The sequence below is a fragment of the Amycolatopsis sp. NPDC006125 genome, from assembly GCF_040614195.1.
Classification (GTDB): Bacteria; Actinomycetota; Actinomycetes; order Mycobacteriales; family Pseudonocardiaceae; genus Amycolatopsis_E; species Amycolatopsis_E tucumanensis.
Window position 1 is genome coordinate 1 of record NZ_JBEXTZ010000026.1, and the last position, 90,348, is coordinate 90,348.

Sequence of the window (90,348 nt, forward strand, 5' to 3'; positions counted from 1 at the left end):
GGCGAAGGTCGGCGGCGTCGCCGGGTACGAACTGTCCGACACCGCACGGGAAATCCTCGACGAAGGCGACCGCCGCATCTTCGAACGCCGCCGCGTCGTCGCCGTTCTCCGGCGGGGCGCTGCTCGGCGACCGGATCCGGATGACCGAGCACGCCACCGATCCGGGCGTGTTCATCCGCTCGATGGCCACCCGCGGCCACCTGGGCGGCCTGTCCTGGGCGACGCCGCAGGCGGTGCGGGTGCTCGACGCCGCCGGGTTCGACGTCATCCTGATCGAGACCGTCGGCGTCGGGCAGTCCGAAGTGGACGTCGTGAAGCTGGCCGACACCACGGTGGTGCTGCTCGCGCCCGGGCTCGGCGACGGGATCCAGGCGGCCAAGGCCGGGGTGCTGGAGATCGCCGACGTGTTCGTGGTGAACAAGGCCGACCGCGACGGCGCGGAGACCGTGGTGCGCGACCTGAAGCAGATGATCGCCTACGCGCGGCGGGAGATCCGCGGCGAGAGCTGGCGGCAGCCGATCGTGCGGACGGTCGCCGCGCGCGGCGAAGGCGCGCAGGACCTGGTCAAGGCGCTGTCCGAGCACCACGACTGGCTGACTTCGCACGGGGAGCTGGAGCGCCGCCGCGCCGAGCGGGCCGCGGACGAGGTGGCGGCCATCGCGCTGCGCGAGCTGCAGGCGCGGCTGACCGACCTGCACGGAGGCGGGCACCTGCCCGCGGTCGCGAAGAAGGTCGTCGAGCGCGAGCTGGACCCGTACGCCGCGGCGGACGAGCTGCTCGCGGCGCTGCGAGCCGACCGCGGGTGACTCAGGCGCGCAGGCCGTCCACCAGAGCCTCCACCGCCGGGCCGAACGCGTGCTCGGCCGGCGTCGCGTAGCCGATCACCAGTCCGCCGGGCCCGGTGCCCGTCCAGTAGCGGCTCAGGTAGTCCACCGCCACCGATCGCGCGCGCAGCGCCCGCAGCACAGCGGCTTCGTCCGGCACACGCAGCACGAGGTGCAGTCCCGCGGAGATGCCTTCCGGCACGAACCCCGGCGGCAGCGCGGCGATCAGCCGGTCGCGGCGGCGGCGGTAGGCGACGCGGCGCTGCCGGACGTGCCGGTCGTACACCCCGGAGTTCAGCAGGTCCGCCAGTGCCAGGTGGTCGATCACCGGGGCCCGCCAGCCCAGCGCCGTCATCGTGTCCAGCGTCGGCCCGACCAGGCGCCGCGGCAGGACCAGCCAGCCGATCCGCAGTGACGGCGCGAGCGTCTTGCTGACGCCGCCCGCGTAGATGATCCGCTCCGGCGCGAGCGACTGCAGCGCCCCGACCGGCTGGCGGTCGAACCGGAACTCGCCGTCGTAGTCGTCCTCGATCACGAGGCCGCCCGCGGCCGCCCAGCAGGCCAGCGCGGACCGGCGTTCCGGCGCGAGCGTGACCCCGAGCGGGTACTGGTGCGCGGCCGTCACGACCGCGACCGGACTGTCCAGTTCGGACACCCGGATGCCGCGTTCGTCCACCGACACCGTGACGATCTTCGCGCCGCCCTTGGCCGCGCCGTCGCGGAACTCCGGCAGCGACGGGTCTTCGAAGGCGATCTCGTCGAACAGGTGCCCGAGCACGCTGATCGCGTGGGAGTAGCCGCCGCACACCACGATCCGGTCCGGGTCGGCCAGCACGCCGCGGCTGCGCGCGAGGTACCGGGCCAGGGCCTCGCGCAGCACGGCCGGCCCGGCCGGGTCGCCGTAGTCGAACGAACCGGCGGGCAGCGATTGCAGGACCCGGCGCATCGCGGACGCCCACGCCGTGCGCGGGAACGACGACAGGTCGGGCCGCCCGGGGAACAGATCCCAGCGCGCGTCCCGGAACCAGGCGGACGTGGGCGGCCCGGACTTCTCGCGGGGTTCCGCGGACGGGCGCGGGCCGGCGGCGACGCGGGTCGGCGCGCCCTGGCTGGTGCTCAGGTATCCCTCGGCGGTCAGGTCGCCGTAGACGCGGGTGACGGTGCCGCGGGCGATGCCGAGGTCGGCTGCCAGCGCTCGTGTCGAGGGCAGCGCCGTCCCGGGCGCGAGGCGGCCTTCGCGGATGGCACGGCGCAACGCGTCCGCCAGCCCGCGCCTGCCCGCGGACGGCGACCAGTCGAGGTGGAGGTCGGAACTGGACCACGAACGTGCCACAGAACTGGACCATACTCGTGTGCCAGCGGCGGATAGCGTGGTCGTCATGACCAAGCGAATCCAGTTGTCCGCCGCGCTGCCCGAGGCCTACAAGTCGATCCTCCACCTGCACACCGTCGTCGAGAAGGCGGCCGCGAACGCGGGGCTGGACCAGCGGCTGATCGAGCTGGTGAAGATCCGCGCGTCGATGCTCAACGGGTGCGCCTACTGCATCGACCTGCACTCGCGGGACGCCCGCAAGCTGGGGGAGAGCGAGCGGCGGATCATCATGCTCAGCGCCTGGTGGGAGACCGACCTCTACACCGAGCAGGAACGCGCGGCGCTCGCGCTGACCGACGCGATGACCCGGCTGCCGCAGGACCAGGACGTGCCCGACGACGTCTACCAGCAGGCGACCAGCGTGTTCACCGAAGAGCAGTACGTCGCGGTCGCGTGGGCGGCGACGGTGATCAACGCGTTCAACCGGCTCGGCGTCACCAGCCACAAGCCGCTCCCGGCGGACCCCCAGTGAGCGCCGAGGCGCTGCGGGCGCTGCACGTCCCGGGGAAGCCGTTGTTCCTGCCGAACGCGTGGGACGCCGACACCGCGCGGCTGGTCGAGGAGGCCGGCTTCCCGGTGGTGGCGACGTCGTCGGTCGCCGTCGCCGCCGCGCTGGGCTACCCGGACGGCGAGGCCGCACCCGCCGAGGAGATGTTCGCCGCCGCGGCCCGCATCGCCCGTGCGGTGTCGGTGCCGGTGACGGTCGACGCCGAGAGCGGCTACGGGCTGCAGGGACAAGAGTTCGCCGAACGGCTGCTGGCGACCGGCGCCGTGGGGTGCAACTACGAGGACACCGACCATGCGCGTGGCGCCCCGCGACCGGTCGAGGAGCAGGCCGCCCGGCTGGCGGCGGTGCGCGCGGCCGCGGGGCGGGACCTGGTGATCAACGCCCGCATCGACGTGTTCCTCGGCGCGCCGGACCCGCGTGCCGTGCTGCCGGAGGCGGTCGAACGCGCGCGGGCGTACCTCGAAGCCGGGGCGGACTGCGTGTACCCGATCCTGCTGCGCGACCGCGAGGTCCTGGCCGAGTTCGTGCGTGCGGTGAGCCCGGCCGCGGTCAACGCCAACGGCCCCGTCGCCGAGCTGGCCGAGCTGGGCGTCGCGCGGATCTCGCTCGGCGCCGGGTTGTGGCGGGCCGCCCGCGGGTGGCTGGCCGAGCACCTGAAGACGCTGCGGTGAAACCGGGGAGGTGCGCACCCCCAGTGGCGCACCTCCCCGGCCCCCTCAGCAGGACTGCTTGTAGAAGTACTGGCTGTTGGCGTCCATGTTCGCCTTCGTGATGGAGTGCAGCGGCGCCGTCAGGTTGCGGGTCACCGGCTTGCCCTCCAGCGCGGCGACCGCCTGCTGCACGCCTTGCTGCCCGATCATCGCCGGGTCCTGCGCGATCAGCGCCTGGTACTCGCCGTTGCGCAGACCCTCCACTTCGGACGGACTGGCGTCGAAGCCGACCAGCTGGACCTGGCCCACCTTGCCTGCGTTGCGCAGGCCCGTCGCCGCGCCCTCGCCGGTGTTCAGGTTCGTCGCGAAGATCCCCACCAGGTCCGGGGTCGACGCGAGCGCCGCGGTCACCTTCGACGCGGCCTGCTCCGGCTCGTTCTGCGTGAACTGGATGCCGACCGACTTGAGGTTCGGGTACTTCTTCAGCTGCTCCTCGAACCCGGCCGCGCGCGCGTTCGTGGTCGAGGTGCCCGCGATCGTGTCCAGCACCAGCACCGACCCGGACTTCCCGCCTGCCAGCTGCGCCAGCGTGTCCGCCGCGAGCTGACCGCCCGCCGTGTTGTCCGAGGAGATCGACGACTGCGCCACGCTGGTGTCCTTCAGCGCCGTGTCGACCTCGACGATCTTCACGCCGCGCGAGGCGACCTGCTGGATCGGTGCGAGCATCGCCGTGTCGTCGGTCGGCGCGATGAGCAGCGCGGCAGGCGGGTTCGAGCCCAGTGCGTTGACCTTCTCCGTCTGCAGCGCCGCCTCGAACTTCTGCGGCGCCGAGGTGTCCAGGGTGTAGCCGAGTTTCTGCGCCTCGGCCTGCGCGCCGCACTGCATCGAGATGTAGAACGGCTCCGCCTGCACGCCCGGGATGAGCGTGAGCCGCTTGCTGTTCTCCGGTGCCGCGCCCCCGGAGCCGCCGACCTGACCCGATCCGCAAGCGGCCAGCAGCACCGCGGTCGCCGCCAGTCCGGCGATCTGCGCCAACTTCATCCGATCCCTCTCCCTACCTCGTTGTACGGATTTCAGCGGGAATTGCGCGCCCGGCGGCGCCGTTGGTCGAACCACACCGCGGCCACCAGCACCGCGCCGACCGCGATCATCTGCCAGAAGTCCTGGACGTGCGTGATGTTGAAGCCCTTCTTCAGCACCGCCGGGATGAACACCCCGATCACCGTGCCCAGCACCGACCCGACCCCGCCGAACAGGCTCGTCCCGCCCATCACGGTCGCCGCGATCGCGTTGAGGTTGTCGTTGGTGTGCGCCGTGATCGTGGTCGAGGCGTAGTAGGCCAGCGACAGGAAACCCGCCACCCCGGCCAGAAACCCGGTCAACAGGTACACCTTGAGCAGGTGCGCGGTCACGCCGATCCCGGCCCGGCGCGCGGCCTCGGCGTTCGAGCCGACGGCGTAGGTGTAGCGGCCGAACCGGGTGGTGTGCAGCAGCCACGCGCCGATCAGGGTGATCACCGCGGCCACCAGCACCAGGTTCGGGACGCCGCCGAACGACGTGCCGTAGCCGAGCGTGCGGTTGAGCGTGGTCGGCACGCTGCGCACGTCGGAGCCGCCGTTGAGCAGGTACGCCGCACCCAGCGCGGCGCCCATCGAGCCGAGCGTGACGATCAGCGGCGGGATCTTCGCGACCGCGATGAGGAACCCGTTGATCAGCCCCCACGCCGTGCCGGCCAGCACCGCCGCGATCAGCCCGACGGTGATCACGCCCCACCCGGCCGTGCTCGCGTTGCCGCCGGAGAGTGCCTCCATCGTCTTGCCGCACACCATGCCGGCGAAGATCAGCACCGAGCCGACGGACAGGTCGATGCCGGAGGTGATGATCACGAACGTCATCCCGACCGACAGCACCAGCAGCACCGACGTCTCGATCAGCAGCGTCTGGAACGTGAACACGGTGGCGAACTCGTTCGGCGCCAGCACCGTGAACACCGCGATCAACGCGAGCAGCACCAGCGCGATCCAGAACGTGTTGGCGCCGATCAGCCGCTGTCCCAGGGACCGCTTGCCGATCCCGCCGCTCACCTCGGTCTGGACCGCCGTGCTCACGCCGCCTCCTCGTGGGTCAGTGCGCCGGTCATCGCCGCCACCAGGTCCTCGAGCTTGGTCTCCGCCGCCACGAACCGGGCCACGCGCGTGCCCAGCCGCAGCACCTCCACCCGGTCGGCCACCGACAGCACCTCGGGCATGTTGTGGCTGATCAGCACCACCGCGATGCCCTCGTCGCGGACCCGCCGGATGACGTCCAGCACCCGCTCGCGCTGCACCACGCCGAGCGCGGCGGTCGGCTCGTCCATGAACACGACCTTCGACGCCCAGACCACCGACCGCGCCACCGCGACGCTCTGCCGCTGCCCGCCGGACAGCGAGCCGATCGGCACGTCCGTGCTCTGCAACGTCACGCCCAGCCGGTCGAACTCCTCGACCGCACGCCGCCGCATCTCGGCCTTGTCGAGCATGCCGAGCCTGCCGAGTATGCCTTTGCGTCGGATTTCCCTGCCGAGGAACAGGTTCGCCGCCGGATCGAGCTCCGGGGCGACCGCGAGGTCCTGGTACACCGTCTCGATGCCAAGGCGCCGCGCGGTCACCGGCGAGTCGAGCGACACCGTCCTGCCGTCCAGCCGGATCTCGCCGGAGGTCGGCTGCTCCGCGCCGGACAGGCACTTGACGAGGGTGGACTTCCCCGCGCCGTTGTCCCCGATCAGTGCGGTCACCTCACCCGCGCGGGCCTGGAAGGAGGCGCCGCGCAGGGCCTCCACCGAGCCGTAGTGCTTGACCAGGTTCCGCGCGTCGAGCAGGACGGTGTCGTTCATCAGCGCGCTCCGGGGGCCGGGGGACGGCAGCGGATGACGGTCAGGTCGCCTGCCAGTTCGAGCTGCCCGGCGGCGTGCGGGACGACCAGCGTCTCGCCCTTGGCCACGGCGATCTCGCCGCCGTGCTCGGTGCGCAGCGTGCCCTGCCCGTCGAGCGCCACGAACACGGCGAACGACGGGTCGAGCGCGAGCGCGGGGGACGGGCGGAGCTGGTCGGCCCGGAAGAACTCCGCCGAACCCGCGGCCAGCAGGTCCACAGTGGACCCCGGCTCGTCGGCGGTGTGCTTGACGATGCCCGCCAGCCGCTCGTCGTCCCAGCCGGAGGTGTCGAGCGCCTGCAGCGCGGTGTCGAAGCCGAGGCCGAGGTGCCCCTTGTCCGGGTCGTCCAGGAAGTTCCGCCACTCGATGGTCAGCGAGAAGTCGGTGGGCTGCTGCAGCTCGACGACGAACACGCCCGCGCCGATCGCGTGCGGCAGGCCGGCCGGGATGTAGACCGTGTCGCCGGGGCGGACCGGGACGCTGTTCAGCGCGCCGAGCATCGCCTCGGTGTCCTGCTCGCGCACCCAGCCGTCGACGGTGGCGGGGCTGACCGTCTCGCGGAAGCCGGGGTAGACGCGCGGGTCGTCGCCGCTGGTGCCGACGACGATCCAGGCCTCGGTCTTGCCGAAGTGCGAGTCGAAGTGCTTGCGCGCGAACGCGTCGGTGGGGTGGAAGTGCACCGGCAGCCGCTGGCCGGCGTCGAGCAGCTTGACCAGCAGCGCGGTGGAGTCGCGGAACGCGGCGACGTGCTCGGCGCCGAGCCAGGACTCCGGGTCGTCGCGGACGGCGTCGCGCAGCCAGCGGCCGTCGGGCAGCCGGGTCAGCCCGGACTCCTCCTGGCCGAAGCGCGTCGTGGTCGACGCGACCCAGTCCTCCGGGCCGAAGGCGGAGTCCTGTTCGGACACTCCGCGCAGCGCGGCGATCGCCGCGCCGCCGCGGTAGAACTGGGCGGGCTGGTTGGCCGGGAGCTTGATCGGGGCGGTCACGGGGCCACCTCACCGGAGCCGCGGGGAACGAGGTGCACGGGCAGGACAACCTTTCTCGGTGCGGAGGCATCGCCGTTGATGCGGGCGAACAACAGCTCGGCCGCCGCCGACCCGAGACGGCTCACGTCGTGCGCGACGACGGTCACCGGCGGGTCCAGCAGGTCGGCGAGTTCGAAGTCGTCGAAACCGACGACGGCGGGGCGCGGCGCGACATGGGCCAGCGCCCGCAGCAGGTGGACGGTGACGCGGTTGTTGCCCGCGATGATCGCGGTCGCCGGGTCCGGCCCGGCGAGCAGGCGGGCGACCGCGTCGGCGACGCTCTGCCTGGCCGGCGGGCGCAGGATGGCGAGGCGCTCGTCGAAGCGGACCCCGGCGCGGGCGCACCCCTCGCGGTAGCCGCGCAGGCGCTCGGCGGCGGTGTAGATGTCCGGCCGGTCGCCGACGAAGGCGATCCGGCGGTGCCCCTGCCGGGCCAGGTGGGCGACCGCTTCGACGGTGCCGCCCGCGTTGTCGACCAGCACGGTGTCGGCGGTGATGTCCCCGGCCGGGCGGTCCACGAACACCACCGGCGTGCCCGCCCGCATCTCCGGCAGCAGGTAGCCGTGCTGGGTGCCGGCCGGGACGATGAGCAGCCCGTCGACCCGGCGGGAGCAGAATTCCAGCGCCAGCTCGCGTTCACGGTCGGAGTCCTCCTCCGACGAGCCGGACAGCACGTGCCTGCCGAACGCGGTGGCGACCTTCTCGGCCGCGCGGGTGAGCTCGGAGTAGAACGGGTTGCCCACGTCCTCGACCACCAGGCCGATGGTGCCGGTGGTCGAGCCGCGGCGCAGGTTGCGCGCGCCGAGGTTGCGCCGGAACCCGAGCTCGTCGATGGCGGCCAGGACGCGTTCGGCCGTCTCCGGGTGCACGGCGGGCTCGTCGTTGACCACGCGCGAGACCGTCTTGATGCTCACCCCGGCCAGACGGGCGACGTCGTTCATCGTGGCGCGCCGCGACGCCTTCCCCGGACCCGACGACAACGTTGTCATAGCGGGTGGATTTCACACCACCGGGCGGCGGTGTGTCAACCGCCGCCCGGCTGGTCAGGGTTCCAGGTAGCAGTTCATGCCGGTGTAGTCGAAGGTGACGGCGAACGGCTTGAAGAACTCGTGGGTGAAGTTGGCGATGATGTCGAACCCGAACATCGCCGACTGCCCGGGGCCCGGCGTGCCTTCGACGGGACCGGCGCTCGCGGACCCGCGCACGTCGTGGCCGACGGCCCGGCCCAGCGCGATCCGCTCGGCGGTGATCGGGTAGACCGGCCTGCCGTTGATCTCGCCGGGGTTCGCGTAGTCCACCGGGATGCCTGCCCGCTCGGCCATCTCGACCGTGGTGTCCAGGCCGTGGGCGATGCCGCCGGTGTCCAGCGTGACGATCTTCGGCCCGTAGTCGTTGAGGCTGCCCAGCGAGCACGGGTAGTGGTCCCCGGCCAGCCACAGCGGCACTCGTGCGGCACGCGGCCCTGGCCGGAACGGGGCGTCCTTGCGCCGCAGCACCAGCGCGCGGCGGGCGTAGTCCATCGTGGTCAGCAGGCGGTAGAAGACCGTCGTGCCGAGCACGCCCGCGGGAATCGCGCCGTCCGGGAGCGCCGGTTTGGGCTGGTTCGTCCACTGCATGGGGATGTTGCGGATTTCGAGGTCGCCGAACCGGATCGAGTCGAGGATCCCGAGGTGGATGGTGACCGGCCGGTTGCCCGCGTAACCCGAAACCGTGGCGAGGGAGCGCAGGCCCAGTTCGTCGGCCACCGGCTGGTCCAGGTCGAGCGTGCCGTAGGTGTCGAGGAGGAACCGGCGGGGCTCACCGCCGTTGAGGGACGCTTCGACGGTCGGCAGCGGATCGAGGTCGATGAAGGGGAGCCGGACCGCCGTCGCCCCCCGGATCTCCCACGGCTTGCCGCGCAACGCGGCGTACTGCGTCCCGAACGGCGTGCTCCCGAGCAACGGCACCGCGCGGTCGTGCCGGTCCTGCCGGACGAAGCACTCCGCCAGCTTGCGGGTCGTGTCGACGTCGCCGGGAACCAGTTCGAGCGCGCGGGAGAGACACCGTTCCGCGTCGGGAAACCGGTTGTGCAGCAGGGCGATGTAGCCGCGCTGGGCGGCCGCGCGGGCGTTCGCCGGGTCCCGGCGCAGCAGCTTGGCGTAGCCGCGGTCGGCGGCGTCGAACGAGCCGGCCCGGAACAGCCGGTCCGGGTCGGCTTCGGTCGCGTTCGCGAGACCGGAGGTCACCAGTGGGACAGTGGCGGTGGCCAGGCCGGCCCGCCACAGGAAACCGCGTCGGCTGAGTGTCATGCCACAAGGCCTACCGGCGGGGGCCGATCGTCGGCCGATGACGGCGTCATACGTGATCCATATTCCGTGGGTGACCGTGTGGCTACGCGGATCCTCTGTGGACGACCGCTCGTGATGATGATCACGACCCCCGAAGTACCCGTGAGGACCATCACGCCTCACACTGGGTACCGAAGCGTCCGACAGCGTGGTTGACGTAGACCGGAGTCGGACGTTTCTCATGTGCTTCTCACAAGGAGGAAAGCAGTGACCAGCAAGGCCGCTCTCGTGTTCCGCGTGGCCGCCGTCGCCGAGGCGCTGTCCTGGGCGGGTTTGCTGATCGGGATGTTCCTGAAGTACGTCGTCGACGCCCCGAACGAGGGCGGCGTGCCGGTGCTCGGCATGGTCCACGGCGTCGTCTTCGTCGTGTACCTGGTCGTCACCCTGGCCGTGTTCAAGCCGCTCGGCTGGCGCCCGAAGACCGTGATCACCGCGCTGCTGGCGAGCATCCCGCCGCTGTTCACCTGGTGGTTCGAGACCTGGGCCCTGCGCACCGGCAAGCTGGACGGCCCGGAGCGCCTCACCCACGGCGGCACCGGCCTGATCGTCCGGGACACCGTCTCCGCCTGATCTTCACCGCGAAGCGCCGCCGCCACGACCCGTGGCGGCGGCGCTTCGTGCTGTCACGCCGTCTCGTTGAGCGCGGCCGCCGAGCGAACGAGTGCGGCGACGGCGGTTGAGCGGCTGCTCGCCGGCCAGGCGAGCACGGTCGTGACCTCCGGCGCGTCGACGACGGGCACCGCCACGTGCTCCGGCCACTGCCAGGCCCGGCTGGACGCGGGGATGACGAGCAGCGTCCGCCCCAGTGCCACGAGCTGGGCCAGCTGCGACTGCGTGCGCACCTCCGGGCCGGGGCCGGGCGGGTAGGTGCCGTCGAGCCGGGGCCACCGCGCGATCGGCAGGTCCGGGACGTCGCTGACTTCGGCGAGCGTGAGCTGCGCGCGGGCCGCGAGCGGGTGCGCCGCGGGCAGGATCGCGACCTGCCCTTCGACGACGAGGTCCTCGGTGTCGAAGCCGGCGAGATCGTCGAACGGCCGGTGCATGATCGCCACGTCGGCCCGCCCGTCGCGCAGCAACCCGGCCTGCTCGCCCACTTCGCACAGGAGGACCTCGACCGGCGGCACCTCCGGTTCGGCCGCGGCGGCGTCCAGGAGCCGCTGCAGGAGTTCATGTGACGCCCCGGCTTTCGTCACGAGCACCAGCGGCCGGTGCGGGTCCGCGGCGCGGCGGGTGCGGCGCGCGGCGGCCGTGACCGCGTCGAGCGCCACCCTGGCTTCGCGGAGCAGCACCCGCCCGGCGTCGGTCAGCGCCACCCCGCGGCGGTCGCGGTCGAGCAGCCGGGCGCCGAGCCGCTGTTCCAGCTGCCGGATGGCGCGGGAGAGCGGCGGCTGCGCGATCCCGAGCCGCTCCGCGGCGCGGCCGAAGTGCAGCTCCTCCGCGACGGTGACGAAGTACCGGAGCTCGCGGGTTTCCAGATCACGCACGGTTTCGAGCCTACGCGCGCTGATACCTGCCGAGTATCACAGGATAGCGAGCTGATCTTGGACAGCGCGTTCCCGCGCGCCGAGCATGGGCCGCGTGAACGACACGAAGATCGCGCTGGTCACCGGCGCGAACAAGGGAATCGGTTACGCCATCGCGCAGGGGCTCGGCGCGATCGGCCACACGGTCGCCGTCGGGGCGCGTGACGACGCCCGCCGCGAGGAGGCCGTCGAGCGGCTGCGCGCCGCGGGCGCCGACGCGTTCGGGGTGGCCCTCGACGTCACCTCCGACGACAGCGTCGCGGCTGCCGCGGCGGCGATCGAGCGCAGAGCGGGACGGCTCGACGTCCTGGTCAACAACGCGGGCATCGGCGGCCGGACCGACGGCGGCGCGCAGGATCCGACCACACTGGACCTCGACGTCGTCCGGACCGTCCTCGACACCAACGTGTTCGGCGTCGTCCGGGTGACGAACGCGATGCTCCCGCTGCTGCGCCGCGCCGGCTCGCCGCGCATCGTCAACATGTCCAGCAACATGGGCTCGCTGGCACTGCGGACCGGCCCGGTGATGGCCGCGTACGCGCCGTCGAAGTCGATGCTCAACAGCATCACCGTGCAGTACGCCCGGGCGCTCGCCGACACGAACGTCATCGTCAACGCCGCGTGCCCCGGGTACGTCGCGACCGACTTCACCGGCTTCGCCGCGCCCCGGACTCCCGAGCAGGGCGCGGCCATCGCGATCCGGCTCGCCACCCTGCCCGACGACGGGCCGCGCGGCGGCTTCTTCGACGACGACGGCGTCATCCCCTGGTGAACCGCACTCCCCGCGCCACACCTCGCGGCGCGGGGAACGCCGTCTCAGAACAGGGCCGACGCCAGGTTCCGCCGGGCCGCCGCGACGCGCTCGTCGGCCGGGTCGAACAGGTCGAACAGGCCGACCAGGTGCTCGCGGACGCGGTTGCGGTCCGGGCCCGCCGTGCGGCGCACGGTCTCGATGAGCCGGGAGAACCCGTCCTCGACCTTGCCCGTCGCAACCTCGTAGTCGGCAGCGGCGAACTGGGCGTCCAGGTCGTCCGGGGACGCGTCGGCGCGCGTGACGGCCGACGGGTCGGCCTCGGCCGCGCGGGCGGCGAACCGGACCTGCGCCAGACCGGCCTTGGCCAGCTCGTTGGCCGGCTCGACGTCCAGGATCCGCTGGTAGGCGGCCTCGGCGGCGGCGAAGTCGCCGCGCTCGAACGCGGCCTCGGCCTCGGTGAAGCGCGGGTCCTCTGGCTCCTCGGCGCCGCCCGCCCCGGACGGCGGGATGCCCGGCAACTTGCCCTTCAGCGCCTCCAGCAGCTGGTCCAGCCACTGCCGGATCTCCGGCTCCGGCAGCGCGCCGGAGAACGCGTTGACCGGCTGCCCGCCCGCGATCGCCACGACCGTCGGAATCGACTGGACGCCGAAGACCTGCGCGATGCGCGGGTTGGCGTCGACGTCGACCTTCGCCAGCACCCAGGCGCCGCCGGACTGCTCGGCCAGCCGCTCCAGCACCGGGCTCAGCTGCTTGCACGGCCCGCACCAGTCGGCCCACAGGTCCACGACGACGAGCTGCTGCAGCGACCGCTCGACGACCTCGGCCTGGAACGTGGCCTCGGTGACGTCGATGACCGCGGCGCTCGCCGCGCCGCCGCCCCCGGCCGGTGCGCCGCTCGACGGCGGCGGGGCGTTGCGCTGCGCCTCGGCCCTGGCCTTGAGCGCGGACAGATCCACCGCGCCGGACAGCGCGGCGGACATGGCGGCTGACTTCGCTGCTGATGCGCGTGGATTTGTCACGCTTCCATCCTGGCATGTACTGTCCGGCGTTTCACCGGAGGTGCTCCTCCAGCCGCTCCACTTTCGCTTCCAGCTGACCGCTGTCGAAGCCCGGCCGGATGTCGGCCTTGAGCACGAGCGACACCCGGGCGGCGCCCTCGCCCGCCGCCTCCACCGCCCGCTTCACCACGTCCATGACCTCGTCCCAGGACCCCTCGACGTTGGTGAACATCGCGTTCGTCGAGTTCGGCAGGCCCGAGTCGCGGACGACCTTCACCGCCCTGGCGACCGCTTCGCTGACCCCGCCGTCCGGGTCGCCACCGGACGGGCTCACGCTGAAGGCGACGATCATCGGCTCTCCTCACACTTGCGACACTTTGCGCACTACCCTGCCCCCTCGGTCAAGAACCCGCTGGTAGCTTCCCTGCCATGAACCGCCCGCTGCCTTTCGACCCGATCGCCCGCGCCGCGCAGCTGTGGGAGGACCGGATCGGGCCGTCCGCGACGATGGCGGCGGTCACCGGCGTGATGCGCGTGCAGCAGATCGTCCAGTCGGCCGTCGACGGCGCGCTCAAACCGCACGGCCTCACCTTCGCGCGGTACGAGGCGCTCGTGCTGCTGTCGTTCGCGCGCCGCGGTGCGCTGCCGATGCGGGTCATGGGCGAGCGCCTCCAGCTGCACCCGACGAGCGTGACCAACATCGTCGACCGGCTGGAGAAGGACGGGCTGGTCAAGCGGGTGCCGCACCCGACCGACCGGCGCACCACGCTGGTGGAGATCACCGACGACGGTCACGCCCGCCTGGAGGAGGCGACGAAGGCGGTCACCTCGATCGACTTCGGGCTCGTCGGCCTCACGCCGAAGCAGACCGAGCAACTGTCCGAGCTGCTCACCAAGGTCCGCAAGGCGACCGGCGACTTCATCGGCTGACTCAGCCGTATTGGGTGCTGCAGGGCCCGGAGCCCTGCAGGTAGCCGGTGCGCATGGCCTCGACGCGGTTGAAGCCGCTGGCCGCGGGCTTGCCGTCGACGTCGGCCGCGACCAGCGAGTCCGGCCGCAGCAGGTCCGAGATCGCCTCGTCCAGGTCGCCTGCCGACAGCCGCATCTGCTGACCCTCCTGCGCGGCCACCGCAGCCCACGCGCCGACCAGGCACGCGGTCCGCAACCCGGCGTTCGCGTTGTCCAGCGAAGCGCCGACGCCCTTCTGGATGCCCATCGCGTACCGGGACGCGACCTCGGAGAACGCCGCGAAGTCGCCGTGCCCGCCGCTGCTGGAGCCGGTGAACTCGCCCTCCTGGTCCACCGGCTGTCCCAGCTCGGCCAGCGCGGTGAGGTCGATCCGCACCGTGTTGTCGCTCGTGCAGTAGGTGGCCGGCGGGGTGGCCGAGCCGTTCGGGCAGGACGCGCCGTCGTCGACGATCTCCGGCGCCTGCACCTTGGCGCCCGCGAACGCCTGGTCGAGGCTGTCCTTCAGCAGGCCGATCGCCTCCTGGTCGACCTCGATGTCGCCGTCCCGGTCGCCGGAGTCGAAGGGCCGCTCGGTGAGCCGCGCCCGGATGTTGTCCAGCGTCATCCCCGCGCACTCCGTCGGCCCCTGCTCGAACCCGATCTGGAAGGCGTAGGTCCGGTCGAACCCGGTGCCGTGCGCGGACCGGTCTGTCGCCGAGGTGCCCGCGCTGTCCCGCACCAGGAACAGCGACGACAGCGCGGAGTTCAGCCCGTCGGAGGTGGACACGGCGAAGTACTTGCTCTTGCCCTCGGCGACCCAGCGGTAGTAGGCGCCGGTGAAGCAGTCGGCCTGCTGCTCCTTCACGATCGTGGGCGTGTTGCGGCTGATGCCCGCCTTGTCGCCGAGCCGGTACTGCACGGCGTGGCCGAACTCGTGCGCCAGCACGGTCACCACCGACAGCGGGCCGAACTGGTCCATCATGGTCGGCAGCAGCACGCCGCGGTCCCACGCCACGGAGTCGTCGATGCTGCAGTAGAAGGCGTTCGCGTTGCCCTTCGTGTCGCCGCAGCCGTTCTCCTGGTTCTCGCCGTCGGAGTCGTAGGACAGCAGCGATTTCACCGGCTCGAACTTGACGTCGAAGTTGCCCGGCAGCGCGTCGGACCAGTAGTCCTCGACGTCGGCGATGGTGGCGACGGCCACCCGGTCCGCCTCGTCGCCGCTGACGTTGGTCACGTCGAGGTCCGGCTCGGGCGCGGTCGGCTTGAGACCGCTCTCGAAGTGGGTGATCGGCAGCCCGGCGACGTCACCCTCGGACACCGAGGCGGACTTCCCGTCGCTGCAACCGGCCAGTCCCAGCGCCAGCACCCCGCTCAGCGCCACCAGCGATCGCCGCACCCCGGCCCCCTCGATGTTCGTCACGCTTGTCGCAGCGCACCTTACCGATATCGTCGATCCCCATGAGAGCAATCCGCCGGTTCACCGTCCGCGCGAGCCTGCCCGAGCCGCTGGCCGGGTTGCGCGCGCTGGCCACCAACCTGCGCTGGACGTGGCACCCGCCGACCCGTGACCTGTTCGCGTCGATGGACGACGACCTGTTCCGGCGCGTGCGGGACCCGCTCCGGATGCTCACCGCGGTGTCGCCGGCGCGGTTGACGGAGCTGGCCGGTGACGAGGACTTCCTCGCCAGGGTCCACGCGATGAGCGACGACCTCGAGCGCTACCTGACCGAGGACCGGTGGTACCAGCAGCGCCCGCAGGGGGAGCGGGCGCCGGCCGCGATCGCGTACTTCTCGATGGAGTTCGGCGTGCACGAAGCGCTGCCGAACTACTCGGGCGGCCTCGGCGTGCTCGCCGGCGACCACCTCAAGGCGGCCTCCGACCTGGGGGTGCCGTTGATCGGGGTCGGGCCGCTCTACCGGTCGGGGTACTTCCGGCAGTCGTTGTCGCTGGACGGCTGGCAGGTCGAGCACTACCCGGTGATCGAGCCGAGCGCGCTGCCGCTGGAGCTGCTGACCGGTGAGGACTCCGAGCCGGTGCTGGTGCACGTCGCGATGCCCGGCGGGCGCGACCTGTACGCGCAGGTGTGGCAGGCGCAGGTCGGGCGCGTGCCGTTGCTGCTGCTGGACACCGACGTCGAGGCCAACGACGAGGACCTGCGCCGCGTCACCGACCGGCTCTACGGCGGCGACGCCGATCACCGCATCCGCCAGGAGATCCTGGCCGGCATCGGCGGCATGCGCGCGGTGCGGCGCTACTGCGAGCTGACCGGTCACCCGCAGCCGGAGGTGTTCCACACCAACGAGGGGCACGCCGGGTTCCTCGGCCTGGAGCGCGCCCGCGAGGTGATCGGCGAGCAGGGGCTGGCGTTCGACGAAGCGCTGTCCGCCGTGCGCGCGGGCACCGTGTTCACCACGCACACCCCGGTGCCCGCCGGCATCGACCGGTTCCCGGTGGACCTGGTGCAGCACTACTTCGGCGACGGGCGGCTGCTGCCGGGGCTGGAGCTGCAGCGGATCCTCGCGCTGGGCGCCGAGGACAACCCGGGCATGTTCAACATGGCGCACATGGGCCTGCGGCTGGCGCAGCGGTCCAACGGCGTGTCCCAGCTGCACGGTCGCGTGTCGCGGCGCATGTTCGCGCGGCTGTGGCCGGGCTTCGACGACGCCGAGGTGCCGATCTCGTCGGTCACCAACGGCGTGCACGGGCCGACCTGGGTGGCGCGTGAGCTGACCGCGCTGCTCGGCGGCAAGCACAAGGCGTGGGGGCACGACGGCAAGCTGCCCAGCCAGATGGGCGTGTCCGACGAGGAACTGTGGGCGCTGCGGCGGGACCTGCGGCAGAAGCTCGTGCTCGAGGTGCGGCGGCGGGTACGCAACGCGTGGCTGCAGCGCGGCGCGTCGGCGCTGGAGCTGGGCTGGGTGAACCAGGTGTTCGACCCGGACGTGCTGACCGTCGGGTTCGCCCGCCGGGTGCCGACGTACAAGCGGCTGACGCTGATGCTGCGCGACCCGGAACGGCTGCGCGCGCTGCTGCTGGACGAGGAACGTCCGATGCAGATCGTCGTCGCGGGCAAGTCGCACCCCGCCGACGAGGGCGGCAAGGCGCTGATCCAGCAGGTCGTGCGGTTCGTCGACGACCCCGCGGTGCGGCGGCGCATGGTGTTCCTGCCCGACTACGACATGTCGATGGCGCGCTACCTCTACCGCGGCTGCGACGTGTGGCTGAACAACCCGACGCGGCCGCTGGAGGCGTGCGGCACGTCCGGCATGAAGTCGGCGCTCAACGGCGGCCTCAACCTGTCCATCAAGGACGGTTGGTGGGACGAGTGCTACGACGGCAGCAACGGCTGGGCCATCCCGACCGCGGACGGCGTGACCGACCCGCTGCGCCGGGACGAGCTGGAGTCGGCCGCGCTGTACGACCTGCTGGGCCAGCAGGTGGCGCCGCTGTTCTACGAGCGGGACGACGCGGGCGTGCCGCGCGGGTGGATGTCGATGGTGTGGCACACGCTGGACGTGCTGGGGCCGCGGGTGCAGGCGTCGCGGATGGTGCGCGAGTACGTGGAGACGGCCTACCATCCGGCGGCGGTGACCAGCGCGGCGGCGACCGCGGACGGGTACGCGGGGGCGCGGTCGCTGGCGGAGTACCGCAGGCGGGTCGACGCGGTGTGGCGGCAGGTGCGGGTGCTGGACACGGAGCTGACGGTGGAGGCGCAGGAGCGCCTGGTGGTCGGCGACGAGGTGCGCGTGCGGGCGAAGGTGGACCTGGCCGGGCTGGCGCCGTCCGAAGTGGAGGTCCAGACGGTGGTCGGCCGCGTCGGTGACACCGACGAGCTGGCGGAGCCCATGACGGTGCGGATGGAGCCGTCCCAGGAGGGCGAGTACACCGCGACGCTGCGGCTGCCCCGGGCCGGCTCCCTCGGCTACACCGTGCGGATCCTGCCGCGCCACGACCTCCTGGCGACGCCCGCCGAGCTGGGCAAGGTGGTGCTGGCCTAGCTGTGATGTCCAGGGACGTTGTTCCGATTCGAGGTGACCGGTGACGGCCTGTCGTGCAGACAGGTGAAGGCCTCCGGATGTGAGGTGGAGCTGTCGTGGAACCACATCACCCGCCGGAGGCCTTCGTGTCCCACCCTGACGCCACGCACCCGGCTCCGGCTCGCGCGCCTGATTGTCGAACAGGGCTGGACCTGCACCGCAGCGCTGGCGCCACCGGCTGGGCCGGTCCAGATCGCCGGCCTGCACGCCTCCACCGTGCATGCGGTGCTGGTGCGCTGCCGGATCAACCGCCTCTCCCGGATCGACCGGGTCACCGGCGAGCCGCTACGAACACGATCACCCCGGCGCGCTGAGCCACGTTGATGTCACCAAGTTCGGCAACGTTCCCGGCGGCGGCAGACACCGGTTCGTCGGCCGCGCCCAAGGCGCTCGCAACCGGGCCGCGACACCAGACAAGCCCCGCAACTCCTACCGCAACCCCAAGATCGGGACCGCGTTCGTGCACACCGCGCTCGACGACCACTCCCGCCTCGCCTACGCCGAGATCCACGCCGACGAAACCGCTGTCACCGCCACCGCGGTGCTGCGCCGCGCGGTGACCTGGTTCGCCACCAGCGGCGTCACCATCGAACGAGTGCTCTCACCACCCGGCTGACCAACCTCCCTGGACATCACACCTAGAGGAAGCGGGCGCGCAGGTCCGGCCGCAGGAACGCGGCGGGCGAGGCGATCGACAGCCCGCCGTCGACCGGGAGCACCACGCCGGTGACGAACGACGCCCGCGCCGATGCCAGGAACGCCACGGCGTCGGCGACCTCGCGTGGCTCGCCGGTGCGGCGCAGCGGGTAGCCCTCCGCCACGGCGGGCAGGTCGGCCGAGCCGATCATGCCCGGCGCGACCGCGTTGACCCGGATCCCGCGCGGGCCGTACTCCAGAGCCAGCTGCCGCACCAGCCCGTCCACCCCGGCTTTCGCCGCCGCGTAGCCGGGGAGGCCGGGCGCGGCCAGGAAGCCGTTCACCGACGTCACCGCGACGATGCTGCTCCCGGCCGTCATCACCCGCAGCGCCGCCCGCGCCGGGTAGAACGCCGCGTCCAGCGTGTTCGCGATCGCCGCGCGCCACTGCTCGTCGGTCGCTTCCGCGGCGGCCGCCACCGGTTGGGACGCGGCCGCCAGCACCAGCACGTCCAGCCGGTCGAGCGCGCCGACGGCCGCTTCCGCGCCCGCCGGTGTCGCGCAGTCGGCGACCACGTACTCGCCGAACACCGGGTCGGTCACCGGCTCCAGTCCGGCGCCGACCACGTGGTCGTCCGGGAACGCCGCGGCGATCGCCCGCCCGATGTCCGAGCCGCCGCCGACGACCAGGACGCCCCTCACCGGCGCCACGCCGGCAGCGCCAGCTCGTCCAGGACCTCGGTCAGCGCCTTCTCGGTGATCGGCTCCAGCGGCCGGGCGGGCAGCCGCACGGTGGCCGTCCGGATGATCCCGCGCCGCACCAGCACCTCCTTGTGCACGGCCCACGCCTGTCCCGGCCGAACCCCGAGGTGGATCAACGGCAGGAGCCGGGTGAACTCCGCCCGCGCCTCGGCCCGGCGTCCGCCCGCGAGATCGTCCAGAATGGACCGCAGCAAGTCGGTGAACTCGCACGCAGGCATGGTGCCGACCGCGCCGTTGTCGTACTCCTCGATCAGCGCCTGCGCGTTCTGCCCGCCGAGGACGGCCAATCCCGCGGCATCGCGCACCGCGGCCACTTTGGACGGTGTCGGCGCCGCCTCCACCTTGATCGAGGTGATGCCGTCGACCCCGGCGAGCGCGGCCACCGCGGCGACGTCGACCGGCACGCCGGTCACGCCCGGCGCGTCCTGGATCATCACCGGCACCCCGGCGCCGGCGACCTCGGTGAAGAACTCGACGACCTGCGACGGCGACGGTTTGGCCAGGAACGGCGGCAGCACCATCACCTGATCCGCCCCGCCGTCGCCCGCGGCGCGGACCTGTTCCAGCGCGGTCACCGTGCTGGTGCCGTTGACCCCGGCGACGACCGGCAACGACGTCATCGCCCGCACCTCGCGCAGGATGACTTCCCGCTCGGCCGCGGTCAGCGCGAACCCCTCGCTGGCCATGCCGAACACGGCGAGCCCGTCGACGCCGCAGGAGAGCTGGAACTCCACCAGCGACCGCAGCGACGGCAGGTCCAGCTCGCCGTCCGCGGTGAACGGCGTGGCCAGGATGGGGATGAGACCGGTGGGTGTGTCCGGCACGGGTCAGTTCTCCTTCGCGAGTTCGGTGATCAGGTCGGTGTCGACGTCGATGCCCAGCCCCGGCCCGGTGGGCACGGCGAACCCCGTCGGCCCGGCGCTCAGCGGGGTGCGCAGGATGCTCTGCGCGACCGGGACGGTGTCCGGCTGGTACTCGAAGAACGGCGTGTCCGCGCCGGCCGCGGACACGTGGATCCCGGCGGCGAGCGCGATGCCGAGGCCGACCGAGTGGTGGCAGGCGACCGGCACGTGGTGGGCCGACGCGAGTTCCGCGATCGACATCGCCTCGGTGATGCCGGTGCGCGCCACGTCCGGCTGCGCCAGGCGCAGTGCGCGGCGGCCGAGCCAGTCGGCGAACTCGTAGCGGTTGCGCATGGCCTCGCCGACCGCGACCGGCGTGCGGATGCGCCCGGCCAGCTCGGCGTGCCCGTCGACGTCCTCGGGCACCAGGGGCGCCTCGAAGAACAGCGCCTTGCGCCGGTCCAGCTCCTGGCCCAGTTCGACGGCCTCGCCGATCCGGTACGCCCAGTGCGCGTCGACCGCGATCCGCATCGGCGGCGCGGCCTCGGCGACCGCGTCGAAGGTGGCCAGATCCGCCTCGATCCCCTTGCCCAGAGCCAGTTTGACCAGGCTCGCCCCCTTGGTGACCCAGTCCGCGGCCAGTGCGGCGCGCTCGGCGTCGGTGGAGCGGGCGAGGCCGGAGATGTAGGCCGGGACGTGCGTGCGCACCGCGCCGCCGAGCAGGTCGGCCACCGAAAGCCCGGTCAGCTTGCCGTAGAGGTCCCACAGCGCGATGTCGACCGCGGCCAGCGCGTCGGCCTGGTGCCCGACCAGGTGCCCGCGCTCACGCATCAGGTCCCGCAGCCCGAGCCAGAGCGGGCGGACGCCGGTGATCTCGCGGCCGGTCAGCCAGCCGGCGAGCATCCGGTCGACGATCGCCGCGGGAACCTCGGGGGCGACCGGCGCCAGCGCCTCGCCCCAGCCGGTGGTGCCGTCCTCGGCGGTGACGCGGACGAGCATCGTCTCGAACCGGCCGGAGTAGAGGCTGCGCCACGGCTCACGCACGACGTAGCCGCGGTCCTCGCTCAGCTCGCTGCCGTCCTCCAGCTTCCCCAGGTAGGCCTGTGGACCGGACAGCTTCAAGACGTAGGTCGTCACCTCGGCGATGCGCATGGTTGCCAATCTTTGCACGGGACTTGCGGAATGTGCAAAGCCTCCGCATACTTCGTGCCATGGTTTCCGAAAGCGGTGGCAATCAGAGCGTGGAGCGGGCCTCGGCCGTGCTGAACGCCTTCACCCTCGGCCGGCCCGCGCTGCGGGTGTCGGACGTCGCGGCCGAGGTCGGGCTGGGCATCTCCACCACGTCCCGGCTGCTCGCGACGCTGGAGTCGGTCGACCTGGTCCGCCGCGACCCGGTGAGCCAGCTCTACGAGCTCGGCCCGGCGGTGCTGACGATGGCCGGCATCGCGCTCAACAACGACCCGATCTACCGGCAGGCACGTCCGGTCGCGCAGCGGCTGGCCTGGGAACTGGGTCTCGGCGCGAACGTCGCGGTGCGCCGCGGTGCTGAGCTGTTCTACCTGCTCAACGTCGAAGGCCAGCTGGCGCAGAAGTCGTTTTCGCTGATGGGGCAGCGCAACCCGCTGCACGCCACGGCGATGGGCAAGAGCCTGCTGCTGGGCCTGTCGCCGGAACAGCGCCGGGAACTGCTGGGTCCGGAGCCGCTGCACGGCTTCACCGGGCACACCATCACGACGTTCGAGGCGCTGGACGCGGACCTCGCGCGGATCGCGAGCCGCGGCTACTCGACCGAGATCGAGGAGCTGGCGCTGGGCCGCGCGTGCATCGCCGCGCCGGTGCGGGACCACACCGGCGCGGTCGTCGCCGCGATCTCGTTGTCCGGTGCGCTGTCCGCGATCGCGCTCGACGAGCGGGAGGCCGACCTGGGGCGCACCATCGTCGAGGCGGCCGACAGCGTGAGCATCGGCCTCGGCTACCTCGGCCCGGTGCACACCCCGGTGCGGGAGGTCCGGTGAGGATCGCCGTCACCGGGGCCGTGGGACGGCTCGGCCGCACGCTGACCGGACGGCTCGAAGACCGCGGCCACACGGTGGTGCCGATCGACGTCGCGCCGCCGGTCAGCCTGCCACTGTCCGATCGGGACGGTCTGATCTCGGCCTGCGCCGGCGCGGACGTCGTGGTGCACCTGGCCGCCCGGATGTCCTGGCAGCGGGCCGACGACGCGGCGCTGTTCGAGACCAACGTGCTCGGCACCGCGAACGTGGCCGAAGCGGCGGCTCTGGCGGGCGCGAAGCTCGTGCTCGCCAGCACGGGCGAGGTCTACCCCGAGGGCAAACCCGTGTACCAGCCGCTCGACGAGGACCACCCGCGCGCGCCGACGAGCGCGTACGGGCTGACGAAGAAGCTCGCCGAGGACACTGTGGACTTCTACCGCCGCACCCGCGGGCTCGAGGCGGTGGTGCTGCGGTTCTCCCACTTCCAGGACGCCGCCGAACTGCTGGACCGCGACAGCTTCTTCTCCGGGCCGCGGTTCTTCCTGCACCGCAAGATCGAGCAGCAGCGGGCGTTCGGCAACGCGGCCGCAGTCGCGGCGCTCGAACCACACGACGACGGCACGATCAAGCTCGTGCTCTCGCGAGGCGAGGACGGGACGCCCTTCCGGATGGGCATCCTGGACACCCGCGACCTGGCAGCCGGTGTGGTCGCCGCCGTGGAAACCCCCGGTCTCGACGGCGAAGTGATCGGTCTCGGCGCGGACGACTCGGTCGATTTCGACTGGCTGGTCCCGGAACTGGCGCGCCGCGCCGGACTGGACTATGTGGACGTGTCCCTGCCCGGTCCCGCGGTGCGCTACACGACGTCCAACGCGAAGGCGCGCAAACTGCTCGGCTTCACCGTCGAATTCCCCGTCTCCCGCATGATCGCGGAAGCGGAACTCCGCTGATCCCCACTCCGACACGGACAACGAGGTCGTCATGTCTGAACAGGTCGCTGTGCCCGAAACCGTGAGCACCGGCCAGGTGCCCCGCCGGAAAGTGCTGCTGGCGGCGGGTGCCGGCCACTTCGTGGAATGGTTCGACATGGGTATCTACGGCACCCTGTCGACCGTCATCGCCGCGAACTTCTTCGCCGCGGGCGACCCGACGGCCGCCCTGCTGTCGACGTTCGCGGTGTTCGCCGCCGGGTTCGTGATCCGGCCGCTGGGCGGGTTGTTCTTCGGGCCGCTGGCCGACCGGATCGGGCGCCAGCGGGTGCTCGCGATCGTCGTGCTCACCACGTCGCTGGCGACTTTCGCGATCGGTGTGCTGCCGACGTACGACGCGGTCGGCGCGCTCGCCCCGCTGCTGCTCGTCGTCGCCCGGCTGGTGCAGGGTTTCGCGGCGGGCGGCGAGACGTCCAGCGCGGTGACGGTGCTGTACGAGTACGCGCCGCCGAACCGGCGCGGGTTCTTCTCCAGCTTCGCCGACACCTTCGGGTTCGCCGCGTTCGTCTTCGGCTCGGGGCTGGCGTTGCTGCTGACCGCGTCGTTCGGGGACGCGACGATGACCTCGTGGGCGTGGCGGCTGCCGTTCCTGCTCGCGCTGCCGCTCGGCCTGGCCGGTCTCTACCTGCGGCTCAAGCTGCAGGACACGCCGGAGTTCCGCGAGCTGGAGGCCAGGGGCGAGGTCACCGAGAGCCCGGTGCGGGAGACCTTCCGCACGGGCGGCAAGGCGATGCTGGTGCTGGCCGGGCTGGTCGTGATCAAGGGTGTCGCGCACTGGACGCTGCAGACGTTCATGCCCAGCTACCTGCAGACCACGCTGCACTTCACGAAGGTGCAGTCGTTCGTCGCCTCCACGGTGTGCCTGGCGGTGGTCGCGGTGGCGGTGCCGTTCGCCGGCGCGCTGTCCGACCGGATCGGCCGCCGCCCGCTGCTGATCGCCGGCACCGCCGGGTTCATCCTGCTGACCTGGCCCGCCCTGCTGCTGATGTCGCTGGGCAACGAGTTCCTGGCGATCCTCGGCATGGTCGTGCTGGGTCTGCTGATCGCCGCCTACGACGGTGCGGTGTCGGCGACGATGGCCGAGCTGTTCCCGCCGCGCATCCGCTCCGGCGCGATCGCGATCCCGTACAACATCGCGGTGTCGTTGTTCGGCGGCACGGCGCCCTACATCGCCACCTGGCTGATCTCGGCCAGCGGCTACCGGCTCTCGCCCGCGTTCTACGTGATGCTCACCGCCGCGATCACGCTGGTCACCGTCCTGCGGGTCGTGCGGGAGACGGCCGGGCCCAAGGCCCGCGCCGTGGCCTGAAGTCCCCACCGGTCAAGGAGAACCCTCAATGCCGAGGTACGCACTCGTCCCCGCCGTGCTGGTCGCGGCCGCGCTGGTGACCGCTCCGGCCGCGGAGGCGGCCGGCCCGGTCACCACCCCAGCCGGATCCGGCTACACACTGGTCTTCAGCGACGAGTTCAACGACTCCACAGTGGACACCGCCAAGTGGAACTACCGCACCGATCAGAAGGTGAAGAGCGCACAGCTGCCCGCGAACGTCACGGAGGGCGGCGGCGTGCTGACGCTGAACCTGCGCAAGGAGCAGGTCGGCAGCTACGCCTACACCGCGGGCGGTGTGGTGAGCAAGCAGTCCTTCCGCTACGGGTACTACGAGACGCGCGCGAAGACGCCCGTGGGATCCGGCTGGCACACGTCGTTCTGGGCGATGGCCGGTGACGGGAGCACGACGTTCAACCCCGACCGGCGCACCGAGATCGACCAGTTCGAGATCAATTCCAGCGCGCCGCGCAGCATCAGCCAGGGTGTCAACGCGTGGCGGCCGGACGGCACGAAGACCGACGTCGGTCGCAAGTGGACGAACCCGGGCTTCGACACCTCGGCGGGCTGGCACACCTACGGTCTCGACTGGAACGAAAGCCGGGTGGCCTTCTACGTGGACGGGGTGCTGACGAACACCGCGACCTACCCGCCGAGCCTCGACACGCACGACTACGTGAACATCTGGCTGACGTCGATCGCGTACGAGACGGTCGACGAGAGCAAACTCCCGGCGACCGCGCAGTTCGACTACGTGCGGTACTACCAGCGCGAGTACTACGTCGACAACGACACGCCGGCCGACTACGGCTACTCGGAGACCGGCACCTGGCTGGACAGCTCCCTGGCCGGCTTCACGGTCGGGAACAGCTCGCGGTACAGCCAGACCCCCGGCTCGACGGCGACGTGGCGACCGAACCTGCGTGCCGGCGGGACCTACGACGTGTGGATCTACCGGGTACCGTCGACTGATTCCGCGGCGCGCCTGACGGTGGTCCACAACGGACAGACAAGCACGGTGACCGCCGACTACACGACGGGCGGCTGGCTGAAGCTGGGCACGTGGGACTTCCCGGCAGGCACGTCCAGCGCGGTTACGCTGACCGCGGGAGCCGCGACCGCGAGGGCAGACGCGGTGAAGTTCCTCCCGGCGGGTTAGGCGAGCGGGCGCGTCCCGGCGGGGTAGGTGAGCGGGCGTGCCGGTCGTGGGGATCGGCACGCCCCGCTGCGGGGGATCGCGGAAGCTGCCGCACCCGCCTGCCGACCGCGGCCGCCGGCCGCTCCGCGGCGTAGCGCATCGCGGAGCGCAGTCCTGAGGGAACCGCCGGCGTGCCGGTGGCTGGACCCGCTGCGCCGCTCCTCGCCGCGCCGCACTCGCTCACCGCGGCCACCCGCCTCCGCGGCGCAGCGCACCGCGGCCACCCGCCGCCCGGTGGCGGAGCGCACCGCGGCCACCCGCCGCGCAGCGCATTGCGGCCGCCCGCCGCCCGGTGGCGGAGCGCATCGCGGCCGCCCGCTGCTTTGCGCCGCGGCGCCGCACCGCAGCCGCCCCGCCGCTCCGTGGCATACCCCCAGCCGCTCCGTGGCGCACCCCCCAGCCGCTCCGTGGCGCACCCCCCGCCGCTCCGCGGCGCAGTCCACCGCAACCACCCGCCACTCCACACCGCACCGCGCCACCGCGGGGCCCCGGCAACCAGCTCCCCTCAGGGAACCGCCGGCGTGCCACCCGGCTGCACGGGCAACCCGGCAGCCCGCCACGCACGAAAACCGCCCACCAGGTCCGTCGCCCGGGACAACCCCAGCCGCCGGAGGTCGGCCGCCGCCAGGCTGGACGCGTAGCCCTCGTTGCACACCACGACCACCGGCCGGTCCGGGCGCACCCCGGGCAGCCGGTGGTCGCTCGCCGGGTCGAGGCGCCACTCCAGGTGGATCCGCTCGACCGGCACCGCGCCCGGGATCTCGCCCTCGGCCTCGCGGTAGCCGATCGGCCGGATGTCCACGATCAGCGCGCCCTCGGCCTGCAGCCGCCAGGCGTCGGCGGGCTCGGCCCGCTTCAGGGTGGCGCGGGCGGAGGCCAGCATCTCGTCGATGTTCATCAGCGCAGGATGCCCGGCAGCGGCGGGATCTCGGCGGGCACGTCAGCCAGACTGGCGTATTCGCGTGTCGGCACCAGCGGCGGCGAGTAGGCGTGGATGCTCGCCGCGGCCTCGCTGCCCGCGCCGGTCACCTGGTGCGCCCGCCCGGCGCCGAACCCGATTCCGTCGCCCGTCACATGGGTGCGCTGCCGGATCGGCCCGCCGGGGTAGCGGTACTCCTCGGACAGCTCGCCGCGCAGCACCGTGAACGACCCGGCCGCGCCGCCGTGGTCGTGCGGCTTGGTGCCCTGCCCGGGCAGCCAGGTCAGCACCCACAGCTCGATCCCCTCGGTGAGGGCGAGCCGCGCCCACCACCGCTGGTCGGCGTCGAAGTGCAGGAACTCCGAGATCCGCGCACCCAGCTCCAGCGTGACGGTGCGGGTCAGGCCGGCGAGCTGGGTCGGCGTCCACAGCAGCCGCTCGGGGTGCAGCAGCTCCTCGAGCGCGGTTCCGATCAGGCGCGGGTGGATCTCGGTCGAACGCAGGACAGAAGTCACCGAAAGTCTCCAGAAGGTCGCGTGAAAGGGGACGTGGCGAGACGCGGCAGGTCAGCGACCGTGCCGCGTCGGGCTACACCCGCAGGACGCGACCAGCACCAGATCCACGGCACGGTTGCGCCAGAAGCGGCGCCGCGGGTACCGGGAGGTGCTCACGAAGCGCATCGTGCCACGAGATCCGGCTACCCGCTGTGACGTCCCACCAAGTGGTACGGGGGCGGCGGGACTCCGGCGGCGCCCGGCGGCCACAATAAGCCCGTGAGCGAGCCGAACGACCTTGACGATCTCGTGGTGCGGATGGCCGGGGTGGGGGTCCGCCGCGGCAAGAACGACCTGCTGGCCGGCCTCGACTGGTCGGTCGAGCTGGACGAGCGCTGGGTGGTGCTGGGCCCGAACGGCGCAGGCAAGACCACCCTGCTCCGGCTCGCGGCCGCCGAACTGCACCCCACCACCGGGTCGCTGCACCTGCTGGGCGAGCAGATCGGCCGCACCAACATCTTCGACCTGCGCCCGCGCATCGGCTTCACCTCGGCGGCGATCGCGTCGCGCGTCCCGGGGGACGAGAAGGTCGTCGACGTCGTGGTCAGCGCCGGGTACGCGGTGATCGGCCGCTGGCGCGAGCAGTACGACTCGATGGACACCGGCCGCGCCGAGGAGCTGCTGGACGCGCTGGGCATCCGGCACCTGGCCGACCGCGAGTACGGCACGCTGTCCGAGGGCGAGCGCAAGCGCACCCTGATCGCCCGCTCCCTGATGACCGACCCGGAGCTGCTGCTGCTCGACGAGCCCGCCGCGGGCCTCGACCTGGGCGGCCGCGAGGACCTGGTCGCCCGGCTGTCCGAGCTGGCGCTCGATCCGGACGCGCCGGCCATGGTGCTCGTCACACACCACGTCGAGGAAATTCCGCCAGGCTTCACCCACGCGCTGCTGCTGCGGGAAGGCCGGGCCGTGGTCGCGGGCCTGGTCGACGACGTGCTCACCGCCGAGAACCTGTCCAAGACGTTCGACCAGGACCTCGTCCTCGAACGCTCGGGTGACCGCTTCTTCGCGCGTCGCCGGTAAGGTCAGCCCTACCAGCCGGTAGGCACGATCAAGGAGGATGCCAGCGTGGGCGAGTTCGTACGGCTCGAGGTGGACGGCGGGATCGGCACGATCCGGCTGGAGCGGCCCCCGGTCAACGCGATCAACGGCCAGGTCACGGCCGAGCTGGCGGTGGCCGCGCAGGAGGCCACCGAGCGGTCCGACGTGCGCGCGGTGATCCTCTACGGCGGGGAGAAGACCTTCTGCGGCGGCGCGGACGTCAAGGAGATGGTCACCCGCTCCTACGTGGAGATGCGGTCGTTCGGCGCCAAGCTGCAGAGCACGGTGGCCGCGGTCGCCGCGATCCCGAAGCCGGTCGTCGCCGCGATCACCGGGTACGCGCTGGGCGGCGGGCTCGAGCTCGCGATGGGCGCGGACTACCGGATCGCCGGCGACAACGTGAAGGTCGGCCAGCCGGAGATCCTGCTCGGCATCATCCCCGGCGCGGGCGGCACGCAGCGGCTCGCGCGCCTGATCGGCCCGAGCAAGGCCAAGGACCTGGTGTTCACCGGCCGCTTCGTCAAGGCCGAGGAGGCCCTGTCGCTGGGCCTGGTCGACCAGCTGGTCGCGCCGGACGACGTCTACTCCGCGGCGCAGAAGTGGGCCGGTCAGTTCGCGAACGGCCCGGCCGTCGCGCTCGCGCAGGCCAAGGCCGCGATCGACGGCGGTCTCGACGTGGACCTGGCCAGCGGCCTCAAGCTGGAGACGCAGCTGTTCACGGCGCTGTGGGCGACCGAGGACCAGACCACGGGCATGACCTCCTTCGTGGAGAACGGCCCCGGCAAGGCCACCTTCGAAGGGAAGTGACGTGACCGACCCCGCCCCGAACCCGCACGCGACCGAGGAAGAGGTCAAGGCGGCGTATTCGGACCCGAAGCTGGCCAACATCCTCTACCACGACTGGGAGGCAGGCACCTACGACGAGAAGTGGTCGATCTCGTACGACGAGCGCTGCATCTCCTACGCCACCGACGTGTTCAACGCCGTCGCCGGTGAGGAGGGCCAGCCCTACCCGACCGCGATGGAGCTGGGCAGCGGCACCGGCTTCTTCCTGCTGAACCTGATGCAGGGCGGCGTGATCAAGAAGGGTTCGGTCACCGACCTCTCGCCAGGCATGGTGCAGGTCGCGCTGCGCAACGCCGAGAACCTGGGCCTGGACGTGGACGGCCGGGTGGCCGACGCGGAGCGCATCCCCTACCCGGACAACAGCTTCGACCTGGTGGTCGGGCACGCGGTGCTGCACCACATCCCGGACGTGCCGGGCGCGCTGCGCGAGGTGCTGCGGGTGCTCAAGCCGGGCGGCCGGTTCGTGTTCGCCGGTGAGCCGACCAAGATCGGCAACTTCTACGCGCGCAAGCTCGGCCAGCTGACCTGGTGGCTGACCACCAACGTCACCAAGGTCCCGGCGCTGAGCGGCTGGCGGCGCCCGCAGGAGGAGCTGGACGAGTCCTCGCGCGCGGCGGCGCTGGAGGCCGTGGTCGACATCCACACGTTCGACCCGTCCGAGCTGGAGCGCATGGCGCTCGGCGCGGGCGCGGTCGACGTCCGCGCGGTCACCGAGGAGTTCAGCGCGGCGCTGGCCGGCTGGCCGATCCGCACGTTCGAGGCGGCGGTGCCGCAGGAGAAGCTCACGGTGCGGTGGCGGATGTTCGCCTACCACCTGTGGCTGCGGCTGTCCGCGCTGGACAAGAAGGTGCTGTCCAAGGTGCTGCCGCGCGAGCTGTTCTACAACGTGATGATCACCGGTATCAAGCCGTAAGTGCCCTACGCGTTCACCCTCGACGACGTCGCCTTCCTCCGCTCGGAGGAAGGCGCGCGTGCGCTGGGCCAGGTCGCCGAGCTGCCGTTGACCGACCGGATCGCGGACGTCGCGGCCGTGCGCAAGCTGGCCGGTGAGCGGTTCGCCGCGGTGCTGGAGACCGTGCTGCTGCGGCGCAAGGGCAAGCTCGACCCGTCCTGGCTCTACACCGGCGACGCGCTGCAGCAGGCCAGCGTGCCGCCGGTGGCGCGGCACCGCGCGGAGCGGCTGACCGGACGCGACGTGCACGACGTGACCTGTTCGATCGGCGCCGACCTGGCCGAGCTGGCCCGGGTCGCCCGACGGTGCCTCGGCTCCGACCTGGACCCGGTGCGCCTGGCGATGGCGCGGCACAACTGCCCCGGCGTTGCGGTGGTCCGGGCCGACGCGCTGCGGCGGGTCAGCCGGGACGCGGTGGTCGTTGCCGATCCGGCCCGCCGCGACTCGGCGGGCCGCCGGACCTGGCGCCCGTCGGACTTCGCGCCGCCGCTGGACGAGCTCGCCGAGGCCTACGCGGGCCGGGACCTCGTCGTGAAGTGCGCCCCCGGCCTGGATCCGGCGGCCGTGCCGTGGGCGGCGGAGATCGAGCTGGTGTCGCTCGACGGCCAGGTGCGGGAGGCCTGCGTGTGGAGCGCCGGCCTGGCGACGGCGGAGCGGCGAGCGACCGTGCTGCGCTCGGACGGTACACAGTGGACGGTCACCGACGGGGACCCGTCGGACGCGGGCGCCGCCGCGCCGGGCGAGTGGATCGTCGACCCGGACGGCGCGGTGGTGCGGGCCGGCCTGGTCAAGCACTACGCGGCCCGGCACGGGCTGTGGCAGCTCGACGAGCGGATCGCCTACCTGACCGGCGATGTGCCGCCACCCGGCGTGCGGGCCTTCCGCGTCCTGGAGCACGGCCACTACCAGGAGAAATCGCTGCGTTCGCTGCTGCGGGCGCGCGGCGTCGGAAGGCTGGAGATCCTGGTCCGCGGCCTGGACGTCGACCCGGACGCGCTGCGCAAGCGGCTCAAGCTCGCGGGCGACCAGGAGGCCAGCGTGGTGCTCACGCGGATCGGCCGCACGCCCCACTTCTTCCTCTGTCGCGCGGAGCGGATCCCGGGGTAGGTTCTCGGGTCGTCAACCGTTCACGAGGAGGACACGTGTTGCGTGAGAGAATGTCCGGTTTGGTCAAATTGGCCGCCGCTGCCGCGATCGGCGCCACCGTCGCCGGGGGCGCCACCGCCGTCGCCACCTCGGGCGGCAGCCACGAGCCGGACAACCTCGGTCAGGTCAAGCTCGACGTCAAGGCCTACTACGGCGACCAGGTGGACGCGGACGGCAAGCACCACGAGTCCGACCGCAGCCAGTGGGCCGCCGACGTCCGCCGCCAGGTCGAGGGCGCCCAGCGCTACCTCGCGATCCGCCTCCAGCAGGGCGTGCGCAACCCGGCGATCGTGCTCGACATCGACGACACCTCCGAGGTCACCTACGGCTGGGAAGCCGACAACGACTTCGGCTTCGACCCGGTCAAGCAGGAGAAGGCGATCAACGACGGCGCGTTCCCGGCGATCAAGCCGACCCTCGAACTGGCGAACTGGGCCGCACAGCACGGCGTCGACGTCTACTTCCTGACCGGCCGCAAGGAGCACCAGGGCCCGGCGTCGCTGAAGAACCTGGCGAACGAGGGCTACCCGGCGCCCGCGGCGGCGTTCTTCAAGCCGGAGACCACCGCGCCGGACTACCTGGCGTGCGGCCTGACCTGCGACACCGTGCAGTACAAGTCCGGCACGCGGGCGCACATCGAAGCCACCGGCGAGACGATCGTGCTCAACCTCGGCGACCAGTACAGCGACCTCGACGGCGGGCACGCGGAGCGGCCGGTCAAGCTGCCGAACCCGATGTACTACCTGCCCTGAGGCGGGATCGCGCCGTCCTTGGCCAGCACCGGCACGGACACCTGGACCGTTTCCGGGTACTTGACGCCCGCGCCGGTGTTGAGGACGACGACCTCGTCGTCCGCGGACAGCCAGCCCGATCCGCGGAGTTCGCGGACCGCGGCGAAGCACGCGGCGCCTTCGGGGCAGACGAACGTGCCCTCGGCGCGCGCGAGGTTGCCCTGCTCGGCCAGCAGTTCCTCGTCGCTGACGGCGATCGCGGTGCCCCCGGTGGAGTAGACGGCGTCCAGCACGAGGAAGTCGCCCAGCGCCTTGGGCACCGTGATCCCGAAGGCGATCGTGCGCGCGCCGACGGCCGGTTCGGACTCGCGGGCGCCGCGCTGGAACGCGTCCACGATCGGCGCGCACCCGGTGGCCTGGACCGCGACCAGCCGCGGCAGCTTGCCGTCCGGGATCCAGCCCAGCTCACGCATCTCCAGCAGCGCCTTGTGGATGCCGATGATGCCGACCCCGCCGCCGGTCGGGTACACGATCACGTCCGGCACGCGCCAGCCGAGCTGCTCGGCGATCTCGTACCCCATCGTCTTCTTGCCCTCGATGCGGTACGGCTCCTTGAGCGTCGAGACGTCCTGGTAGCCGCCGCGTTCGGCGACGGCGTCGCGGATCAGCTTGCCGGCGTCCGAGATCAGGCCGTCGACCAGGTACAGCTCGGCGCCGCTGACCTGGCACTCCGCCCTGGTGATCGCCGGCGCGTCGACCGGCATCGTGATCAGGCTGCGCAGGCCGGCGCGCGCGGCGTAGAGGGCCCAGGCGGCGCCGGCGTTGCCGTTGGTGGGCATCGCTATCCCGGTGACGCCCAGCTCGGCGGCGCGGGACACGCCGACCGCGGCGCCGCGCGCCTTGAACGAGCCGGTCGGGACCAGGCCCTCGTCCTTCATCAGCAGGCCGGGCACGCCGACCTGCGCGCCGTAGGTGGGCAGCGGCAGCAGCGGCGTCATGCCCTCGCCGAGGGAGACCACGTTCGCGGCCGACCGGACCGGCAGGACCTCGTGGTAGCGCCACAGCGTCGGCTCGCGCCCGGCGATCTCGTCCCTGGTCACCGTGGTGGCGGCCAGGTCGTAGCGGGCGAGCAGCGGTGAGCCGCAGGTGCAGAGGCCCTGCACGCGGTCCGCGTCGTGGGTCAGGTGGCAGCGGGGGCAGTCCAGGTGGGAGAGCGCGGAGTAGGCCACGCCTCCCGTTCTACCGGACCAGGGTGTCGGTGTTGATCAGCCACTTGCCGTCGCGCTCGATCATGCCCAGGTGGTGCCGCTCGCGGGAGTGCGAGCCGCCCTTCACGAAGTCGACCGTGACCTCGACGGTGCTGGCGTCGATCTGGCGTGGCCCGCTGACGATGGTGACGGAGCTGATGCTGGACCAGAAGTTGACGTAGCGGGTCTTGCCCTGGGCTTGCAGCCCCGGGCCGAGCCGCTCCCAGCCGGAGTCGGTGTTGCCCGGCATCATCGCGTAGTAGTCGCTGACCGCCTGGACCGCAGAGGCGGTGGCCGGGGTCGGGCTCGGGCTGCTGGTCGCCGTCTTGGTCACGGTGGTGACGCTGGTCGACGGCGGGGCCGGGCTGTTCGTCGCGGACGTGGGGGAAGGCGGGGCCGAGGCCTGGTCGGCGGGCGCGTCGTTGTCCCCGGTCGAGGCGGGCAGCAGGATGACGAGCGCGACGACCAGGGCGGCGACGACGGCCAGTGCGGCGCCGGCGTAGGCGAATCTTCGCCGCGACGGTCTCTGCGGCGGCACCGGGTCGACCTTGGTCGTGGCCGTCATCAAGGCGAGTTTGCCCAGCTCAGCGGCCAGTTCGGCCATCGTGGGACGGGCCTTGGGGTCGACGTCGAGCATCCGGGTGAGCACGCCGGTGAGCGGCCCGGCGTGCTCCGGCGGGGCGACGCGGCCTGCGGCGGCGGCGTAGAGCAGCGCCATCTGGTTGTCGGTGTCGCCGTAGGGCATGCGGCCCTCGACCGCGGCGTAGAGGGTGGCGCCCAGGGAGTAGACGTCGGACTCCGGGCCGGGTGTCTCGCCGCGCGCGGCCTCGGGGGAGAGGAACGCGGGGGTGCCGGCGAAGCGGCCGCTGCCGGTCAGGGTGCCGTCGTCGGCGGCCTTGGAGATGCCGAAGTCGGTGATCTTCGCGATGCCGTCCTCGCCGAGCAGGATGTTGCCCGGCTTGACGTCGCGGTGCACGATGCCGGCCGCGTGGGCCGCGGCCAGGGCGGACGCCGCGTGCGCGCCGATGCGGGCGACCTCGCCTGGCGGGAGGCTGCCGCGCTCGGCGAGGACCTCGGCCAGGCTGTGCGAGGGCAGGTACTCCATCACCAGCACGGGCTTGCCGTCGTCGTCGGCCACGTCGAACACGGTGATGGCGTGCGGGTGCTGGAGGCGGGCGGCGAGGCGGGCCTCGCGGAAGGAGCGCTTGCGGGCCTGCTCGGCCTCTTCTGGCGTGAGCCGCGGCGGTAGCAGAAGTTGTTTCACCGCAACGGTCCGGTCGAGTAGCTGATCGTTCGCTTCCCAGACGACGCCCATCGCGCCCCCGCCGATGTGACGCTGCAGCCGGTACCGGCCGGCGATCACGCGCGGGTTGTCCTGCCCCTCGGTCTCCGTCACCCCGGCAAGGCTACGGTGTCGGCTCCACACGCCGCGCGGCAAACACCTCGAAACGGTCCAGGCCACCCGCGCCGGGCGGTTGCGAACTGCCCGAACCCGCTGGCCCGGACCAATCCAGGCCGCTCTGACCTGCACTGATACCGGCCGCCGCGCCTCGCGCCCACCCGGTCCGCCGACCGGGGAGCCGGTGACGTGCGGGACCCGGGAACCCGGCCAACCGCCCGGCAGCCGGCCGCCGTGTCCGGCTGCCTGGTCCGGCCGCGCGGCCAGCACGTCCGGGCGTCCGGCCAATCGCCCGGTCAACCGCCCGGCCACCACACCCAACCGCCCGGCCACCACACCCAACCGCCCGGCCACCACACCCAACCGCCCGGCCACCACACCCAACCGCCCGGCCACCACACCCAACCGCCCACGCCCAGCCAACCGCCCACGCCCGGCCAACCGCCTGGTCAACCGCCCGGCCGCCCGGCCACCACGCCGAGCCGCCCGCCAACCGCCTGGCCACCACGTCGGCCGCCTGGCCACCACGTCTGGCCCTCCGGCCAACCGCCCAGCTGCCACCCCCAGTAGCCCGGCCAACCTTCCGGCCGCGCGGCCACCACGCCCGTCCGCCCGGCCAACCGCCCAGCCATCACGCCAAGCTGCCCGCCCAACCTTCCAGCCGCCCAGCTGCCCGCCCAACCTTTCAAGCCGCCCGGTCACCACGCCCGTCCGCCCGGCCAACCGCCCACCCCCCGGTCAACCGCCCGGCCGCCTGGCCACTAAGTCCGGCCTCATGGCCACCACGCTCCCGGCGTCCGGGCTGTTCCGTTGCCGGGAGCTCGTTGGCATGTCGCCGCCGGCTCGTGGCGGGTGGTCCATTCGTCGTTTCGCGCCCGCTTTTGGCTCGACCGGGACTTGAAGGTTCAGTGCTTTTTCCGGAACCCGCCATCGCACACGGTGATCACGGGCGCGAACGCGAAGCATCCGAACGTCGGCCGCGGCACTACCTGCAGGTGAATCGGCTGCCGATGCCGTTGCCGCGCAGGAGATCTGCCCGTGCAGGGTGCCGCCATCCGGGTAGCGGAGGTGGACCCGAAGGCGAATGCGATGACGTCACACCGGAATTTCCGAACGCGCGGCCCCTGCGGGTGGACGCCGGGGCCGGATGAGAGGATGCTGGGCAGTGGCAGGCTTTCAGCAGCTTTGTCCATTCAGGACAGTCTCTTCGGGAGGTGCGGATGACGGCCGTGGACGCTCGCGAGGACCTGGTGCCACTGCGGACCGATTTCGACCGCACGTGGCGTGGCTACGACGCCCGTCAGGTGCAGGCGTACGTCCGCGCCGTGGAGACCGACCTGCGGATGGTGATCGCCGACCGGGACGCGGCGGCCGCCGCCGTCGAGCGGCTCGCCGCGCAGCTGGAGGACCTGCGCTCGGAGAACGACGCCCTGCGCGAGAAGATCGATCGGATCAGCCGGACGCCCATCGAGGCGGAGGGGCTGACCGAGCGTTTGCTGCGGATGGTGGAGCTGGCCGAGGACGAGGCCGCCGAGGTCACCGAGCGGGCGCGGCTGGCGGCCGAGCGGAGCTGGGCGGCGGCCGAACAGGCGGCCGGCCGGCTGCGCGAGCGGCACGAACGCCTGGTCGCCGAGCTGGACTTCCGGCGCAGGGAGATGGCCGAGGAGCAGGCCGAGGTGATGCGCCGCACCCAGGCCGAGGTCGACTTGATGACCCGCCAGGCGACGCAGAGCAGGCGCAAGCTGGACGAACAGGCGGCCCGCCGCCGAGCCGAAATCGAGCGGGACTTCGAAGAGGCGATGTCCGTCCGGCGAGCCACGTCGATGCGAGCACTGGCCGAACGCGAAGCCGAGGCCACCGCAAAGGCCGACGAGCTGGTCAAGAGCGCCCAGACCAAGGCGGACGACCTGCTAAGTTCCGCTCGCAGCGAGGCCGAGGAGACGCTCACCTCGGCCCGCACCGAGGCTGATCGCCTGCTGACCTCGGCCCGCACCGAAGCCGACAAAACTCTCACCTCCGCGCAGGCCGAAGCCGACCGCCTGCTGACCTCCGCCCGCGACGAGGCGAACGAAACGCTGACCTCCGCCCGCGCGGAGGCCGAGAAGACCCTCACCTCCGCCCGCACGGAAGCGGACGAAACGCTCGCGTCCGCGCGGGCCGAGGCCGAAACCACGGTGGCTTCGGCGCGGGCGGAAGCTGACAGCCTGGTCGCATCCGCCCGCGCCCAAGCAGATGACCTGCTCTCCTCGGCCCGCGCGGAAGCCGAGAAGACCCTGACCTCCGCGCGTGCCGAAGCCGAGTCTCTCCAGGCGAAGGCCACCAAGCAGGAGGCCGACGCCCAGGCCAGGGCCGACGAGCTGGTCACCACCGCGACCGCCCAGGCGGAAAAGCTCACCACCGAGGCTCAGGTCAAAGCCGAATCCCTCGTCGCCGACGCCACCGCCCAGGCCGACGCGAAGGTCGCCGACGCGACCTCCCGCGCCGATGCCCTGCTGGCCGACGCGACCAAGCGCGCGGACGCGATGGTCGCGGAGGCCACCGACCGCGCCAGCGCGATGCTCGCCTCGGCGACCGCCCGCGCCGAGGACAAGGTCACCAGGGCCAGCACCCAAGCCGAGAAGCTGCTGGCCGAAGCCACCGCCGAGGCGCGCCGCCGCACCGACGAGGCCACCGCCAAGGTCGCCGAGCTGGACAAGATCCGAGTGGACACGGTCAGCCGCCTCCGCGCGATCAACACCCTCCTGGCCGAGGCAACCCCGCTCCTGGCCGAGACGGTCACGCCCGAGCCCCCGACACCCGCCGACGCGCCACCGGCAGCCCTCGTCACCGGCGGGGAGCCGCTCGACCAGCCCAAACCGGCCGAACCCACCAACGGTAAGCCCCCGTCGGTCCCGCGCGTCGAAATCTCCGTCCCGGAACAGATCTCGGCCACGGAAAAGGCCCCGGTCGAAGTCACCCCCTGAGGGGCGCCACCCGGTCAGCCTGCCCACGCGACAGGGACAGCACCAGCGCGACAACCTGCCGCCATCCACCCAGCGGCAGGCTGGTACCTAGTCGCGCCCGAGGCCGCCCTCCGACGCGGCCCTGTCATACGCCGCCGCCGGCGATGCCCACCCGACAACGCCGGCGACCCGTGCCCACAGCCGGTTGAGGCTGGAGGCAGCCGCGCCTCAGCTTCGCGACCGGCTCACTCCGTCAGTTCGCCCCGGGCACTGCGCCGTGTGCCAACCTCCGCGAACGCCCGCCCAAACACAGGCGGAAGCCACGCCTCCAGCACACGCGGCAACCTACTCGCCGCACCTGGCTGCGCCGGGAGGTCGCCTCGGATCAGCACTCGGCCGAAACCAAGACAAGTCACGCCTGGAGGCCGAAGATCCCGCTGACCTCACCAACACGACGCGCCTGGTACCTCGCGTGAAGCCCGAGGCCCGACGCCACGGGCTACGTCCGCCAGCAACCTCCAGCGCCCCCGGGCGCACAAGGAGACCATCCGCGACTTGCGCCGCGGTCACGTGTCGCTGGCGGAAGCCATGCCCTGGACCCACACTCCGTCAGCTGCCACGAGTGCCCCTGAGAGCACGCCCGTGCGACAAGCTCTCACCCCGGGCACGGCAATTCACTCGCGGCCCGCCCCGCGCGGCAGCCACTCGCGGCCCGCCCCGCGCGGCTCGCCCCGCGCGGCTCGCACCGGCGCGGCCTCTACTCGCGGCTCGCCCCGGCATGGCAGCCACCCGCGGCTTGCCCCAGCGCGGCAGCCGCTCGCCCGGCGCGGTATCCGCTCCCACCCGACAGCAGCGCAGCCCAAGGCCCGAGCCCTGGTCAGTCCCCACCAGGCGCTGATCAAGCACCGTCGCGGCGCCACCCGCAACTCGTCGCGCGCCGTCCGGTCTGCTCGTGGCGGTACAGCGTCAGGAACTGCTGCCCGCCCGGGACGACTGCCTCCTTTCCTGGGTCTCCCGGCGCACCCGGTCCATGTGATCGCAAACTAGCGAAACCTCGACCGCCAGCTGGGGGTACGTCTGGTCGAGGTGCTGGCCCACTCCGCTCAGCGGTGTCAGCAGCGCTGCCGCGTCGTCCTCGGCCAGCGCGCGTCGCACCTTTCCCACGCCGGGCACGCCCTTCAGCGCGCTGATCTGCCCGGCCAGCCGGCGCAGCGAGGCGGAGTTCTCGCGCGCCCACTGCATCACCGCCTTCTCCTCGGCGCGGCGGTCTCGCGTCTTCTGCACCCGTTCATCAGCTGTGTGGTCGCTGCCCACGGCATCCCGGAGCCGTAGGTAGCGACGCTCGGCCGCCTGCCTGCTGGCGACGCCGAGCGCCGGCGCCAGCTCCGCCCAGCTGACGCCCGCTTCACGCGCGGCTTCGATGAGCTGCGGCTCCCAGGCCGTCAGCTCTTCCCGTAGCGCCCGCAGCACCTCGAGTGCGGCGAGCACCCTCCTCGAGTCGTAGTCGGCGGTGGCTTCGCCGAGCACTTCCTCAACCAGTTCCAGCGCGTCGTGCAAGTTCTCGTAGGGCGGCACAACGTCATCTTGCCGATGACGGACGGACTTGTCAACGGAACGATGACGCGCTATAACTGTGGTGTGCGACGTCAACGTCCGACGTGAAAGAGACTGAAGGAGGTGGCGAGATGTTGATGCGCACCGATCCCTTCCGCGAACTCGACCGCCTGACCCAGCAGGTGTTCGGCCAGGGGTCGGGAACGTGGTCGCGCCCCGCGGTGATGCCGATGGACGCCTATCGCGCGGGCGACGAGTTCGTGGTGGTGTTCGACCTGCCCGGCGTGAACCCGGACGCGATCGAGCTGGACATCGAACGCAACGTGCTGACCGTCAAGGCGGAGCGTCGTCCCTCCGCGACGGGCGACGACGTCGAGATGCAGGTGGCCGAGCGGCCGCTCGGCGTGTTCTCCCGGCAGCTCTTCCTGGGCGACACGCTCGACACCGACCGCATCAAGGCGAGCTACGAGAGCGGCGTGCTGACGCTGAGGATCCCGGTGGCAGAGGCCGCCAAGCCGCGCAAGATCGCTATCGAGAGTGGTGAGAGCCGCAAGGAGATCACCGCCTGAGACCACTCCAGAGGGGGTGATGCCCGGATGTCCGCGGGCGAGCGCCCGGGCATCACCCGGTTCTCTCGCCTGCCTTCGCCCGATACGGTGAGTTCGTGGGACTCATCGCCGAGCTGGAAGCCGATTTCGTCACGACCGACCCAGACGTGCTGGCCGGTTACCGCTTCGACCAAGCCGGGTTCGGCACCGCCGGCGTGCCGATGGCGCTGGCACGGCCGACCGAGACCGAAGAAGTCGTAAGAATCCTGCGTGTCGCTTCCCGGCACCGGATCCCTGTCGTCCCGCAGGGTGCCCGGACGGGACTGTCAGGCGGAGCGAACGCGGTAGACGGGGCGATCCTGCTCTCGCTGGAGCGGATGACCCGCATCCTGGACATCGACGAAATCAACCACACGGCGACCGTGCAGCCGGGGGTCGTGAACGCGGTCCTGTCCCGAGCGGTCGAGGACAAGGGCCTGTTCTACCCGCCCGACCCCGGCTCGTGGGAGTCGTCGACGATCGGTGGCAATGTCGCCACCAACGCCGGTGGGCTGTGCTGTGTGAAGTACGGAGTCACCAGTGACTTCGTTCGTGAACTGGAAGTGGTGCTCGCCGACGGGCGGGTGCTCCGGACCGGCCGCCGCACCGCCAAGGGCGTCGCCGGGTACGACCTGGTGCGGCTGTTCACCGGCTCGGAGGGAACGCTCGGCGTGATCACCGAGATCACCGTGGCGCTGCGGCCGGTCGCGGAGGCGCCGTTGACGGCGGTCGCGTTCTTCGCGGCGCCGCCCGCGGCGTGCCGGACGGTCACGGAGTACCTGAGCAGCGGGCAGCGTCCGTCGGTGCTCGAGCTGATGGACAAGCCGACGATCGACGCGGTCGCGGCGTACCGGGACCTGGGTTTCCCGGACGAGGTCGAGGCCGTGTTGATCGCCCAGTCCGATCGGGGGCCGGCGGCGCCGCGTGACCTCGAGGTGTTCGCGGAGGTCGCGCGGTCCTGCGGGGCGACCGAAGTGCTGGTGGCGAGCGACCGTGCCGAGGCGGACATGCTCATCGCGGCACGACGGCTGGCCGGGGTCGCGATGGAGCAGCTCGGCGACCGGCTGGTGGACGACGTGTGCGTGCCCCGCTCGAGGCTGGCGGAGTTCTTCGAGGGGGTGACGGCCATCTCCCGCGAGCACGACGTGCTGATTCCGACGTGCGGGCACGCGGGGGACGGCAACATGCACCCGAACGTGGTCTTCGACGCGGCAGACCCGGACTCGGTGCGGCGCGGGCAGGCCGCGTTCGACGCGATCATGGCGCTCGGTCTCCGGCTGGGCGGCACGATCACCGGCGAGCACGGCGTGGGCATGCTGAAACGGGAGTGGCTGGAGACGGAACTGGGAGAGGTGGGCGTGTCCGTCCACCAAGCGGTCAAACAGGCCTTCGACCCGCTGGGAATTCTCAACCCCGGCAAGGTCGTCCGCCCGCTACCGTGAGGGGCATGGACACAGCACTGTGGCATCCGTTCTCGGACATGGCGGTCGTCCGGGAAGACGAGTTCGTCCTCGAGCGCGGCGAGGACGTGTGGGTCTACGACGCGGCAGGCAACCGTTACCTGGATGCCACGGCCAGCCTCTGGTACGCCAACGCGGGCCACGGCCGGGCGGAGATCGCCGACGCCGCCGCCGAGCAGATGCGCAAGCTCGCCGGCTACTCGATCTTCGGCGACTTCACCAATGAACCGGCCCGCGCGCTCGCGGGGCGGCTCGCCGGGCTCGCGCCGATGCCGGATGCCAAGGTCTTCCTCACCACCGGGGGTGGGGAGGCGATCGACAGTGCGGTCAAGATCGCACGTCGCTACCACGTGGTGCAGGGGCAGCCCGAGCGGGTGCACGTCATCAGCCGGACGAACTCCTACCACGGCACCAACGGCATCGGCACCGGCGTGGCCGGCATCGAAGCCAACCGAACCGGGTTCGGCGAGATCCTGCCGTCCTCGTCGCGCGTCGCCTACGACTCGGTCGACGCGCTGCGTGACGAGATCCGGCGGGTGGGGCCGGAACGCGTCGCGGCGTTCCTGTTCGAGCCGGTCATCGGTGCCGGTGGTGTGCTCGCGCCGCCGGAGGGCTACGTGCAGGGCGTGGTCGACGTGTGCCGGGAGTACGGCGTGCTGGTCATCGCCGACGCGGTGATCTGCGGTTTCGGCCGGCTCGGCACGTGGTTCGGTGTCGAGCGGTGGGGTGTGGAGCCCGACCTGATCACCTTCGCCAAGGGGGTGACCAGCGGGTACCTGCCTCTGGGCGGGGTTGTCGTGCACGGGCGCGTCGCCGAGCCGTTCTGGGACCGGCCGGGCACGACGCTGCGGCACGGCGCCACCTACTCCGGTCACCCTGCCTGCTGCGCCGCGGCGCTGGCGAACATCGACATCCTCGAGCGGGACAACCTGTTCCAGCGGGGACAGCTGCTCGAAGGTGAGCTCGCCGCCGCGTTGCAGCCGCTGGCCGCGCACCCCCTCGTCCGGGAGGTCCGGGCAGGGGTGGGGTTGCTCGCTGCTGTCGAACTGCAGCCCGATCTGTTCGAGCGCCTGCCGTCGGCCGTGTCCGACCTCAGCCTGCTCATCCGGCAGCGCGGCGTGCTGACTCGGACGCTGGCGAAGGCGCTGGCCGTCTCGCCGCCGTTGACCATCCGGCGGCCGGAGATCAGCGAGATCGCGCAGGCGTTCGCCGCGGGACTCGACGAGCTGGAGCGGAAGGCCGGGAGCTGACCCGGCGGGACCGGCACGCAGCGATCGCGATGGCAGGCCGGCGCGGTGATCACTGCTGCGGATCGGCGCAGGGTGAGTCTGGTGACGGGTGGGCGGGCGCTGATTCCGGTGGTGGGGCCTGCACACCGCGAGCCCAGCGCCGGAGCCTACCGAGGCGGCGTGGTCGGGACCGGCTCGTGGGGAGGTCCGGCGGGCCGAGGCCGAGCCCGGTGCCGGAGCTTGCCGTAGCGGCGTGGTCGGGGCCGGCTCGTGGGGGCGGCCGGTGGCCGGAGGTCGGGTCGGCGCGCGGAGGTCGAGCCCGGTGGGCGGAGGTCGGGTCGGCGGGCCGAGGTCAAGCCCGGTGGGCCGAGGTCGGGTTGGCGGGCCGAGGTCGAGCCCGGCGGAGCGGGGGCGCCGGCGAGCTGTGGCGACATGGTCCGGCGGGTGCCGGAAGGCCGCCCGGCTGCCGTGGTTGTCGTGAGCGTGACGGGGGCGACCCCCAGCCGCCCCCGCCACGACTCGGCCCGGTTCAGCTTGCGTACGGGCGGACGCGCCGTGCGTCTCGCAGGGCGTGTGCCCACCATGCGAGCTGGTCGAGCAGCGCCTTCGCTGCTGCCGTCGGGCCGTCGGGATCGATCAGCTCGCCCCGGTCGTCGAACTGGCTCCAGGCGCCGTGGAAACTCACTGTCTCCCGGATGGTCGCCGCGTGCAGCTCGGCGAAGACGGGGCGCAGGTGCTCCACCGCACGCAACCCGCCGGACAATCCGCCGTACGACACGAACGCCACCGGCTTCGCCTGCCACTGCGTGCCGTGCCAGTCCAGCAGAGTCTTCAGCGATGCCGGGTAGCTGTGGTTGTACTCCGGCGTCACCACGACGAACGCGTCCGCCTTCTCCAAGCGCTCGCTGACCGCCGCCACCTCGGGAGTCGGCCGGCCGGACAGGGTGGCGGGGAGGTTCGCGTCGGCCAGGTCGATCACGTCGACCCGGAACTCGCCGTGCTCGGCCGCCTGCCTGGCGAACCACTGCGCCACCACCGGGCCGAACCGGCCGTCCCGGGTGCTTCCGACGATCACCGCAACATCAAGAGGTTCCATGCGGACCAGGATGTAACCTCGACATTACTAGAGGTCAAGAACTTCTGATCAGCGGTTATGTGCGATCAAACTTCGAGAGTCGGTGGAGTGGTGGTACCGAAGGGGTGCGGGCCACTGACCGTCGGGCCCTGGGGTGGCGGCGCGCGCTGACGGGGGTGCGAGACCACGCCGGCACGCGGCCGAGGGAGCGCCGGTGCTCGGCGGGGTGCTGCCGTGGCGGCCGGCGCGTAGGGAGGGTTGGTTGGGCGCCGGTGATCGTCAGGTGTTGCCGCACCGGCGCGTGAGCCTGTGGAGTGTTGGTTGGGCGTCGGTGGCTGGCGAGTGTTGGCGTGTCGGGACGTGTGCGCGTGGAGTGTTGGTCAGGTGCCGGTGGTCGGCACGTCTTGCCGTGCCGGCGTGTGGCTGCGGGGAGCGCCGGTGCTCGGCGGGGTGCTGCCGTGGCGGCTGGCGCGTGGGTGGTTGGGCGCCGGTGGTGGCAGGTGTTGCCTCCACCGGCGCGTGTCCGTGGGGCGAGTTGATCAGGCGCCGGTGATCAGGAGGTGTTGCCGCCGGTGCTGGGGGTTTGATGCCTCGTCCACCAGGGCGATCGCGAAGTCCGCGTAGGACACGCGCGCCTCCGGGTCGCCGGCGGCCGCCACCCGGTATGAGCCGGTGCGGTCGCCCTCGTGGTCGAAGTCTCCCGCGGGGCTCACGTAGAGCCAGTCCAGGTCGCTGGCGCGCAACAGGTCCAGGCCGGCCGCGTGCGCTGCGATGAACGGGCGGAACTCTGCCGGGAAACCGGGGGCATCTTTCAGCGGCCGGCCCGCCGCGTCCGGCGCCAGTGACGACAGGCCCACGACGATCACCCGCGCCGCGCCCGACGCGGCCAATGCGCGTCCCGACGAGGTGAAGAATGCTTGCGGGTCGGTGCCCGCCCCGTAGACCGCGGCCGCTGAGATCACCGCGTCCTGGTCCTTCACCAGCGAGGCCACCGAATTCGCGTCCGTGACGTCGCCGGCCACCAGCTCGACCCCGTCTGGCGCCCGGTGCTTCGCCGGGTCGCGCACCACCGCCGTCACCTCGTGCCCGCGCCGCGCGGCCTCCGCGACCGCCTGCCGTCCCGCGCGCCCGCCGGCGCCGAAAATCACGATTCTGCTCATGGCGAGACCGTAGCCAGCGTCCCGGTTTCCTCTCGGATACCGATTACCGTGGCAGTATGCGCGAACCCCTGCCACCGGACATGTTCGACGAGCTCTGCCCGTCGGGCCTGACGCCGATCCGCTTCGGCGACAAGTGGGCCCCGCTGGTGATCGCGTGCCTCGAGCACGGTCCACGGCGCTTCTCCGAACTGCGGGTGCCCCTGCGGCGGGTCACCCCGAAAGGGCTGACGAAATCGCTGCGCGGCCTTGAACGTGACGGGCTCGTCCGCCGCAACAGTCACCCCGGCGCGCCGCCGCGCGTCGAGTACGAGCTCACGGCCCTGGGGCGCAGCATGCTGGAGCCGATGAAGGTCGTGTGCGCCTGGGTCGGCGAGCACTGGGAGGAACTGCTCGACGCGCGCGAGGCCTACGACGATCGGCTGCGCGAGGCGCGGTGAATGTCCGATGTGGACTGGCCGGTGGGCGACAGTTCCGGGGGTGGGGCTGCTGCGGCTGTTGTGGTGCTGGGGATTGGCAGGTGGGCGGCGGTTCCGGGGGTGGGTGTTGTAGTGATGGGAATGGCCGGTGGTTGGGCAGGTGGGCGGCGATTCCAGGGGCAGGGTCGCCACGGGTGCTGTGGTGTAGGGAGCGGCCGGCGGTTGGTCAGGGTGGGTGGTGGTTTGTCGGGGGTAGGGCGGCTGTTGGCGTTGTGGTGAATGGGCGGGGGCGGACAACGAGTGGGGCGGCGCTGATCTGCCACGAGACGTGACCGATCGGCGCCGCCATCAGGCCAGCCGACCCGCTACCCGGGCGCGTGTCAGGCCAGCCGACCCGCCACCTGGGCGCGTGTCAGGCCAGCCGGGTCGTCACCCGGGTGCGTGTCAGGCCAGCCGGGCCGCTACCCGGGCTCGTGCTTCCCGCAGCGGGGTCGTTCCCTTGTCCCGCGCGGTGTCCAGCACCTCGGACACCGTGGTGCCGATCGCCTCCACGCGGGCGGTCGCTTCCTCGTGTGGCAGGCCTTCCACCTCGCGCAGCAGCGTGTACACCGCGCCGCCCGCGCTGGCGATGAAGTCCGGCACCCACACGATTCCCCGCGCGGCCAGGTCGTCCGCGACCGTCTCGGACGTGAGCTGGTTGTTCGCCGGGCCGACGATCAGCGGCGCGGACAGCTCGGGCACCAGCTCCGCGGACAGCACGCCACCCACCGCGGCCGGCACCACGATGTCCGCGGGCGCGCGCAGCGCCTTCTCCGGGTCCACCCACTCGTAACCGGAAGCGCGCTTCGCCGGGTCCACATCGGACACCACCACCCGCGCGCCCGCCGCTGCCACGTGCTGCGCCACCAGCGCGCCCACCGAACCCAGCCCGCTGACGACCACCGTGCGGCCGGTCAGTTCGGCGCTGCCGAACACGTGTCGCGCCCCGGCCCGCAGCGCCGCGAACACCCCCAGCGCGGTCGGGATGCTCGACGAACCCGTCCCGCCGTGCTCCGGCGGCAGGCAGAACACCCGCGACGTCGAGCGCCGCACCACCACCATGTCGTCCGGGCCCGTCCCGACGTCCGGGCCGCCGAAGTACGTGCCCCCGAACGACTCGATCAGCTCGCCCACGTCGAGCAGCGCCGCCTCCCGCAGCGACGGCGTCAGCTCCGTCCCCGGCCCGAGCGCGATCACCGTCTTCCCACCGCCGAAATCCAGCCCGGCGGCCGCGTTCTTGTCGGTCATCGCCTCGGACAGGCGCAACGCGTCCGCCAGGCCGTCCCGCCAGTCCGGGTACCGGCGCAGCCGGATGCCGCCGGCCGCGGGGCCGAGCGCACGGGAGTGGATCGCGACGACGACCGGCAGCCCCGAGCGGGGACCGCGCCGGACTTTCACCTCTTCATGCTCCATGCGCGAAAAGCTAGGCTGATGCACAACCACGAAGCGCCGCCGCCGAACGATATTCGGCACGACCATCGGAGCTGCGAACATGGATGAACTTGATTCGGCGATCGTGCGGCTTCTGCAGGAGGATGCGCGGCAGTCGAACCGGGACATCGCGCGCAAGGTCGGCATCGCGCCGTCGACCTGTCTGGAACGGATCCGCCTGCTGCGCAAGCGCGGCGTGATCCGCGGCTACCACGCCGACATCGACCTCGGCGCCCTCAACCGCGGCGTGCAGGCGATCGTCGCGGCGCAGATCCGGCCGCTGACGCGGGACGTGGTGGACGCGTTCGAACGCTCGCTCGCCGAGCTGCCCGAGGTCATCTCGGTCTTCACGATCGCGGGCAGCGACGACTTCCTCGTGCACGTCACCGCGCAGGACATCGACCACCTGCACGCGTTCCTGCTCGAGCGGTTCACCAGCCGCAGGGAGATGGTCACGTTCCGGACGTCGATCATCTACCAGCACCACAGCAAGCAGGTGCTGGACCCGCTACCCGGTCACTGATCGGGGTGCAGCGCGGCGAACACCGACGGCCAGTCCGGCCGCGGCGAGTCCTCGTCGTCGTACAGCTCGAACGTCTTGCCCGACGCCGACGGGTCGAACAACGCGGCCACGACGGCGTCGGCCACCGCGTCGCGCGAGACCCGGCCCTCGCCGGTGTCGCCCTGTTCGACGCGCACCCCGGCGGCGGGCAGGTCGTGCAGCCAGCTCGGCCGCACGATCGTGTACTGCGCGCCGCTCTCCCGCAGCGCCTGCTCGCCCCTGGCGCGGGCCTCGATGCGCGCGCTCATCTCCGGGTGCTCCGCCGGCCGCGTCAGGTAGATCTGGGACACCAGCACCACCGGGATGTCCTCGCGTGCCGCGATTTCCGCGATCGCCGAGACACCGCCGTGCATCGCGGCCTCCGCCGCGTCCGGCTCCTTCGGCGGCTCCGCGACGATCACGACCCCCTCGGCGCCGGCGAAGAGCGCCGGGTCCGGTTTCGCCGTCAGGTCCAGCGGGGGCTCCGAACTCCGGCTCGCCACCACCACCCGGTGACCGCCGCTCGCGAGCTGTTCCCCGATGCGGCGGCCGGTCCGCCCGGCGCCGCCGACCACGACGAAGGTGCTCATGGCTGCCTCCCGGCTCTCTCGGAGGGCACCAGGATGGACCCGCCCGCGATCATGGTCAATGGGTGGTGACTCAACCGTTCCCGCAGCGCGGCCGCCGCTTCTTCGGCGCCGAGCTCCGACCAGATCTCCAGCGATCGCCGGAACAGGCCGTGGGCCTCGCGCACCTGTCCGAGCCGTTCGTGCAACTCGCCGAGCAGCTGCCCCGCTTCGGCCTCGGACCGCCGGTCGCCGTCGCGCCGGTGCACCGACAGCGAGTTCACCAGCAGGAGCTTCGCGTGCGCGAGGTCGCCGCTGCGCAGGCACAGCTCCCCGAGGCTCTGGTGCGCGTAGCCCACGCAGTGGTCGTCGCCCAGCTCGCCGAAGATCGCGATCGCCCGGTCCAGCTCCTCGCGGGCCCGCCCGAGGTTGCCGCGTTGCTGGTGCAGCAACGCCATCCGGTGCCGGGCGTGCGCTTCGCGGTGCCGGTCACCGATCTCGACACACGCCTCACGCGCGTCGGTGAACCAGCGCTCGGCCGTGGCGTGGCAGCCCCGCGCCAGCCACACCGAGCCGATCGCGATCCGCACCACCGCCTCGCCATGCCGGTCGCCACTGCGGATGAACAGCTCCAGCGCGTCGTGGCAGTGCGAAAGTGCCATCTCGTGCTCGCCCGCGACGCGCCGGATCGTGCTCAACCCGGCCAGCGCGACGGCCGCGCCCTGGTCGTCGCCGATGCTCCGGAACAACGCCAGCGACCGCTCGAACGCCTCGCGCGCGGCGGTGTAGTCGTCCTGGTAGACCTCGAGCTGCCCGAGGTTGCGCAGCACCAGCGCCTGCCCGCGCGGCTCGCCCGCCCGCTCGGCGGCGCCCAGCGCCAGTTCGTGCGTACGGCGCCAGTCCTCGTGGTGCCCGCGCAGGTCGAAGTACGGGGTGAACGCCGCCGCCAGCCGCCACGCGAGCGCGTCGAGACCGTGGGCCACCGCCAGTTCGACGAGCGGCGCCGGTCGCTCGCCCGCGAACCACGCCACCGGATCGTCCAGCCGGTCCGGGCGCCACCAGTCCGCCGACCTCGGCTCCGGCGCGGCGCCGAAGAAGCGGACCGGCATCCGCTCCGCCGCCTCAGTGGCGAGCGAGAGGTACCCCTCGACCACGCGGCGGACGCCGTCCGGATCCGGCTCCCCGAGTTCCCGCGCGTAGCAGCGCACCAGGTCGTGCAGCCGGTACCGGGGCTGATCGCCGACCAGCTCGACCAGGTGCGCGTCGACCAACACGTCCAGCACGTCGTCCGCGTGCTCCCGCCCGAGCAGCGCCCCGACCACCCAGCCGGGGAACGGCAGCGGCCCGAGCCCGCCCAGCGCACGGAACGCCCGGGCGCAGCTGCCGGGCAGCTGGTCGTGGCTCAGCGCGAGGCTCGCCCGCACCGCCAGGTCGCCGACCCGCAGCTCGTCCAGGCGGCGGCGCTCGTCGGCCAACCGGGCGGCAAGCGCGCGGAGTGTCCATTCGCGACGGTGGGAAAGCCGTGCTCCGGCGATGCGGATCGCCAGTGGCAACCGGCCGCACGCCTCGACGATCCCGGCCGCCGCCTCGGGTTCTGCCGCCACGCGGCCCGCCCCGGCGATCCGGCCCAGCAGCTCCGTGGCCTCCGCGGCCGTCAGCACGCCGACGTCGACGTGCCGGGCGACGGTGAGGTCGGGCAGCCTGCCCCGGCTGGTCACCAGCACCGCGGCCGCGCCCGCGCCGGGCAGCAGCGGCCGCACCTGCGCGGCGCTGCCCGCGTCGTCGAGCACCACGCACACCCGCCGTCCCACCAGCCGCGACCGCAGCAATGCCGACCGCTCGTCGAGCCCGCGCGGGATCCCGGCGTCCGGCACGCCGAGCGCGTGCAGCAGTTCGGCCAGCACGTCCAGCGGCCGCCGCGGCGAGCCCGACGTGCCACGCAGGTCCACGTACAGCTGGCCGTCGGGGTAGCGATCGCGCACGGCGTGGGCGGCGTGCACGGCCAGCGCCGACTTCCCCGCGCCGGGCGGCCCGGACAACACCACGACGGCGGGGTGCTCGCCGTCCAGCAAGCCGGTCAGCTCCGCGAGCCCCCTCTCGCGGCCGGTGAAGTCGGGCAGGTCCAGCGGTAGCTGGCACACCGGCGCCGGCGCGTCCAGTTCGGCCACCGCCTGCCGCAGCCGCACGCCCGGCTCGGCATCCAGCTCCGCGCGCAGCACGCGCTCGGCTTCGGCGTACGCGGCCAGCGCCTCACCCTGCCGCCCGCTCGCGCCCAGCGCGACGACGAGCAGCCGCCACAGCTCCTCCCGCAACGGCTGTTCGGCCAGCAGGCCACGCAGTTCCACGATCGCCTCGGCGTGCCGCCCGGCCGACACGTGGAACCGCAACCGTTCCTCCTGCACCGACAACCGCAGCTCGCTCAGCCGCGCGACGGCGGACGACCAGGTGTGGTGGTGCGGCAGGTCTTCCAGCACCTCGCCGCGCCACAGCGCGGCCGCCCGGTCGAGCAGCACCGGCGCCTCTTCGGCACGCGCCCGCGCCACGAGCCGCTCGGCGAGCGTCGCGTCCAGCTCGTCCGGCCCGGCGTGCAGCTGGTACCCGCCCGGGCCGCTTTCGATGCGGTCCCCGAGCACGCGGCGCAGGCCGTGCACATAGGTGCGCAGGTTCGCGGCGGCGGACCGCGGCGCGCGCCCCGGCCACAGCACGTCCGTCAGCGCGTCTGCGGACACCACGACGCCGGGCTGGAGCAGCAGGGCGGCCAGCAGCAGGCGCGGTTTCGGGCCGCCGAGCGGCACGCGACGGCCCCCGGCCTCCGCTTCGAGCGGTCCCAGGATGCGGAAGAACACCAACGGCATCGCCCCCGACCGGAAAAAAGGAAATCCGATACTAGGCAAGCCCGTCAACGATTCACCAGTGCCGTTCGGCGGCTTTTTCCCTAATTTCAGCGGAAGTATTCGCGCCGATTGTTCACTTGTTCACCGGTTCCGGCAGGACGGCTCCGGGCGAATTCCGCGGCCGCGGGCAGCTTCGGGCCACGCGGCTCGTCGGCCGCGAGGCGGAGGCAGGCGAGCAGGCGCAGCCCCGTCCACTCCCGGTCGGTCCAGTCGCCGGGATCCGCGGGCGGTTGCCAGTCCACCTCCGCCGCCTCGGTCCACACGTCGTGCGCGTGACCGGTCAGCAGGACGAGCCTGCTCACCGGCTCCTGGCGCGGGACCATGTCCTGCTCGCACCGCACCGCGTCGTCGACAGCGGCCAGGTGCCTGCCGAACGCCCGCCACACCGAGGGGTCTCCGGCCAGCGCCTGCCAGCCGGAGTCGAGCCGCCCGGCGATCCCGCGCAGCCAACGCCGCGCGGATCGATCTGCCAGGGAGTCGGCCCACTGCACCCCTCGATGATGAACCCTGAACGGCGTTTTAGCGACCGTAGCCGGCCTTCCGCAGTGCGTCGGCCAGCGCACCGCCACCGCCGGCGGGCTCGCGCCGCTTCGGCTGACCGCCCTTGCGCGGCTGCCCGCCACGGCGCTCACCGCCGCCGCCACCAGCGGGTTTGCCGCGGCCGCCGCCGACCTCGTCGTCCAGGCGCAGGGTCAGCGAGATCCGCTTGCGCGGGATGTCCACCTCGAGCACCTTCACCTTGACGATGTCACCCGGCTTGACTACCTCACGCGGGTCCTTGACGAAGTTCTTCGACATCGCCGACACGTGCACCAGGCCGTCCTGGTGCACCCCGATGTCGACGAACGCCCCGAACGCGGCCACGTTCGTCACCACGCCCTCCAGCCGCATGCCCGGCTTGAGGTCGCCGATCTTCTCCACACCCTCGGCGAACGTCGCGGTCTTGAACGCCGGGCGCGGGTCGCGGCCGGGTTTCTCCAGCTCGGCGAGGATGTCGGTGACGGTCGGCAGGCCGAAGGTCTCGTCGACGAAGTCCTCCGGGCGCAGCTTGCGCAGCACCCGCTCGTTGCCGATCAGCTCCCGCAGCTCGATGCCGGTCTTCGACAGGATCCGCCGCACGACCGGGTAGGCCTCGGGGTGCACGCTGGAGGAGTCCAGCGGGTCGTCGCCGCCGCGGATCCGCAGGAAGCCGGCGCACTGCTCGAACGCCTTCGGGCCCAGCCGCGCGACGTCCTTCAGCGCCGAGCGCGACCGGAACGGGCCGTGCGTGTCGCGGTGGTTGACGATGTTCTCGGCCAGGCCGGCGGTGATGCCGGAGACCCTGGTCAGCAGCGGAGTCGACGCGGTGTTGACGTCCACGCCGACCGCGTTCACGCAGTCCTCGACCACCGCGTCCAGGGAGCGGGAGAGCGCCACCTCGGACACGTCGTGCTGGTACTGCCCGACGCCGATCGACTTGGGGTCGATTTTCACCAGCTCGGCCAGCGGGTCCTGCAGGCGCCGCGCGATCGACACCGCGCCGCGCAGCGAGACGTCCAGCTCGGGAAGCTCCTGCGAGGCGAACGCGGACGCCGAGTAGACCGACGCGCCCGCCTCCGAGACGACGGCCTTGGTCAGCTTCAGCTCGGGGTGCCGCTTGATCAGCTCGATGGCGAGCTTGTCGGTCTCCCGGGACGCGGTGCCGTTGCCGATCGCGATCAGGTCCACCGAGTGGGCGGCGCAGAGCTTGGCCAGCTCGTCGATCGACTGGTCCCAGCGGTTCTGCGGCTGGTGCGGGTAGATCGTGTGGGTGTTGACGACCTTGCCGGTCGCGTCCACGACGGCGACCTTCACGCCGGTGCGGAAACCCGGGTCGAGGCCCATCGTGGCGCGGGTGCCGGCGGGCGCGGCCAGCAGCAGGTCGCGCAGGTTCGCGGCGAACACGTTCACCGCGTCCTCCTCGGCCTTCTGGCGCAGCCGCATCCGCAGGTCGATGCCGAGGTGCAGGAGGATCTTGGTGCGCCAAGCCCACCGCACGGTGTCCTGCAGCCACTTGTCGGCCGGGCGGCCCTCGTTGGTGATGCCGAAGCGCTGCGCGATGCGGCGCTCGTACTCCGACGGGCCCACCTTCGGCTCGTCGCTGGGTTCTTCCGGCTCGACGGTGAGGTCGAGGACCTCCTCCTTCTCGCCGCGCAGCATCGCCAGCACCCGGTGCGAGGGCATCTTCGTGAACGGCTCGGCGAAGTCGAAGTAGTCGGCGAACTTCGCGCCCTCGGTCTCCTTGCCCTGGCGGACCTTCGACGAGAAGTAGCCCTCCGACCACATCTTCTCGCGCAGCTCGCCGATCAGGTCGGCGTCCTCGCCGAAGCGCTCGACCAGGATCGCGCGAGCCCCGTCCAGCGCGGCCTGCGCGTCCGCGACGCCCTTCTCGGGGTCGACGAACACAGCCGCGGCGGCCTGCGGGTCGGTGTTCGGGTCGTTCAACAGGCCGTCGGCCAGCGGCTCCAGGCCGGCCTCGCGGGCGATCTGCGCCTTCGTGCGCCGCTTCGGCTTGTAGGGGAGGTAGATGTCCTCCAGCCGGGCCTTGGTGTCCGCGGCGCGAATCGCCTCGGCCAGCTCCTCGGTGAGCTTGCCCTGGCTGTCGATCGATTCGAGGATCGCGGCCCGGCGCTCGTCGAGCTCCCGCAGGTAACGCAGCCGGTCCTCCAGCGTGCGCAGCTGGGCGTCGTCCAGCGCGCCGGTCACCTCCTTGCGGTACCGCGCGATGAACGGCACGGTCGCCCCGCCGTCGAGCAGGTCCACGGCGGCCTTGACCTGCCCTTCGCGGACGCCGAGCTCCTCGGCGATCTTCTGCTCGATCGACTGCACGGCCACTGTCACGATGCTGATCACTCCCTGCTCGCGGTTGCGGGGGCCAATTCTGCCTGCGCCGACCGGGCGCGGCACGGAAGGGGTGCCCGCCGTTGCCGAATCGGGAGGATCGGCGCGGTAACCAACGCGGTCCCGGCCGCGACCTCGGGATACCGGGGTCGAGGTGGGCAGGTGCGGATGGGCGGGAAGCGGCAGGTGCGGGTGGCGATGCACCTCCGGCGGGTCGACGTGGACGGGCCGGACGGCGAGCCGGTGACGTTGTCGTACCCGGGGATGCTGCTGACCGGGTACGAGGACGGCCGCGAGGTGTGCCAGCGCTGGATCCCGCTGGGCAGCGAGCCGAGCGTGGCCGACGACGAACGGCTGATCGCGGCCCTGCACGCGGCGATGCTGTGGCAGAACGACGCGGAGGAGGAGTGCCCCTGAGCGGCCTCAGCGCGATCTCAGTTCCGCGCCGATACGTTCCCGGTCATGGTGACGATGGGGGCCGTCGACGTGCGGCGGAGCGGGCCGGGGCCGGTCCGGCTGGGGATCTGTTGCGCGACGATCGCGGCCTGCGTGCCGTACCTCGCGCTGAAGGTGATGTGGCTGTCCGGGAGCAGCGCCGGTGCCGCCACCGCCGCCGGAGCCGCGGAACTGCTGGACGCGCGGCACCTGGTGGGGGACGTGATCACCGGGCTGATGGAGCTGGCGGCCATCGCGCTCGTGCTCGCGCTGACCTTCCCGTGGGGCAGGCGGCTGCCGCGGGTGCTGGCGCTGGGACCGGTCTGGGCGGCGACGGGACTGCTCGCGCCGATCGCGCTCGGCCTGCCGGTGGGGCTGGTCGCGCAGGTGGTGCTGGGTGGTTCCCCGGCGCCGGCGGACAACGGGCTGCAGGGCTGGGTCTACGCCGTGGTGTACGGCGGGTTCGTGGCGCAGGCCGTCGGGTTGCTGGCCGCGTTCGTCGGCTACGCGCGGGACCGGTGGCCGGTGGTGTTCCGGATCCGGGTGCCGGAGCTGGCCCCGCGGCGGCCCGGCCCGCTCGTGACACCGGCTGCGGTGGTCGTTCTCGGTTACGCGGCGATGCTGCTCGCGTGGTCGGTGTCCGGGGCGCGCTGGGGCGGGCCGGCCGGGTTCGACACGGCCGGGCAGAAGTCCTTCCTGCTCGCGCAAGGCCTGCTGGTCGCCGGGGGCGCCGTCGCGGTGCTGAGCCTGGTGCGGCGCCGGGGTTCGGGCCGCGTGCTGCCGCGGGTCGCGGTGGCCTGGGCAGGCACCGGGGTGGCGGTCACCTCCGGGCCGACGCACATCGCGCTGAGCAACAACGGTGCCGTGAGCGCGCTGTTCGCCGCCGTGTCGCTGGCCGGCGCGGTGTGCGGAGTGGTCCTCCTCGTGGCGGGTGCTTCGGCGGTGGCCTCGCCGGCGTCGGACGGGGCAGCGGCGCGCTGACGACGAGGCGGGCGACGGTCACGCCGGCGGCGGGCTGAGCTTCAGCAGGAGCCGGTGCAGTTCGGCCCGCTCCGCGGCGCTCAGCCGGCTCAGCATCGACTCGTCCACCTCGCGCGCGACCGGGTCGGCCTCGCGCAGGGCGGCTTCGCCCGCGCTGGTCAGTCGCAGGATGCGGCGGCGCCGATCGGTGCCGATCGTGCGCGTGATCAGGCCGCGCTGTTCCAGTCGCAGCATCAGGTTCGCCAGCGTCGCCTTGTCGATCGCCGCCTGCTGGCCCGCGCTCGCCTGGTCCACGTCGTCGCCCTCGGCGATCGCCTTCAGGACCGCGTACTGCGGCTTCGTCAGCGCGGGCAGCTCCGCCTGCCAGCGCGCGCCGTGTTCCTGCAGGGCGCGACGCATGACGTGGAACACGGCTTCGTCGACAACGGTCATGAAGGCATGTTAGTGTGCGTACGAAAGGTTCGTATACGAACTAATAGGGAGGCGCGATGCGGCTGATCGTCGGCATGACCGGGGCGACGGGCGCACCCTTCGGCGTCCGGCTGCTCGAAGCGCTCCGCGACCTGCCCGACGTCGAGACGCACCTGGTGCTCTCCCGCTGGGCGCGCACCACCATCGAGCTGGAAACCCCTTACAGCGCACGGGAAGTCGGCAAGCTCGCCGACGTCGTGCACGGCGCGGGGGACCAGGCCGCGCCGATCTCGTCCGGCTCGTTCCGCACCGACGGCATGGTCGTCGTCCCGTGCAGCATGAAGACCGTCGCCGGGATCCGCGCCGGGTACGCCGACGGGCTGGTCGGCCGCGCGGCCGACGTCGTGCTCAAGGAACGCCGCCAGCTCGTCCTGGTGCCGCGCGAGACGCCGCTGAGCGAGATCCACCTGGAGAACCTGCTCGCGCTGGCGCGGATGGGCGTGCGCGTCGTGCCGCCGATGCCCGCCTTCTACAACCACCCGGACTCCGTGGACGACATCGTTGACCACGTCGTCGCCCGCGTGCTGGACCAGTTCGACCTGCCCGCGCCCCGCGCCCGCCGCTGGTCCGGCCTGCACCGATAGGAGGAAACCCGTGCCCTACGACGACTTCCGCTCGTTCCTGGACACATTGGACGAACACGGGCAGCTGCTGCGGATCACCGAGGAGGTCGCGCCCGAACCCGACCTCGGCGCCGCCGCCAACGCCGCCCCGCGCCTCGGCGACAAGGCGCCCGCGCTGTACTTCGACAACGTCACCGGCTTCACCGACGCCCGGATCGCGCTCAACGTGCACGGCTCCTGGGCCAACCACGCGCTCGCGATGGGGCTGCCGCCGCAGACCGGGATCAAGGACCAGGTCGCCGAGTTCATCCGGCGCTGGGAGGACTTCCCGGTGCCGCCGGAGCGGCGCGCGAACCCGCCGTGGGCGGAGAACGTGCTGGAAGGTGACGACGTCGACCTGTTCCGGGTGCTGCCGCTGTTCCGGCTCAACGACGGCGACGGCGGGTTCTACCTGGACAAGGCCGCGGTCGTCTCCCGCGATCCGGCCGATCCGGACCACTTCGGCAAGCAGAACGTCGGGGTGTACCGGATGCAGGTCAAGGGCCGCGCCAAGCTGGGACTCCAGCCGGTGCCGATGCACGACATCGCGCTGCACCTGGCCAAGGCCGAGGAGAACGGCGAGGACCTGCTGGTCGCGATCGCGCTGGGCAACGAGCCGGTGATCTCGATCGTCGCGGCCACCCCGATGGCCTACGACCAGAGCGAGTACGAGATGGCCGGCGCCCTGCGCGGCGCGCCTGCCCCGATCGCGACCGCGCCGCTGACCGGGCTCGACGTGCCGTGGGGCTCGGAGGTGGTCCTGGAAGGCGTCATCGAGGGCCGCAAGCGCGAGATCGAGGGGCCGTTCGGCGAGTTCACCGGCCACTACTCGGGCGGCCGGAACATGACGGTGGTGCGAATCGACCGCATCCACCACCGGACGAACCCGGTGTTCGAGTCGCTGTACCTCGGCATGCCGTGGACCGAGATCGACTTCCTGATGGCGGCGAACACCTGCGTGCCGATCTACCAGCAGCTCAAGGAGGCCTTCCCGGAGGTGCAGGCGGTCAACGCCATGTACACGCACGGGCTGCTGGCGATCATCTCGACGAAGAAGCGCTACGGCGGGTTCGCGAAGGCCGTCGGGATGCGGGCGATGACCACGCCGCACGGGCTCGGGTACGTCAAGACGGTGATCATGGTCGACGAGGACGTCGACCCGTTCAACCTGCCGCAGGTGATGTGGGCGCTGTCCACAAAGGTCAACCCGGCGGGCGACCTGGTGAACATCCCGAACCTGCCGGTGCTGGAGCTGGACCCCGGTTCGCAGCCCGCCGGCATCACGAACAAGATGATCATCGACGCGACCACCCCGGTGGCGCCCGACGACCGCGGTCACTACAGCCAGCCGGTGCGCGACCTGCCCGAGGCCGCCGCCTGGCTGACCAAGTTGCAGGGAATGCTGGCGCGGTAAGGAGAATCCGATGTGCCCACGTTGTGAGTTCGAGGTCGTGGAGAAGCTGGCCGACTCGCCGGTCGCCGGGGTGTGGGAGGTGCTGCAGTGCCGGCGGTGCCTCTACACGTGGCGGACGACGGAGCCGCCGCGGCGCACGAGCCGGGAGCACTACCCGGAGGAGTTCCGGATGACCCAGGCGGACATCGACAACGCGCCCGAGGTGCCCGCCGTGCCGCCGCTGCGGGTGCGCTGATGGCGGACACGCTGATGTGGGAGGTGCGCGCGGTGCCCGGTGGGCGAGACGCGCTGGCGCGCTGGGTCGTCGAGAACGTGCCCGGGCCGGCCGACGTCTACCTCGGCGGGCGGGACCGGGTGGTGGTGATCGCGCGTGGCAAGGCGCGGCTGCCGGAGCCGCCGGCGGACCTGGTGGCGCGGCCGGTGGCGCAGTGGCCGTTCACGTTCCACCGGTCGGTGTAGTCCGCGATCGGCGACCCCCGTTGCGCTGGAGGGATGGCGGACGAGGCGAAACGCCTAACCGCTACCCCGGCGAGGCTCCGCATCGAGGGCTGCCGGAGCCGGCAGCGGTGGGTCGGCGAGTCCCGCTAGCCGGCGAGGTGGCAGCGTTTGAAGCCGATCAGCGTGCGGTAGCGCTCGCGGGCCGCGAACTGCGTCAGCGTCCACACCGCCGGCGTGCCGATCTCCGCGCAGAGGTGCAGGACGCGGTCGTCGTCCGTCCAGACGCCCAGGTGTGCGCCGAACGGGTCCGCGGTCCGGTTGAACAGCGCCAGGTCCAGCGGCGCCGGCTCGGTCACCGGGCTGGTCGAGGCCGTGTCGTGCCACAGTTCCCGTGACCGCAGGTCCGGCGCGGCGAGCCCGAAGTGGCGGAGCACCGCGTAGGCGTAGACCTGGCAGTTCGCGCCCGCCGCCGGGTCGCCGGGCGCGCCGGGGATCCGGGAGCCGTCGTAGGGGACCGTCGTCAGCCACTCGGGCAGCCGGGTGAGCAGGGAGTTCACGAGATCATTCTGCTGGTCCGTGCCAACCCGCCGCGACTGTGCCAAGCTCCCAACTGCACGGGTCAGCGAGGACTTGGAGGGCGCAGATGGAGCGGGTCGGCACCGGCGAGCACGTCGTTCTCGTGCTGCACGGCTGGTTCGGGTCGTCGAAGGCGTGGGAGGAGCTCACCCCGCACCTCGACGCCGAGCGGTTCAGCTACTACTTCCCCGACTACCGCGGCTACGGCACGCGCAAGGACGAGGCGGGCACGCACACCATCGCGGAGGCGGCCGGGGACGTGCTGCTGCTCGCCGACGAACTGGGCATCGACCGGTTCTCCCTGGTCGGGCACTCGATGGGCGGCAGCGTCATGCAGTACATCCTCGCCGAGGCGCCCGAGCGCGTCCGGTCGCTGTTCGGGATCTCCCCGGTGCCCGCGAGCGGGGTGCCGATGGACGCCGACACCTGGGGCCTGTTCAGCAGCGCGGCCGAGGACCCGTCGAGCCGCCGCGCGATCATCGACTTCACCACCGGCGGCCGCCACCCCGACTCGTGGCTCGACGGCATGGTCCTGCACTCGCTGGAGAACTCTGACAAGGCCGCGTTCGGCGCCTACCTGGAGGCGTGGGCGAAGACCGACTTCTCGGAGCGGATCGCGGGCAACGAGGTGCCGATCAAGGTGGTCGTCGGCGAGCACGACCCGGCGCTGAGCGAAGAGGTCATGCTGGCGACGTTCGGGCAGTGGTACCCGAAGCTGGAGCTGGAGGTGCTGCCCGACGCCGGGCACTACGCGGCCGACGAGGTGCCGGTGACGGTGGCCAACATGATCGAAGTGTTCCTGGACGAGCACTGATGTCCGATGTGGACGTCTTCGACCCGAGGGTGTTCGCCCGCGGCGTGCCGCACGACGAGCTGCGCCGCCTGCGCGACACCGAACCGGTCGCGTGGCAAGAGGAACACGAGGTGCTGGACTGGCCGTCCGGGCCCGGCTACTGGGCGGTGACGCGGTACGCCGACGTGAAGCACGTGCTGCGCACGCCGGAGGTGTTCTCGTCCTGGCTCGGGGCGACGCAGATCCGCGACCCCGAGCCGGACGACCTCACGTTCATCCGGCGCATGATCCTCAACATGGACCCGCCGGAGCACAACCGGTTGCGGCGCATCGTGGCCGCGGTGTTCACGCGGCGGCGGCTGGAACGCTCGGCGGAGCAGATCGCCGAGCGGGCCCGCGCGTTGATCGGGGCGGTGGTGCCGCGCGGCCGGTGCGATCTGCCGGTCGAGGTGACCGACGACTTCCCGCTGCTGAACCTGGCCGACCTGATCGGGGTGCCGCCGCGGGACCGCGGGTTGCTGCTGAAGTGGACCAACCGTGTCATCGGCTACCAGGACCCGGAGCACGCCGAGGTCGTGCGCGGCCCGGACGGCAAACCGCTCAACCCGCGCTCGCCCGCGCTGCTGGCCGACATGTTCGGCTACGCGCAGGAGCTGGCCGAGGCCAAGCGGCGGGACCCCGCGGACGACCTGATGACGGCGCTGGTCCAGGCCACTGTGGACGGCCGGTCGCTGGACGACGCCGAGTTGCGGATGTTCTTCTTCCTCATGGTGATCGCCGGGAACGACACGGTGCGCAGCGCGTTGCCCGGCGGGGTGCTGGCGCTGCTGCAGAACCCGGGCGAGTACCGGCGGTTGCGGGCCGATCCGTCGCTGCTGCCGTCCGCGGTGGAGGAGATGCTGCGGTGGCACCCGCCGGTGCTGACGTTCCGCCGCACCGCCGCTGTCGACACGGAGCTGGGCGGGCAGCGGATCGCCGCCGGGGACAAGGTCGTCGTGTACTTCGCGTCGGCGCACTACGACGAGCGGCAGTTCCCGGATCCCTATCGGTTCGATGTCTCGCGCACGCCGAACGACCACCTCGCGTTCGGGCAGGGGCCACACCTGTGCCTGGGCGCGCACTTCGGGCGGTTGCAGATGCGGGTGTTCTTCCGGGAGTTCCTGACGATGCTGCCGGAGGTGCGCCTGGATGGTGAGGTGCGGCGGCTGACGTCGAACTTCATCAACGGGGTGACGCACCTGCCGCTGCGCTGGTGAACGACCGCACTTCGACTCCGGCGTTCAGCAGGGCCGCGCGTACCTGACGGCCGATCTCGACCGCCCCGGGGGTGTCCCCGTGCAGACAGATCGACTCGGGCTCCACCTTCACCTCGGAACCGTCGATCGCCGTGATCACACCCTCGGTCGCCATCCGCACGCATCGCCGGACCACCTCGTCGGCGTCGTGGATCACCGCGCCCGGCTCGCGGCGCGAGACCAGCGTTCCGGACGGCGTGTAGGCCCGGTCGGCGAACGCCTCGCGCACCGGGCGCAGGCCCGCCTTTTCCGCCTGCCGCAACCACTCCGAACCCGGCAACCCCAGCACCGGCAGCGACGGGTCGAACATCCGCACCGCCTCGACCACCGCCGCGGCCTGCTCCGCGTGGTGCACGATCGCGTTGTACAGCGCACCGTGCGGCTTCACGTACGCCACCCGCGTGCCTGCCGCCTTCGCGAACGCGTCGAGAGCGCCGATCTGGTACAGCACGTCGTTCGCCAGCTCGTCCGGCGGCACGTCCATGAACCGCCGCCCGAAGCCGGCCAGATCCCGGTACGCCACCTGCGCCCCGACAGTCACGCCCCGCGCGGCCGCGGAAGCCGTCACGCGCCGCAGCACGCTCGGGTCCCCCGCGTGGAAACCACACGCCACGTTCGCGCTGGACACGATCTCCAGCAGCGCGTCGTCTTCGGTGAGGTGCCAGATCCCGAACCCCTCACCGAGATCCGCGTTCAGGTCCACCCCGGTCACTCGCCCTCCAGCTCACCTTCGGTCCGCAGGTACACCTCGCGCAACTGCCCCAGCAGCTCCGGGTCCGGCTCCGCCCACAGGCCGCGGTCGGCGGCCTCGGTGAGCCGCTCGATGATGCCGCGCAGCGCCCACGGGTTGGCCTTCGCGAGGAACTCCTGGTTCTGCTGGTCGAGGACGTACGACTGGGACAGCTTTTCGTACATCCAGTCCTGCACGACCCCGGCGGTGGCGTCGAAGCCGAACAGGTAGTCCACCGTGGCCGCGAGCTCGAACGCGCCCTTGTAGCCGTGCTTGCGCATCGCCGCGATCCAGCGCGGGTTGACCACCCTGGCGCGGAACACGCGGGCCGTCTCCTCCGACAGCGACCGCGTTCGCACCGCGTCCGGGCTCGTCGAATCGCCCACGTACGACGCGGGAGCCTTGCCGGTCAGCGCGCGTGTGAACGCGATCATGCCGCCGTGGTACTGGAAGTAGTCGTCCGAGTCGGCGATGTCGTGCTCACGCGTGTCGGTGTTCTTCGCCGCCACCTCGATGCGCCGGTACGCGCTCTCCATGTCCGGCCGCGCCTCGACGCCGTCCAGGCCCCGCCCGTAGGCGTAGCCGCCCCAGGTCGCGTACACCTCGGCCAGGTCGGCGTCGTCCCGCCAGTTGCCCGAGTCCAGCAGCGGCAGGATCCCCGCGCCGTACGCGCCCGGCTTGGAGCCGAAGATCCGCGTCGTGGCCCGGCGCTCATCACCGTGCGACTCCAAATCGGCCTGCACGTGCGCGCGCACGAAGTTGTCCGACGCGGGTTCGTCCAGCGACGCCGCCAGCCGCACCGCGTCGTCCAGCAGGGCCACCACGTGCGGGAACGCGTCCCGGAAGAACCCGCTGATCCGCACGGTCACGTCGATGCGCGGGCGGCCGAGCTCGGCGAGCGGGATCGGCTCCAGCCCGGTCACCCGGCGGGACGCGTCGTCCCACACCGGCTGCACACCCAGCAGCGCCAGCACTTCCGCCGCGTCGTCACCCGAGGTCCGCATCGCCGACGTGCCCCACACCGACAGACCGACCGACTTCGGCCAGTCGCCGGTGTCCTCGCGGTAGCGGCGCAGCAGCGACTCCGCCAGCGCCTGCCCGGTCTCCCACGCCAGGCGGCTCGGGATCGCCTTCGGGTCCACGGTGTAGAAGTTGCGGCCGGTCGGCAGCACGTTGACCAGCCCGCGCAGCGGCGAACCGCTCGGCCCGGCGGCGATGTACCCGCCGTCCAGTGCGTGCAGCACCGCCTCGATCTCGGCCGACGTCCCGGCCAGCCGTGGCACGATCTCGGTGGCCGCGAACGTCAGCACCCGCGCGACCTCCGGATCGGAAGCCACCTCCGCGACCGCCGACGGCGCCCAGTCCCGCTTCTCCATCGCCTCGACCAGCGCACGGGCCGACGCCTCGATCGCGTCCACTTCGGACGTCGGCGCGCCGTCGGTGAGCCCCAGCACGGACCGCAGGCCGGGCACCGCACCCGCCTGGCCGCCCCACATCTGCTGCGCCCGCAGCATCGCCAGCACCAGGTTCACCCGCGCCTCACCGGCCGGCGCCGCGCCGAGGATGTGCAGCCCGTCGCGGATCTGCGCGTCCTTGACCTCGCACAGCCAGCCGTCGATGTGCAGCAGGAAGTCGTCGAACTCGGCGTCGTGCGGCCGCTCCGCCACGCCGAGGTCGTGGTCCAGCTTGGCGGCCTGGATCAGCGTCCAGATCTGCTGCCGGATCGCGGGCAGTTTCGCCGGGTCCATCGCCGCGATGTTCGCGTGCTCGTCGAGCAGCTGCTCCAGCCGGGCCAGGTCGCCGTAGCTCTCCGCGCGCGCCATCGGCGGGATCAGGTGGTCGACGATCGTGGCGTGCGCACGCCGCTTCGCCTGCGCGCCCTCGCCCGGGTCGTTGATCAGGAACGGGTAGATCAGCGGCAGGTTCCCCAGCACCGCGTCCGGGCCGCACGCCGCGGACAGCCCGGCGTTCTTGCCCGGCAGCCACTCCAGCGACCCGTGCTTGCCCAGGTGGACCACCGCGTGCGCGCCGAACTCCTCCTCGATCCACCGGTAGCAGGCGAGGTAGTGGTGGCTCGGCGGCAGGTCCGGGTTGTGGTAGATCGCCACCGGGTTCTCGCCGAACCCGCGTGGCGGCTGGATCATCAGCACGACGTTCCCGGCCCGCAGCGAGGCCAGCACGATGTCACCGTCCGGATTGGACGAGCGGTCCACGTACAGGTCGCCGGGCGGCGGGCCCCAGTGCTCCTCGATCTCGGCGCGCAGGTCCTCCGGCAGCGCGGCGAACCACTCGCGGTAGCGCGCGGCCGGCACGCGGATCGGGTTGCCGGACAGCTGCTCCTCGGTCAGCCACTCCGGGTCCTGACCGCCCGCGGCGATCAGCGCGTGGATGAGCGCGTCGCCGTCCGGCTGGTCGGTGCCGGTCGGCTCCACGCCGGGGAAGGGCTCGTCGCCGAGGTCGTAGCCCTGCGCGCGCATGCGGCGCAGCAGCTCGATCGCCGAGGCCGGGGTGTCCAGGCCCACCGCGTTGCCGACCCGCGAGTGCTTCGTCGGGTACGCCGACAGCATCAGCACGATCCGGCGCTCCGACGGCGGGGTGTGGCGCAGCCGGGCGTGCGCGAGCGCGATGCCCGCGACCCGCGCGGCGCGTTCCGGGTCCGGCACGTAGTGCGGCAGGCCGTCGTCGTCGATCTCCTTGAACGAGAACGGCACGGTGATCAGGCGGCCGTCGAACTCCGGCACCGCCATCTGGTTGCCCGCGTCCAGCGGGGACAGGCCGTCGTCGTTGTCCTCCCAGGTCGCGCGGTCGCTGGTCAGGCAGAGCGCCTGCAAGGTCGGCACGTCCAGCGCGGCCAGCTCGGCGACGTCCCACGCCTCGTCGTCGCCACCGGCGCCCACCTCGGACGGCCGGGTGCCGCCCGCGGCGAGCACCGTGACCAGCAGCGCGTCGGCCTTGCGCAGCTCGGCCATCATCTCCGGCTCACGGGAGCGCAGCGACGCGCAGTAGATCGGCAGGGCCTGCCCGCCCGCGTCCTCGACCGCCTCGGCCAGCGCCTCGACGAACCGGGTGTTCCCGGACAGGTGGTGGGCGCGGTAGTAGAGGATCGCCACCACCGGGCCGTCGGTACGGCTCGGTGTGCGCTCCAGCACACCCCACGCCGGCTGCTCGGCGGGCGGCTCGAAGCCGTCACCGGTGAGCAGCAGCGTGTCGGAGAGGAACCGGTGCAGCTGGGTGAGGTTGTCCGGCCCGCCCTGCGCGAGGTAGGCGTGCGCCTCGGTGGCGATGCCGGCGGGCACGGTGGACAACGCCATCAGCTCGGCGTCCGGCGTCTGCTCACCGCCCAGGACCACCACGTGCTTCCCACTCGCCCGGACCGTGTCCAGGCCCTCCTGCCAGGTCCGCGCCGATCCCAGGATGCGGACCACGACGACGTCGGCGTCCGCCAGCAGGCCGGGGAGCTCGGCCAGGTCGAGCCGGGCCGGGTTGGCCAGCGTGTAACCGGCCTCGCTGGTCCGGGCGCTGAGCAGGTCGGTGTCCGAAGTGGACAGCAGCAGGATCACGCGGGTTCCCTCCTAGGTCTCCTCAACACTGTCCGTTGAGCAGGCCCGGAGTCAAGCCGTCCGTTCCTCGCGGCCGAGGCGGGGGAAGGGTTGCGTGGAGAAGATCACCTCGACGGGCACCTCGAAGTACTCGGCGATGCGCAGCGCGAGGTACAGGCTCGGGCTGTATTCGCCGCGTTCGAGGTACCCGATCGTCTGGTAGTGCACCCCGACCGCCTCGGCCAGCTGCCGCCGCGAGATGCCGCGCTCGGCCCGCAGCATCGCGATGCGGTTGTAGATCGACTCACTCATCCCGGCATCCGCTGTAGTGCCTTCTCCCGCCGTGCGGCCACGGTCGACCCGGACTCGCGCCGCGCCATCCTACGCAGCACGATCGGCGCCAGCACCAGGCCGGCGACCGCCCACGCGCCGAGCACGCCGAGCGTCTCCCAGGTCCGCCACGACTGCCCGATCTCCACGGCCACCATGCTGTCCGGCAGGAACGCCGAGCGCATGCCGAGGCCGAGCCAGTACAGCGGGAACACCTGCGCGATGCCCTGGACCCAGGTGGGCAGCTCGCCGATCGGGTAGAAGATGCCCGACGTGCCGACCAGCGCCATCACCGGCAACATGATCACGCCCATCGTGCGCGGGTTCTCGAACAGCGACCCGAACACCGCCCCGATCGGCAGCGTCGCGACCAGGCCGAGCACCAGCACCCAGGCCAGTGTCACCCAGGTCATGGCGTCGATCTCCAGGCCGTCGAACATGAACAGGCCGGGCACGATCAGCAGTGCGATGCCGACGATCGTCATGCCGGAGACCATCACGATCTTGCCGATCAGGTAGCCGCTCATGCCGTTGGGCAGGGCCTTCGCGCGCAGCAGGGTGCCGTCCTCGCGTTCGACCGTGAGCTGCTGCATCGTGTTGATCAGCCCGCTGAACCCGACGCTCGCGCCGATCAGGCTGGGCAGCGTCATCGAGCCGCGGGAGAACGAGGTGCCCGGGATGACCGAGCCCTTCATCAGGGTCATCACCACCAGGAACACCACGGTCGGGAAGAAGTAGCCCCACAGGTCCTGGACGGTGGTGAAGCTCTGCCGCAGCTCGATCAGGCCGCGCTGGAACCCCGCGCGCAGTGCCGTGGCGTTCACCGGGGGCCTCCTTCGAACTTGCGCAGCAGCGCCATGTAGGTGTCCTCCAGGCTCGCCCGGCGCACCTCCAGGTCCTCGATCTCCTCGTCGTACTGGGCGAACAGCTCACGCACGTACTTCGTCGCGTCCGTGGTCGAGTGCACGTACCGCTGCCCGCCGCGGGTCCAGCGGACCTCGGCGTCGGTGGACATCTCGCGGCCGAGCTGCTCGGCCGACCCGTTCGCGATGATCGTGCCGCCTGCCAGGATCAGGATCCGGTCGGCGAGCTTCTCGGCCTCGTCCAGGTCGTGCGTGGTGAGCAGGATCGTGGTGTCCGACTCGTCGGCCAGCCGGTGCACCAGGTCGTGGAACTCGCGGCGCGCCTCCGGGTCGAAGCCGGCGGTCGGCTCGTCCAGGAACAGCAGGTCGGGGCGGCCGACGATGCCGATCGCGACGTCCAGCCGCCGCCGCTGCCCGCCGGAGAGCCTGCCGACCCGCTTGTGCGCGTGCGGGGTGAGGCCGACCGTGTCGATCAGGTCGTCGACGTCCCACGGCTGCCGGTGGTCGACGTAGTACGAGCCGAGGTGGGCCAGCAGCTCGCGCACCCGCCACTTGCCGTGGTCCCGCCACGACTGCAACACGATGCCCAGCCGCGCGCGCCAGGCCTCGTTCCCCCTGGCCGGGTCGACGCCGAGCACCCGCACCTCGCCCGCCGACCGCATCCGGAAGCCTTCGAGGATCTCGATGGTGGTCGTCTTGCCCGCGCCGTTCGGGCCGAGCAGCGCCAGCACCTCGCCCGGCGCGGCCTGGAAGGTCACGCCCTTGAGCACGTCGTTGGCGCCGTAACGCATGCGGAGGTCGCGCACGTCGAGCGCGGGCTCGTCGCCCGGCGGCTCCGGCGGTCTCGTCGCGACCTGGCTCATCGCTGTCATAGGTGTTCTCCCCAGTGCTACGCCTGTGCGATGGAATGTAGCAGACCTACTACATATGATCCAGGTAATACTTCGCGCCGATCCCGCCGTTTACAGTGAGCGCATGGCCCATCCCGGACGTGTCCGCCCCGACGCCTGTCCGGGTGTCTTCGCCACGCACGACGCCGCCGACGGCGCGCTCGCCCGGATCCGGCTGCCCGGCGGACGGGTGAGCGCCGGGCAGGCCGACGTCCTGGCCTCGTGCGCCGAGGAGCTCGGCGACGGCTCGGTGCACCTGACCTCGCGCGGCAACATCCAGCTGCGCGGCCTGTCGCGGGACACCGGCGAGCTGGCCGCCCGGCTGACGTCGGCCGGTCTGCTGCCCGCGCCCGCGCACGAGCGGGTGCGCAACTACCTGGCCTCGCCGCTGAGCGGGCTCACCGGCGGGCTGGTCGACGTGCGCGACGCGGTGTTCGAGCTGGACCGGGCGGTGTGCGCGCGGCCCGAGCTGGCCGCCCTGCCGGGCCGGTTCCTGTTCGCGCTCGACGACGGCCGCGGCGACGTGTCGGGCGAGGACGCGGACGTGTGCTGGCGCGCGCTGGACTCCGCGACCGGCGCGGTGTTGCTCGCCGGGCGGGACACCGGCGAGCGGGTGCCGTTCGCCGGCGCGGTCGACGCGCTCGTGCGGAAGGCGTTGTGGTTCCTGGAGGTGCGGGGGAGCGCGTGGCGGGTGCGGGAGCTGGACTTGCCGCTCGGCGAGCGGCTGCCCACGTCACCGGGGGTGCCGATCGGGCCGTTCACCCGCGACGACGGGCGCGCCGGGGTCGTCGGCGCGCCGGTGCTGGGGCAGCTCGCGGCCGCGGATCTGCGGGCGCTGGGGGAGGTCGTGGTGACGCCGTGGCGGTCGGTCGTGGTGCCGCTCGGCCTGGACGCGCCGGGCCTGGTGACCGATCCGGACGCGCCGGGGCTGGGGATCAGCGCGTGCATCGGACGGCCGGGCTGCGCGAAGTCGCGCGCCGACGTGCGGGCGGACGCGCGGGCCATGATGCGCCGCGTCCCCGCCGGGGTGCGGATGCACTTCTCCGGATGCGAACGGCGGTGCGGGCGACCGCACGAGCCGCACGTCGACATGCTCGCGGGCACTGAGGAATACCAGAAGGGAACAGCGTGATCGACTACATCCGCGACGGGGCGGAGATCTACCGCCACTCGTTCGCCACGATCCGCGAGGAGGCCGACCTCGCGATCCTGCCGGAGGACCTGGAGCCGGTCGCGGTCCGCATGATCCACTCGTGCGGGATGGTCGACCTCGTCGACGACCTGGCCTACTCGCTCGACCTCGTCGAGTCGGCCCGCGCCGCGCTGCGCGCCGGGGCGCCGGTGCTGTGCGACGCGCAGATGATCGCCAGCGGCGTGACCCGCAAGCGCTTGCCCGCCGCCAACGAGATCCTGTGCACGCTGTCCGACGAGCGCGTGCCCGCGCTGGCCGAGCGGATGGGCACCACCCGTTCGGCGGCCGCGCTGGAGCTGTGGCGGGACAAGCTCGCGGGCTCGGTGGTGGCGATCGGCAACGCGCCGACGGCGTTGTTCCGGCTGCTGGAGATGATCGAGGAGGGCGCTGGGGTGCCCGCCGCGATCATCGGGGTGCCGGTCGGGTTCGTCGGCGCCGCCGAGTCCAAGGAAGAGCTGGTCAAGCGCGCGCCCGCGCCCTACCTGGTGGTGCACGGGCGGCGCGGCGGCAGCGCCATGGCGGTCTCCGCGGTCAACGCGCTCGCGAGTGAGGTCGAATGAAGACGGGCAAGCTGTGGGGTGTCGGACTCGGCCCGGGCGATCCGGAGCTGATGACGGTCAAGGCCGCGCGCCTGATCAGCGAGGCCGACGTGATCGCCTACCACTGCGCGCGGCACGGCCGCAGCATCGCGCGGTCGGTGGCCGAGCCGTACCTGAGTGAGGGTCAGATCGAGGAACGGCTGATGTACCCGGTCACGACCGAGGGCACCGACCACCCCGGCGGGTACGAGGGCGCGATCGCCGAGTTCTACGAGCTGAGCGCGAAGCGGCTGGCCGAGCACCTGGACGCCGGGCGCGACGTGGTGGTGCTGTGCGAGGGCGACCCGTTCTTCTTCGGCTCCTACATGTACATGCACGAGCGGCTGTGCGACCGGTACGAGGCCGAGGCGGTGCCCGGGGTGACGTCGGTGTCGGCGGCGTCGGCGGTGCTCGGCAAGCCGCTGGTGCAGCGCGACGAGGTGCTGACGATCCTGCCTGGCACGCTGCCCGCGCCGGAACTCGCGCGGCGGCTGGCGGACACGCAGGCCGCCGCGGTGATGAAGCTGGGCCGCACGTTCGGCTCGGTGCGGGAGGCGCTGGCCGAGTCCGGACGGCTGGACGAGGCCTACTACGTCGAGCGGGCCACGTGGTCCAACCAGCGGGTCGAGCCGTTCGCCGACGTGGACCCGTCGACGGTGCCGTACTTCTCGCTGGCGCTGGTGCCGAGTCCGGCTTACGCGTCGCGGAAGGAGCCGGCCGCCGAACCGGCGGCGGTTCCCGCTGAGGGCGGCGAGGTCGTGGTCGTCGGGCTGGGGCCGGCCGGGCCGGAGTGGCTGACGCCGGAGGCATCGTCTGCGTTGGCCGAGGCCGAGCACATCGTCGGGTACGGGCCGTATGTGGCGAAGGTGCCGCAGCGGGCCGGGCAGGTGCGGCACGCGTCCGGCAACCGGGTCGAGGCCGATCGGGCCCGTCATGCCCTTTCGCTGGCCGCGTCCGGTGCTCGGGTGGCTGTGGTGTCGTCGGGTGATCCCGGTGTGTTCGCGATGGCTTCCGCGGTGCTGGAGCAGGCGGCTTCGTTGGAAGAGCCGGTGCGGGTGCGGGTGATCCCGGGCGTAACGGCTGCGTCCGCCGCGGCTGCCCGGGTTGGGGCGCCGTTGGGGCATGACTACTGCGTCTTGTCGTTGTCGGATCGGTTGAAGCCCTGGGAGGTCATCGAGCGGCGGTTGGAGGCTGCTGGGGTGGCTGATCTCGTGGTGGCTCTTTACAACCCGGCTTCGCGGACGCGGACTGAGCAGTTGGTGCGGACTCGGGATGTGTTGTTGCGGCATCGGTCGGAGTCGACGCCGGTCGTGGTGGCTCGGGATGTTGGGGGTCCTGAGGAGTCGGTGATGGTGACTTCCTTGGGGGAGTTTGATCCTTCGGTGGTTGATATGCGGTGTTTGGTGATCGTTGGGTCGTCGCGGACTCGCGTTGATCACGGGTTTGTGTGGACGCCGCGGTCCTATTGATTGCGTAGCCGCTACGCGGGTTGTTAGAGCGCCGGCTTCGCTTCGCTACGCCCGGATTGGACCCGCCGCCCCGATTTTTCATTGTTTCTACGCCCGAGCAGGGGTTGTCAAGGCTGGAAAGAGTACCTTGACAACCCCTGGTCGGGCGCAGAACTGGGCTGTGGATCGGGGTGCGGGGGTGGGGTGGGCGGTCTGTGTGTTCGGTTATTGCTGCCGGGTGGCGGTTTGTTGGTGGTGAAAGAAGAAAGCCCCCGCTGTTGGCGGGGGCTTTTTCTTAGCGGGTTGGCGTTGAGCCGTTTGGTTGTTGGGGGCCTGGGCCTGGGCTTTGCCAGCCCCACATCGTTTCGGTTCCGTGTTCCACCTGGGGTGCCACGCCGTCGGTGTACGGCTCGATCTGCAGCAGGCGTCCCCACGAGCGGCCGGACTGGTCGCCCTCCAGGTAGCTCGGCACCTCCGGCTGGTTGGCCAGCTCCTCGATCCACCCGTTCGGCCCGCCGCCGATGTTGTCCGCCACGCCGGCCTCCGCGGCCAGGTCACCGGCGGTGATGCGGTACGCCGGGATCTGCGAGATGCCGTCGTGCGAGGCGACCGGGTTCATGCACGGGTACACGAACGCCGCGGGCCAGTCCATGTAGACCGGCGCGCTGCCGACCCGCTGCGTGAGCGTGGTGAACGTCGGCACGCGCGGGGCGCTCACCGCGACCCAGCCGTCGCCCGTGATGTCGTCGTCCTTGGCCACCACACGCACCCGGTTGACGTCCGCGGGCAGATCGCCGATGTCGAGCCGCTCGTCGGCCCACTTCGTCTCGTCCGCCGACGCCCCGGTGCCCACGTTCTGCGCCAGCACGGTCGTCGACCGGACCACCTCGACGCCCGCCGGCGTCTCCCGGCCGAACTCCAGCGCCACGCTCGTCGCCTTGCCCGGGGGCGCGGCGGCGGCGATCGTCACCTGCGCGCCTGCGTGCTGGTCCGGCAGCGCGTACCAGTCGGTGCGCAGCCGGCCCGTCGCGGAGCCCTCGTGGTAGCTGCTCCACATCGGCACGGTCGCCGTGGTGAAACCGTGCGGCGGCGAGTTCAGCGGGTCGTCGTCGCCGTTGCCGTCGGTGTGGAAACCCGCCGACGACTTCTCGTTGCCCTCGTCCTCGGGCCGCGGCAGCGTCGAGTTCTCCGGCGTCGCGGTCTCCGGCACGGTCACCGCCGATACCGGTTTGAGCATGCTCGACACCGGGTCCTGCTCGACCATCACGTGATCGGACAGGTTGCAGCTCTTGCCGAACAGGTGGTCCACGTTCGCCGCGGCCAGGCTGTAACTGCCCGTCGACATCTGCTTCTGGATGCCCTTCGCCATGCTGGCGACCTCGAACACCACGACCGCGCCGCACACCACGACCAGCGACGTCGCGCCCAGCCGCAGCGCCCGGCCACGCCGCTCCTGCACCGGCGGCGGCGCCCCCGGCCGCTGCATGCGCACGTTCTCCACGAACGCGAACACCGCCGCCACCGCCGCGGCCAGCAGCAGCGCCGTGGACAGGTGGTAGCCCTTGATCGACGGCGCCTTGTCCCACCACGGCACACCGAGGCTGGACACGAACCAGTACGCGTTCGGGCCCGTGGCGGCCAGCGCGGACACCACCAGCAGCCCGGCGGTGAACGCCGCCCGGTTGCGGCGCGAGCGCAGCACCGTCGAACTCGTCGCCAGCGCGGTCAGCGCCGCCATCGCCGCCCCCACACCGGCGAACGCGCCGAAGTGGTGCGTCCACTTGGTCGGGGTCAGCGCCAGCAGCAGGAAGAACAGCGCCACGGTGCCGATCAGGCGACGGGCCGGGCCCAGCGCCGCGCCCTGGATGCGGCCGCGGCGCAGCAGCACCACCAGGCAGGTGCCGGTGCACAGGATCAGCAGCAGCACCGGGAACCGGCGGGTCAGCGCGCCGTCCGCGCTGCTCTCGAACAGCAGCTCGTACCGCGACAGCTCCTCGTACCACGACTTGTTCGGGCCGACCGAGCCACGCAGGCGGGTCGCCTCCATCACCGTCGAGAACGTCTGGTCGGCGAAGACCACGATCAGCACGATGAACCCGGCCGCCGCGATCGGCGCCAGCACCGCGGCCCAGCCCGAATCGCGGGCCCGGCTGCGCAGCAGGTGGAACAACGGCTTCGCGGCGACCAGGAACGGCGCCACCGCGATCAGCGCGGTCGGCGTCGCGGCCAGCGCGAACGCGGCCCCGATCAGGCCGAGGCACAGCGGCAGCAGGCGCCGCGTGACCAGCGAGCGCTCCACGGCGCACAGGGCGATCAGCGAGCCCAGCGCGGCCCACGGCTCGGGGCGGACACCGTTGTTGAACGGCAGCCACCACACCAGGAACACCACGGCCGCGGCCCAGCCGGCCGCCGGGCTGATCCGGACCTCCTTGCCCAGCCGCGGCAGCACCTCACGGCTGATCAGCAGCCAGCTCAGCACGCCGAGCAGGAACGACGGCAACCGGATCCACGGCGGCACCGTGGACACCGTCGCCATCAGCTCGTAGATGTGGTCGTTCCACCCGAACGGCGCCTCCGCGACGCCGAACCACCGGTGGTAGTTGGTCAGGTAGCCGACCTGGTCGGCGACTCTGGCCATGGTCAGGATGTAGCCGTCGTCCGAGGTCACCGGCCCGATGAACACCCACGCGCCGAGCACGCCGAAGACGGTCACGTCCCGCTTGGTGAGCTTCCACCAGCCGATCGGCGCCCACCGCGGCGCGCGCCGCGCGGTGCCGGAGTCCAGCCGGTTGACCGCGATCAGGCAGCCGATCAGCGACAGCACACCGAACACGCCGATGCCGACCTTCAGCCCGGTGGGGGACGACTGGTAGCGGGTGTCCGGGGTGATGCCGACCGACAGGCCGGCGATCGGGTCCCGCGCCGACGAGATGTCGGTGTAGATGCCCAGCACGCGCGGCCGGACGTCGCCGGCCGAGTCGTAGACCGGGGTGCCCGCCACCGACAGCGTGGTGTGCGTCGCGGTCGAGCTGACCCGCACGTCGCAGCCCGCGGCCGGCAGCGGCTGGCGCGCGACCTGCTGGCCGCGGCTGGTCGCGGTGAGCACGCCGTCCTGGACGTTGAGCTGCATGCCGGCGCCGTTGCCCGCGCGGGCGGGCGGCACGGTCGAGAACAGCAGCCCCGCGCCCGCGGTGCGCGCGTCGAGCGACTGGATCGTCGCGCACGGCACACCGACCTGCAGGTCCTGCGCCCAGTAGCCGACGAGCGGGGCGTTCACCGGGCGCGTGTCGCTGCCGGCCGGCCACACGATCTTCGCCGTGTCCTGGACGACCGGCAGCAACGGGAAGGCGACCGCGCAGCCCGCGGCGAACAGGCCCAGTACGACGGCGAGCAGCCGCCACAAGAACGTGTGAGGTCGCTCCGCCGAGGTGCGTGCCGAAGTGCCCGGCTGGTCCGGGTCGGTCACCTCATCCGGTGCGACAGTAGGTGTCCTGCTGGCCATCCACATTGGCAGAACGCTATCGCGATGCTTCCTCGCGCTCGCTACGGGATGGGGGTGTGCGGAACCGCTCACGGTGCGTCGCCGCCGACAACGGCCGCCGCTCGCGCCACCCGTGGCGCTCCAGGTCCGGAATGTCCTGCAGACGGCTCACCGGGCCGAGGCAGAGCCACGCCACCGGCCGCACCCCGGCCGGGATCCCGAGCAGGTCGCGCAGGAAATCCTCGCGGTAGAAGCTCACCCAGCCGACGCCGAGGCCCTCCGCGGTGGCGGCCAGCCAGAGGTTCTGGATGGCCAGGCACACCGAGTAAAGGCCGGCGTCGGCGATCGCGTGGCGGCCGAGCACGTCCGGGGCGCCGCGGCTCTCGTCGTAGGTCACGACGACACCGAGCGAGGACGACAGGATGCCCTCGATCTTGATCGGCGCGAAGGTCTCCCGGCGCTCCGGCGGCAGCGACGCGGCGAACACCTCGCGCTCGGCGAGCACGTGGTCGCGGAACGCGGTGCGCGTCCGGGTGCTCTCGACGAGCACGAAATCCCACGGCTGGGTGAGTCCGACGCTCGGCGCGGAGTGCGCGGCCTCGAGCACGCGGGTCAGCACCTCGTCGTCGATGGGGTCGCCGGTGAACTCCGCGCGCACGTCCCGCCGTCGCCGCAGGACCTCGTAGAACTCCTCGATCATGCGTCCAGGATCGCCGACACCCAGCGCAGCGCGGCGTCCACGTCCGCGACGGTGTGCGCAGGCGGACGCGGCGGGCGCCGCACGACGACCACCGGCACCCCCTCCTGGCGGGCCGCGACGAGCTTGGCGGTGGTCATGTCGCCGCCGCTGTCCTTGGTGACCAGCACGTCGATGCGGTGCTCGCGCAGCAGCGCGGTCTCGCCCTCGACGGTGTACGGGCCGCGGTCGAGGAGGACCTCCAGGCGCGGCGGCAGCGGCGGCTCCGGCGGGTCGACGCAGCGGGCCAGGAAGTGCGGCCGCGTGCAGCGCGCGAAGGCGGACAGGCCCTGGCGGCCGCTGGTGAGGAAGATCCGGTCGCCGAGGCGTTCCACCAGGTCCGCGGCCTCGTCGAGGGTGTCCACCCAGTGCCAGTCGTCGCCGGGTCCCTGCTGCCAGCCGGGGCGCTGCAGTCGCAGCAGGGGGACGCCCGACTTGCTCGTGGCCGTTGCCGCGGACGCTCCGATGCGCTCGGCGAACGGGTGTGTGGCGTCCACCACGGCGGCGGTGCCGTGCTCGGTCAGCCAGCGCGCGAGGCCGTCCGGCCCGCCGAAGCCGCCGATCCGCACTTCGCCGACCGGCAGGCGGGGGTTGGCGACCCGCCCGGCCAGCGACGACGTGACCGCGACGCCGCGTCGCACGAGCCCGGCGGCCAGCGCGCGGGCCTCACCGGTGCCTCCGAGCACGAGTACTTCCGTCACGCCAGCCATACTGCCTGGTGATGAGGTACGGGTGGACCACCGGAGCGTGTGCGACCGCGGCCACCACGGCCGCGTACACCGCGCTGCTCACCGGCGAGTTCCCCGACCCGGTCGAGGTGGAGCTGCCGCAGGGGCGCCGCCCGGCGTTCGCGCTGGCCACCGAGCGGCTGGACGCGGATTCGGCGACCGCCGGGGTGATCAAGGACGCCGGTGACGACCCGGACGTGACGCACGGCGCGCTGATCCTGTCCACGGTCCGGCGTGGCGAGCCGGGCAGCGGCGTGACGTTCCGCGCGGGCGTCGGGGTGGGGACGATTACCCTGCCCGGGCTGCCGCTGCCGGTCGGCGAGCCGGCGATCAACCCGGTGCCGCGGCGGCTGATGACCGAGGCGGTGCGCCGGGTGGCGGCCGCGTTCGGCGATTCCGGGGACGTCGTGGTCGAGATCTCCGTGCCCGAGGGTGAGGAGCTGGCGCGGCAGACGTGGAACCCGCGGCTCGGCATCCTCGGCGGGCTGTCGATCCTCGGCACGACCGGCGTGGTGGTGCCGTACTCGTGCTCGGCGTGGATCGACAGCATCCGGCGGGGGGTGGACGTCGCGCGGGCGCTGGGGCACGAACACGTGGCCGGCGCGACGGGAAGCACGTCGGAGCGGGCGGTCGCCGAGCGGTACGGGCTGCCGGAGACGGCGTTGCTCGACATGGGCGACTTCGCGGGCGCGGTGCTCAAGTACGTGAAGCGCCACCCGGTGCCGCGGCTGACGATCGCGGGCGGGTTCGCGAAGATGTCGAAGCTCGCTGCCGGGCACCTGGACCTGCACTCGAAGCGGTCGCAAGTGGACCTCGCGCTGCTGGCGTCGCTCGCGCCCGAGCCGCTGGCCGCGCGCATCCTCGAGGCGAACACGGCGTTGCACGCGCTGCAGCTGTCGCAGGAGGCGGGCTTCCCGATCGGCGAGGCGGTGGCGGACCGGGCGCGGGCGTTCGCGGCGTCGGTGCTGGACCCGGCGCCGGTTGCGGTGGACGTGCTGGTGATGGACCGGGCGGGGAACGTGGTCGGGGTCAGCGAACCGCCGAGGGGCGCGGGTAGCTGACGCGCGGCGGCCAGGCCGGCCGATTCAGCGGCCAGCCGGCGCGGTGCACCGGCGCCGTCGGTCAACGCGTCCTGCGCGACCAGGTCGAGGATCGAACCGCCGGCGAGGCGTTTCGCGCGGGGCGGCGGAATTCACCGCCGGCGTTTCCGATCAATCGCCCGCCGGGTCCGGGACGATCCGGATCTTTTCCGACCGGTCCCGCGCCGCGGAGTACAGGTAGCTGTCCGGGAACTTCTCCGCCGCCAGCACGCGGCCCACGAAGATCACCGCCGCGCGGTCGATTCCCGCGGCGCGCACTTCGGGCGCGATCCGCGACAGGACGCCGCGCAGAATCCGCTGCCCCGGCTGGCTCGCGCAGTGCACCACGGCCACCGGGCAGTCCGCGCCGTAGTGCGGCAGCAGCTCCTCGACCACCTGCTCGATCCGGTTGATCGCCAGGTGCACGGCCAGCGTCGTGCCGGTCGCGGCGAAGTTCGCCAGCGTCTCGCCTGTCGGCATGGCCGTCGAGCGGGCCTGGACGCGCGTGATGACCAGGCTCTGCCCGACCGTCGGCACCGTCAGTTCGCGCCCGAGTTCCGCTGCCGCCGCGGCGAACGCCGGAACGCCGGGCACCACCTGGTAGGGCACGCCCGCGGCGTCGAGGCGGCGCATCTGCTCGGCCACCGCGCTGTAGATCGACGGGTCGCCCGAGCACAGCCGCGCCACGTCGTGGCCCGCGCGGTCGGCCGCCACCAGCTCGCCGACGATCTGCTCCAGCGACAGGTCCGCCGTGTCGATCTTGCGCGCGTCCGCCGGGCAGTGGGCGAGCAGGTCGGGCGGCGTGAGGCTGCCGGGGTACAGGCACACCCCGCAGCGCGCCAGCAGGTCCCGCCCGCGCACGGTGATCAGGTCCGCCGCGCCGGGCCCGGCGCCGATGAAGAACACGGTCATTTCAGGAAACTCCATTGCGTCACGGTCCGGGCCGGGGTCCAGCCGGTGAATCCGCCGAGCGGCGCGGCGTGCTCGGCGGCGATCCGGGTCAGCTCGCCGCCGTGCCGCTGGTACGCCGTCGCGAGCGCCTGTTCCGAGTCGAGCGTCACCGCGTGGGCGACGAGCCGCCCGCCGGGCCGCAGCGCGTCCAGGCAGACGTCCAGCGACGCCAGCCCACCGCCGACGAACACCGCGTCGGGCGTGGGCAGGTCCGCCAGCACCTCCGGCGCGGCGCCCGTCACCACCCGCAGTTCGGGCACGCCCAGCCGGTCCGCGTTGCGCCGGATCCGCGCGGCCCGTTCCGCACTGCGCTCGACGGCGATCGCGCGGTTCGCCGGATGCGCGCGCGACCACTCGATCCCGACGCTTCCGGCCCCGGCGCCGACGTCCCACAGCAGCTCACCGGCCACCGGCGCGAGCCGGGCCAGCGCGCTCGCCCGCAGGTCCCGTTTGGTGATCTGCCCGTCGTGCTCGAAGGCGTCGTCGGGCAGGCCGGGCAGGGCCGGCAACGCCGGGCCCGCGCACTCGACCGCGACGACGTTCAACGGATCGCCCGCGGGGTGTGACCAGTCTCGCGCGAAGCCTTCGACGCGGCGCTCGGCTGGACCGCCGAGCTGCTCCAGCACCGTGAGTTTGCTCTCGCCGAAACCCCTTGCCACCAGCACTTCGGCGAGTTCCGCGGGCGTGCGGCCGTCGGAGCTGAGCACCACCAGCCGGGCCGCCGGCGCGAGCGCCCGGCTCACCCGGTGCACGCTGCGCCCGACGACGCTGACCACCTCGGTCTCCTCCGCGGACCAGCCCATCCTGGCCCTGGCCAGCGCGACCGACGACACCGCGGGCACGATCCGCACGTGCTCCGCGCCGAACCGCCTGACCAGCGTCGTCCCGATGCCGGACAGCAGCGGATCGCCGCTGGCCAGCACGACGACCCGGCGTCCGGCGTGCTCGGCGAACAGGCCGTCCAGCGCGGGCAGCAGCGGGCTCGGCCACGCCACCTTCGGCACGTCCACCGGCACCAGGTCGAGCTGGCGGCGGCCGCCGAACAGCACCTCGGCCGCCGCGATCTCGGCGCGCGCGGGCTCGGTCAGCCCGGCCCACCCGTCTGCCGGGACACCCACAACGACGATCCTCACGGGGGGAGACCGTATGCGATGATCCTGGGGACGGTCGCCGCAGGAACCCGGTGCGACTCCGGGGCGGTCCCGCCACTGTGACCGGCCGAGCGTGCCGGGAGCCAGAGCTTCGGCGGCCGTTACGTGCCCGGCACGTGCCCTGTTCAGGCGGGCGAGGACACCCGCGCGTGGCGAAGGAGTTCGCTTGAGGCCGTATCCGTTCACCGCCGTCGTCGGGATGCCGGACCTCCGGCTCGGACTGGTGCTCTCGGCGATCTCCCCGGCCATCGGCGGCGTGCTGGTGCGTGGCGAGAAGGGCACCGCGAAGTCGACGATGGTGCGCGCGCTGGCCGGCCTGCTGCCCGAGGTCGACGTCGTCGAGGGCTGCCGGTTCTCCTGCGACCCCGCCGCGCCCGACCCGGACTGCCCCGACGCGCCCCACGACACCCGTGCGCTGCGCCGTCCCGCCCGGCTGGTCGAGCTGCCGGTCGGCGCGGCCGAGGACCGCGTGATCGGCTCGCTCAACCTGGAACGCGCGCTCACCGAGGGCGTCACCGACTTCCAGCCCGGCCTGCTCGCCGCCGCGCACCGCGGCCTGCTCTACGTCGACGAGGTCAACCTGCTGCACGACCACCTGGTCGACACGCTGCTCGACGCGGCGGCGATGGGCCGCGCGACCGTCGAGCGCGAGGGCGTCTCGGTGTCGCACGCGGCGCGGTTCGTGTTGATCGGCACCATGAACCCGGAGGAGGGCGAGCTGCGGCCGCAGCTGCTCGACCGGTTCGGGCTGACCGTCGAGGTCGCCGCGAGCCGCGATCCGGAGCAGCGCGCCGAGGTGATCCGCCGCCGGCTCGCCTACGAGGCGGATCCGGACTCGTTCGCCGCGCGGTACGAGGACACCGACGCCCAGCTCGCGGCCGAGATCGCGGCGGCGCAGAAGCTCCTGCCGTCGGTCGAGCTGAGCGACGACGCGTTGCGGCAGATCGCCGAGGTGTGCGCGGCGTTCGAGGTGGACGGGATGCGCGCGGACATCGTCACCGCGCGCACCGCGGTCGCCCACGCCGCGTGGAGCGGGCGTACCGAGGTGTCCACTGAGGACATCCGCGTCGCGGCGCGGCTCGCGTTGCCGCACCGGCGCCGCCGCAACCCGTTCGACGCCCCCGGGATCGACGAGGAGCAGCTCGAACAGGCATTGCGCGACGCCGAGCCGCCGGAGGACCCCGGCCCGCCGGACGACGACGGCCCCGGCTCGGGTTCCGACGCCCCGGCTGAAACCCCGCAGGGACAGCAGCAGCCGGAGACCGGTGGCGAACCGGGCGGCGGCGGGAGCGAGCAGCAGTCCGTCGGCGCCGGAAAGCCGTACCGGGCGAGGATGTTCAGCGTCGCCGGTCTCGGTGAGGGCGCGCACGGCAAGCGGTCCCGCGCGGTGACCGACGCCGGCCGGACCATTGGCGTCCGGCCCCCCGGCACGCGCGAGGGGCGGCCGCACCTGGTGGCGACCGTGCGGGCGGCCGCGCCGCACCAGCGCTCCCGCGGCCGCGACGGCGCCGGCCTGGTGCTGCGGCCCAGCGACCTGCGGTTCGCGTTGCGTGAGGGGCGCGAGGGCAACCTCGTGTTGTTCTGCGTCGACGCGTCCGGCTCGATGGGCGCGAAGTCGCGGATGCGGGAGGTGAAGGCCGCCGTCCTGTCCCTGCTGCTGGACGCCTACCAGCGGCGGGACAAGGTCGGGCTGGTGACGTTCCGGGCCGGCGCCGCCGAGCTGGCGCTGCCGCCGACGATCAGTGTCGAGGCCGCCGCCGCGCGCCTGGAGGGCTTGCCGACGGGCGGGCGGACGCCGCTCGCGGAAGGACTTCTGGAGGCCGCGCGCGTGCTGCGGGTCGAGGCGGTGCGGGACCCACGCCGTCGTCCGCTGCTGGTCGTGGTCACCGACGGCCGGGCCACCAGTGGCGCGGACGCGGTCGCGCGCGCGCAGCAGGCCGCGGAAATGCTGGCCGGGGCGGGCGTCGCGTCCGTGGTGATGGACTGCGAGACCGGGCGCATGCGGCTCGGGCTCGCGGCGGAACTGGCCGCGCGGCTGGGCGGCGAACACGTGCCGCTGGGCGAGGTCGCCGCCGACACGCTGGCCACCGAGGTGCGCAGGAGGGCTGCCTGATGCCGCAGGGGAAACCGCTGGTCGTGCCGGACGACGGCCTCACCACCCGCCAGCGCCGCAACCGGCCGCTGCTCGCCGTGCACACCGGTGAGATGAAGGGCAAGTCCACCGCCGCGTTCGGGATGGCGCTGCGCGCGTGGAACCAGGGCTGGTCGATCGGCGTGTTCCAGTTCGTCAAGTCGGCGAAGTGGAAGGTGGGCGAGGAGAACGCCTTCCGCGCGCTGGGCGCCCTGCACGAGAGCAGCGGCCAGGGCGGGCCGGTCGAGTGGCACAAGATGGGCGAGGGCTGGAGCTGGTCGCGCAAGCAGGGGTCGGACGAGGACCACGCCGCCAACGCGCGTGAGGGCTGGGCGGAGATCAAGCGTCGCCTCGCCGAGGAGCGCCACGACTTCTACGTGCTGGACGAGTTCACCTACCCGCTGCACTGGGGCTGGATCGACACCGCCGAGGTGGTCGCCGCGCTGCGCGACCGGCCGGGCCGCCAGCACGTGGTGATCACCGGCCGCAACGCGCCCGAGGAGCTGATCGAGGCCGCCGACCTGGTGACGCACATGACGAAGGTCAAACACCCGATGGACGCCGGGCAAAAGGGCCAGCGGGGCATCGAATGGTGAACCGCGTCGTCATCGCCGCGCCCGCGTCCGGGCACGGCAAGACGACGATCGCGACCGGGCTGATGGCCGCGTTGCGGGCGCGCGGGCTGGCGGTGTCCGGGCACAAGGTCGGGCCGGACTTCATCGACCCCGGCTACCACTCGCTGGCGACGGGACGGCCGCCACGCAACCTCGATCCGTTCCTGCAGGGCGAATCCCTGCTCGTGCCGTTGCTGCGGCACGGTTCCGCGGGCGCGGACATCGCGGTGATCGAAGGCGTGATGGGCCTGTTCGACGGGCAGCTCGGCACCGAGGGCTACGCGTCGACGGCGCACGTCGCGCGGCTGCTGGGCGCGCCGGTGGTGCTCGTGGTGGACGCGTCGGCGGCGAGCCGCAGCGTCGCGGCGATGGTGCTCGGGTTCGCGCGGTACGAGCCGGGCGTGGAGATCGCGGGCGTCATCCTCAACAAGCTGGGGTCGCCGCGGCACGAGGAGGAGATCCGGGCGGCCCTGGTGCGCACCGGGATTCCCGTGCTGGGCGCGTTGCGGCGCAGCGACGACATCCACGCGCCGAGCAGGCACCTCGGTCTGGTGCCTGCCGCGGAACGGGACGCCGAGTCCCGGGAGCTGCTGCCGAAGCTGGCCGCGTGGGTGGCCGACGGGGTGGACCTGGAAGCGATCGTGCGGGTGGCGCGGTCGGCTCCGGCTCTGACCGCCCCGGCGTGGGAGCCGAGCGGGTCGTATTCGGGGCCGCGCCGGGTGGTGGCGGCGGCCGCGGGGCCTGCGTTCACGTTCCGGTACACCGAGACGGTGGAGTTGCTCGCGGCGTCCGGTGTGGACGTCGTCGACCTGGATCCGTTGCACGACAAGGCGCTTCCCGAGGGGTGCGCCGGGTTGTACTTCGGGGGTGGGTTCCCGGAGGTGCACGTCGAGGACCTGTCGGCGAACGCGCCGCTGCGCGAGGAGCTGGCCGGGGCGATCCGGAGCGGGATGCCGGTGGTGGCCGAGTGCGCCGGGTTGCTGTACCTGTGCCGGGAGCTGGACGGGCTGCCGATGGTGGGGGCGCTGGACGCGTCGGCGGTGATGACCAAGCGGGCCGCGCTGGGGTACCGGACGGCGTCAGCGCCGGTCGATCACCTGCTGGCTCGCGCCGGGGAGCGGGTGACGGGGCACGAGTTCCACCGGACCGTGGTGACGCCGCGGGCGGGCGCGGTGCCGGCGTGGGAGTGGGACGGTGTCGCCGACGGGTTCGCCTCGCCCACGCTGCACGCGTCGTACCTGCACGTCCACTGGGCCGGGCACCCCGCGCTGGCGCACCGGTTCGCGGCGGCGGTGCACGCGCGTGGCTGACTACGACCTGCACCACCACGGGGATCGCGAGGTCGGGGACGGCCTGGTGGACCTGGCGGTGAACGTCCGGCTGCCGTCGCCGCCGTCGTGGCTGCGGGCGGAGCTGGCCGCGGCGCTGGACGACCTGGCCGCGTATCCCTCGGTGGACGCGGCTGCCGAGGCGGTCGCGGCGCGGCACGGCCGGGACGTGTCGGACGTGCTGGTGACGGCGGGCGCGGCGGAGGCGTTCACGTTGCTGGCCAACGCGTTGCGGCCGCGACACGCGGTGGTCGTGCACCCGCAGTTCACCGAACCGGAGGCGGCCCTGCGCGCGGCGGGCCACGAGGTGGACCGGGTCGTGCTGTCCGCTTCGGACGGTTTCACCCTCGGACCGGTGCCCGCGGACGCGGATCTGGTGTTCGTCGGCAACCCCACCAACCCGACGTCCGTGCTGCACCCGGCCGCGGCGTTGCGTGCGCTGGTGCGCCCGGGCCGGGTGCTGGTGGTCGACGAGGCCTTCCTGGACGCGGTGCCGGGCGAGCCGGAAAGCCTGGTGGGGGAACGACTTCCGGGTGTGGTGGTGATCCGCAGCCTGACGAAGACGTGGGGGATCGCGGGCCTGCGCGCGGGTTACGTCCTGGCCGAACCGTCGCTTGTGGACGCCCTGCGGGCCGTGCAGCCGCCGTGGTCGGTGTCGACGCTCGCCGCGCGCGCCGTGGTGGCCTGCATGCGACCGTCGGCGCTGGACGAGGCTGACAAGCTGGCGGTGCGGGCGGAGCAGGACCGGGACTACCTGGTCTCCGGTCTGCGCTCCCTGGGAGTCGAAGTGGCCGGCGAGCCACGCGGCCCGTTCGTGCTGGTGCGCATCCCGGACGCGGCGAACCTGCGGCTGCGCCTGAGAGCGGCCGGATACGCCGTCCGCCGGGGCGACACATTCCCCGGCTTGGACGGAGATTGGCTGCGGATCGCCGTGCGGGACCGCGAGGTGACCGACTCCTTCCTGGACGCGCTACGGTCTCGGCTGAACGGGTGAACTCTGTTCAACATGCGCTGACGGCGGCCGGCGAAGCGGTAGGTACGGGTGGTGCTATCGCCGAACGTCCGGCGGGGCTTCCGGGCTCTGATCGGAGAACAACTCTGGGGCGGTCTCGTCGCCCGTGGCGTCACCCGCAGCTACCCGGCCGGATCCTTCCTGCTGCGCCAGGGTGATCCAGGGGGATGGGTGCTGGTCCTCCTGCGGGGACGTGTGAAGGTCACCGGGCACGACGAGGAGGGGGCGGAACTCCTCGTCTCGCTACGTGCGGCTGGTGACCTGGTCGGCGAGATCGCCGGTGTTCCGCAGGTCGCGAGGACGGCGAGCGTGCAGGCGATCGACCGCTGCACCGTGCAAGTCCTCACCGCGGAGGTGTTCCGCGAGTTCCTCCGCCGTAACTGCGCGGACAGCCAATTCACCGATTACCTGCTGGCCAAACTGTCCGAAACGGTCCCCTACCAGATGCAGTTGGTGCACTTCAGCGCCCAGCGCCGTCTGGCAAGGCTCATCCTGGAACTGGTCGCGCTGGCCGATCCAGGTGATCCGGAGCGGATGCAGGTGCCGTTCTCGCAGGAGGCGCTCGCTCGTGCGCTCGGGCTGTCCCGAAGCACCGTGGCCGAACAGATCTCGGTCCTCCGCGCATCCGGGGCTCTCGGTCTCGGTCGGCGGCTCCTGGTGGCGGATCTCGACAAACTGGCGGACAGTGCTGGACTGTGACGTCAGTCACTACGAAGTTTGTCTGCCATCGGACAATTCCCGGACCGCGCCTCGCGGATCGTCTTGCCAGTGCCTCGCACCAGGAGCGCAGGCAGGAAGGCGATCACGATGGACAAGCACGATCACGTCGAAGCACTACCTCCGTACCGGGCTCTGCTGGTGGTCGACATCAAGAACTTCAGTGGCAGGCGCGGCAGGTTCCACGCCGAGCTGACCGAGGCCGTGCCGGAAATCCTCGAGCAGGCGTTCCAGCGGGCCGGGTTGTCCGGGCTGTGGCAGGAGCACAAGTACCGATCGACGACGGGCGACGGTTACGTCGCGGGCTTCCGCGCCGAGATGCTGCCGTTCCTGCTCAACCCGTTCCTGCCCGCGCTGCAGGAGGAGCTGGAGTACCGCAACACGGTCGGTTGGCGTCCGGCTGGCGAAGAGCCGCTGCGGATGCGCGTCAGCGTCAACGTGGGCCCGATGACGGACTCGGGCCGTGGCATCTCCGACGGGAGCGGGGAGTCGCGGGTGGAGAACCACCGGCTGCTCGACTCGGAGCCGGTCCGCGACCTGCTGAGTCGTTCGGGCAAGCCGACCTGCGTGGCGGCGATCGTCTCGGAGCGAGCGTTCGCCGACGCGGTCGCGACCGGCTACACGGGGGAGGACGAGGCTTTGTACGTCCGGGTTCCGGTCAGTCAGAAGACCTACCGCGGTGCCGCCCACCTGCGCGTGCCCAAGCCCTCCGGCGACCTCCTCGACCGCGGTTTCCGGAACGAGGTCGAGGCGGCCGAGGACCCGGACGGCCGGCCGGAGACCGCGACGAACTCGACGGTGATCCACCACGCGAGCGGTCCGTTGCACAGCGGCTCCGGCAACCAGTTCAACGGGGAAACGCAGAACATCGTCGGCCGCAACACCGGCGGGATCCACCAGTCCTTCGACAGGCGTGACCGGTGAGCACCCCCACGAACCGGACCGAGATCGCCGACGTGGCCGGCCCGGTGCACACCGGCAGCGGGGACCAGATCCACCACTACTACCAATTGCTCGGGCAGGTGCGGGAGGACCCGGTACCGGCCACACGCAGGCCGGTCACCGCCGATGACCTCCACTGGTTGCGGAGCAGGTTCGAGCCGCCTCCCGGGTTCGACAGGGCGGTGCCTGTCGCGGACGGCGGCCTCGTCGTCGTGAGCGGGCGGGCGGGCTCGGGCAGGGAAACCGCGGCCCGGATGCTCTTGTGTCCCGAGGGCGATGTGGTGCGAGAGATCCAGGAGGTGGAGACAGAGGCGGGGATCGACGTTCCACTCGGCGACGTCGAAACCGGGGACCGGCTCCTGGTCAACTTCTCCGCCCTGCACCGCTGGGAGTTCTCCGCTCGTGAGGGTGAGCTGCGGTCGCTGGCCGATGCGGTGGTGCGGAACCGGGCTCGACTGGCGTTGGTGATCGGCCGGGAGCAGGAGGACTGGCTCCACGACGATCTGCGGCGGCGGGTCGTGCGGCTGGAGCGACCGGACGCCCTGCGGGTCGTGCTCAAGCACCTTGCACAAGCCGGGATCCAGCTCCTAGCGGAACAGGTCGACGGCCCGCTCCGGGAGGTTCTCGAGGGAGCCTCGATGAGCGACCTGATGCGTGTGGGACAGCTGGTCGTCGAGGAGAGCGAACAGGACCAGGGCGGTCCGCGGGGCTGGCTGGCCGCCGCGGTCGAAGCGATTCGAGGTTACCCGGGAGAACTGGAACGGCTTCTGGAAAAGCAACCGGAAGGACGACAGCGTGCGTTGTTGCTTGCCGCCGCCGCTATGGCGGAGGCGCGGATCGACGCGGTGGCGTCGGCCGAGCGCAGGCTGCTCGAGCTGGTCGAGTTCCCGGCTGCCGAACAGCACTGGCTCGAGGCGGACGGCGTGGTCGCGCGGCTCGGCCGCATCGGGGCCGAGGTGGACGACCGGCGAGTGGTGTTCGCGCGGATCGGTTACGCCGAGGCGGTGCTCGGCCGGTTGTGGGACGAATACGCCGGCCTTCACCAGGACCTCGGACGGTGGCTGTCGGAAGTCGCCGTCTCGCCGGACCTGACCGAGACGGAACGGGGGCTGATCTGTGACCGGCTCGGCGATCAGTTGCTGCGCAGTCACGACGTGCGGGCGCTCCTCGCAACGGCGCGAGCCTGGGCCACCCAGCCAAGGAACGAAGTACGGGTACTGGCTTACCGGCTGCTCGCCCGTGCAGTCGTGGATCGGCACTGCGGACGAGAGGCGCGCAAGCAACTGCGCGAGTGGGCGCTGGATCCCTCCTTGCCCGCGCGGCTCGCGCACGTGGTGCTCGCGGTGTGCGAGCAGGTGCTGGTGCACACCCAGCCGGACATGGCGGTGGTGCGGCTGAGGCTGCTGACCCTGCATCCCGCTCCGGCCGTCTCGGCCACCGCTCGCGAGGTCCTGATCCGTCTCGCGAGCGACGGGCGGATGTATCGGCGGATCCTGGCCGTTCTGGCCAGGACGAACAAGATCGACCACGACCTCTTCGCCGTTCTGTGCGCGCCCGGCCGAGCCGACGGGAACCGGTGGACGCACGCCCGTCTGAGCGACTGCTGGCGCGCGATCCTGGACGAACGCGATGCCCGAGGGTGGTCCCACCTGGCCGAGCCGTGGCTGGCCGAGGCGGCCTTCGGTGGGCGTCCGGAGTTGCTGGACATCCTCACCGCTGCCGCCGGCGCGGACCCGGTGCGAGCGAGCCGGCTGTTCGTCGTCGTCCGGGAGTGGGCTTCCCGTCACGAAGGTGGGATGCCGGTGCTCACCAGGCTTCGACGTGGCCTCGACGAACAACAGGGTGTGACTGATTTGTGGGACGACGAGCCGATTTCGGAGGCGAAGTGATGAACAACCGGACAGTGGTGGCGATCGGACTCGGGATCGCGGCGGCCCTGATCGTGTCCGCACTGCTCGGCGGGTGGGTCGCGCTCGTTGTGGTCGTGGTGCTTTTCGTCATCATCGGGGCCGCGATCGCCGCGACTCGACCGCGACCGCAGCCGCAGTTCGCGCCGCCCGTGCCGCCGCAGCCGATCAACGGCGAGTGCCCGGTGAGCGGAGAACGACTCCGATCAGCCGACCGGGACTACTACTTTTTTTCTCAGCTCAGGTGCACTACCAGTTCGTCCCCGGAACGGGCGGACCGGACGTCGCGAGCTGGGCGGTCCAGAACGTGCGTGACCGTGCGAGCGAACTGGCCGGGCGCTATCAACCGGAGGATCTGGCCCAAGCGCAACAGGACCTCGCCGCCGCACTGGCGCAGGCAGCGGGCGACTCGGGGTCACGCTGGGCGTGGGCAGCGCAAGTGACGCTGGTGTTGTCCGACGCGGATCGCGAGTTCGTGGACCGCCGCGTCGAACTGAGGAAGAAGGTCCGGCAGTGGGAGGACGAGCTCGCCCTGGAAAAGGCGTTGCGGGCCTACTTGCGCGACGACGCTCTCGCGACCCCCAGCAACGCCCTGATCTGGTGGCTGGCGCAGCACAAGGACCGCGTCGAGGAGGCTGTACGACTTCGGGGGACGTTCGCGCTGTTGTCCTCCGCAGCTCACGAATCCACGGTGTCTCCGTTCTTCGCGTCCTACGCGGCGGACGCGGAACCGGCGGTTTCGGAAGCCGCGCAGCGGCACTTCGCCGCCGGACCGGCGGATCGTCCCAGCTCGCCGGTCGAGCTCGCCGACCGGTTCGTCCAGGCGGTGTATCCCTCGGCCGACGACGAGCCGCAGCGTGAGTTGCTCAAGGATCGACTCGCGCGTCTGCTCGTCACGTCGGGGAGGACGGACCTCGGCGATGCGTTGCGGCACAACGACGATGACGACGGCCAAGACAACGTCACCTCGTTGTGGTGATCATGGTTCCGCGCTACGGCGCGAGCGCTAGCCAGGCCGCGGCGGCCGCGATCTCCACGCACGCGCCGAGCACGTCCCCGGTGATGCCGCCCAGCCGGGCGGTGCCGCGCCACAACACGGCCCCGGCCGCGGCGAAGGCGACGGTGACCGCAAGCGGGCCGCGCCACCAGTCCATTCCGGGAGCGAGGGTGGCGAGACCGGCGGCGGCGCACAGGGTTGCGATCGTCCACAGCGGATGGATGCTGCCCGCGACGGTGGCGCCGAGGCCCTCGGGCCGGGCCGAGGGGATGCCGCGGGTGCAGCACAGGGCGAGCACCCACCGGCTCACGAGGGTGCCGACGGTGGCGGCCGTGACTCCGTGCCCGGCGGAGATCGCGCCGCTGAGTGCTCCACACTGGACGATGAGCACGAGGACCAGTGTGGCGACCCCGGTGGGCCCCGAATCGCCGCGGCGCATGATTTCCAGGGCGCGCTCGCGGTCGAAGGACGCGCCGAGGCCGTCCGCGGTGTCGGCGAGGCCGTCGAGGTGCAGCCCCCGGCTGGCGAGGCCGACCGCGCCGACCGCGAGCCCCGCCACGGCGATCGCGGGCAGCCCGAGCGCACCCCCCGCGAGGACGACGAGCCCGGCCAGCACGGCGAGCGGCACAGCCGCCACCGGCGCCAGGAGCATCGCGCCGCCCGCCACGCGCCGGTCGATGGTGCGCGGTGCGGGGACTGGTAGGGCGGTGAGGGTGCCGAGTGCCATCCGCAGCGCGTCGGTCAGCATGGTGGTGCCCCTCGTGTGGGGGCGGCTGCCCGCCGGTCGATGGTGCGCGGTGCGGGAAACCCCACCGCGGCTCCACCCCCGCGGCCCGGATCGAACCCCTCAGCCAAGGTCGGCCAGCAGACCCATGTCCGCGATGATCGCCCGCGCCGCGCGCAGCGTCGGGATCGCCTGGACCGCTCCGCTGCCCTCGCCCAGCCGCAGGCCCAGGTCGACGATCGGCGTCAGCCCGAGCGCCTTCAACGCGACCGCCTGCGACGGCTCCGTCGACCGGTGCCCGGCCAGCCACCACCGCACCGCCTCGGGCGCGATCTCCGCGGCCACCACGGCCGCGGCGGCGGAGAACACCCCGTCCAGCACCACCGGCACCCCGCGGACCGCGCCCTGCACCAGGAAACCGGCCGTCGCGGCAGCACACGCGCTGCCCAGCGCCGTGAGCAGCTCGAACGGGTCCGACACCCGCTCCCCGGCCCGCTCCACCGCGGCCCGCACCACCGCGACCTTCCGCGCGCGCCCGGCCTCGTCCACACCCGTCCCGGTGCCGACGACCTCTTCGGCAGGCACCCCGAGCGCCGCGGCGACCAGTGCCGCCGCCACCGCGGTGTTGCCGATTCCCATGTCACCGGGGATGAGCAGGTCCGCGCCGTCGTCCACCTCGGCGTCGGCGACCCGGCGGCCGGCCTCGAACGCCCGCGCCGCCTCGCCCGGCTCCAGCGCGTCCTCGGCCTCGATCGACCCCGAACCGCGCCGGACCTTCCACGCCCGCACCTCGGCCGGCACGTCGGACAGGTCGTCGTCGACCGCGATGTCCAGCACCCGGACCCCCGCGCCGACCTCGCGGGCCAGCACGTTCACCCCGCTCTTGCCCGCCAGGAACACCCGCACCATCGCCGCGGTCACCTCACGCGGGTACGCCGACAGCCGGCTCACCCCGTGGTCCCCGGCGAACACGACCACCCGCGGCCGCTCGATCGGCGGCGGCGGGACCTGCCCGGACGCGGCGCACAGCCACGCCGCGAGCTCCTCCAGCCGCCCCAGCGCGCCGACGGGTTTGACCAGCGCGTCCAGCCGTTCCAGCGCGGCGGCGTGCGCAGCAGCGTCCGGCGCGGGGATGTCGAAGCGGGTCACAGCCGAGCCCTTTCGTCGAGGTGCAGGACGCGCCCCGCCACCACCAGCTGGACGCTGTCCGCCTGGGCCGCGACGCGGTCGTTGAGCGCACCCAGCACATCACGGAACAGCCGCCCGGAGGCTGTCGCGGGCACCACACCCATGCCGACCTCGTTGGTCACCGCCACGATCGGCACGTGCGCGATCCGCCACGCCTCGAGGAACTCCTCCATCCGCTCGTCCAGCCGCAGTTCCCAGCCGTTCTTCGCGTCCCACGCGCCGACATCGCCGAGCACCCGCGTGACCCAGGTGCCGAGGCAGTCGATCAGCAGCGGCCGCGACGCCTTCCGCACCGTGGTGGCGAGGTCGCCGGTTTCGACCGTGCGCCAGTTCGCCGGTCTGCGGGCCTGGTGCAGCGCGATCCGCGCCGCCCATTCGGGGTCGTCGCCAGTGGGCACCGGGCCGGGCGCGACGTAGACGACTTCGGGATGGCGGGCCATCAGACGCTCGGCGTGGCGCGACTTGCCCGAGCGGACCCCGCCCAGGACCAGCACCTTCGCCTCGTCGTCCCCGTACCGGCGGAGCAGCCGGGCGGCGGCCTCCAATGAGGCGGCCAGCCGCTGGGTCAGCTTGGTCATACCCGGCATTGTCGTGCACGGGCTACCGTCCCGTGTGTGGTGTATGCAAGATCGTTGACCGCGGTCGGCCTCGTGGCCGGTTACGCCCTGGACGCGGCCTTCGGTGATCCGCGCCGCGGGCATCCGGTCGCCCTGTTCGGGCGCGCGGCGAAGGCGCTGGAGCGGCGCGTCTGGGCCGACTCGCGGGCGCGCGGCGCCGCATACGCCGTGACCTGCGTCAGTGCCGCGGCGGGGCTCGGCGCGCTCGCCCAGGCCGCCGCCCGGCGGCCGTTCGCCCCGCGTCGCGGTGACGGCGC

The 90,348-nt window shown here is 72.3% G+C and carries 84 protein-coding genes, 2 pseudogenes and 1 riboswitch; of the genes and pseudogenes, 44 read left to right on the forward strand and 42 right to left on the reverse strand.

Annotation, left to right across the window (positions count from 1 at the left end; translation table 11 throughout):
• On the reverse strand, positions 1-190 hold a 190-nt coding region (locus tag ABZ193_RS15510; RefSeq protein WP_354710354.1), incomplete at its 3' end, for a hypothetical protein.
• Here ABZ193_RS15510 and meaB point away from each other — a divergent pair.
• Positions 96-806 (forward strand): annotated as a pseudogene (gene meaB, locus ABZ193_RS15515) (methylmalonyl Co-A mutase-associated GTPase MeaB); the annotation flags it as partial. The gene ABZ193_RS15510 and the pseudogene meaB sit on opposite strands and share 95 nt — an antisense overlap.
• Before the next feature lies 1 nt (position 807).
• Here meaB and ABZ193_RS15520 read toward each other — a convergent pair.
• On the reverse strand, positions 808-2,157 hold the full coding sequence (locus ABZ193_RS15520; RefSeq protein WP_354710277.1) for a PLP-dependent aminotransferase family protein: 1,350 nt from the start codon (positions 2,155-2,157) through the stop codon (positions 808-810).
• A 46-nt stretch (positions 2,158-2,203) separates the two neighbouring features.
• Between ABZ193_RS15520 and ABZ193_RS15525 the strand changes: the two genes are divergently transcribed.
• Both ABZ193_RS15525 and ABZ193_RS15530 read left to right on the forward strand, forming a co-directional pair.
• The gene (locus ABZ193_RS15525) at positions 2,204-2,668 is read left to right on the forward strand and encodes a carboxymuconolactone decarboxylase family protein (RefSeq protein WP_354710278.1); all 465 of its coding nucleotides are present in this window, start codon (positions 2,204-2,206) and stop codon (positions 2,666-2,668) included.
• A complete protein-coding gene (locus ABZ193_RS15530) occupies positions 2,665-3,375 on the forward strand; it encodes an isocitrate lyase/phosphoenolpyruvate mutase family protein (RefSeq protein ID WP_354710280.1) in 711 nt (236 codons plus the stop codon). The genes ABZ193_RS15525 and ABZ193_RS15530 overlap by 4 nt, the downstream gene beginning before the upstream one ends.
• 45 nt (positions 3,376-3,420) lie before the next feature.
• Here ABZ193_RS15530 and ABZ193_RS15535 read toward each other — a convergent pair whose 3' ends face one another.
• The 6 genes from ABZ193_RS15535 to ABZ193_RS15560 all read right to left on the reverse strand — a co-directional run bounded on the left by ABZ193_RS15535 (position 3,421) and on the right by ABZ193_RS15560 (position 9,578).
• A complete protein-coding gene (locus ABZ193_RS15535) occupies positions 3,421-4,395 on the reverse strand; it encodes an ABC transporter substrate-binding protein (protein ID WP_020420197.1) in 975 nt (324 codons plus the stop codon).
• Positions 4,396-4,427: 32 nt separating this feature from the next.
• On the reverse strand, positions 4,428-5,462 hold the full coding sequence (locus tag ABZ193_RS15540) for an ABC transporter permease (protein ID WP_354710282.1): 1,035 nt from the start codon (positions 5,460-5,462) through the stop codon (positions 4,428-4,430).
• Positions 5,459-6,226 carry an ATP-binding cassette domain-containing protein gene (locus tag ABZ193_RS15545; protein WP_020420195.1) on the reverse strand — a complete coding sequence of 256 codons (768 nt, stop codon included), beginning with the start codon at positions 6,224-6,226 and terminating at the stop codon, positions 5,459-5,461. The genes ABZ193_RS15540 and ABZ193_RS15545 overlap by 4 nt, the downstream gene beginning before the upstream one ends.
• Positions 6,226-7,251 carry a class I mannose-6-phosphate isomerase gene (locus ABZ193_RS15550; protein WP_020420194.1) on the reverse strand — a complete coding sequence of 342 codons (1,026 nt, stop codon included), beginning with the start codon at positions 7,249-7,251 and terminating at the stop codon, positions 6,226-6,228. The genes ABZ193_RS15545 and ABZ193_RS15550 overlap by 1 nt, the downstream gene beginning before the upstream one ends.
• A complete protein-coding gene (locus ABZ193_RS15555; protein WP_354710346.1) occupies positions 7,248-8,231 on the reverse strand; it encodes a LacI family DNA-binding transcriptional regulator in 984 nt (327 codons plus the stop codon). The genes ABZ193_RS15550 and ABZ193_RS15555 overlap by 4 nt, the downstream gene beginning before the upstream one ends.
• 102 nt (positions 8,232-8,333) lie before the next feature.
• A complete protein-coding gene (locus ABZ193_RS15560; protein WP_354710283.1) occupies positions 8,334-9,578 on the reverse strand; it encodes an aspartyl protease family protein in 1,245 nt (414 codons plus the stop codon).
• Positions 9,579-9,824: 246 nt separating this feature from the next.
• Here ABZ193_RS15560 and ABZ193_RS15565 point away from each other — a divergent pair, with 246 nt between their 5' ends.
• The gene (locus tag ABZ193_RS15565) at positions 9,825-10,187 is read left to right on the forward strand and encodes a DUF3817 domain-containing protein (RefSeq protein WP_020420191.1); all 363 of its coding nucleotides are present in this window, start codon (positions 9,825-9,827) and stop codon (positions 10,185-10,187) included.
• 53 nt (positions 10,188-10,240) lie between these two features.
• On the opposite strand, the gene ABZ193_RS15570 is transcribed toward ABZ193_RS15565, so the two are convergent.
• Positions 10,241-11,101: a LysR family transcriptional regulator gene (locus tag ABZ193_RS15570; protein WP_354710285.1), complete on the reverse strand. Its 861-nt coding sequence runs from the start codon at positions 11,099-11,101 to the stop codon at positions 10,241-10,243.
• 85 nt (positions 11,102-11,186) lie between these two features.
• Between ABZ193_RS15570 and ABZ193_RS15575 the strand changes: the two genes are divergently transcribed.
• The gene (locus ABZ193_RS15575; protein WP_354710287.1) at positions 11,187-11,912 is read left to right on the forward strand and encodes an SDR family oxidoreductase; all 726 of its coding nucleotides are present in this window, start codon (positions 11,187-11,189) and stop codon (positions 11,910-11,912) included.
• A gap of 44 nt (positions 11,913-11,956) precedes the next feature.
• Here ABZ193_RS15575 and ABZ193_RS15580 read toward each other — a convergent pair whose 3' ends face one another.
• Both ABZ193_RS15580 and ABZ193_RS15585 read right to left on the reverse strand, forming a co-directional pair.
• Positions 11,957-12,913: a tetratricopeptide repeat protein gene (locus ABZ193_RS15580; protein WP_354710288.1), complete on the reverse strand. Its 957-nt coding sequence runs from the start codon at positions 12,911-12,913 to the stop codon at positions 11,957-11,959.
• A 31-nt stretch (positions 12,914-12,944) separates the two neighbouring features.
• A complete protein-coding gene (locus ABZ193_RS15585; protein WP_020420187.1) occupies positions 12,945-13,244 on the reverse strand; it encodes a thiamine-binding protein in 300 nt (99 codons plus the stop codon).
• Positions 13,245-13,321: 77 nt separating this feature from the next.
• On the opposite strand from ABZ193_RS15585, the gene ABZ193_RS15590 reads away from it, so the two are divergent.
• A complete protein-coding gene (locus ABZ193_RS15590) occupies positions 13,322-13,822 on the forward strand; it encodes a MarR family transcriptional regulator (RefSeq protein WP_020420186.1) in 501 nt (166 codons plus the stop codon).
• A gap of 1 nt (position 13,823) precedes the next feature.
• On the opposite strand, the gene ABZ193_RS15595 is transcribed toward ABZ193_RS15590, so the two are convergent.
• Positions 13,824-15,260 carry a neutral zinc metallopeptidase gene (locus ABZ193_RS15595; protein ID WP_354710289.1) on the reverse strand — a complete coding sequence of 479 codons (1,437 nt, stop codon included), beginning with the start codon at positions 15,258-15,260 and terminating at the stop codon, positions 13,824-13,826.
• A gap of 38 nt (positions 15,261-15,298) precedes the next feature.
• Here ABZ193_RS15595 and glgP point away from each other — a divergent pair, with 38 nt between their 5' ends.
• Together glgP and ABZ193_RS15605 are read left to right on the forward strand one after the other, a co-directional pair.
• Positions 15,299-17,839 carry an alpha-glucan family phosphorylase gene (glgP, locus tag ABZ193_RS15600; protein ID WP_020420184.1) on the forward strand — a complete coding sequence of 847 codons (2,541 nt, stop codon included), beginning with the start codon at positions 15,299-15,301 and terminating at the stop codon, positions 17,837-17,839.
• A gap of 168 nt (positions 17,840-18,007) precedes the next feature.
• A pseudogene (locus tag ABZ193_RS15605) lies at positions 18,008-18,482 on the forward strand (hypothetical protein); the annotation flags it as partial.
• A gap of 34 nt (positions 18,483-18,516) precedes the next feature.
• Here ABZ193_RS15605 and ABZ193_RS15610 read toward each other — a convergent pair.
• Genes ABZ193_RS15610 through ABZ193_RS15620 form a run of 3 tightly spaced genes read right to left on the reverse strand, consistent with a single transcriptional unit; the run spans position 18,517 to position 21,269 of the window.
• A complete protein-coding gene (locus ABZ193_RS15610) occupies positions 18,517-19,215 on the reverse strand; it encodes an SDR family oxidoreductase (protein ID WP_354710290.1) in 699 nt (232 codons plus the stop codon).
• On the reverse strand, positions 19,212-20,099 hold the full coding sequence (locus ABZ193_RS15615) for a dihydrodipicolinate synthase family protein (RefSeq protein ID WP_354710291.1): 888 nt from the start codon (positions 20,097-20,099) through the stop codon (positions 19,212-19,214). The genes ABZ193_RS15610 and ABZ193_RS15615 overlap by 4 nt, the downstream gene beginning before the upstream one ends.
• A gap of 3 nt (positions 20,100-20,102) precedes the next feature.
• Positions 20,103-21,269: a mandelate racemase/muconate lactonizing enzyme family protein gene (locus tag ABZ193_RS15620; protein WP_354710292.1), complete on the reverse strand. Its 1,167-nt coding sequence runs from the start codon at positions 21,267-21,269 to the stop codon at positions 20,103-20,105.
• Positions 21,270-21,328: 59 nt separating this feature from the next.
• Between ABZ193_RS15620 and ABZ193_RS15625 the strand changes: the two genes are divergently transcribed.
• The 4 genes from ABZ193_RS15625 to ABZ193_RS15640 are packed head-to-tail and all read left to right on the forward strand — an operon-like array spanning position 21,329 to position 25,586.
• Positions 21,329-22,132, forward strand: coding sequence for an IclR family transcriptional regulator (locus ABZ193_RS15625; RefSeq protein ID WP_020420179.1), 804 nt, complete (start codon positions 21,329-21,331; stop codon positions 22,130-22,132).
• Positions 22,129-23,061, forward strand: coding sequence for an NAD(P)-dependent oxidoreductase (locus ABZ193_RS15630; RefSeq protein ID WP_354710294.1), 933 nt, complete (start codon positions 22,129-22,131; stop codon positions 23,059-23,061). Before ABZ193_RS15625 ends, ABZ193_RS15630 begins: the two co-directional genes overlap by 4 nt.
• 31 nt (positions 23,062-23,092) lie before the next feature.
• Positions 23,093-24,409, forward strand: coding sequence for an MFS transporter (locus ABZ193_RS15635; protein ID WP_354710295.1), 1,317 nt, complete (start codon positions 23,093-23,095; stop codon positions 24,407-24,409).
• Positions 24,410-24,437: 28 nt separating this feature from the next.
• The gene (locus ABZ193_RS15640) at positions 24,438-25,586 is read left to right on the forward strand and encodes a glycoside hydrolase family 16 protein (RefSeq protein ID WP_354710297.1); all 1,149 of its coding nucleotides are present in this window, start codon (positions 24,438-24,440) and stop codon (positions 25,584-25,586) included.
• A 544-nt stretch (positions 25,587-26,130) separates the two neighbouring features.
• Here ABZ193_RS15640 and ABZ193_RS15645 read toward each other — a convergent pair.
• Together ABZ193_RS15645 and ABZ193_RS15650 are read right to left on the reverse strand one after the other, a co-directional pair.
• Positions 26,131-26,523, reverse strand: a complete 393-nt coding sequence (locus tag ABZ193_RS15645; protein WP_237339224.1) for a rhodanese-like domain-containing protein — start codon at positions 26,521-26,523, stop codon at positions 26,131-26,133.
• Complete coding sequence (locus ABZ193_RS15650) at positions 26,523-27,059, reverse strand: cysteine dioxygenase family protein (protein WP_354710299.1); 537 nt, start codon at positions 27,057-27,059, stop codon at positions 26,523-26,525. Before ABZ193_RS15650 ends, ABZ193_RS15645 begins: the two co-directional genes overlap by 1 nt.
• Positions 27,060-27,356: 297 nt before the next feature.
• On the opposite strand from ABZ193_RS15650, the gene ABZ193_RS15655 reads away from it, so the two are divergent.
• From ABZ193_RS15655 to ABZ193_RS15675, 5 genes are read left to right on the forward strand one after another with little or no spacing between them, the layout of a single operon-like run.
• Entirely contained in the window at positions 27,357-28,121 is a 765-nt protein-coding gene (locus tag ABZ193_RS15655; protein ID WP_354710348.1) for an ABC transporter ATP-binding protein, read from the forward strand.
• Between the two features lie 45 nt (positions 28,122-28,166).
• Positions 28,167-28,946: an enoyl-CoA hydratase-related protein gene (locus ABZ193_RS15660; protein WP_354710300.1), complete on the forward strand. Its 780-nt coding sequence runs from the start codon at positions 28,167-28,169 to the stop codon at positions 28,944-28,946.
• Position 28,947: 1 nt separating this feature from the next.
• Positions 28,948-29,898, forward strand: coding sequence for a class I SAM-dependent methyltransferase (locus tag ABZ193_RS15665; protein ID WP_017984452.1), 951 nt, complete (start codon positions 28,948-28,950; stop codon positions 29,896-29,898).
• The gene (locus ABZ193_RS15670; RefSeq protein WP_354710301.1) at positions 29,899-31,044 is read left to right on the forward strand and encodes a class I SAM-dependent methyltransferase; all 1,146 of its coding nucleotides are present in this window, start codon (positions 29,899-29,901) and stop codon (positions 31,042-31,044) included.
• Between the two features lie 50 nt (positions 31,045-31,094).
• Positions 31,095-31,835, forward strand: a complete 741-nt coding sequence (locus ABZ193_RS15675) for an HAD family acid phosphatase (RefSeq protein ID WP_020421929.1) — start codon at positions 31,095-31,097, stop codon at positions 31,833-31,835.
• Here ABZ193_RS15675 and ABZ193_RS15680 read toward each other — a convergent pair.
• The gene (locus tag ABZ193_RS15680) at positions 31,823-33,043 is read right to left on the reverse strand and encodes a threonine synthase (RefSeq protein WP_354710302.1); all 1,221 of its coding nucleotides are present in this window, start codon (positions 33,041-33,043) and stop codon (positions 31,823-31,825) included. The two genes, ABZ193_RS15675 and ABZ193_RS15680, sit on opposite strands and share 13 nt — an antisense overlap.
• Before the next feature lie 10 nt (positions 33,044-33,053).
• Positions 33,054-34,457, reverse strand: coding sequence for a protein kinase (locus tag ABZ193_RS15685; protein WP_354710304.1), 1,404 nt, complete (start codon positions 34,455-34,457; stop codon positions 33,054-33,056).
• A 1,223-nt stretch (positions 34,458-35,680) separates the two neighbouring features.
• On the opposite strand from ABZ193_RS15685, the gene ABZ193_RS15690 reads away from it, so the two are divergent.
• On the forward strand, positions 35,681-37,423 hold the full coding sequence (locus ABZ193_RS15690) for a DivIVA domain-containing protein (RefSeq protein WP_354710306.1): 1,743 nt from the start codon (positions 35,681-35,683) through the stop codon (positions 37,421-37,423).
• Positions 37,424-38,368: 945 nt separating this feature from the next.
• Here the strand turns inward: ABZ193_RS15690 and ABZ193_RS15695 are convergent.
• Positions 38,369-38,977 carry a hypothetical protein gene (locus ABZ193_RS15695; RefSeq protein ID WP_020421926.1) on the reverse strand — a complete coding sequence of 203 codons (609 nt, stop codon included), beginning with the start codon at positions 38,975-38,977 and terminating at the stop codon, positions 38,369-38,371.
• A 110-nt stretch (positions 38,978-39,087) separates the two neighbouring features.
• Between ABZ193_RS15695 and ABZ193_RS15700 the strand changes: the two genes are divergently transcribed.
• The 3 genes from ABZ193_RS15700 (at position 39,088) to ABZ193_RS15710 (ending at position 42,253) form a co-directional block, all read left to right on the forward strand.
• A complete protein-coding gene (locus ABZ193_RS15700) occupies positions 39,088-39,525 on the forward strand; it encodes an Hsp20/alpha crystallin family protein (protein ID WP_354710308.1) in 438 nt (145 codons plus the stop codon).
• 95 nt (positions 39,526-39,620) lie between these two features.
• On the forward strand, positions 39,621-40,985 hold the full coding sequence (locus ABZ193_RS15705) for an FAD-linked oxidase C-terminal domain-containing protein (protein WP_354710310.1): 1,365 nt from the start codon (positions 39,621-39,623) through the stop codon (positions 40,983-40,985).
• Between the two features lie 5 nt (positions 40,986-40,990).
• Positions 40,991-42,253, forward strand: coding sequence for an aspartate aminotransferase family protein (locus ABZ193_RS15710; RefSeq protein ID WP_354710311.1), 1,263 nt, complete (start codon positions 40,991-40,993; stop codon positions 42,251-42,253).
• Between the two features lie 508 nt (positions 42,254-42,761).
• On the opposite strand, the gene ABZ193_RS15715 is transcribed toward ABZ193_RS15710, so the two are convergent.
• Positions 42,762-43,328, reverse strand: coding sequence for an NAD(P)H-dependent oxidoreductase (locus ABZ193_RS15715; RefSeq protein ID WP_354710312.1), 567 nt, complete (start codon positions 43,326-43,328; stop codon positions 42,762-42,764).
• 518 nt (positions 43,329-43,846) lie between these two features.
• Positions 43,847-44,467 (reverse strand): NAD(P)H-binding protein, encoded by a 621-nt coding sequence (locus ABZ193_RS15720; RefSeq protein WP_354710314.1) that lies wholly within the window; start codon positions 44,465-44,467, stop codon positions 43,847-43,849.
• 56 nt (positions 44,468-44,523) lie between these two features.
• On the opposite strand from ABZ193_RS15720, the gene ABZ193_RS15725 reads away from it, so the two are divergent.
• Positions 44,524-44,904: a helix-turn-helix domain-containing protein gene (locus ABZ193_RS15725; protein ID WP_354710315.1), complete on the forward strand. Its 381-nt coding sequence runs from the start codon at positions 44,524-44,526 to the stop codon at positions 44,902-44,904.
• A 423-nt stretch (positions 44,905-45,327) separates the two neighbouring features.
• On the opposite strand, the gene ABZ193_RS15730 is transcribed toward ABZ193_RS15725, so the two are convergent.
• Positions 45,328-46,335, reverse strand: coding sequence for a Glu/Leu/Phe/Val dehydrogenase dimerization domain-containing protein (locus tag ABZ193_RS15730; RefSeq protein ID WP_354710316.1), 1,008 nt, complete (start codon positions 46,333-46,335; stop codon positions 45,328-45,330).
• Positions 46,336-46,414: 79 nt separating this feature from the next.
• Between ABZ193_RS15730 and ABZ193_RS15735 the strand changes: the two genes are divergently transcribed.
• Positions 46,415-46,876, forward strand: coding sequence for an Lrp/AsnC family transcriptional regulator (locus tag ABZ193_RS15735; RefSeq protein WP_020421918.1), 462 nt, complete (start codon positions 46,415-46,417; stop codon positions 46,874-46,876).
• Here the strand turns inward: ABZ193_RS15735 and ABZ193_RS15740 are convergent.
• From ABZ193_RS15740 to ABZ193_RS15755, 4 genes are all read right to left on the reverse strand, one after another.
• Entirely contained in the window at positions 46,870-47,484 is a 615-nt protein-coding gene (locus ABZ193_RS15740; protein WP_354710317.1) for an NAD(P)H-binding protein, read from the reverse strand. The two genes, ABZ193_RS15735 and ABZ193_RS15740, sit on opposite strands and share 7 nt — an antisense overlap.
• The gene (locus ABZ193_RS15745; protein WP_354710318.1) at positions 47,481-50,315 is read right to left on the reverse strand and encodes a BTAD domain-containing putative transcriptional regulator; all 2,835 of its coding nucleotides are present in this window, start codon (positions 50,313-50,315) and stop codon (positions 47,481-47,483) included. Before ABZ193_RS15745 ends, ABZ193_RS15740 begins: the two co-directional genes overlap by 4 nt.
• An 86-nt stretch (positions 50,316-50,401) precedes the next feature.
• Entirely contained in the window at positions 50,402-50,845 is a 444-nt protein-coding gene (locus ABZ193_RS15750) for a DUF6401 family natural product biosynthesis protein (protein ID WP_354710319.1), read from the reverse strand.
• A gap of 28 nt (positions 50,846-50,873) precedes the next feature.
• Positions 50,874-53,225 carry a Tex family protein gene (locus ABZ193_RS15755; RefSeq protein WP_354710321.1) on the reverse strand — a complete coding sequence of 784 codons (2,352 nt, stop codon included), beginning with the start codon at positions 53,223-53,225 and terminating at the stop codon, positions 50,874-50,876.
• A 156-nt stretch (positions 53,226-53,381) separates the two neighbouring features.
• Here ABZ193_RS15755 and ABZ193_RS15760 point away from each other — a divergent pair, with 156 nt between their 5' ends.
• Both ABZ193_RS15760 and ABZ193_RS15765 read left to right on the forward strand, forming a co-directional pair.
• Positions 53,382-53,630, forward strand: coding sequence for a hypothetical protein (locus tag ABZ193_RS15760; protein ID WP_020421914.1), 249 nt, complete (start codon positions 53,382-53,384; stop codon positions 53,628-53,630).
• Between the two features lie 45 nt (positions 53,631-53,675).
• Positions 53,676-54,629, forward strand: coding sequence for a hypothetical protein (locus tag ABZ193_RS15765; RefSeq protein WP_237336043.1), 954 nt, complete (start codon positions 53,676-53,678; stop codon positions 54,627-54,629).
• Positions 54,630-54,647: 18 nt separating this feature from the next.
• Here ABZ193_RS15765 and ABZ193_RS15770 read toward each other — a convergent pair whose 3' ends face one another.
• Positions 54,648-55,061: a MarR family transcriptional regulator gene (locus tag ABZ193_RS15770; RefSeq protein ID WP_237336042.1), complete on the reverse strand. Its 414-nt coding sequence runs from the start codon at positions 55,059-55,061 to the stop codon at positions 54,648-54,650.
• Between the two features lie 56 nt (positions 55,062-55,117).
• Here ABZ193_RS15770 and ABZ193_RS15775 point away from each other — a divergent pair, with 56 nt between their 5' ends.
• The 4 genes from ABZ193_RS15775 to ABZ193_RS15790 are packed head-to-tail and all read left to right on the forward strand — an operon-like array spanning position 55,118 to position 57,575.
• Positions 55,118-55,684 carry a non-oxidative hydroxyarylic acid decarboxylases subunit B gene (locus ABZ193_RS15775; RefSeq protein ID WP_020421911.1) on the forward strand — a complete coding sequence of 189 codons (567 nt, stop codon included), beginning with the start codon at positions 55,118-55,120 and terminating at the stop codon, positions 55,682-55,684.
• A 10-nt stretch (positions 55,685-55,694) separates the two neighbouring features.
• Positions 55,695-57,116, forward strand: a complete 1,422-nt coding sequence (locus tag ABZ193_RS15780) for a non-oxidative hydroxyarylic acid decarboxylases subunit C (protein ID WP_354710322.1) — start codon at positions 55,695-55,697, stop codon at positions 57,114-57,116.
• 10 nt (positions 57,117-57,126) lie between these two features.
• The gene (locus tag ABZ193_RS15785) at positions 57,127-57,351 is read left to right on the forward strand and encodes a non-oxidative hydroxyarylic acid decarboxylases subunit D (RefSeq protein ID WP_026153429.1); all 225 of its coding nucleotides are present in this window, start codon (positions 57,127-57,129) and stop codon (positions 57,349-57,351) included.
• A complete protein-coding gene (locus ABZ193_RS15790) occupies positions 57,351-57,575 on the forward strand; it encodes a hypothetical protein (protein WP_354710323.1) in 225 nt (74 codons plus the stop codon). The genes ABZ193_RS15785 and ABZ193_RS15790 overlap by 1 nt, the downstream gene beginning before the upstream one ends.
• Positions 57,576-57,700: 125 nt before the next feature.
• Here ABZ193_RS15790 and ABZ193_RS15795 read toward each other — a convergent pair whose 3' ends face one another.
• On the reverse strand, positions 57,701-58,111 hold the full coding sequence (locus tag ABZ193_RS15795; RefSeq protein ID WP_354710324.1) for a hydrolase: 411 nt from the start codon (positions 58,109-58,111) through the stop codon (positions 57,701-57,703).
• A gap of 86 nt (positions 58,112-58,197) precedes the next feature.
• Between ABZ193_RS15795 and ABZ193_RS15800 the strand changes: the two genes are divergently transcribed.
• Together ABZ193_RS15800 and ABZ193_RS15805 are read left to right on the forward strand one after the other, a co-directional pair.
• A complete protein-coding gene (locus ABZ193_RS15800) occupies positions 58,198-58,944 on the forward strand; it encodes an alpha/beta hydrolase (protein WP_020421906.1) in 747 nt (248 codons plus the stop codon).
• Positions 58,944-60,179 carry a cytochrome P450 gene (locus tag ABZ193_RS15805; protein WP_354710325.1) on the forward strand — a complete coding sequence of 412 codons (1,236 nt, stop codon included), beginning with the start codon at positions 58,944-58,946 and terminating at the stop codon, positions 60,177-60,179. Before ABZ193_RS15800 ends, ABZ193_RS15805 begins: the two co-directional genes overlap by 1 nt.
• Here ABZ193_RS15805 and ABZ193_RS15810 read toward each other — a convergent pair.
• From ABZ193_RS15810 to ABZ193_RS15830, 5 genes are read right to left on the reverse strand one after another with little or no spacing between them, the layout of a single operon-like run.
• Entirely contained in the window at positions 60,145-60,930 is a 786-nt protein-coding gene (locus tag ABZ193_RS15810) for a 5-oxoprolinase subunit PxpA (RefSeq protein ID WP_354710327.1), read from the reverse strand. The genes ABZ193_RS15805 and ABZ193_RS15810 overlap by 35 nt on opposite strands.
• Positions 60,927-64,508 carry a cobaltochelatase subunit CobN gene (locus ABZ193_RS15815; protein ID WP_354710328.1) on the reverse strand — a complete coding sequence of 1,194 codons (3,582 nt, stop codon included), beginning with the start codon at positions 64,506-64,508 and terminating at the stop codon, positions 60,927-60,929. Before ABZ193_RS15815 ends, ABZ193_RS15810 begins: the two co-directional genes overlap by 4 nt.
• 51 nt (positions 64,509-64,559) lie before the next feature.
• Complete coding sequence (locus tag ABZ193_RS15820; protein WP_020421902.1) at positions 64,560-64,799, reverse strand: helix-turn-helix transcriptional regulator; 240 nt, start codon at positions 64,797-64,799, stop codon at positions 64,560-64,562.
• Positions 64,796-65,641, reverse strand: coding sequence for an ABC transporter permease (locus ABZ193_RS15825; RefSeq protein WP_354710330.1), 846 nt, complete (start codon positions 65,639-65,641; stop codon positions 64,796-64,798). Before ABZ193_RS15825 ends, ABZ193_RS15820 begins: the two co-directional genes overlap by 4 nt.
• Positions 65,638-66,543, reverse strand: a complete 906-nt coding sequence (locus tag ABZ193_RS15830) for an ABC transporter ATP-binding protein (protein WP_354710350.1) — start codon at positions 66,541-66,543, stop codon at positions 65,638-65,640. Before ABZ193_RS15830 ends, ABZ193_RS15825 begins: the two co-directional genes overlap by 4 nt.
• A gap of 112 nt (positions 66,544-66,655) precedes the next feature.
• Here ABZ193_RS15830 and ABZ193_RS15835 point away from each other — a divergent pair, with 112 nt between their 5' ends.
• The 3 genes from ABZ193_RS15835 to ABZ193_RS15845 are packed head-to-tail and all read left to right on the forward strand — an operon-like array spanning position 66,656 to position 69,809.
• Positions 66,656-67,702, forward strand: coding sequence for a precorrin-3B synthase (locus ABZ193_RS15835; RefSeq protein WP_354710332.1), 1,047 nt, complete (start codon positions 66,656-66,658; stop codon positions 67,700-67,702).
• Positions 67,699-68,322: a precorrin-8X methylmutase gene (locus ABZ193_RS15840; RefSeq protein WP_020421898.1), complete on the forward strand. Its 624-nt coding sequence runs from the start codon at positions 67,699-67,701 to the stop codon at positions 68,320-68,322. Before ABZ193_RS15835 ends, ABZ193_RS15840 begins: the two co-directional genes overlap by 4 nt.
• Complete coding sequence (locus ABZ193_RS15845) at positions 68,319-69,809, forward strand: precorrin-2 C(20)-methyltransferase (RefSeq protein WP_354710333.1); 1,491 nt, start codon at positions 68,319-68,321, stop codon at positions 69,807-69,809. Before ABZ193_RS15840 ends, ABZ193_RS15845 begins: the two co-directional genes overlap by 4 nt.
• A gap of 274 nt (positions 69,810-70,083) precedes the next feature.
• Here ABZ193_RS15845 and ABZ193_RS15850 read toward each other — a convergent pair whose 3' ends face one another.
• From ABZ193_RS15850 to ABZ193_RS15860, 3 genes are read right to left on the reverse strand one after another with little or no spacing between them, the layout of a single operon-like run.
• The gene (locus tag ABZ193_RS15850; protein WP_237336032.1) at positions 70,084-73,254 is read right to left on the reverse strand and encodes an arabinosyltransferase domain-containing protein; all 3,171 of its coding nucleotides are present in this window, start codon (positions 73,252-73,254) and stop codon (positions 70,084-70,086) included.
• Positions 73,255-73,306: 52 nt separating this feature from the next.
• Positions 73,307-73,969, reverse strand: a complete 663-nt coding sequence (bluB, locus tag ABZ193_RS15855) for a 5,6-dimethylbenzimidazole synthase (protein WP_354710334.1) — start codon at positions 73,967-73,969, stop codon at positions 73,307-73,309.
• The gene (locus ABZ193_RS15860) at positions 73,966-74,691 is read right to left on the reverse strand and encodes a cobalt-precorrin-6A reductase (RefSeq protein ID WP_354710352.1); all 726 of its coding nucleotides are present in this window, start codon (positions 74,689-74,691) and stop codon (positions 73,966-73,968) included. The genes bluB and ABZ193_RS15860 overlap by 4 nt, the downstream gene beginning before the upstream one ends.
• Positions 74,692-74,726: 35 nt before the next feature.
• Between ABZ193_RS15860 and ABZ193_RS15865 the strand changes: the two genes are divergently transcribed.
• A complete protein-coding gene (locus ABZ193_RS15865; RefSeq protein ID WP_354710335.1) occupies positions 74,727-75,794 on the forward strand; it encodes a cobalt-precorrin-5B (C(1))-methyltransferase in 1,068 nt (355 codons plus the stop codon).
• Positions 75,795-75,944: 150 nt separating this feature from the next.
• On the opposite strand, the gene cobM is transcribed toward ABZ193_RS15865, so the two are convergent.
• A complete protein-coding gene (gene cobM, locus ABZ193_RS15870; protein WP_020421892.1) occupies positions 75,945-76,724 on the reverse strand; it encodes a precorrin-4 C(11)-methyltransferase in 780 nt (259 codons plus the stop codon).
• Positions 76,721-77,881: a precorrin-6y C5,15-methyltransferase (decarboxylating) subunit CbiE gene (gene cbiE, locus ABZ193_RS15875; protein ID WP_354710353.1), complete on the reverse strand. Its 1,161-nt coding sequence runs from the start codon at positions 77,879-77,881 to the stop codon at positions 76,721-76,723. The genes cobM and cbiE overlap by 4 nt, the downstream gene beginning before the upstream one ends.
• A 61-nt stretch (positions 77,882-77,942) precedes the next feature.
• Positions 77,943-78,002: riboswitch (cobalamin riboswitch) on the forward strand.
• Positions 78,003-78,080: 78 nt separating this feature from the next.
• Between cbiE and ABZ193_RS15880 the strand changes: the two genes are divergently transcribed.
• The 8 genes from ABZ193_RS15880 to ABZ193_RS15915 all read left to right on the forward strand — a co-directional run bounded on the left by ABZ193_RS15880 (position 78,081) and on the right by ABZ193_RS15915 (position 87,544).
• Positions 78,081-80,027: a putative cobaltochelatase gene (locus tag ABZ193_RS15880; protein WP_354710336.1), complete on the forward strand. Its 1,947-nt coding sequence runs from the start codon at positions 78,081-78,083 to the stop codon at positions 80,025-80,027.
• Complete coding sequence (gene cobO / locus ABZ193_RS15885) at positions 80,027-80,641, forward strand: cob(I)yrinic acid a,c-diamide adenosyltransferase (protein ID WP_020421889.1); 615 nt, start codon at positions 80,027-80,029, stop codon at positions 80,639-80,641. The genes ABZ193_RS15880 and cobO overlap by 1 nt, the downstream gene beginning before the upstream one ends.
• Complete coding sequence (locus ABZ193_RS15890) at positions 80,635-81,969, forward strand: cobyrinate a,c-diamide synthase (protein WP_354710337.1); 1,335 nt, start codon at positions 80,635-80,637, stop codon at positions 81,967-81,969. The genes cobO and ABZ193_RS15890 overlap by 7 nt, the downstream gene beginning before the upstream one ends.
• Positions 81,962-82,981 carry an Rv2231c family pyridoxal phosphate-dependent protein CobC gene (cobC, locus tag ABZ193_RS15895; RefSeq protein ID WP_354710338.1) on the forward strand — a complete coding sequence of 340 codons (1,020 nt, stop codon included), beginning with the start codon at positions 81,962-81,964 and terminating at the stop codon, positions 82,979-82,981. Before ABZ193_RS15890 ends, cobC begins: the two co-directional genes overlap by 8 nt.
• Before the next feature lie 51 nt (positions 82,982-83,032).
• A complete protein-coding gene (locus ABZ193_RS15900) occupies positions 83,033-83,698 on the forward strand; it encodes a Crp/Fnr family transcriptional regulator (RefSeq protein ID WP_354710339.1) in 666 nt (221 codons plus the stop codon).
• 108 nt (positions 83,699-83,806) lie between these two features.
• On the forward strand, positions 83,807-84,640 hold the full coding sequence (locus tag ABZ193_RS15905; protein ID WP_354710340.1) for a hypothetical protein: 834 nt from the start codon (positions 83,807-83,809) through the stop codon (positions 84,638-84,640).
• A 32-nt stretch (positions 84,641-84,672) separates the two neighbouring features.
• Positions 84,673-86,547 (forward strand): hypothetical protein, encoded by a 1,875-nt coding sequence (locus ABZ193_RS15910; protein WP_354710341.1) that lies wholly within the window; start codon positions 84,673-84,675, stop codon positions 86,545-86,547.
• 262 nt (positions 86,548-86,809) lie between these two features.
• Positions 86,810-87,544, forward strand: a complete 735-nt coding sequence (locus tag ABZ193_RS15915; protein ID WP_354710342.1) for a hypothetical protein — start codon at positions 86,810-86,812, stop codon at positions 87,542-87,544.
• A 13-nt stretch (positions 87,545-87,557) separates the two neighbouring features.
• Here the strand turns inward: ABZ193_RS15915 and ABZ193_RS15920 are convergent, their stop codons facing one another.
• From ABZ193_RS15920 to cobU, 3 genes are all read right to left on the reverse strand, one after another.
• Positions 87,558-88,310, reverse strand: coding sequence for an adenosylcobinamide-GDP ribazoletransferase (locus tag ABZ193_RS15920; protein ID WP_354710343.1), 753 nt, complete (start codon positions 88,308-88,310; stop codon positions 87,558-87,560).
• Between the two features lie 99 nt (positions 88,311-88,409).
• Positions 88,410-89,435, reverse strand: a complete 1,026-nt coding sequence (cobT, locus tag ABZ193_RS15925) for a nicotinate-nucleotide--dimethylbenzimidazole phosphoribosyltransferase (protein WP_020423527.1) — start codon at positions 89,433-89,435, stop codon at positions 88,410-88,412.
• Positions 89,432-90,052 carry a bifunctional adenosylcobinamide kinase/adenosylcobinamide-phosphate guanylyltransferase gene (gene cobU, locus ABZ193_RS15930; RefSeq protein WP_017984381.1) on the reverse strand — a complete coding sequence of 207 codons (621 nt, stop codon included), beginning with the start codon at positions 90,050-90,052 and terminating at the stop codon, positions 89,432-89,434. Before cobU ends, cobT begins: the two co-directional genes overlap by 4 nt.
• Positions 90,053-90,088: 36 nt before the next feature.
• Between cobU and ABZ193_RS15935 the strand changes: the two genes are divergently transcribed.
• A partial coding sequence (locus ABZ193_RS15935; protein WP_354710345.1) for a cobalamin biosynthesis protein occupies positions 90,089-90,348 on the forward strand: 260 nt, incomplete at its 3' end.

Excerpts from the sequence above, each read along its gene's own strand:
- ABZ193_RS15525 (WP_354710278.1), top strand. The coding sequence starts at position 2,204 with ATGACCAAGCGAATCCAGTTGTCCGCCGCGCTGCCCGAGGCCTACAAG.
- ABZ193_RS15535 (WP_020420197.1), bottom strand. The coding sequence starts at position 4,395 with ATGAAGTTGGCGCAGATCGCCGGACTGGCGGCGACCGCGGTGCTGCTG.
- ABZ193_RS15545 (WP_020420195.1), bottom strand. The coding sequence starts at position 6,226 with ATGAACGACACCGTCCTGCTCGACGCGCGGAACCTGGTCAAGCACTAC.
- ABZ193_RS15555 (WP_354710346.1), bottom strand. The coding sequence starts at position 8,231 with ATGAACGACGTCGCCCGTCTGGCCGGGGTGAGCATCAAGACGGTCTCG.
- ABZ193_RS15560 (WP_354710283.1), bottom strand. The coding sequence starts at position 9,578 with ATGACACTCAGCCGACGCGGTTTCCTGTGGCGGGCCGGCCTGGCCACC.
- ABZ193_RS15575 (WP_354710287.1), top strand. The coding sequence starts at position 11,187 with ATGGGCCGCGTGAACGACACGAAGATCGCGCTGGTCACCGGCGCGAAC.
- ABZ193_RS15585 (WP_020420187.1), bottom strand. The coding sequence starts at position 13,244 with ATGATCGTCGCCTTCAGCGTGAGCCCGTCCGGTGGCGACCCGGACGGC.
- ABZ193_RS15590 (WP_020420186.1), top strand. The coding sequence starts at position 13,322 with ATGAACCGCCCGCTGCCTTTCGACCCGATCGCCCGCGCCGCGCAGCTG.
- glgP (WP_020420184.1), top strand. The coding sequence starts at position 15,299 with ATGAGAGCAATCCGCCGGTTCACCGTCCGCGCGAGCCTGCCCGAGCCG.
- ABZ193_RS15620 (WP_354710292.1), bottom strand. The coding sequence starts at position 21,269 with ATGCGCATCGCCGAGGTGACGACCTACGTCTTGAAGCTGTCCGGTCCA.
- ABZ193_RS15625 (WP_020420179.1), top strand. The coding sequence starts at position 21,329 with ATGGTTTCCGAAAGCGGTGGCAATCAGAGCGTGGAGCGGGCCTCGGCC.
- ABZ193_RS15635 (WP_354710295.1), top strand. The coding sequence starts at position 23,093 with ATGTCTGAACAGGTCGCTGTGCCCGAAACCGTGAGCACCGGCCAGGTG.
- ABZ193_RS15640 (WP_354710297.1), top strand. The coding sequence starts at position 24,438 with ATGCCGAGGTACGCACTCGTCCCCGCCGTGCTGGTCGCGGCCGCGCTG.
- ABZ193_RS15645 (WP_237339224.1), bottom strand. The coding sequence starts at position 26,523 with ATGAACATCGACGAGATGCTGGCCTCCGCCCGCGCCACCCTGAAGCGG.
- ABZ193_RS15655 (WP_354710348.1), top strand. The coding sequence starts at position 27,357 with ATGGCCGGGGTGGGGGTCCGCCGCGGCAAGAACGACCTGCTGGCCGGC.
- ABZ193_RS15675 (WP_020421929.1), top strand. The coding sequence starts at position 31,095 with ATGTCCGGTTTGGTCAAATTGGCCGCCGCTGCCGCGATCGGCGCCACC.
- ABZ193_RS15690 (WP_354710306.1), top strand. The coding sequence starts at position 35,681 with ATGACGGCCGTGGACGCTCGCGAGGACCTGGTGCCACTGCGGACCGAT.
- ABZ193_RS15700 (WP_354710308.1), top strand. The coding sequence starts at position 39,088 with ATGTTGATGCGCACCGATCCCTTCCGCGAACTCGACCGCCTGACCCAG.
- ABZ193_RS15710 (WP_354710311.1), top strand. The coding sequence starts at position 40,991 with ATGGACACAGCACTGTGGCATCCGTTCTCGGACATGGCGGTCGTCCGG.
- ABZ193_RS15715 (WP_354710312.1), bottom strand. The coding sequence starts at position 43,328 with ATGGAACCTCTTGATGTTGCGGTGATCGTCGGAAGCACCCGGGACGGC.
- ABZ193_RS15720 (WP_354710314.1), bottom strand. The coding sequence starts at position 44,467 with ATGAGCAGAATCGTGATTTTCGGCGCCGGCGGGCGCGCGGGACGGCAG.
- ABZ193_RS15725 (WP_354710315.1), top strand. The coding sequence starts at position 44,524 with ATGCGCGAACCCCTGCCACCGGACATGTTCGACGAGCTCTGCCCGTCG.
- ABZ193_RS15730 (WP_354710316.1), bottom strand. The coding sequence starts at position 46,335 with ATGGAGCATGAAGAGGTGAAAGTCCGGCGCGGTCCCCGCTCGGGGCTG.
- ABZ193_RS15735 (WP_020421918.1), top strand. The coding sequence starts at position 46,415 with ATGGATGAACTTGATTCGGCGATCGTGCGGCTTCTGCAGGAGGATGCG.
- ABZ193_RS15740 (WP_354710317.1), bottom strand. The coding sequence starts at position 47,484 with ATGAGCACCTTCGTCGTGGTCGGCGGCGCCGGGCGGACCGGCCGCCGC.
- ABZ193_RS15745 (WP_354710318.1), bottom strand. The coding sequence starts at position 50,315 with ATGCCGTTGGTGTTCTTCCGCATCCTGGGACCGCTCGAAGCGGAGGCC.
- ABZ193_RS15760 (WP_020421914.1), top strand. The coding sequence starts at position 53,382 with ATGGGCGGGAAGCGGCAGGTGCGGGTGGCGATGCACCTCCGGCGGGTC.
- ABZ193_RS15765 (WP_237336043.1), top strand. The coding sequence starts at position 53,676 with ATGGTGACGATGGGGGCCGTCGACGTGCGGCGGAGCGGGCCGGGGCCG.
- ABZ193_RS15770 (WP_237336042.1), bottom strand. The coding sequence starts at position 55,061 with ATGACCGTTGTCGACGAAGCCGTGTTCCACGTCATGCGTCGCGCCCTG.
- ABZ193_RS15775 (WP_020421911.1), top strand. The coding sequence starts at position 55,118 with ATGCGGCTGATCGTCGGCATGACCGGGGCGACGGGCGCACCCTTCGGC.
- ABZ193_RS15785 (WP_026153429.1), top strand. The coding sequence starts at position 57,127 with ATGTGCCCACGTTGTGAGTTCGAGGTCGTGGAGAAGCTGGCCGACTCG.
- ABZ193_RS15790 (WP_354710323.1), top strand. The coding sequence starts at position 57,351 with ATGGCGGACACGCTGATGTGGGAGGTGCGCGCGGTGCCCGGTGGGCGA.
- ABZ193_RS15800 (WP_020421906.1), top strand. The coding sequence starts at position 58,198 with ATGGAGCGGGTCGGCACCGGCGAGCACGTCGTTCTCGTGCTGCACGGC.
- ABZ193_RS15805 (WP_354710325.1), top strand. The coding sequence starts at position 58,944 with ATGTCCGATGTGGACGTCTTCGACCCGAGGGTGTTCGCCCGCGGCGTG.
- ABZ193_RS15820 (WP_020421902.1), bottom strand. The coding sequence starts at position 64,799 with ATGAGTGAGTCGATCTACAACCGCATCGCGATGCTGCGGGCCGAGCGC.
- ABZ193_RS15830 (WP_354710350.1), bottom strand. The coding sequence starts at position 66,543 with ATGAGCCAGGTCGCGACGAGACCGCCGGAGCCGCCGGGCGACGAGCCC.
- ABZ193_RS15835 (WP_354710332.1), top strand. The coding sequence starts at position 66,656 with ATGGCCCATCCCGGACGTGTCCGCCCCGACGCCTGTCCGGGTGTCTTC.
- ABZ193_RS15845 (WP_354710333.1), top strand. The coding sequence starts at position 68,319 with ATGAAGACGGGCAAGCTGTGGGGTGTCGGACTCGGCCCGGGCGATCCG.
- bluB (WP_354710334.1), bottom strand. The coding sequence starts at position 73,969 with ATGATCGAGGAGTTCTACGAGGTCCTGCGGCGACGGCGGGACGTGCGC.
- ABZ193_RS15865 (WP_354710335.1), top strand. The coding sequence starts at position 74,727 with ATGAGGTACGGGTGGACCACCGGAGCGTGTGCGACCGCGGCCACCACG.
- cobM (WP_020421892.1), bottom strand. The coding sequence starts at position 76,724 with ATGACCGTGTTCTTCATCGGCGCCGGGCCCGGCGCGGCGGACCTGATC.
- cobO (WP_020421889.1), top strand. The coding sequence starts at position 80,027 with ATGCCGCAGGGGAAACCGCTGGTCGTGCCGGACGACGGCCTCACCACC.
- ABZ193_RS15890 (WP_354710337.1), top strand. The coding sequence starts at position 80,635 with ATGGTGAACCGCGTCGTCATCGCCGCGCCCGCGTCCGGGCACGGCAAG.
- ABZ193_RS15905 (WP_354710340.1), top strand. The coding sequence starts at position 83,807 with ATGGACAAGCACGATCACGTCGAAGCACTACCTCCGTACCGGGCTCTG.
- ABZ193_RS15920 (WP_354710343.1), bottom strand. The coding sequence starts at position 88,310 with ATGCTGACCGACGCGCTGCGGATGGCACTCGGCACCCTCACCGCCCTA.
- cobU (WP_017984381.1), bottom strand. The coding sequence starts at position 90,052 with ATGACCAAGCTGACCCAGCGGCTGGCCGCCTCATTGGAGGCCGCCGCC.